This window comes from Streptomyces sp. NPDC037288 (genome assembly GCF_055603265.1).
In genome coordinates this window covers 332,498-447,840 of sequence record NZ_JBVJVY010000001.1, presented here as the reverse complement: position 1 = coordinate 447,840, position 115,343 = coordinate 332,498, and the positions used below count along the sequence as shown (strand labels likewise).

General features: G+C 70.6%; 93 protein-coding genes and 4 tRNA genes (2 of these 97 running past the window's edge). 67 read left to right on the top strand and 30 right to left on the bottom strand.

Annotation, left to right across the window (positions count from 1 at the left end; translation table 11 throughout):
• A protein-coding gene (locus ACZ7GZ_RS02095; protein ID WP_471020024.1) for a mycothiol-dependent nitroreductase Rv2466c family protein crosses the window boundary here: on the top strand, positions 1-624 show its 3' portion. It extends 21 nt beyond the left edge of the window; 624 of the gene's 645 nt are visible here — the last part of the coding sequence; the start codon falls outside the window, past its left edge; it ends in the stop codon at positions 622-624.
• A 57-nt stretch (positions 625-681) separates the two neighbouring features.
• Here the strand turns inward: ACZ7GZ_RS02095 and ACZ7GZ_RS02090 are convergent, their stop codons facing one another.
• The 11 genes from ACZ7GZ_RS02090 to ACZ7GZ_RS02040 form a co-directional block, all read right to left on the bottom strand.
• Positions 682-1,320: a response regulator gene (locus tag ACZ7GZ_RS02090; RefSeq protein ID WP_471020021.1), complete on the bottom strand. Its 639-nt coding sequence runs from the start codon at positions 1,318-1,320 to the stop codon at positions 682-684.
• Positions 1,317-2,489 (bottom strand): sensor histidine kinase, encoded by a 1,173-nt coding sequence (locus tag ACZ7GZ_RS02085; protein ID WP_471020019.1) that lies wholly within the window; start codon positions 2,487-2,489, stop codon positions 1,317-1,319. Before ACZ7GZ_RS02085 ends, ACZ7GZ_RS02090 begins: the two co-directional genes overlap by 4 nt.
• A gap of 5 nt (positions 2,490-2,494) precedes the next feature.
• Positions 2,495-4,678, bottom strand: coding sequence for an MMPL family transporter (locus ACZ7GZ_RS02080; RefSeq protein ID WP_471020016.1), 2,184 nt, complete (start codon positions 4,676-4,678; stop codon positions 2,495-2,497).
• 190 nt (positions 4,679-4,868) lie between these two features.
• Complete coding sequence (locus ACZ7GZ_RS02075) at positions 4,869-5,516, bottom strand: superoxide dismutase (protein WP_471020014.1); 648 nt, start codon at positions 5,514-5,516, stop codon at positions 4,869-4,871.
• A gap of 123 nt (positions 5,517-5,639) precedes the next feature.
• Positions 5,640-7,025 carry an amino acid permease gene (locus ACZ7GZ_RS02070; protein WP_471020011.1) on the bottom strand — a complete coding sequence of 462 codons (1,386 nt, stop codon included), beginning with the start codon at positions 7,023-7,025 and terminating at the stop codon, positions 5,640-5,642.
• Positions 7,026-7,145: 120 nt separating this feature from the next.
• Positions 7,146-8,036, bottom strand: a complete 891-nt coding sequence (locus ACZ7GZ_RS02065; protein ID WP_471020009.1) for a TauD/TfdA dioxygenase family protein — start codon at positions 8,034-8,036, stop codon at positions 7,146-7,148.
• Between the two features lie 12 nt (positions 8,037-8,048).
• Positions 8,049-9,386 (bottom strand): LLM class flavin-dependent oxidoreductase, encoded by a 1,338-nt coding sequence (locus tag ACZ7GZ_RS02060; protein ID WP_471020007.1) that lies wholly within the window; start codon positions 9,384-9,386, stop codon positions 8,049-8,051.
• On the bottom strand, positions 9,383-10,117 hold the full coding sequence (locus ACZ7GZ_RS02055; protein ID WP_471020005.1) for an ABC transporter ATP-binding protein: 735 nt from the start codon (positions 10,115-10,117) through the stop codon (positions 9,383-9,385). Before ACZ7GZ_RS02055 ends, ACZ7GZ_RS02060 begins: the two co-directional genes overlap by 4 nt.
• Complete coding sequence (locus ACZ7GZ_RS02050) at positions 10,093-10,941, bottom strand: ABC transporter permease (protein ID WP_471020003.1); 849 nt, start codon at positions 10,939-10,941, stop codon at positions 10,093-10,095. Before ACZ7GZ_RS02050 ends, ACZ7GZ_RS02055 begins: the two co-directional genes overlap by 25 nt.
• Complete coding sequence (locus ACZ7GZ_RS02045) at positions 10,938-11,981, bottom strand: ABC transporter substrate-binding protein (RefSeq protein WP_471020000.1); 1,044 nt, start codon at positions 11,979-11,981, stop codon at positions 10,938-10,940. The genes ACZ7GZ_RS02050 and ACZ7GZ_RS02045 overlap by 4 nt, the downstream gene beginning before the upstream one ends.
• A gap of 207 nt (positions 11,982-12,188) precedes the next feature.
• Positions 12,189-13,388 carry an ROK family protein gene (locus tag ACZ7GZ_RS02040; RefSeq protein WP_471019997.1) on the bottom strand — a complete coding sequence of 400 codons (1,200 nt, stop codon included), beginning with the start codon at positions 13,386-13,388 and terminating at the stop codon, positions 12,189-12,191.
• A gap of 441 nt (positions 13,389-13,829) precedes the next feature.
• Here ACZ7GZ_RS02040 and ACZ7GZ_RS02035 point away from each other — a divergent pair, with 441 nt between their 5' ends.
• A complete protein-coding gene (locus ACZ7GZ_RS02035) occupies positions 13,830-14,411 on the top strand; it encodes a biotin transporter BioY (RefSeq protein WP_471019994.1) in 582 nt (193 codons plus the stop codon).
• Here the strand turns inward: ACZ7GZ_RS02035 and ACZ7GZ_RS02030 are convergent.
• Positions 14,408-14,953 (bottom strand): FAD-binding protein, encoded by a 546-nt coding sequence (locus tag ACZ7GZ_RS02030; RefSeq protein ID WP_471019993.1) that lies wholly within the window; start codon positions 14,951-14,953, stop codon positions 14,408-14,410. The genes ACZ7GZ_RS02035 and ACZ7GZ_RS02030 overlap by 4 nt on opposite strands.
• 71 nt (positions 14,954-15,024) lie before the next feature.
• Positions 15,025-16,449 (bottom strand): amino acid permease, encoded by a 1,425-nt coding sequence (locus tag ACZ7GZ_RS02025; protein WP_471019991.1) that lies wholly within the window; start codon positions 16,447-16,449, stop codon positions 15,025-15,027.
• A 215-nt stretch (positions 16,450-16,664) separates the two neighbouring features.
• Here ACZ7GZ_RS02025 and ACZ7GZ_RS02020 point away from each other — a divergent pair, with 215 nt between their 5' ends.
• Both ACZ7GZ_RS02020 and ACZ7GZ_RS02015 read left to right on the top strand, forming a co-directional pair.
• Positions 16,665-17,150: a ribose-5-phosphate isomerase gene (locus tag ACZ7GZ_RS02020; protein WP_471019988.1), complete on the top strand. Its 486-nt coding sequence runs from the start codon at positions 16,665-16,667 to the stop codon at positions 17,148-17,150.
• A 234-nt stretch (positions 17,151-17,384) separates the two neighbouring features.
• Positions 17,385-18,194 (top strand): Fpg/Nei family DNA glycosylase, encoded by an 810-nt coding sequence (locus tag ACZ7GZ_RS02015; protein WP_471019985.1) that lies wholly within the window; start codon positions 17,385-17,387, stop codon positions 18,192-18,194.
• Between the two features lie 10 nt (positions 18,195-18,204).
• Here ACZ7GZ_RS02015 and ACZ7GZ_RS02010 read toward each other — a convergent pair whose 3' ends face one another.
• Positions 18,205-19,446: a GNAT family N-acetyltransferase gene (locus tag ACZ7GZ_RS02010; RefSeq protein ID WP_471019983.1), complete on the bottom strand. Its 1,242-nt coding sequence runs from the start codon at positions 19,444-19,446 to the stop codon at positions 18,205-18,207.
• 187 nt (positions 19,447-19,633) lie between these two features.
• Here ACZ7GZ_RS02010 and ACZ7GZ_RS02005 point away from each other — a divergent pair, with 187 nt between their 5' ends.
• Complete coding sequence (locus ACZ7GZ_RS02005) at positions 19,634-20,806, top strand: SpoIIE family protein phosphatase (RefSeq protein WP_471019980.1); 1,173 nt, start codon at positions 19,634-19,636, stop codon at positions 20,804-20,806.
• Positions 20,807-21,051: 245 nt separating this feature from the next.
• Entirely contained in the window at positions 21,052-21,516 is a 465-nt protein-coding gene (locus tag ACZ7GZ_RS02000; protein WP_471019978.1) for an HD domain-containing protein, read from the top strand.
• 135 nt (positions 21,517-21,651) lie between these two features.
• Here the strand turns inward: ACZ7GZ_RS02000 and ACZ7GZ_RS01995 are convergent, their stop codons facing one another.
• Positions 21,652-22,323: a GNAT family N-acetyltransferase gene (locus tag ACZ7GZ_RS01995; protein WP_471019975.1), complete on the bottom strand. Its 672-nt coding sequence runs from the start codon at positions 22,321-22,323 to the stop codon at positions 21,652-21,654.
• A gap of 259 nt (positions 22,324-22,582) precedes the next feature.
• Positions 22,583-23,767, bottom strand: coding sequence for an acyltransferase family protein (locus tag ACZ7GZ_RS01990; protein WP_471019973.1), 1,185 nt, complete (start codon positions 23,765-23,767; stop codon positions 22,583-22,585).
• A 428-nt stretch (positions 23,768-24,195) separates the two neighbouring features.
• Between ACZ7GZ_RS01990 and ACZ7GZ_RS01985 the strand changes: the two genes are divergently transcribed.
• Both ACZ7GZ_RS01985 and ACZ7GZ_RS01980 read left to right on the top strand, forming a co-directional pair.
• Entirely contained in the window at positions 24,196-24,390 is a 195-nt protein-coding gene (locus tag ACZ7GZ_RS01985) for a hypothetical protein (RefSeq protein WP_351026539.1), read from the top strand.
• 62 nt (positions 24,391-24,452) lie between these two features.
• Positions 24,453-26,639 (top strand): protein kinase domain-containing protein, encoded by a 2,187-nt coding sequence (locus ACZ7GZ_RS01980; protein WP_471019970.1) that lies wholly within the window; start codon positions 24,453-24,455, stop codon positions 26,637-26,639.
• 199 nt (positions 26,640-26,838) lie between these two features.
• Here the strand turns inward: ACZ7GZ_RS01980 and ACZ7GZ_RS01975 are convergent.
• Positions 26,839-26,909: transfer RNA gene (locus ACZ7GZ_RS01975), tRNA-Gly, on the bottom strand.
• 160 nt (positions 26,910-27,069) lie between these two features.
• On the opposite strand from ACZ7GZ_RS01975, the gene ACZ7GZ_RS01970 reads away from it, so the two are divergent.
• From ACZ7GZ_RS01970 to clpX, 5 genes are all read left to right on the top strand, one after another.
• Positions 27,070-27,146: transfer RNA gene (locus ACZ7GZ_RS01970), tRNA-Pro, on the top strand.
• Positions 27,147-27,325: 179 nt separating this feature from the next.
• On the top strand, positions 27,326-28,708 hold the full coding sequence (tig, locus tag ACZ7GZ_RS01965) for a trigger factor (protein WP_471019968.1): 1,383 nt from the start codon (positions 27,326-27,328) through the stop codon (positions 28,706-28,708).
• 343 nt (positions 28,709-29,051) lie between these two features.
• On the top strand, positions 29,052-29,657 hold the full coding sequence (locus tag ACZ7GZ_RS01960) for an ATP-dependent Clp protease proteolytic subunit (RefSeq protein WP_450795019.1): 606 nt from the start codon (positions 29,052-29,054) through the stop codon (positions 29,655-29,657).
• 67 nt (positions 29,658-29,724) lie between these two features.
• Positions 29,725-30,390 carry an ATP-dependent Clp protease proteolytic subunit gene (locus tag ACZ7GZ_RS01955; RefSeq protein WP_450794885.1) on the top strand — a complete coding sequence of 222 codons (666 nt, stop codon included), beginning with the start codon at positions 29,725-29,727 and terminating at the stop codon, positions 30,388-30,390.
• Positions 30,391-30,561: 171 nt separating this feature from the next.
• Positions 30,562-31,848 (top strand): ATP-dependent Clp protease ATP-binding subunit ClpX, encoded by a 1,287-nt coding sequence (clpX, locus tag ACZ7GZ_RS01950; protein ID WP_471019966.1) that lies wholly within the window; start codon positions 30,562-30,564, stop codon positions 31,846-31,848.
• 58 nt (positions 31,849-31,906) lie between these two features.
• On the opposite strand, the gene ACZ7GZ_RS01945 is transcribed toward clpX, so the two are convergent.
• Together ACZ7GZ_RS01945 and ACZ7GZ_RS01940 are read right to left on the bottom strand one after the other, a co-directional pair.
• Complete coding sequence (locus ACZ7GZ_RS01945; protein WP_471019964.1) at positions 31,907-32,338, bottom strand: hypothetical protein; 432 nt, start codon at positions 32,336-32,338, stop codon at positions 31,907-31,909.
• Positions 32,339-32,512: 174 nt separating this feature from the next.
• The gene (locus ACZ7GZ_RS01940; protein WP_471019961.1) at positions 32,513-33,496 is read right to left on the bottom strand and encodes a hypothetical protein; all 984 of its coding nucleotides are present in this window, start codon (positions 33,494-33,496) and stop codon (positions 32,513-32,515) included.
• A gap of 137 nt (positions 33,497-33,633) precedes the next feature.
• On the opposite strand from ACZ7GZ_RS01940, the gene ACZ7GZ_RS01935 reads away from it, so the two are divergent.
• From ACZ7GZ_RS01935 to ACZ7GZ_RS01880, 12 genes are all read left to right on the top strand, one after another.
• A complete protein-coding gene (locus ACZ7GZ_RS01935; protein ID WP_471019958.1) occupies positions 33,634-36,258 on the top strand; it encodes a valine--tRNA ligase in 2,625 nt (874 codons plus the stop codon).
• Between the two features lie 191 nt (positions 36,259-36,449).
• Positions 36,450-37,964, top strand: a complete 1,515-nt coding sequence (folC, locus tag ACZ7GZ_RS01930; protein ID WP_471019956.1) for a bifunctional tetrahydrofolate synthase/dihydrofolate synthase — start codon at positions 36,450-36,452, stop codon at positions 37,962-37,964.
• A gap of 9 nt (positions 37,965-37,973) precedes the next feature.
• On the top strand, positions 37,974-38,336 hold the full coding sequence (locus ACZ7GZ_RS01925) for a DUF4233 domain-containing protein (protein WP_471019953.1): 363 nt from the start codon (positions 37,974-37,976) through the stop codon (positions 38,334-38,336).
• A gap of 64 nt (positions 38,337-38,400) precedes the next feature.
• Positions 38,401-38,814 (top strand): nucleoside-diphosphate kinase, encoded by a 414-nt coding sequence (gene ndk / locus ACZ7GZ_RS01920; protein WP_189941963.1) that lies wholly within the window; start codon positions 38,401-38,403, stop codon positions 38,812-38,814.
• A gap of 314 nt (positions 38,815-39,128) precedes the next feature.
• Positions 39,129-40,148 (top strand): rod shape-determining protein, encoded by a 1,020-nt coding sequence (locus tag ACZ7GZ_RS01915; protein ID WP_031158632.1) that lies wholly within the window; start codon positions 39,129-39,131, stop codon positions 40,146-40,148.
• Positions 40,149-40,311: 163 nt separating this feature from the next.
• Positions 40,312-41,250 carry a rod shape-determining protein MreC gene (gene mreC, locus ACZ7GZ_RS01910; RefSeq protein ID WP_471019950.1) on the top strand — a complete coding sequence of 313 codons (939 nt, stop codon included), beginning with the start codon at positions 40,312-40,314 and terminating at the stop codon, positions 41,248-41,250.
• A gap of 13 nt (positions 41,251-41,263) precedes the next feature.
• Positions 41,264-41,941: a rod shape-determining protein MreD gene (gene mreD, locus ACZ7GZ_RS01905; protein WP_471019948.1), complete on the top strand. Its 678-nt coding sequence runs from the start codon at positions 41,264-41,266 to the stop codon at positions 41,939-41,941.
• A 116-nt stretch (positions 41,942-42,057) separates the two neighbouring features.
• Positions 42,058-44,316 carry a penicillin-binding protein 2 gene (gene mrdA / locus ACZ7GZ_RS01900; RefSeq protein ID WP_471019945.1) on the top strand — a complete coding sequence of 753 codons (2,259 nt, stop codon included), beginning with the start codon at positions 42,058-42,060 and terminating at the stop codon, positions 44,314-44,316.
• Positions 44,313-45,512 (top strand): rod shape-determining protein RodA, encoded by a 1,200-nt coding sequence (gene rodA, locus ACZ7GZ_RS01895; RefSeq protein WP_471019943.1) that lies wholly within the window; start codon positions 44,313-44,315, stop codon positions 45,510-45,512. The genes mrdA and rodA overlap by 4 nt, the downstream gene beginning before the upstream one ends.
• A gap of 162 nt (positions 45,513-45,674) precedes the next feature.
• On the top strand, positions 45,675-47,189 hold the full coding sequence (locus tag ACZ7GZ_RS01890; RefSeq protein ID WP_471019940.1) for a CYTH and CHAD domain-containing protein: 1,515 nt from the start codon (positions 45,675-45,677) through the stop codon (positions 47,187-47,189).
• Between the two features lie 70 nt (positions 47,190-47,259).
• Positions 47,260-49,230 carry a TIGR03960 family B12-binding radical SAM protein gene (locus tag ACZ7GZ_RS01885; RefSeq protein ID WP_471019937.1) on the top strand — a complete coding sequence of 657 codons (1,971 nt, stop codon included), beginning with the start codon at positions 47,260-47,262 and terminating at the stop codon, positions 49,228-49,230.
• Positions 49,231-49,677: 447 nt separating this feature from the next.
• Positions 49,678-50,037 (top strand): hypothetical protein, encoded by a 360-nt coding sequence (locus ACZ7GZ_RS01880; protein WP_471019935.1) that lies wholly within the window; start codon positions 49,678-49,680, stop codon positions 50,035-50,037.
• Positions 50,038-50,321: 284 nt separating this feature from the next.
• Here ACZ7GZ_RS01880 and ACZ7GZ_RS01875 read toward each other — a convergent pair whose 3' ends face one another.
• Positions 50,322-50,948, bottom strand: coding sequence for a hypothetical protein (locus ACZ7GZ_RS01875; protein ID WP_471019933.1), 627 nt, complete (start codon positions 50,946-50,948; stop codon positions 50,322-50,324).
• Between the two features lie 522 nt (positions 50,949-51,470).
• Between ACZ7GZ_RS01875 and ACZ7GZ_RS01870 the strand changes: the two genes are divergently transcribed.
• Positions 51,471-52,640, top strand: coding sequence for a CapA family protein (locus tag ACZ7GZ_RS01870; protein WP_471019930.1), 1,170 nt, complete (start codon positions 51,471-51,473; stop codon positions 52,638-52,640).
• 476 nt (positions 52,641-53,116) lie between these two features.
• A complete protein-coding gene (locus ACZ7GZ_RS01865) occupies positions 53,117-53,683 on the top strand; it encodes a hypothetical protein (RefSeq protein ID WP_471020197.1) in 567 nt (188 codons plus the stop codon).
• A 53-nt stretch (positions 53,684-53,736) separates the two neighbouring features.
• Here ACZ7GZ_RS01865 and ACZ7GZ_RS01860 read toward each other — a convergent pair whose 3' ends face one another.
• Both ACZ7GZ_RS01860 and ACZ7GZ_RS01855 read right to left on the bottom strand, forming a co-directional pair.
• The gene (locus ACZ7GZ_RS01860; protein WP_471019927.1) at positions 53,737-54,360 is read right to left on the bottom strand and encodes a hypothetical protein; all 624 of its coding nucleotides are present in this window, start codon (positions 54,358-54,360) and stop codon (positions 53,737-53,739) included.
• A gap of 31 nt (positions 54,361-54,391) precedes the next feature.
• The gene (locus tag ACZ7GZ_RS01855; RefSeq protein WP_471020194.1) at positions 54,392-56,452 is read right to left on the bottom strand and encodes a restriction endonuclease; all 2,061 of its coding nucleotides are present in this window, start codon (positions 56,450-56,452) and stop codon (positions 54,392-54,394) included.
• A gap of 656 nt (positions 56,453-57,108) precedes the next feature.
• Here ACZ7GZ_RS01855 and ACZ7GZ_RS01850 point away from each other — a divergent pair.
• The 12 genes from ACZ7GZ_RS01850 (at position 57,109) to obgE (ending at position 74,526) form a co-directional block, all read left to right on the top strand.
• A complete protein-coding gene (locus ACZ7GZ_RS01850) occupies positions 57,109-59,580 on the top strand; it encodes a GH92 family glycosyl hydrolase (protein ID WP_471019924.1) in 2,472 nt (823 codons plus the stop codon).
• A 161-nt stretch (positions 59,581-59,741) separates the two neighbouring features.
• Positions 59,742-60,206, top strand: coding sequence for a hypothetical protein (locus ACZ7GZ_RS01845; RefSeq protein WP_471019922.1), 465 nt, complete (start codon positions 59,742-59,744; stop codon positions 60,204-60,206).
• Between the two features lie 130 nt (positions 60,207-60,336).
• On the top strand, positions 60,337-62,967 hold the full coding sequence (locus tag ACZ7GZ_RS01840) for an amino acid permease (protein WP_471019920.1): 2,631 nt from the start codon (positions 60,337-60,339) through the stop codon (positions 62,965-62,967).
• A gap of 34 nt (positions 62,968-63,001) precedes the next feature.
• Complete coding sequence (locus tag ACZ7GZ_RS01835) at positions 63,002-63,601, top strand: DUF3159 domain-containing protein (protein WP_471019917.1); 600 nt, start codon at positions 63,002-63,004, stop codon at positions 63,599-63,601.
• 37 nt (positions 63,602-63,638) lie between these two features.
• Complete coding sequence (locus tag ACZ7GZ_RS01830) at positions 63,639-64,673, top strand: hypothetical protein (RefSeq protein WP_471020191.1); 1,035 nt, start codon at positions 63,639-63,641, stop codon at positions 64,671-64,673.
• 46 nt (positions 64,674-64,719) lie between these two features.
• Positions 64,720-65,496 (top strand): TIGR03936 family radical SAM-associated protein, encoded by a 777-nt coding sequence (locus ACZ7GZ_RS01825; protein ID WP_471019914.1) that lies wholly within the window; start codon positions 64,720-64,722, stop codon positions 65,494-65,496.
• Between the two features lie 262 nt (positions 65,497-65,758).
• Positions 65,759-70,183 (top strand): Rne/Rng family ribonuclease, encoded by a 4,425-nt coding sequence (locus ACZ7GZ_RS01820; RefSeq protein ID WP_471019911.1) that lies wholly within the window; start codon positions 65,759-65,761, stop codon positions 70,181-70,183.
• Between the two features lie 163 nt (positions 70,184-70,346).
• Entirely contained in the window at positions 70,347-71,099 is a 753-nt protein-coding gene (locus ACZ7GZ_RS01815) for a phosphocholine cytidylyltransferase family protein (protein WP_471019910.1), read from the top strand.
• Positions 71,087-72,148: an iron-containing alcohol dehydrogenase family protein gene (locus ACZ7GZ_RS01810; RefSeq protein ID WP_471019908.1), complete on the top strand. Its 1,062-nt coding sequence runs from the start codon at positions 71,087-71,089 to the stop codon at positions 72,146-72,148. The genes ACZ7GZ_RS01815 and ACZ7GZ_RS01810 overlap by 13 nt, the downstream gene beginning before the upstream one ends.
• Before the next feature lie 190 nt (positions 72,149-72,338).
• On the top strand, positions 72,339-72,659 hold the full coding sequence (gene rplU, locus ACZ7GZ_RS01805) for a 50S ribosomal protein L21 (RefSeq protein ID WP_003990208.1): 321 nt from the start codon (positions 72,339-72,341) through the stop codon (positions 72,657-72,659).
• Positions 72,660-72,673: 14 nt separating this feature from the next.
• Positions 72,674-72,928: a 50S ribosomal protein L27 gene (gene rpmA / locus ACZ7GZ_RS01800; protein ID WP_023550764.1), complete on the top strand. Its 255-nt coding sequence runs from the start codon at positions 72,674-72,676 to the stop codon at positions 72,926-72,928.
• A 152-nt stretch (positions 72,929-73,080) separates the two neighbouring features.
• On the top strand, positions 73,081-74,526 hold the full coding sequence (gene obgE / locus ACZ7GZ_RS01795) for a GTPase ObgE (RefSeq protein ID WP_471019906.1): 1,446 nt from the start codon (positions 73,081-73,083) through the stop codon (positions 74,524-74,526).
• Between the two features lie 99 nt (positions 74,527-74,625).
• Here obgE and galU read toward each other — a convergent pair whose 3' ends face one another.
• Together galU and ACZ7GZ_RS01785 are read right to left on the bottom strand one after the other, a co-directional pair.
• Complete coding sequence (galU, locus tag ACZ7GZ_RS01790; RefSeq protein ID WP_471020188.1) at positions 74,626-75,540, bottom strand: UTP--glucose-1-phosphate uridylyltransferase GalU; 915 nt, start codon at positions 75,538-75,540, stop codon at positions 74,626-74,628.
• A gap of 28 nt (positions 75,541-75,568) precedes the next feature.
• Positions 75,569-77,872 (bottom strand): bifunctional glycosyltransferase/CDP-glycerol:glycerophosphate glycerophosphotransferase, encoded by a 2,304-nt coding sequence (locus ACZ7GZ_RS01785; RefSeq protein WP_471019904.1) that lies wholly within the window; start codon positions 77,870-77,872, stop codon positions 75,569-75,571.
• Between the two features lie 974 nt (positions 77,873-78,846).
• Between ACZ7GZ_RS01785 and proB the strand changes: the two genes are divergently transcribed.
• From proB to ACZ7GZ_RS01755, 6 genes are all read left to right on the top strand, one after another.
• Complete coding sequence (gene proB, locus ACZ7GZ_RS01780) at positions 78,847-79,974, top strand: glutamate 5-kinase (RefSeq protein ID WP_471019902.1); 1,128 nt, start codon at positions 78,847-78,849, stop codon at positions 79,972-79,974.
• Between the two features lie 120 nt (positions 79,975-80,094).
• Positions 80,095-80,520 (top strand): hypothetical protein, encoded by a 426-nt coding sequence (locus tag ACZ7GZ_RS01775; protein WP_471019899.1) that lies wholly within the window; start codon positions 80,095-80,097, stop codon positions 80,518-80,520.
• 129 nt (positions 80,521-80,649) lie between these two features.
• Entirely contained in the window at positions 80,650-81,615 is a 966-nt protein-coding gene (locus ACZ7GZ_RS01770) for a phage baseplate protein (RefSeq protein WP_471019897.1), read from the top strand.
• Positions 81,616-81,742: 127 nt separating this feature from the next.
• Positions 81,743-83,029 carry a glutamate-5-semialdehyde dehydrogenase gene (locus tag ACZ7GZ_RS01765; RefSeq protein ID WP_471019895.1) on the top strand — a complete coding sequence of 429 codons (1,287 nt, stop codon included), beginning with the start codon at positions 81,743-81,745 and terminating at the stop codon, positions 83,027-83,029.
• A gap of 99 nt (positions 83,030-83,128) precedes the next feature.
• Entirely contained in the window at positions 83,129-83,695 is a 567-nt protein-coding gene (locus ACZ7GZ_RS01760) for an SCO2584 family spore wall biosynthesis protein (protein WP_471019892.1), read from the top strand.
• 88 nt (positions 83,696-83,783) lie between these two features.
• Complete coding sequence (locus ACZ7GZ_RS01755; RefSeq protein ID WP_471019890.1) at positions 83,784-84,854, top strand: SCO2583 family membrane protein; 1,071 nt, start codon at positions 83,784-83,786, stop codon at positions 84,852-84,854.
• A gap of 164 nt (positions 84,855-85,018) precedes the next feature.
• Here the strand turns inward: ACZ7GZ_RS01755 and ACZ7GZ_RS01750 are convergent, their stop codons facing one another.
• Positions 85,019-86,107, bottom strand: a complete 1,089-nt coding sequence (locus ACZ7GZ_RS01750; RefSeq protein ID WP_471019887.1) for a M48 family metallopeptidase — start codon at positions 86,105-86,107, stop codon at positions 85,019-85,021.
• A 101-nt stretch (positions 86,108-86,208) separates the two neighbouring features.
• Here ACZ7GZ_RS01750 and ACZ7GZ_RS01745 point away from each other — a divergent pair, with 101 nt between their 5' ends.
• The 7 genes from ACZ7GZ_RS01745 to ACZ7GZ_RS01715 all read left to right on the top strand — a co-directional run bounded on the left by ACZ7GZ_RS01745 (position 86,209) and on the right by ACZ7GZ_RS01715 (position 90,515).
• Entirely contained in the window at positions 86,209-86,373 is a 165-nt protein-coding gene (locus tag ACZ7GZ_RS01745) for a hypothetical protein (RefSeq protein WP_471019884.1), read from the top strand.
• Between the two features lie 121 nt (positions 86,374-86,494).
• Positions 86,495-86,659, top strand: a complete 165-nt coding sequence (locus ACZ7GZ_RS01740; protein WP_471019881.1) for a hypothetical protein — start codon at positions 86,495-86,497, stop codon at positions 86,657-86,659.
• 56 nt (positions 86,660-86,715) lie between these two features.
• Complete coding sequence (gene nadD / locus ACZ7GZ_RS01735; protein ID WP_471019879.1) at positions 86,716-87,402, top strand: nicotinate-nucleotide adenylyltransferase; 687 nt, start codon at positions 86,716-86,718, stop codon at positions 87,400-87,402.
• A gap of 16 nt (positions 87,403-87,418) precedes the next feature.
• A complete protein-coding gene (locus ACZ7GZ_RS01730; RefSeq protein WP_471019876.1) occupies positions 87,419-89,137 on the top strand; it encodes an LCP family protein in 1,719 nt (572 codons plus the stop codon).
• Between the two features lie 101 nt (positions 89,138-89,238).
• Positions 89,239-89,682 carry a ribosome silencing factor gene (rsfS, locus tag ACZ7GZ_RS01725; RefSeq protein ID WP_471019874.1) on the top strand — a complete coding sequence of 148 codons (444 nt, stop codon included), beginning with the start codon at positions 89,239-89,241 and terminating at the stop codon, positions 89,680-89,682.
• On the top strand, positions 89,682-90,350 hold the full coding sequence (locus ACZ7GZ_RS01720; protein WP_471019871.1) for a histidine phosphatase family protein: 669 nt from the start codon (positions 89,682-89,684) through the stop codon (positions 90,348-90,350). The genes rsfS and ACZ7GZ_RS01720 overlap by 1 nt, the downstream gene beginning before the upstream one ends.
• 92 nt (positions 90,351-90,442) lie before the next feature.
• Positions 90,443-90,515, top strand: a tRNA-Ala gene (locus tag ACZ7GZ_RS01715).
• Positions 90,516-90,565: 50 nt separating this feature from the next.
• Here the strand turns inward: ACZ7GZ_RS01715 and ACZ7GZ_RS01710 are convergent.
• The gene (locus ACZ7GZ_RS01710; protein WP_471020185.1) at positions 90,566-91,483 is read right to left on the bottom strand and encodes a helix-turn-helix transcriptional regulator; all 918 of its coding nucleotides are present in this window, start codon (positions 91,481-91,483) and stop codon (positions 90,566-90,568) included.
• A gap of 295 nt (positions 91,484-91,778) precedes the next feature.
• On the opposite strand from ACZ7GZ_RS01710, the gene ACZ7GZ_RS01705 reads away from it, so the two are divergent.
• The 3 genes from ACZ7GZ_RS01705 (at position 91,779) to ACZ7GZ_RS01695 (ending at position 93,623) form a co-directional block, all read left to right on the top strand.
• On the top strand, positions 91,779-93,143 hold the full coding sequence (locus ACZ7GZ_RS01705; protein WP_471020182.1) for an MFS transporter: 1,365 nt from the start codon (positions 91,779-91,781) through the stop codon (positions 93,141-93,143).
• A 69-nt stretch (positions 93,144-93,212) separates the two neighbouring features.
• On the top strand, positions 93,213-93,386 hold the full coding sequence (locus tag ACZ7GZ_RS01700) for a hypothetical protein (protein WP_107121669.1): 174 nt from the start codon (positions 93,213-93,215) through the stop codon (positions 93,384-93,386).
• Between the two features lie 3 nt (positions 93,387-93,389).
• Entirely contained in the window at positions 93,390-93,623 is a 234-nt protein-coding gene (locus ACZ7GZ_RS01695) for a hypothetical protein (protein WP_006136074.1), read from the top strand.
• On the opposite strand, the gene ACZ7GZ_RS01690 is transcribed toward ACZ7GZ_RS01695, so the two are convergent.
• Positions 93,592-94,824, bottom strand: a complete 1,233-nt coding sequence (locus ACZ7GZ_RS01690) for a glycosyltransferase 87 family protein (protein ID WP_471019868.1) — start codon at positions 94,822-94,824, stop codon at positions 93,592-93,594. The genes ACZ7GZ_RS01695 and ACZ7GZ_RS01690 overlap by 32 nt on opposite strands.
• Positions 94,825-94,938: 114 nt before the next feature.
• Between ACZ7GZ_RS01690 and ACZ7GZ_RS01685 the strand changes: the two genes are divergently transcribed.
• Positions 94,939-95,011: transfer RNA gene (locus ACZ7GZ_RS01685), tRNA-Ala, on the top strand.
• A 113-nt stretch (positions 95,012-95,124) separates the two neighbouring features.
• On the opposite strand, the gene ACZ7GZ_RS01680 is transcribed toward ACZ7GZ_RS01685, so the two are convergent.
• Together ACZ7GZ_RS01680 and ACZ7GZ_RS01675 are read right to left on the bottom strand one after the other, a co-directional pair.
• Complete coding sequence (locus ACZ7GZ_RS01680) at positions 95,125-96,735, bottom strand: NADH-ubiquinone oxidoreductase-F iron-sulfur binding region domain-containing protein (RefSeq protein ID WP_471019865.1); 1,611 nt, start codon at positions 96,733-96,735, stop codon at positions 95,125-95,127.
• Positions 96,735-98,009, bottom strand: a complete 1,275-nt coding sequence (locus ACZ7GZ_RS01675) for a cytochrome b/b6 domain-containing protein (RefSeq protein ID WP_471019863.1) — start codon at positions 98,007-98,009, stop codon at positions 96,735-96,737. Before ACZ7GZ_RS01675 ends, ACZ7GZ_RS01680 begins: the two co-directional genes overlap by 1 nt.
• Before the next feature lie 457 nt (positions 98,010-98,466).
• On the opposite strand from ACZ7GZ_RS01675, the gene leuS reads away from it, so the two are divergent.
• The 8 genes from leuS (at position 98,467) to holA (ending at position 109,519) form a co-directional block, all read left to right on the top strand.
• On the top strand, positions 98,467-101,337 hold the full coding sequence (leuS, locus tag ACZ7GZ_RS01670) for a leucine--tRNA ligase (RefSeq protein ID WP_471019861.1): 2,871 nt from the start codon (positions 98,467-98,469) through the stop codon (positions 101,335-101,337).
• Between the two features lie 173 nt (positions 101,338-101,510).
• Entirely contained in the window at positions 101,511-102,272 is a 762-nt protein-coding gene (locus tag ACZ7GZ_RS01665) for a hypothetical protein (protein WP_471019860.1), read from the top strand.
• Between the two features lie 70 nt (positions 102,273-102,342).
• Positions 102,343-103,188, top strand: a complete 846-nt coding sequence (locus ACZ7GZ_RS01660; RefSeq protein ID WP_471019857.1) for a DegV family protein — start codon at positions 102,343-102,345, stop codon at positions 103,186-103,188.
• Positions 103,189-103,757: 569 nt separating this feature from the next.
• A complete protein-coding gene (locus tag ACZ7GZ_RS01655; RefSeq protein WP_471019854.1) occupies positions 103,758-104,489 on the top strand; it encodes a ComEA family DNA-binding protein in 732 nt (243 codons plus the stop codon).
• The gene (locus tag ACZ7GZ_RS01650; protein WP_471019852.1) at positions 104,486-107,227 is read left to right on the top strand and encodes a ComEC/Rec2 family competence protein; all 2,742 of its coding nucleotides are present in this window, start codon (positions 104,486-104,488) and stop codon (positions 107,225-107,227) included. Before ACZ7GZ_RS01655 ends, ACZ7GZ_RS01650 begins: the two co-directional genes overlap by 4 nt.
• 27 nt (positions 107,228-107,254) lie before the next feature.
• On the top strand, positions 107,255-108,091 hold the full coding sequence (locus ACZ7GZ_RS01645; RefSeq protein WP_471019850.1) for an arylamine N-acetyltransferase family protein: 837 nt from the start codon (positions 107,255-107,257) through the stop codon (positions 108,089-108,091).
• A 117-nt stretch (positions 108,092-108,208) separates the two neighbouring features.
• A complete protein-coding gene (locus ACZ7GZ_RS01640; protein ID WP_471019847.1) occupies positions 108,209-108,454 on the top strand; it encodes a hypothetical protein in 246 nt (81 codons plus the stop codon).
• Between the two features lie 75 nt (positions 108,455-108,529).
• The gene (gene holA, locus ACZ7GZ_RS01635; protein ID WP_471019845.1) at positions 108,530-109,519 is read left to right on the top strand and encodes a DNA polymerase III subunit delta; all 990 of its coding nucleotides are present in this window, start codon (positions 108,530-108,532) and stop codon (positions 109,517-109,519) included.
• Positions 109,520-109,701: 182 nt separating this feature from the next.
• Here holA and rpsT read toward each other — a convergent pair whose 3' ends face one another.
• Entirely contained in the window at positions 109,702-109,968 is a 267-nt protein-coding gene (gene rpsT / locus ACZ7GZ_RS01630) for a 30S ribosomal protein S20 (protein WP_089106790.1), read from the bottom strand.
• A gap of 226 nt (positions 109,969-110,194) precedes the next feature.
• Between rpsT and lepA the strand changes: the two genes are divergently transcribed.
• From lepA to ACZ7GZ_RS01615, 3 genes are all read left to right on the top strand, one after another.
• Positions 110,195-112,069: a translation elongation factor 4 gene (gene lepA / locus ACZ7GZ_RS01625; RefSeq protein ID WP_471019841.1), complete on the top strand. Its 1,875-nt coding sequence runs from the start codon at positions 110,195-110,197 to the stop codon at positions 112,067-112,069.
• A gap of 272 nt (positions 112,070-112,341) precedes the next feature.
• On the top strand, positions 112,342-114,213 hold the full coding sequence (locus ACZ7GZ_RS01620) for an AMP-dependent synthetase/ligase (protein ID WP_471019838.1): 1,872 nt from the start codon (positions 112,342-112,344) through the stop codon (positions 114,211-114,213).
• Positions 114,214-114,385: 172 nt separating this feature from the next.
• A protein-coding gene (locus ACZ7GZ_RS01615) for a SpoIIE family protein phosphatase (protein ID WP_471020179.1) crosses the window boundary here: on the top strand, positions 114,386-115,343 show its 5' portion. 869 nt of this gene lie beyond the right edge of the window; the window shows 958 of its 1,827 coding nt (coding positions 1-958); its start codon is at positions 114,386-114,388; its stop codon lies off the right edge, out of view.

Here is a 115,343-nt window from a genome sequence, read left to right as displayed (position 1 = left end):
GACTTCTGGTTCGACCCGGTGTGCCCCTGGGCCTGGATGACCTCCCGCTGGGTCCTGGAAGTGGAGAAGGTCCGCGACATCGAGGTCCGCTGGCATGTGATGAGCCTCGCGGTGCTCAACGAGAACAGGCTGGACGAGCTGCCCGAGGAGTACGCCGAGAACATGCGGCCCGGGGGCAAGACCTGGGGGCCGGTACGGGTGGCGATCGCGGCCCAGCAGCTGCACGGCGACGAGGTGGTCGGCCGGCTCTACACCGCGCTCGGCACCCGCTTCCACAACGAGGGCCTCGGGGTGAACCGCGACAGCATCGCCGCCGCCCTCGCCGACGCGGAACTGCCCGCCGACCTGGTCGGGTTCGCCGACAAGGACACCTACGACACGGAACTGCGCGCCTCCCACAAGGAGGGCATCGAGAAGGTCGGCCAGGACGTCGGTACCCCGGTCATCGCGGTCCCGGGCCCCGACGGCGAGCAGATCGCCTTCTTCGGCCCGGTCGTCACCCCCGCCCCCAAGGGCGAGGAGGCGGCCCGCCTGTGGGACGGCACGCTCGCGGTCGCCTCGGTGCCGGGCTTCTACGAGATCAAGCGCACCCGCACCAAGGGCCCCGACTTCAGCAACCTGTAGACCGTACGACGGGCCCGGCGGTCGGCGCCGGGCCCGTTCCCGCGCGGCGGTGTGACGTTACGGCCCGCGCAGCAACCCCCGCTCCATCGCGACGACCACCGCCCGCGTCCGGTCGTTGACGTCCAGCTTGGCGAACAGGCGCAGCAGATGCGTCTTGACGGTGGCCTCGGAGATGACGAGGCGGCGCCCGATATCGGCGTTGGTGAGCCCGTCGGCCACCGCGGTCAGCACCTCGGTCTCGCGGGCGGTGAGCGGATCGTGGACGGGGCGCCGCATCCGGGCGACCAGCTTCTCCGCCACCCGGGGCGCGAGCACGGTCTCGCCGCGCGCGGCCGAGCGGATCGCGTCGACCAGCTGCTCGCGGGTGGTGTCCTTGAGCAGGTAGCCGATGGCGCCGGCCTCGACGCCGCGCTCGATGTCGGCGTCGGTGTCGTAGGTGGTGAGGATCAGCACCCGGGTGCGGGGGTGACGGGCGACGATCTCGCTGGTCGTCGCGACACCGTCCAGCACCGGCATGCGCAGGTCGACCAGGGCCACGTCCGGATCGTGCCGGGCGACCAGTCCGAGGGCGGCGCGGCCGTCGCCCGCCTCGCCGACGACCTCGATGTCCGCCTCCCCGTCCAGCAGGGCGATCACCCCGGCCCGCATCACGGTGTGATCGTCCACCACGACGATCCGGAGCCTGTCCCCGGTCATGCCGCTCCCTCCACCGGGATCACCGCGAGGATCCTGGTCCCGTCCCCGACCGAGCTGGTCACCGTGAGCCGCCCGCCCAGTTCGGCGAGCCGTTTGCGCATCCCGTCGAGGCCGAAGCCGGCGGAGGCCTCGGCCACGAATCCGGTGCCGTCGTCCGTGACCTCCAGCTCCACGCCGTGGGGACGCCGGGCCAGCACCACACCGACCGTCGAGGCACGGGCGTGCTTGCGCACGTTGGCCAGGGACTCCTGGGTGCAGCGCAGCAGCGCGACCCGGGTCTGCTGGTCGCAGTCCAGGTCGGCCAGCTCGGCGGCCACGCTCAGCCCGGTGTCCTCGGCGAACCGGTCCACGATCCGCTGCAGGGTCTGCGCCACCGAGCCGGCGTGCGCGCCGCCCGGCGGCCGGCCCGAGCCGACCAGTTCCCTGGCCTCCGCCAGGTTCTCCCGGGCGGTCGTCTCGATCGACACCAGCTGCCGGGCGGTGCGTCCGGGGTCGGTGGCGAGCCCGGCGCGGGCCGCCTCGGCGAGAACGACGATCGAGGCGAAACCCTGCGCGAGCGTGTCGTGGATCTCCCGCGCCATCCGCTCCCGTTCCTCTGCCGCGCCCTGCCGCAGATGCGCCTCGGCCAGCTCCGCCTGGGTGCGCTCCAACTCCTCGATCAGCCGCGCACGTTCACTGCTCTGTTCGACCACCGCGCGGGCCCACAGCCCAATCAGGACGCCGACGGCGACCACGATCAGCGTGCCCACGACCGTCTCGCCGAAGAACTCGCCGGACCAGCCCTGCCGCACCCAGCCGCCCAGGAGCGTGCCGGCGGTGGCCAGCCCCAGGAAGGTGAGGGAGATCCTCGGGGTACGGCCGAACATCCAGTAGTGCGGCAGCGTGACCATGAACAGGGCCGCGTAACTGGTCCGCAGATAGGCCAGACCGGCGAGGGCGAGCACCAGCACCGCGAGGTACCCGTGCGGCCGTACGACGGGATGGGCGGGCCGGCGGTCCAGCACGGCGAAGCACAGGGCCACACTGCCCAGGAGGGCGAGGGCCGCGTACCGGTCGGCACCCTGGCTCAGGGCCGTGATCCCGACCGCCATCGCGGCGAACAGGACCCAGCACACCGCGTTCCAGCGGCGCAGCGAGGTCGCCCACAGGGCGTCGGCGGTCGTGGTCATATCCGTCAACCTACGTCCAGCGGGGCGAAGTCCGTGACGGTGGCGGCGGTCGGGGAGGGCCGCACCGGCCACCAGGCGCGCTCGCCGAGCAGCAGCAGGGCCGCCGGCAGGATCAGCACGCGCACCACGAAGGCGTCCAGCAGGACGGCCGCGGCGAGTACGAAACCGATCTGCTTCATCTCGATGAGGTGCAGGAAGACGAAGCTCACGAAGACGGTCGTCATGATCACGGCCGCGCTGGTCACCACGCTCGCCGAACGCCGGACGCCCTCGACGACGGCCTGCCGGCTGGGCGTGCCGGCGAGTACCGCCTCCCGGATCCGGCTGACCACGAAGACCTGGTAGTCCATCGACAGACCGAAGAGGATCACGAAGAGGAACAGCGGCACACGGGAACCGATGGACCCCGTGGAGCGGAAGTCCAGCAGCCCCTCGGCCCAGGTGTGCTGGAAGACCAGCACGAGCAGACCGAGCGAGGCCGCCGCCGACAGCAGGTTCAGTACGACACCGAGCAGGCCGAGCACGACCGAGCGGAACGCGTACAGCGTCATCAGGAACGTCACCAGCAGCAACGCGCCGATGACCAGGGGCAGTCTGCCGTCCTGATGGGCCGGATAGTCGGTGTAGCGGGCCACGTCGCCGCTCACGCCGTACCGCGCGCCGGCGACCTTGCCGACGGTGACGGGCAGGTAGTCGTGCCGCAGATGCTCCAGCGAGGCGCGCGCCTGCGGGGAGTCGCCGAGGTAGGGCACCCGCAGCTCCAGGGTGCTGGTCCGGTGGTCGGCGGCGGTGCGGACGCGGGCGTAGCCGGTGAACAGCGGGTCTGCCGCGGCCCGGCGGGCAAGGGAGCGCAGTTCTCCGGTGACCTGGGCGGAGCGCGCGGCAGGGGCCTGTACGACGACCTGGTGGGTGACCCGGCGCTCGGGGAACTCCGCGTTGAGGCGGTCGTACACCCGCATGGCGGGGATCGCGCGGGAGTGGGTGTCCCGGCTCATCTCGGTGATCTTCAGGCCGGTCAGCGGGAGGACGAGGGCGAGCAGGGCCAGGAGCGAGCAGCACAGGGTGGCCAACGGATGCCGGGCGGCGGGGCGCAGCAGCGCGGACCAGAACCGGCCGTCGCCGCCGCCCCGCAGGCGCCGCGAGGGCCGTCCGTGCTCCGTCTGCCGCCGCGCCCTGCGCTCGGCCCGCCTGCCCAGCACGGTCAGCAGCGCGGGCAGCGCGGTCAGCGAGCTGGCCACCGCGACCAGGACGACCACGACCGTGCCGGTGGCGAGCGAGGAGAAGATCACGTCCGAGGCCAGGTACAGCGTGGCGGTGGAGGCGACGACCGCCAGGCCGGAGACCACCACGGCCCGCCCGGACGTGGCCGCCGCCAGCTCCACCAGCGCCTCGGCGCCGAGCCGGCCACCGCAGCGGGCCCGCTCCTCGCGCTCCCGCTTGAGGTAGAAGAGCGTGTAGTCGACACCGACCGCGAGGCCGATCATGAGGATGACGTTCTTGCCGACTCCGGCGTCGGGGATGAGATGCGAGGCGACCATCGACAGCCCGATGGCCGCCGCGATCGACGACAGCCCGAGCAGCAGCGGTACGGCGGCCATGGTCAGCGAGCCGAACACGATCAGCAGGGTGACCAGGGTGAGGGGCAGGCTGATCTTCTCGGACAGGGCCAGGTCGTCGTCGCGCTGCTGGTCGACCCCCTTGCTGACGGAGGGGGAGCCGGTCTCCTGCACCAGCAGTTCGGGGTGCGCCCGCTGCACCGCCCGGGTCTGGGCGACGAGAGCGCCGACCTTGTCGTCGGCGTCCAGCTCCTCGCCCTTGAGGGACACCTCGACCATGAGGACGCGTCCGTCCGAGGACCGTACCGGGGCGGCCACCTCCGCGACCTCGGGCAGCTGTCGCATGCGTGCGGTCAGCTCGTGGGCGGCGGAAGCGGCGGGCCCCTCGTCCGGGGCGCCGGAGCCGGCTGAGATCAGGATCTGTTCGGTGGACAGGCGCTCCACATGCCCTTCGGCGGCCATGGCCTCGGCCCGCCCGGCCTCGCCCACCCGGTAGTCGGCGGTCTTCGCGTTGTTGGTGCCGACGGCGCTGCCGACGCCCAGGCACAGCGCTATGAAGAGCAGCCAGCCGACGAGCGCCCGCCAGGGGTGCCCGGCGCTCCAGCGCGCCATGCGCACAGTCAGTGAGTTCATACCCAGAAGCCTTGCTGAGCAGGGCATTTGGGGGACACGGGTGCCCGGTGGAACTTCGGGTCAGCCGTTCGGTGGACCCTCGGGGTGGGGAAGACCCCCGCAAGTCACGTCCTCGCGGGGGTCTTCTCTCATCCGCCTGCCCGCGTGAAGGGTGAGAAGACGATCACGAGGCAGGACGATCCGGGGTGCCTCAGGGGGCGAGCAGGAGCACGTCCGTGCGGGACTTGGCGGCCTCGTGACGGCGTGCGACGTCCTGCCAGTTGACGACCTGCCACATCGCCTCGATGAAGTCCACCTTCTGGTTGCGGTACTGGAGGTAGAAGGCGTGCTCCCAGGCGTCGAAGACCAGGATGGGGGTCGCGCCCTGGCCGGCGTTGCCCTGGTGGTCGTAGACCTGCTCCACGATCAGCCGGCCGCTGAGCGGCTCGTACGCCAGCACGCCCCAGCCGGAGCCCTGGGTGGTGGCCGCAGCCTTGGACAGCTGGGTCCTGAAGGCGGCGAAGGACCCGAAGGACTCCTTGATCGCGTCCGCCAGCCCGCCCACGCCGTCCTGGGCCAGCGGCTCGCCGCCGCCGTCGTTCGGGCCGGTCATGTTCTGCCAGTAGATGCTGTGCAGGATGTGGCCGGACAGGTGGAAGGCCAGGTTCTTCTCCAGGCCGTTGATGGAGCCCCACGACTCCTTGTCCCGCGCCTCGGCCAGCTGCTCCAGCGTGTCGTTGGCGCCCTTCACATAGGCCGCGTGGTGCTTGTCGTGGTGCAGTTCGATGATCTCCGGGCTGATCACGGGGGCCAGCGCGGAGTAGTCGTAGGGCAGGTCGGGCAGCGTGTAGACGGGCATGGGTGATCCCCTCCGGAACCTTATTGCAAGTACCTTGCAACTACACGCTAACAACAAGAGTGTGCGGGCAACACAAAGGCCCCCATGTGTCGCACATGGGGGCCTCGCCGGTGCCGGGCGGCGTCAGCGCCGGGCGCGCGCCCGCTGCCAGACGTACCCGACCGCCGCCAGCAGCAGGGTCATGGCGCCGGTGGAGTACAACTGCACCCGGGTGTCCTGCTCGCGGGCCATCAGGGCGAAGATCGTGACCATGCCGGCCAGCGCGACCCAGGTCAGCCACGGGAACGCCCACATGCGCACGACGAGCTTGCCGGGAGCCTCGCGCTCGATGCGGCGGCGCAGCAGCAGCTGGGAGACCGCGATGAACATCCACACGACCAGGATGACCGCACCGATCATGTTCAGCAGCCACTTGAAGACGTCGTCCGGCCGCCAGTAGCTGAGCAGCACGCAGACGAAGCCCAGGACGCAGGAGGTCAGGACGGCGACGCGTGGGACCCCGCCGGTGAGCTTCGCCAGCACCCTCGGGCCCTGGCCGCGCTCGACCAGCGAGTAGGCGATGCGCGAGGAGCCGTAGATGTTGGCGTTCATCGCGGAGAGCAGGGCGACCAGGACGACCACGTTCATCAGCTGGCCGGCGCCGGGGATGCCCAGGTGGTCGAGCGTGGCGACGTACGGGCCCTTCGCCACGACCTCCTTGGAGTCCCACGGGACCAGGGTGACGACGACCGCCATGGAGCCGATGTAGAAGAGGGCGATGCGCCACATCGCGGTACGGACGGCGGTGGCCACGCCCTTGACCGGGTTCTCCGACTCGGCCGCCGCGATGGTGACCGTCTCCAGGCCGCCGTAGGCGAAGACGGAGGCGAGCAGGCCGATGATCAGGCCGTTGCCGCCGTGCGGGAGGAAGTGGGTCAGATGCGCGGTGCCGGGGGAGTCCGTGCCGGGCAGCACCCCGGTGATCGCCAGCACGCCGAGGATCAGGAAGAGGGAGATCGCGCCGACCTTCAGCGCGGCGAACCAGAACTCGAACTCGCCGAAGTTCTTCACGGCGGCCAGGTTCGTGCCGCAGAAGACGACCATGAACAGCGCCACCCAGAGCCACTCGGGGGTGCCGGGCAGCCAGCCGGAGACGATGTGCGCCGCGCCGATGCCCTCCAGGCCGACGGCCGTGCACAGCAGCACCCAGAACGACCAGCCGGCGGCGAAGCCCGCCCAGGGGCCGATCGCCCGCTCGGCGTGCGCCGAGAAGGAGCCGGACGACGGGTACGCGGCGGACATCTCGCCCAGCATCCGCATCACCAGCATCACGAGCAGGCCGGAGAGCGTGTAGGCGACGACGATGGACGGACCGGCGGCGGCGATGCCCGCGCCGGAGCCGACGAACAGACCAGCGCCGATCACCCCGCCGAGGGCGATCATCGACAGATGGCGCTGCTTGAGGCCGTGGGAGAGGGAGGTGCCGTCCTGTTGCTGTGGCGGCGTCTCGGTGGTCGTGCTGCTGGGCATGGGCGCGGCTCTCCCCGGGCAATGGGCGGGTAAAACGCCGCCAGTCTGGGCGGCCCGTCCGCTCACACGAAGGGGCCGTCCAGTATCCGGACACCTGCTGCACGCAGGGTCACCGAAGGGTCACGCGGCCACCGGTGTGTAGTGCGCGGCGTCGCCCTCGATCGAGTAGCTCTCCTTGCCGTCGACGCCCGCCGGGACGTCACCGGCGACGGTCACCCGGTGCAGGCGGCGCGGCTGTCCGTCGTAGTTGTCGACGGCGTAGTGCTGGGTGATCCGGTTGTCGAAGAGGATGAGTTCGTTCTCCGCCCAGCGGTGGCGCAGGATGTTCTCCGGGCGGGTGACGTACGCCTGCAGCAGGTCCAGGATCTTGCGGGACTCGCCGGCCGACAGGCCCACGATCCGCTGCGCGAACCCGCCGATGAACAGCCCGCGCTCCCCGGTCAGCGGGTGCACCCGGACCACCGGGTGCACGGTGCGGTAGGTGATGGAGGTGAACAGGGCGCGCTGGGCGGCCTTCTCCTCGTCGATCTCCTCGTCCGGTACGGCGTAGTCGTAGTCGTTGGTGTGCTCGGCCCACAGGGTGTCGGCGAAGCGGCGCAGCGGCTCGGGCAGGTCGCGGTAGGCGGCCGCCGCGTTCGCGATCAGGGTCTCGCCGCCGTACGGCGGGACGGTGATCGAACGCAGGGTGCTGGCCTGCGGCGGGTTGAGGACGAAGGTGACGTCCGTGTGCCAGTGGTTGGCGCGGCCCCGCTCGCTGTCCACCGGCAGCACGTTCGGGGCGCCGTCCACCGCGCCGACCGTCGGGTGGGCGGTGGTCAGGTCGCCGAGGTGGCGGGCGAAGGCCTGCTGGCCGGCGTCGTCCAGGTCGCCTGCCTCGAAGACGAGCGCCTTGTGGACGTTCAGGGCCTCGCGGATCGCGGCGACCTCCTCCGGGGCGAGCGGCCCGGTGATGTCGACGCCGGAGACACGGGCGCCGATGCGTGCGGTGACCTTGGCGGTCTCGATGGTCATCAGGGGTTCCTCTCAGGTGAAGGACGGGAGCAGGTACTGGTTGGCGGGGCGGGGGAGGCCGTAGCGCTCCCGGAGGGTCTGCCGGGGGCCGTACGCGCCGCGAAACAGGCCGCGGGCGCGCAGCAGCGGTACGACGTGCTCGACGAAGGCGTCCAGGCCGGAGGGCAGCACGGCCGGCATGATGTTGAAGCCGTCGGCGGCGCCCCGGGTGAACCAGGTCTCGATCTGGTCGGCGACCTGCTCGGGGGTGCCGGCGAAGGTGAGGTGGCCGCGCCCGCCACCGAGCCGCGCGATCAGCTGCCGGACGGTGAGCCGCTCGCGCCGGGCCAACTCCACGACGAGCGTGTAGCGGCTCCTGGCGCCCTCGACGGCGGACTCGGGCGGCAGGTCGGCGGGGAGTTTCCCGTCCAACTCCAGGCTGCCGGGGGAGAGTTGGAGCAGGCTCTCCAGCCGGCCCACCCCGTGCTCGTACACGATGTGGTCCTCCAGCGACTGCTCGGCCGCCCGCGCCTCCGCCTCCGTCGACCCGAGTACGGGCACGATCCCGGGCAGCACCTTGATGTGCTCGGGGTCGCGTCCGGCCCGCTCGGTGCGGGACTTGAGGTCGGCGTAGAAGGCCTGGGCGTCGGCGAGGGTCTGCTGGGCGGTGAAGACGGCCTCCGCGTACCGGGCGGCGAAGGCCTTGCCGTCCTCGCTCGACCCCGCCTGCACCAGAAGCGGGTAGCCCTGGGGCGTGCGGGGGACGTTGAGGGCGCCGGCGACACCGAAGTACGTCCCCTGGTGCCGGGCCGGGTGGATCCTGCTGTCGTCGCCCCAGACACCGGCCGCCTTGTCGGCGACGACCGTGTCGTCCTCCCAGCTGTCCCACAGCTTCCGCGCCACGTCGAGGAACTCGGCGGCACGGGCGTACCGCTCGGCGTGCGCGGGCTCGGCGTCGAGCCCGAAGTTCCGGGCGGCCTCGGCTCCCGCCGTGGTGACGATGTTCCACCCGGCCCGGCCGCCGCTGATGATGTCCAGGGAGGCGAACTTGCGGGCCAGGTTGTAGGGGGAGTTGTAGGACGTGGAGGCGGTGGCGATCAGGCCGATGTGCTCGGTGACCGTCGCCAGCGCGGTCAGCAGGGTGAGCGGTTCCAGGGCGCCGGCCGGGCGCTGGGCGAGGTTGCCCCACAGTTGGGGGCCGTCGGCGAGGAAGAGCGAGTCGAAGGTGCCGCGCTCGGCGATCCGCGCGAGCCGCACATGGTGCTGGAGATCGACGTGCGCGTACGGGTCGCTCTCCGGAAGCCGCCACGACGCCTCGTGGTGCCCGGTGTTCATCAGGAACGCGTTCAGATGCAGCTGTCTCCGTGTCACTGGTGGTCCTCCGTGACGCCCAGCGCGGCCAGGAGCCGCTCGCGGTACTCGCCCAGGACCGGCTCGCGGTAGGAGCGGGGGTGGGGGCGGTCGATGGTCAGGTCGAGGCCGATCCGGCCCTGGTCCAGGACGAGGACGCGGTCGGCGAGCACGATCGCCTCGTCGACGTCGTGGGTGACCAGGAGTACGGACGGGCGGTGGTGCTGCCACAGGTCGCGCAGCAGGTTGTGCATCCTGATCCGGGTCAGCGCGTCCAGCGCGCCGAACGGCTCGTCCGCCAGCAGGAGTTCCGGCTCGCGGACCAGGGAGCGGGCGAGCGCGGCCCGCTGGGCCTCGCCGCCGGACAGCTCGCCCGGCCAGGCCCGCTCGCGGCCCGTGAGGCCGACCTCCGCGAGGGCGGCCCGGCCGCGTTCCTCGGCGTCCTTGCCGTCGGTGCCGAGCAGGACGTTGTCCAGCACCCGGCGCCAGGGCAGCAGCCGGGAGTCCTGGAAGACGACCGAGACCCGCTCGGGGGCGGTGAGCTGTCCGCTCCCGGCCACCCCGTGATCCAGCCCGGCCACCGCCCGCAGCAGGGTGGACTTGCCCGAGCCGCTGTGCCCGAGCAGGGCCGTGAACTGGCCGGCGGGGAGGTCGAGGTCGACGCCGTCGAGGACGGTACGGCCGTCGAAGGACCGGGTCAGGCCGCGGAGCCGGACGGCCGGCCGGGTCAGTTGCTCAGTGTGCGGCGCCACGACAGCACCCTCCGTTCGATCAGACGGACCACGCTGTCGGAGACCAGGCCGAAGACGCCGTAGATCAGCAGGCCGACCAGGATCACGTCGCTCTGGCCGTAGTTCTGCGCCTGGAACATCAGATAGCCGAGCCCGCTGGTGGCGTTGATCTGCTCCAGCACCACCAGACCCAGCCAGGAGCCGGTCACACCGAGCCGGAGTCCCACGAAGAATCCGGGCAGCGCGCCGGGGATCACCACCTGGCGGACGAAGGCGAGCCGGGACAGGCCCTGCACCTCGGCGAGTTCGACGAAGCGGCTGTCGATGCCGGACAGCGCGGCATGCGTGTTCAGGTAGATCGGGATGTAGACGACGATCGCGATGATGACGATCTTGAAGGTTTCCCCGATGCCCAGCCAGAGGATGAACAGCGGGATCAGACCGAGGGGCGGGATCGCCCGGTTGAGCTGCACGGTCCCGTCGATCAGCGCCTCCCCGGTCCGGCTGAGCCCGGAGGCGAGGGCGAGCAGCACACCTGCGGCGAGGCCGATCGCGAAGCCGTACCCGGCCCGTGTCAGCGAGGTCAGGATGTCGGTGGACAGCGTGCCGTCGGTCCACAGGTGGCCGGCGGTCCTCAGCACCGTCCAGGGCGCCGGTATCGCGCCGGTGTCGAGCGCTCCGGCGGCGGAGGCGGCGGCCCACAGGGCGAGGACGGCGAGGGGGCCGGCCAGCCGGGCGGCGGGCAGCCGGCGGCCGGGGGAGAGGCGACGGCGCCGGCGGATCCGGGGAAGCTCCCCGGCCTCCGCCGCCGCGACGGCGGTCGTCGTGGTGGTCACGGCGCTCATTTCCGGTACTCCTCCGGTACGGCCTGGGCGGCGATCGGCTCGAAGCGGTGGTCGAAGAGCGAGGAGACGTCGAACTTCTTCACGAAGCCGCCCTCGGCGAGCAGATCGGCCGTCTCCTGCTCCCACCGGATCGCCTCGTCCCAACTGGCCGGGAACAACGGCTTGTTGGCGAGCTTGCTGATGCCCTGCGCCTGCGGGAGGGTCAGGTTCTGCGTCTTGACGTAGAACTCCTCGTTCCACACGTCGGGGTGCTCGTACTGCCACACCTGGCCCTTGGCCCACTGCGGGATGTACGCGGCGATCGCGGCGGCCTTCGCGGAGTCGTTCAGCACGGACTGCGGGGCCCACAGCACGTTGAGCAGGTCGACCACGTCGGTGTCGACGGCGCGGGCGCCCCTGGCCGCGTACTTCTGCAGATAGGCGGGGGCCTGGCTGATGGCGAGCGGGGCCACGTCGACCTGCCCGGACTGCAGGGCGGTGAAGAACTGGTTGCTGGTCAGCGGGACCAGCTTCACCTCGTCGTACGCCAGACCCGCCTGCTTCAGCGCCCGCAGCAGGACGACACCCTGCGCCTGCCCCTGCGAGAAGGCGAGCCGCCTGCCCTTGAAGTCACCGACCGTGCGGATGTCGCTGCCGGGCCTGGTGGCGAAGAGGTAGTTGGGCTTGCGGGTGAGGTCGATCGCCACGATCTTCGCGCTGAAGCCCTGGTAGTGCGCCTGGATCGGCGGGATGCCCGCGTTGTTCGAGAGGTCCAGCGACTTCGCGCGGAAGGCGTTGATGACATCCGGACCGGCCCCGATGTTCAGCCAGTTCGACACCGTGAACGGCAGCTCGGGCAGCTTCGCCAGTCTGAACTGCAGCTGCTGCACACCCTGGTAGGAGGCGATCTTCAGGCTGGTACCGGCCGGGACCTTGTCGGCGAGCGGCTTGGTCGCGGCGCCGCCGGTGTCGGCGGAGGCGTCGCCCCTGGCGCAGCCGCTGAGGCCCGCGGCGGCGGCGGACGCGCCCAGCAAGGAGGTGAGAAAGACACGACGGTGCATGGAAGGACTCCCCGGAGGAAAGGAGGGGAAAGGCAGGAGGAATTCCGGAGCGAGGAAGCCGGACGAAAGACGGAGCACGGAGCCGGAAACACGCGCTTCACGCGCGGCAATGTGTCAGCAACAAAGGGTGCGACAGCTCGTAAGAAGGCTCATGACCAGCATGTTCCTGTCCGTCATCGAGCCCTGTCAACATTCGGAGTTTCTGAATTAAATACCCTCAGGTGACGCGCCCAGTGGATCCCGGAACAGCACGTCGAGAACCACCGAACCGCCCGCCACCGCCAGTACGGAATCCGGAAAACTCGTCGGCAGTACGGCCGCCGCACGCCGTATTCCGGCTGCCTCCCGCAGCGCGCTCAGGCAGTCCTCGAAGTGGAGGGCTCCCACCTCGGTCACGACGACCGTCTCCGGATTGAGCACGTCCAGCAGCAGCCCCGCCGCCCGCCCGGTCGCCCGGGCCCGCTCCACCAGCAGCCGCCGGGCCACCGCGTCCCCGGCCGCCGCGGCGGCCACCACATGCATCGGGTTCGCCGAGTCGATCACCCCGGCCGCCCGGGCCCGCCGGCACAACGTCCGCTCGCTCAGCTCCACCTGCAGGCAGCCGGTACGGCCGCACGCGCACGGTTCGGTACCGCCCGGCACCGGCAGATGCGCGATCGCCCCGGCCGCCGAACGCGGCCCGTGGTGCACCTCGTCGTTGGTGGCGAAGGCCGCGTCGACCACGTTCCCCACGAACAGGTGCAGCACGCTCCGGCTGCCCCGGGCCCGCCCGAACAGCCGCTCCCCGTTCACCAACGCCCGCGCGTGCCCGTCCACATGAACCGGCAGACCCGTGCGGGCGCCGAGCAGCTCGCGCACCGGCACCTCGCGCCAGCCCAGCAGTTCGTGCTCGACCACGCTGCCCGTCTCCCGGTCCACCCAGCCGCCGACCGCCACCCCGACCCCCAGGGGCCGGCGGCCCGGCACCCCGGCGAGCAGTTCGGAAAGCCCCTCGGCGGCCCGCGCCAGCACCCACCCGGCGTCGGTCCGTTCGTGCTTCAGCTCGCGCCGGACCACCACCCGGCCGCGCAGATCCACCAGCGCGACCGTCGTGTACGGCACGGCCACGTGCACCCCGCCGACCAGGAACCCCGTGTCGTCCAGGTCGACGGGCACGTGCGGCCGGCCCACCCCGTTCGAACGCCGGGGGGCGGCGGACTCCCGGACCAGGCCGAGTCCGGTGAGCCGGGCACAGTGCTCGGTCACCGACGCGGGCGACAGCCCGGTCAGCCGGGCGATGGTGCTGCGCGCCACCGGCCCGTGCTCCAGCACGGACCGCAGGACGACGCTGGCGCTGGTGCGCCGCCGGTCGCTGTCGGCGGCCCGCGGAACGGGCGAGACAAGAGTGGATGCCGCGGTACGGGGCATGGAGGACCGTCCTCGGGAACGGGGCCGACACGTCTCGGAAAGGCGAGGCGCGCCGCGAGGCCCGCCCCTACCCCGGGCGGCGACAGGTGGCCGTGCCCTGGCGTCGCAGGTCGACATAGCGACGCGACGTGAAGTACCGGGCCTGGGCAACCATGGCTGGAAGGGTAGGGCAGGAAAGGTGAATCCGGCCAGACGGCCGGGGTTCGCCCGACCGGGGTTCGTTTGGTGAGACCCCACAGTCCGCATGACGCCCCGGCGAGTGAGCGACACGTCCCTGCCTCAGTGACCAGTGTCACGCCTGATCGGTGTAACCCCCACTCTTTGTGCGGAGTCCACCAAGGTCTCGGTCCGCCGTTTGTCGAGCGCTGACGGTGATCGGCCCGAGACGGCCGGGATAGCGTCACCCTGTCCCAGCATGTTCCCGTCACCCGCGGAGTCCCCATGAGCACCGCCACCGCCACCGCTCGCCCCGGCGCAGTCCTCGCCGACCTGCTCCCCGCGTCCCGCGTCCGCGACGCGGCCCTCGTCCTCGGCGGCGCCGTGCTCACCGGCCTGGCGGCCCAGGTGGCCGTCCCGGTGCCCCACTCCCCGGTGCCGGTGACCGGCCAGACCTTCGCCGCCCTGCTCGTCGGCACCGGGCTCGGCGCCCGCCGCGGCTTCCTCTCCCTCGCCCTGTACGCGCTCGCCGGTGTCGCGGGTGTGCCGTGGTTCGCGGGCGGCACCTCCGGCGCGGCCTCGGTCTCCTTCGGTTACATCCTCGGCATGGTCCTCGCCTCGGCGGCCGTCGGCGCCCTGGCCCGGCGCGGTGCCGACCGCTCGCCCCTGCGCATGGCGGGCACGATGATCCTCGGCGAGGCGGTCATCTACGCCGTCGGCGTGCCCTACCTGGCCCTCGCCGGCGACCTGTCCCTCTCCCGGGCCGTCGCGCTCGGCCTCACCCCGTTCCTGATCGGCGACGCCCTCAAGGCCGCCCTGGCGATGGGCGCGCTGCCCACCGCCTGGAGGTTCGCGAACAAGGGCTAGACGCCGTAGTTCCCGCGGAAGAGGTTCGCCGGGTCACAGGTCTCCTTGACCCGGGCGAGCCTCCCGCGCGTTTCGGGGTCGTACAGCCCGGTGTTCCCGTCCCCGGCCCCGAAGGCGAAGTCGAGGGAGCGTCCGAGGGTGTCCCGGGCCAGCAGCGCGAACGCCGGGTCCAGCAGGGCTGGGGCCGGGTGGTCGCCGCCGCCGAGCCGTACGGGCTGGCGCCCTGGACGGGTCGGCGCCGGGCGTCGGCGCGGTGTACGGGCCCCGGGGTCGACGCTGGTCCCGGCCAGCCGCCGCGTGGTGACGAGCATCCCGCCGTCGTGACCGCCGGGCAGCCCGTGCCCGGTCGCCTGCACCCCGACGGGCAGACCCCCGGCCGCCGCGTACCGTACGGCGGCCACCACGTCGGCCGCCGAGCGGGCGGGCACGACCACGGCGGGCCGCTGGGCGAAACCGAGCTGGAAGCCGGCGAGTTCGTCGTCGTAACCGGCGTCGCCGGGGCGGAGCAGGGTCGGGTCCCGGTGCTCGTCCACGTAGGTCATGGCAAGCAGCATGGCCGCATGACCTGACAGGATCCGTCAGGTCATGCGGCCATGTTCAGCCGGAGGGCGGATCAGCCGACGGACACCTTGTCGGCCGGGGCCTCGACCGCCGCGGCCGGGCGGTTCGCCGCGAGCTTCTGCCGCACCACGGCGATCAGCACCACGACCGCCGCCACACCCACGGACAGCAGCACGGTCGTACGACCGCTGCTCTCGCCCTTGGTGTCGGTCAGCATGTAGCCGAGGACGAAGACGATGAAGGCGGCCGTCACCCAGGTCAGGTACGGGTACAGCCACATCTTCACGACGAGCTTCTCCGGCGCCTCCCGCTGGATGATCTTCCGCATCCGCAGCTGCGAGAAGCAGATGACCAGCCACACGAACAGGGCGACCGCGCCGGAGGAGTTGACCAGGAAGAGGAAGACGGTCTTCGGGTAGGCGTAGTTGAAGAACACCGCCACGAATCCGAAGACGACCGACGCCAGGATCGCCGTCATCGGCACACCGCGGGAGGTGGTGCGGGCGAACGCCTTCGGGGCGTCACCGCGCTGGCCCAGCGAGAAGGCCATCCGGGAGGCGGTGTAGAGGCCCGAGTTGAGGCAGGACAGCACCGAGGTCAGCACGATGACGTTCATGATCTCGCCGGCGTGCGCGATGCCCAGGGAGTTCAGGGCGGCGACGTAGGAGCCGTCCTTCTTGATGGACGGGTCGTTCCACGGCAGCAGCGAGACGACGACCAGGATCGAGCCCAGGTAGAAGACGCCGATACGCCAGATGATGCTGTTGGTGGACTTGGTGACCGCGCGCTGCGGGTCCTCCGACTCGCCGGCCGCCAGGGTCGCGATCTCGCTGCCCATGAAGGAGAAGACGACGAGCAGCACACCGGTGAGGATGGTGCCGGGGCCGTGCGGCAGGAAGCCGCCGTGGTTGGTCAGGTTGCCGAAGGACGCCTTGTCGGCGTGCGCGCCCGGCAGGACGCCGAACACGGCCAGCAGACCGATGACGATGAACGCGCCGATCGCCACGACCTTGATGCCGGCGAACCAGAACTCGAACTCGCCGTAGGAGCTGACGGAGACCAGGTTGGTCGCGGTCAGCACGGTCATCACGATGAGCGCCCAGGCCCATTGCGGCACGGCGGGCACCCAGCCCGCGAGGATCCCGGCACCGGCGGTGGCCTCGACGGCCAGCACGACGACCCAGAAGAACCAGTAGAGCCAGCCGATGGAGAAGCCGGCCCAGCGGCCGAGGGCACGGTCGGCGTGCGCGGAGAAGGAGCCGGAGGCGGGGTTGGCGGCGGACATCTCGCCGAGCATCCGCATCACGAGGACGACGAGGGTGCCGACGAGGGCGTACGACAGGAGGATGCCGGGTCCCGCGGTGGCGATGCCGGAGCTGGAACCGACGAAGAGGCCGGCTCCGATCACACCACCGATCGCGATCATCGACAGATGGCGGTTCTTCAGTCCTGCTTGAAGGCCCGAACCAGGGGTCATGGACGGATTTCCTTTGCGCCAGGAGGAGCAGCTCGTATGAGCGGTGTACGAGTCGGTCCAGTGAATCCGAGGCGAACGAATTCGGGAACCTCTGAATCCGTATCGTTACTTGAGGTTCCCTTGAGGTTCTATGGCCCCGCTCACATTTTTGGAACTCTTCCAAGGCGCCGCCACCCGACGCTGCTGCCCTCAAACAGGCGTGTCACACTCATTGCATGCGCGTGTATCTCGGCTCCGACCATGCGGGCTACGAACTCAAGAACCACCTCGTCGACTGGCTGAAGGCGGCGGGTCATGAGCCCGTCGACTGCGGGCCGCACATCTACGACGCCCAGGACGACTACCCGCCCTTCTGCCTGCGTGCCGCGGAGAAGGCGGGCGCGGACCCCGACGCCCTCGGCATCGTGATCGGCGGCTCCGGCAACGGTGAGCAGATCGCCGCGAACAAGGTGAAGGGCGTGCGGGCCGCGCTGGCCTGGAGCGAGGAGACGGCGGCCCTGGGGCGGCAGCACAACGACGCCAACGTGGTGGCCGTGGGTGCCCGTATGCACAGCACCGAGGAGGCGACCAAGTTCGTCGAGGTGTTCCTGAACACCCCCTTCTCCGGTGACGAGCGGCACATCCGCCGGATCGACATGCTGTCGTCCTACGAGACGACGGGCGACCTCCCGCCGATCCCGGCACACCACCCCCAGCAGTAGGCTCCGCCGGCCGCCCGGACCGGCCCCCGGTGACTCCACCCCCGGCCGCCGCCGGCCCACCCGCCCCGACCGACCGGGTCTGACCGCCTGACCCGGCCGGCTGGGAGGGGGCCGTGCGGCCCGCGGTGTCGGCACGCTGCGAGACGTCAGCCCGCCCCCAGGCGCTCGCCCCTCGGCCGGCCGGACGAGACGGGTGGGCGGGTGGGCAAAAGGACCCGAAAGGACACCCCCGCCGTGCCGGAAGGGCACACCATCCATCGGCTGGCCCAGGACTACGCCGCCCGCTTCCGCGGCACGGCCCCCCGCGTCACCAGCCCCCAGGGCAAGTTCTCCGACGCCGCCGCCCTCCTGGACACAGCCGCGCTGACGGCCACCGAAGCCCACGGCAAGCACCTCTTCCTCCGCTTCCGGGACACCGACTGGGTCCACATCCACCTCGGCCTGTTCGGCAAGGTCGGCTTCGGTGACGCCCCCGCGCCCCCGCCGACCGACACCGTCCGGCTCCGGCTCGCGAACGACACGTCGTACGTCGACCTCCGCGGCCCCACCACCTGCGCGCTGATCACGGACGAGGAGAAGCGCGCGATACACGCCCGCCTCGGCCCCGACCCGCTCCGCGAGGACGCCGACCCCGCCGCCGCGTACCGCAGGATCTCCCGCAGCCGTACGACGATCGCCGCGCTGCTCATGGACCAGAAGATCGTCGCCGGCGTCGGCAACGTGTACCGCGCCGAGGTCCTCTTCCGGCATGGCATCGACCCGTACCGGACGGGCAGGGACATCACACCGGCCGAGTGGGACACCCTGTGGGCCGATCTCGTCGCGCTGATGCGCGAGGGCGTGCGGAACAACCGGATCGACACCGTACGGCCCGAGCACACCCCGGAGGCCATGGGCCGGCCACCGCGCGTGGACGACCACGGCGGCGAGGTGTACGTCTACCGCCGCGCCACCCTGCCCTGTCACATCTGCGGCACCGGGATCCGCACCGCCGACCTCGCCGCCCGCAACCTCTTCTGGTGCCCCGCCTGTCAGAGACGATGACGGCGAGGAGCTAGAAGCCGTGCGGCAGCCAGGGGGCCATCGCTGAGCCGAACGCCACCGACGCCTCCACCAGCGCCCCCGGCCGCAGCTCCCGCACCCGCCCGGCCCCCGCCAGCGACAGCAGAGAGACCCCGCCGAGACAGGCCGCGCCCAACTCCCGTACGGACAGCGCGAGCTCGGCCTTGTCCGACGTGCGCTCGCAGGACGCCCCCTTGGTGTCCCCCGTGAGCCGCCAACGCCCCGCGTTCCAGGGGCAGAAGGTGTCCTCGACGTCCAGCACGACGTCCACGGGCGCCAGATACGTACGCGCCGCGAGGGCCGTGCCCACGTCCACGAGACGGAGGTGCCCGGCATCCCGCAGCCGCGGCCGGCAGCGGCGGATGTCGGAGACCAGGTGCTGCCATGCCTCGTCGACCGGCCGTCCCCGCACCGTCAGTGTCGTCATCAGGTCGATGCCGAACAGGAAACGCCACAACGCGGCCTCGGTCGCCGGATCGAGGGCGGCCAGATCCTCCAGGGTCACCGTGCCGTCGTGTCCGCCCGGCCCCCAGCCCGTCTTGGTGCGGAAGCGGGCGTACCCGGTGACCTCCCCGTCGCGTTCGGCGAGCACACACTGCAGGGCCGACGCCCCGTTCCGCTCGCTCTCCGGGTCGAGCAGGCCGGCCCGCTCCCAGCCGGGCTGCCGGGCCAGCATGCCGGGGCGGCGGGGCACCAGGGCCGCGTACACCGCCTCGCACTCCTTCAGGACGTCGGCGGGCGGGGCGTAGCGCACGCGCACCTCGTCGGCGCCCGCGGGCAGTGCCAGGGTGACCCGGCCGGTGTCGATGTCGGCGCTGATCTGGTGGGTCGCCGTGCCGTACCCGAAGCGGCCGTAGATCGCGGGCTCGGAGGCGAACAGGGCCGCCAGCGGCTCGCCCTTGGCGTGCGCGTCGTCCAGCAGCCGCCGCATCATCGACGTCAGGATCCCGCGCCGCCGGTGCGTCGCGGCCACGCTGACCATGGTCACGCCGGCCGTGGGCACCACCGCTCCGCCGGGCACGGTCATCCGGAAGCTGAAGGCTCCGGACGTACCGACGATCACGTCCGCGTCCCAGACGGCCAGGGAGCGGTCGAACTCGGTGACTGATTTGTCCAGTTCGCGCTCTTCGGGGGAGGCCGGGCCGCCCCCGAACGCACGGACCAGGTGGTCCCACCACCGGTCGAACTCCTCAGGGCGCAGTGTCTTCAGCTCGATCCCGCGGTCAGTCCCCATGAGCCATGCCTATCAGGGCATTGCGGGACGAGCCAGCGAATTTCTCCCGGGCGACGGCGCGATGACCCCGGGTGCCGTTCACTGTGAGGACGAACCACGAGGCGAACCGCGAAGTTGGGCCTCGCACGGGGGACAAGTGGGACCTCCCGTGCCAAGCAGCCGGTCCGATGGATAGGGTCCCGAACTAATGGCAGCAGGACGAGGGCGGCGCGCGAAGGCCGAGACGTTCACGGCCCGGTGGAAGATGCAGTGGCACCGGGCCCGCGTCGGCCTGCGCAGAAGCGCCGTGGACTACTTCCGCGGCGACGGCTCCGACTGGATCGCCTTCGCCGGACTGCTGCTCACCATCCCGCTCCTCATGATCATGACGCTCGTCGACTCGGTGTGGTGCTCCCCGGCCACGCTGGTGCTGCCGATCGTCGCGGGCGGCCTGCTGCTGCGCCCGGCGAGCCTGCTCGGCCTGTACGCGGCGGCGGCCACCGCGCTGATCGTGGAGTCGGTACGGCTGGGCCCCTACACCGAGGGCCCCTCCCGGGTCACCCCGGGCATCGTCCTGGTCGTGGCGGCCTGCGGTTTCTTCGGCCTGCTCACGGCCCAGTTCCGCAGCCGTGTCGGCGTGCCCTGGCGGCGCGGCGGCACCATGCTGTTCGACCTGCGCGAGCGGATCCGGGTGCAGAGCAAGCTGCCGAAGCTGCCGCAGGGCTGGCACCACGAGATGGCGCTGCGCCCGGCCGGCGGCCAGTCCTTCTCCGGCGACTTCGTCGTCGCGGCCCGTACGAACGGCGGCCGGACCCTGGAAGTCGTCCTCACGGACGTGTCCGGCAAGGGCATGGACGCGGGATCACGCGCCCTGCTGCTCTCCGGCGCCTTCGGCGGCCTCCTCGGCTCCCTGCCCCCGCACGCCTTCCTCCCCGCCGCCAACGGCTACCTCCTCCGCCAGGACTGGGACGAGGGCTTCGCCACCTCCATCCACCTGGTCCTGGACCTGGACTCCGGCGACTACGAGCTGTACTCCGCCGGCCATCCCCCGGGCCTGCAGCTGAGCGCGGGCAGCGGACGCTGGGAGGAGAAGGCCGCCGAGGGCCCGCTGCTCGGCGTGTACGACGGCGCCCAGTTCGACCCCGTCAAGGGCTCCCTGCGCCCCGGCGACGTCCTGATGCTCTTCACGGACGGCCTGGTGGAGACCTCCGACCGCGACATCGTCGAGGGCATCGACCGCCTCACCGGCGAGGCCGACCGCTATGTCGCCGGTGGCTTCCACGGCGCCGCCTGGCACCTCATCGAGGCGGTCGCCAAGGACGTCAACGACGACAGAGCCCTCCTCCTGATCTGCCGCCAGGCGTCGGCGCTCGCCCGCTGAGCCCGCTCGAACCGCTCGGGGCGTGGGGTTTCCCCCATGCCCGAGCGACTGGGCCGTCTCCACTTTCCCGGGTGCGGCGTGCTCGACCAGCTCACCGCCGGCCGGGTCGTCCTGGGCGGTACCGGTCTCCCCGGGCTGGGCGAGAACAAGCGCTGACCGGTCAGGGGCCGTACGCCCCGCCGCTCGTCCACGGCGCGTTCCCGGGCGGAGACACGGCGCGGGCGGCTTCGCGGGACACTGGGCCGATGACACAGCTCACGCTCGCCGAGGTGGAGGCTCTCGCCCGGGCCGCCCACGAGGGGCAGACCGACAAGGCGGGACGGCCGTACGCCGAACATCTCGCGGCCGTCGCCGAGGGCGTACGGGCCCGGGGCGGGGACGCCGAACAGATCGCGGCGGCCTGGCTGCACGACTCCGTCGAGGACGGCGCGCTGAGCGAGGAGTGGCTGGCGGCGGCCGCCCTGAGCCGGCGGACCAAGGACATCGTGGGCGCCGTCACCAAGCGGGCCGGCGAGGAGCCGGAGGCGTACGCGCGGCGGATCCTCGCCACACAGGGCGCACGGCTGGTGAAGGAGGCTGACCTGGCCCACAACGCCGACCCGGAGCGGCTCGCGGTCCTGGACGAGCCGACCCGGAAGCGGCTGACCGAGAAGTACGCCCGGATGCGTGCACTTCTCGGTCTCGGCCAGGGCGGGTCAGCAGTGGGCTGAGGGGCCTGTCCGGCGAGGTTGCGGACCGGTGAGGCGGCTCTCGGCCGACGGTTGCCGAAACGGGTGCCTCGCCGTCCACCGCCCAGCGCAGGCCCGACCGCTACCGGCGGCTGAGCCCGGCAGCACACATCCCGCCTAGTCCGCCTCCGGCCCCGCGTCCGTGACGCGCACGGCCGCGCTCAGTGGGGCCAGCACGCGCCAGCCCAAGGCCTCGTACAGCGCCCGGCCCTCCTCCGTCGCGCCCAGTACGGCCGCCCTCGCGCCCTGGCGGGCGCCGGCCTCGGCGAGCGTGCCCAGTACCACGCGCCCGAGGCCCCGCCGCTGGTGGGCGGGGTCGGTCTCCACCTGGTCGACGACGGCGGTCGCACCGGTGACGGCCGTCTGCCCGCGCGCCGCGAAGGACCCGTCGGCGGCCCGCACCACGACCCGGGTGACCCCGCCCCGGCTCCAGCTGCTCAGCCGGTAGCCGTCGGGGAGGCCGGGCGGGGCCTCGGCCTCGGCCTCGGCCAAGGAGGCGGCCATGAAGGCGGCGTGACCGTCCAGCAGCCCCCACCCCGGTGGCAGCCACGCCTGGAGGGTCCGCGCCGGCACGAACGCCTTGAGCGCGACACCGGCGGCGCTGTTCTCGGCCAGCTTGCGGACGGTCGCCTCGTCGGCGGCGGTCAGTACGTGCCGGGCCACCTCCTTGGGCAGGCCGACCTCGACCGTGAAGCCCCAGGGCTCGCGCGCCGGCTCGGCGGCCCCGCGCGACACGACCCAGCCCTCGACCCATGCGCGTACAGCTTCGGCAGTACTCCCGAAAGGCACGGCCCCTCCCTGAGTGGTAATAGGTACTCATCATCAGTGTCTATTACATGATGGCATCGCGCGACCGGCTTGGCGAGCCCCGGCCGCCCATGGACGCCGGACCGGCGACAGGGCGCGGCCGTACGCCGAGGGCGCCCGGCTGGTGAGGGAGGCCGACCCGGCGCACAGCGCCGGCCCGGAAAACGACTGGCCGAGACGTGCGCACGGATGCGCGCACGTCTCGGCCTGGGGAAGCGGGGTACTAGGCGCTGGCGGGGTACTAGGCGCTGACCTTCTCGTGCTCCTTCTTCTGGCGCTCGCGGGCCAGTTCGGCCGCGTCCTGCTTGAACGCCCACTCCGTCCTCGGCTCCATCGCGAAGCGGAACACCCGCTGCACCGGCCGGGTGCACAGGAGCGTGACGGTGGCGGCCGCGAGGACGGTGACGGCGGCCGAGCCGAGCATGCCGTACCGCTGGGCGTAGTCGAATCCGCCCGCGTAGAGACAGCCCTTCACCACGAAGCCGTGGAGCAGATAGCCGTACAGGGTGCCCGCTCCGAGGGCGGTGAACCACATCCTGCGGCGCGGCACCCAGGCGAAGAAGCACGCGGTCAGCAGCAGGGCGCAGCCGAACAGCGCCAGCGTCATGAGCGGCCCGGCCCACCAGGGTGCACCCAGGTCCTGCGCGGCGCTCTCCCGGTAGAACCAGCCGACGTCCATGCGGGGTGCGCTCCACCAGCCGACGGCCAGTGCCGCCACGACCACCGGCACCGACGCGATCCGCACCCACCTGCGGCGCAGCGCGGTGAAGTGTTCGGGCCTCAGGCTCAGGCCCAGCACGAAACAGGGCAGGAACTGCAGGACCCGACCGAGGTCGAGACCGCTTCCCGTGCCCGCGGAGACCGAGCCGAGCATGGCGATGCCCAGCGCGATGGGCACCGGCCAGCGCACCAGCTTCCACAGGGGACTGATCAGGCGCCAGACGAACAGCGCACACAGGAACCAGGTCAGGTACCAGGGGGAGAAGAGGTTGAACGGCTGGTCGGTGACGTGGCCGACGTAGCGCCGGAACAGCGAGTAGGCCGTCTGGAACAGGACGTACGGCACGGCGACACCGGTGATCAGACGCTTCAGCCGGTCCGGCCGCAGGTCGAAACCGCGGGAGAAGTAGCCGGAGATGATGATGAACGCCGGCATGTGGAAGGTGTACACCACGTCGTACAGGCCTTCGAGGAGCCGGCTGTCGCTCTTCACCGGCGACCAGGAGTGGCCCACCGCCACCAGCACGATCGCCAGGTACTTGACGTTGTCGAAGAACGCGTCGCGCTGTCTGCCCGGTCTGTCCGCCGGGGGCCGCCGCTCCTGCATACCCGTCGGGGTGCGCGTACCGGCCACTCCGTCCGCCGGCGACTGTGCCGGGGGGAGCGGCCTGCGGTTCTGGCCGGGGAGCGAGGCGGCGTCAAACATCTGAGGCACCCTAGCGTCGTCTGTGGGATTTCGTAAAACTCCCCCAGGCATTCCTGGTTAGCGGCTTCGTATACCCCCGATTTAGCGAACTCGACGCCCGGGCCTACGTGATGATGGGCACACGATAGGCCGTCCATTCGTCCTTGTTGTCCCGTTCATCCCCGCCAATCGGGGCATATGTCGTGCCTGTGCGGTCAATTCGAATTACCTGCGCAGATGGTGTGTGCGCAGCGAAACGAAGTCGCGCGATATCCGTCCGCGGACGCTTCCGCGAATTACCGTGCGGGGCGTCCCCCGTGCCGAGCCCGGGCCCGACGTTGTGTCACGGGCCGCATACGCCGGCCGGGTTGGTGGCACGATGGTTCTGGCGGGGGTGCGGGCCGTACCCCCGGGCCGGGAGAGCGGACCGACCGAGGGTGTGATCAGTTGTGGCCATTTCACTGTCTGTGGTGCTGCTGTTGGCGATCATCCTTGTAGTGCTGCTGCGAGGGGGGAGTATCAAGGCGGGACCCGCGATCGTCGCGATCCTCTTCGGCTTCTTCCTCGCCTCGACCGGCATGGCCCCGTCCATCGACCGCTTCCTGAACTCGATAGCGGACTCCATCAGCTCGATCAAGTTCTGACCGGTGCGGGGCAACCGGAGCAGAACGTGCTGAACAACTGAAGCAACGGGGGACCTGCGGGTATGGCGCTGCGCGAGACGGACCCGGCGGAGATCGGCGGCTACCGGATCGAGGACCGCCTGGGCAGCGGCGGCATGGGCGTGGTGTACCTCGCCCGGTCCGCCTCCGGCCGCCGGCTCGCCGTCAAGGTCGTCCACGGCCAGTACGCCGACGACGACGAGTTCCGCATCCGGTTCAGCCGCGAGGTGGCCGCCGCCCGCCAGGTCAGCGGCGCCTTCACGGCCCCCGTGGTGGACGCGGACGCCGACGCCCCGCGCCCCTGGATGGCCACGCTCTACATCCCCGGCGAGGACCTCGGCACCCACGTCCGCCGCCACGGCCCGCTCCCGGCGCACCGGCTGCGCGAACTCGCCGCCGGCCTCGCCGAGGCGCTGCGCGACATCCACCGCGCCGGAGTCGTCCACCGGGACCTGAAACCGGCCAACGTCATGCTCGCCGAGGACGGCCCGCGCGTCATCGACTTCGGCGTCTCGCGGGCCGCCGAGTCCACCACCGCCGACGCCCTCACCCAGACGGGCCGGGTGATGGGCACCCCGCCCTTCATGTCCCCCGAGCAGTTCACCTCCCCGCACGAGGTCGGCCCCGCCACCGACGTCTTCTCCCTCGGCGCGGTCGTCGCGTACGCCGCCACCCGGCGTGGCCCCTTCGACAGCGTGAGCCACTGGGAGACGGCGACGAGGGTCGTCGAGCGCGAGCCCGACCTCGACGGCGTCCCCGCCGACCTGCTCCCCTTCGTCCGCCTCTGTCTGGAGAAGCACCCCAAGGCCCGCCCCACCCCCGACGAACTCCTGCGCTTCCTCCGCGACGGCCGGCTGCCCGACCGGGCCCAGGACACCGGCCTCGACCCGTCCGGGCCGGACCCGTCCGAGACGGCCGCCGAGCCGGCCCGCCGCCGTCGCCGGCGCCGCCGGGCGGCCCTGGTGGCGGCCGCCGTCGTCACGGCCGCCCTGGCCGCCACCGCCACCGTCGTCCTGGCCCCCGACCGCGGGGGCGCCCCGCACGCCCTGCCGGCGGGCTGGCACGCCTGGCACCGGCAGGCCGGGGACCCCGCGGGCAACAACCGGAACGTCGCGGTCGCCAGCGGCCCGTTCAGCGGGTGCGTCACTTCGCAGACGTCCCTGGTGTGCGCCGGCAACGGCATCAAGGCCGCCCGGTTCGCCCTGGCCGACGGCCGCAACACCTGGACGCTGCCCATGGACCGCAGGCCGGTGTCCCTGACCCCGGACGGCGGCACCATCATCGGCGCCCGCCCCGGCGGCGTGTACGCCATCGGCACCGACGAGCGCAACGCCGGGTCGACGAAGGACCCGCAGATCCGGACCCGCTACACGGTGCAGTCCATCGACACGGCCACCGGCAGGGCCGTCTGGAAGACGACCGTCGCCGACAACACGGACGGCATGGGCCCGGACACCGGCGGTGCCGTCGCGACCCCGGCCGGCGTCTTCACCACCTACGGCAAGGCCTCCGACTCCTACGCCCTGCTCGACGCCGCCCACGGCACCGTCCGCTGGCACCACCGGATGCCCTACGGCGTCGAGGACGACGGAGAGTGCCAGGTGTCCGGCGCCGGCGGACAGGCGTACCTGGTCTGCCACTCCATCAACGCCCACGGCGACCCGGACCGCACCACGATCGCCCAGCTCGACCCCGCCACCGGCAAGGCCCGCTGGACACGGACGGTCAAGGGCGGGGTCGCCGTGCTGGGCGAGGCGCACCGGTGTCTGGTGCTGGGCGCCGACCCGACCGTGCAGAAGCTGAGCGGCCTGACCCTGATCAACCTCGACTCGCACGTCCTGGTGACGGTACGGCTGTCCGCGCCGCACCCCGCCTCGGCCGCCCACCTGGTCCGCGGCACCCTCTATCTCACCCTCCCCAGCGGCAGCGTCCGGGCCGTCGACCCGGCCACCGGACGCGAGCTGTGGCAGAGCAACTCCACCGTCGAACAGCCCGGCCCGCCTACCGCCTCCGCCACCCGGCTCTACGTGGCCTCGCCCAACGGCCGCCTGGCCGCCCTCGACCTACGCACGGGCCGGGTCACCGGCACGCTCCCCGGCCGCGACGACAGCGACAACGACGGCTCCACCGACACACCCGGGGCTCCCGTCCTGTCCGGCGACGCCCTCTACGTCCCCTACGGCCTGCGCTCGGTCTACAGCGTGGACGTGCACACGCTCCAGAACCCCTGACCACGCCACCCCGGGGGGTCCGGGGTTCTCGTTGCCGGGTCCTCGTTGTCGAGGCGCACGTGCCGGGCGGCACCGTGGAGCCAGGCCGCGTCGCCGACCTCGTACGCACGCGGGGGACACGGACGGCTGATCGGCCCCGAGGACGGCAGAAGGCCCAGGAAGAGGAAAGCAACCTCTCACCTGGGCCTTCGGCATCCAGAGCGGGCGACGGGAATCGAACCCGCGTAGCTAGTTTGGAAGACTAGGGCTCTACCATTGAGCTACGCCCGCAACAGTGCGCCGCAGGTCGGTGACCGCGGCACTGGTGGCATCGTAGCGGGTCGCCCGCCGCCGAGGCCAACGAGTTGCTCCCGGAGCCGTCGCGCGTGCCGTCTCCGGGAATGCGGCCGACGTAATCGTCCGGTGCATGTACCCTACGTGTCGCACCAGACGGGGTGTGGCGCAGCTTGGTAGCGCGTCCGCTTTGGGAGCGGAAGGCCGTGGGTTCAAATCCCGCCACCCCGACCACCGGCTCGACGGCACGTGATGATCGCCTTTTGGGGCGCTGACCCGCTGCGGTTACTATGCAAGCTGCGCGCCCGTGTGTCCCGGCCCACTCGGCCTACGAACTCCTCCGGGCGGCGAAATCCGCCGGACCAGTCTGGCTCCGGCAGAACCCAAGAAGTCAGCCACAAGGAGACCGAACCGTGAAGAGCGCCGTGGAGACCCTGAACCCGACCCGGGTTCGGCTCACTGTCGAGGTGCCCTTCGAGGAGCTCAAGGACAGCCTCGACGCGGCGTACAAGAAGATCAACCAGCAGGTCACGGTGAAGGGCTTCCGCAAGGGCAAGATCCCGGCCCGCGTCATCGACCAGCGGTTCGGCCGCGGTGCGGTGCTGGAGGAGGCCGTCAACGACGCGCTGCCGAAGTTCTACACCGAGGCGGTCAACGAGGCCGAGCTCAGCCCGCTGGGCCAGCCCGAGGTCGACATCACCGAGCTGAAGGACGGCGAGACGCTGAACTTCACCGCCGAGGTCGACATCCGCCCGGCCCTGGAGATCCCGGACTACTCCGGTATCGAGGTCGAGGTCGACGCCGTCGAGGTGACCGACGAGGACATCGAGAAGTCGGTCGAGCAGCTGCGCGAGCGCTTCGCCTCCACCTCCCCGGTCGAGCGCGCCGCCGAGGACGGCGACGTCGTCACCATCGACCTGGAGGCCAAGGTCGACGGCGAGGTGCTGGAGGACGGCATCGCCAACGGCGTGTCCTACACCATCGGCTCCGGTGAGCTGCTGGACGGCATCGACGACGCCGTCAAGGGCCTGTCCGCCGGGGAGGAGGCCACCTTCACGTCCGAGCTGAAGGGCGGCTCCGCCGCGGGCAAGGAGGCCGAGGTCACCGTCAAGGTCACCCAGGTCGCCGCCCGTGAACTGCCCGAGCTGGACGACGAGTTCGCGCAGCTCGCCTCCGAGTTCGACACCCTGGACGAGCTCAAGGCCGACAGCCGCAAGCGCCTCGCGAACATGAAGCAGTTCGACCAGGCCACCCAGGCCCAGGAGCGCGTCCTGGAGAAGCTCCTCGAGCTGGTCGAGGTCCCGGTCCCCGAGAAGCTGCTCGAGGACGAGATCAACACCCGCAAGCACAACCTGGAGCACCACCAGCTCGGCCAGATGGGCCTCACCCTCGACAAGTACCTGGAGATCCAGGGCAAGAGCGCCGAGGAGTTCGACACCGAGACCCGCGACGCCGCGGTCAAGGGCATCAAGACCCAGTTCGTCCTCGACGAGCTGGTCAAGAAGGAGAACCTCAACGTCAACCAGGAGGAGCTCACCGAGCACCTCATGCGGCGTGCGGCCTCCTCCGGCATGTCCCCCGACCAGTTCGCCCAGGCCGTCGTCGAGGGCGGCCAGGTGCCGCTCCTGGTCGGCGAGGTCGCCCGGGGCAAGGCCCTGGCCGTCGTGGTCGAGGCTGCCACGGTGAAGGACACCAACGGCGAGATCGTCGACCTGGACGACGAGGAGGAGGAGACCGAGGCCGCCGAGGCGTCGGAGGCCTCCGAGGAGACCACCGAGGAGACCACCGAGGGCTGAGCGGCCCTGCGGCGCCTCTGAAGCGCGTACACAGGCCCCCGGGAGTGTCTCCCGGGGGCCTGTGCCGTTTGCGCGGGGACAGCCGGCCAGAAGGGGCGCGGGGCTGTATCGATGTGCGGCTCCGCCGCGCGGCGCGAGCGGCTGCCGACGACCTGTGGCCGCCGACGCACCGCACACCCCACGGCGAGTAGGCTCCCGGCCCCGCGGAGCGCTACGCCCCCGGCGAACACCACCATCTCCGGGATTCCCCGAAGGGACCCTCGCGTTAGGGTCCATGAAAGGCAGAACAATGAGACGGCCCGGCGCCGTCGCAAGACGAGCAGGTGGATACGTGACGAATCTGATGCCCTCCGCCGCCGGCGAGCCTTCCATCGGTGGTGGCCTCGGTGACCAGGTGTACAACCGGCTGCTCGACGAGCGGATCGTGTTCCTCGGCCAGCAGGTTGACGACGACATCGCCAACAAGATCACCGCGCAGCTGCTGCTCCTCGCCGCCGACCCGACCAAGGACATCTACCTCTACATCAACAGCCCCGGCGGCTCGGTGACGGCCGGCATGGCGATCTACGACACCATGCAGTACATCCCGAACGACGTGATCACCATCGGCATGGGCATGGCGGCCTCGATGGGCCAGTTCCTGCTCACCGGCGGCACCGCCGGCAAGCGCTTCGCCCTGCCGCACACGGACATCATGATGCACCAGGGCTCCGCGGGCCTGGGCGGTACGGTCTCGGACATCAAGATCCAGGCCCAGTACCTGCTGCGCACCAAGAAGACCATGTCCGAGCTGACCGCGCTGCACTCCGGCCAGTCCGTCGAGACGATCATCCGCGACGGCGACCGCGACCGCTGGTTCACCCCGGAAGAGGCCAAGGAGTACGGTCTCATTGACGAGATCATCACGCACGCCTCGGGTGTTCCGGGAGGCGGCGGCACCGGTGCCTGACCGGCCCGGCCGCGCCACGCACCGCCGAGACACCAGCCCCCCGAACGCCACCAGGACGGTGAACCCCATGAGCAACTTCTCCGGTGCCGCCAGCGGCATGTACGAAGGGCCACGCCCCGACAGCCGCTACGTCATCCCGCGCTTCGTCGAGCGCACCTCCCAGGGCATCCGCGAGTACGACCCGTACGCGAAGCTCTTCGAGGAGCGCGTGATCTTCCTGGGTGTCCAGATCGACGACGCCTCCGCCAACGACGTCATGGCGCAGCTGCTGTGCCTGGAGTCGATGGACCCGGACCGGGACATCTCGATCTACATCAACAGCCCTGGTGGCGACATGACCGCCCTGACGGCGATCTACGACACGATGCAGTTCGTGAAGCCCGACATCCAGACGGTCTGCATGGGCCAGGCGGCCTCCGCCGCGGCCATCCTGCTCGCCGCCGGTACGCCCGGTAAGCGCATGGCGCTGCCGAACTCGCGGGTGCTGATCCACCAGCCGGCGGGCTCCACCGGCCGCGGTCAGCTCTCCGACCTGGAGATCATCGCCAACGAGTTCACCCGGATGCGTGAGCAGCTGGAGGACATGCTGGCCAAGCACTCGAACCAGCCGATCGAGAAGATCCGCGAGGACATCGAGCGCGACAAGATCCTCACGGCCGAGGAGGCCCTGGAGTACGGCCTCGTCGACCAGATCATCTCCACCCGCAAGCTGAACAACGCCGCCGTCCGCTGACGCGGAGCGGCACGGTTTTTGCCCCTCTTGGCACGGTGCACGTCAAAGTGAACCCTGCCAAGGGGGGCCCGAACACCGGGCCCGGCAAGGTACCGTCGGACATAAGGCAGCACCAGGAGCCGCTGGATTCGAAAGCGTCCAGTCGTCTCCCAGGCGAAGGGGAAGCACACCGTGGCACGCATCGGTGACGGCGGCGATCTGCTCAAGTGCTCGTTCTGCGGCAAGAGCCAGAAGCAGGTCAAGAAGCTCATCGCAGGGCCCGGTGTGTACATCTGCGACGAGTGCATCGATCTCTGCAACGAGATCATCGAGGAGGAGCTCGCCGAGACGAGCGAGGTGCGCTGGGAGGAACTCCCGAAGCCCCGCGAGATCTACGAGTTCCTCGAGGGCTACGTGGTCGGCCAGGAAGCGGCCAAGAAGGCGCTCTCCGTCGCGGTGTACAACCACTACAAGCGGGTCCAGGCAGGCGAGAACGGCGGCCCGGGCGGCCGTGACGACGCCATCGAGCTGGCGAAGTCCAACATCCTCCTGCTGGGGCCCACGGGCTCCGGCAAGACCCTCCTCGCGCAGACGCTGGCGCGCATGCTGAACGTCCCGTTCGCGATCGCCGACGCGACGGCGCTCACGGAGGCCGGCTACGTCGGCGAGGACGTCGAGAACATCCTCCTGAAGCTGATCCAGGCGGCGGACTACGACGTCAAGAAGGCCGAAACCGGGATCATCTACATCGACGAGATCGACAAGGTGGCGCGCAAGAGCGAGAACCCGTCGATCACGAGGGACGTCAGCGGCGAGGGCGTGCAGCAGGCCCTGCTGAAGATCCTCGAAGGGACGACGGCCTCGGTCCCGCCCCAGGGCGGGCGCAAGCACCCCCACCAGGAGTTCATCCAGATCGACACGACGAACGTCCTGTTCATCGTGGGCGGTGCCTTCGCCGGCCTCGAGAAGATCATCGAGGCGAGGGCGGGCGCGAAGGGTATCGGCTTCGGCGCCACGATCCTCTCCAAGCGCGAGCTGGACTCCAAGGACGTCTTCGAGGACATCATGCCGGAGGACCTGGTCAAGTTCGGCATGATCCCGGAGTTCATCGGCCGCCTCCCGGTGATCACGTCGGTCCACAACCTGGACCGCGAAGCACTGCTCAAGATCCTCGTAGAACCCCGCAACGCCCTGGTCAAGCAGTACCAGCGCCTCTTCGAACTCGACGGCGTGGAGCTGGACTTCGAACGCGAGGCCCTGGAAGCCATCGCCGACCAGGCGATCCTCCGCCAGACCGGCGCCCGGGGCCTCCGCGCCATCATGGAGGAAGTCCTCCAGGGCGTCATGTACGAGGTCCCGTCCCGCAAGGACGTGGCCCGCGTGGTCATCACCGCCGACGTGGTCCTGTCCAACGTCAACCCGACACTGATTCCCCGGGACGCGCGGGGGCGGGGGTCGGGGGAGCAGAAGTCGGCCTAAGCGGCCCGGGCATGTGCAGGGGCCCCGGTCGGCTTGACCGGGGCCCCTGCGCAAGGGATTACACGTACGGGTTTTTGACCACTGACGTGTAGCAGGAGTCCAGCAGCTTGTCCCCCTTGAACACGCCGACTTCGACCTGGGCGGCAGCGATCCCGTTGGTGTCGCTGGCTGGCGAACCGAATTCTTCGGTCTTGCCCCTGCCTTCGTAGTTCTTGTGCCAAGGCCAGTTGTGGACGTCGTCGTCGAATTGCTGGGTGCGAAGACGGACCCCCACGGAGTAGCCGTCGCCGTACGCGTCCTTGACCGAGAGACTGACGTAGAGGCTGTACTTGCCCTTCCACGTCACGTTTCCGTCCCCGTAGGCCCTGAAAGCCGGGAACATGAATACGCCGCATGGGCTCGTGCTTGCGGCGGACGCGGGAGTCGACGACAACGGAATCGCGAGGGCTGCTGCCGCGGTGGCGATGGCAAGGGCTGCGGGACGACGCATGGTCACCTTCCTGATAGGCAGGTGATCGATACTGTCACCAATCGAACGTATGCACCTATTCCGTGCGCGGATTGTCATGCGCATCACACTTGCGGGGGTGGGGTGGTTTCATCGCTCCGTACGCCAAGGGGCCCGCCAGTCTGGCGGGCCCCTTGATCGTCGAAGTGCGCGGTGTCAGGCCTTCACTCGCACGTCGTTGCGGAGCTTGGCCGCCAGTGCCGCCGTGTCGTCGATCGTGCCGCCGTCACCGGAGGCCAGCATGGCGACACTGAACGCCGAGACTCGGGCGACCGTACTGTGGTCGGCCCAGAGGCAGACCGGCACTTTGACGGTCTTCGCCGTTCCGGTGGACGACGAGGGGCTCGTGTCGTCGAACTGGGCCATCTGGCACTTCATGATGCCGCCGGAGAAGCCCGACGGGCTGACCGCCTGAGGGCTCCCCAGCAGCTTGCCCTTGACGTCGGAGTCGCTCTGGTTCGACTCGGACTTCGCCTTGGCATTGGCGAACATGGCGTCGACGACCGCCCCGGGGTCGTCGACCGTGCCGTACACGCCGTCGAACGTAAGACCCCTGGCGGTCAGCCCCTTGCCGGACTGGTACGAGGCGGTGACACCCTTGGCGTTCTTCACACCGGCCTTCTCGTAGTCCGAGATGTCGGACGAGTCCATGCCGCTGCTCGAGGTCGCCTTCTTCGTGTACGTCCCGTTGATCACCGTCGCCGGCGTGATCAGCTTGTGCGGCCCGTCGTTCGCGACGCTGGTGCTGCCCCCGCTGAAGAGCAAGTACCCCGCCACCGCCACCGCCGCCACCACGGCCACCGAGCCGATGATCAGGCCCGTCTTCTTCTTGCCGCCGGCCGGAGCCGGCGGCTGCGGCATGCCGTAGGGCTGCTGGCCGTAGCCGCCCGGCTGCTGGCCGTACGGGTTCGGCTGCTGCGGCATGCCCTGCTGCGGGTACCCGTACCCCGCCTGCGGCGGAGCCGGCGGCGCCTGCTGGGGGTAGCCGTAGCCGGGCTGCGGAGCCTGCGGCTGCTGGCCGTACGGGCCCGGCTGGCCGTAGGGCCCCGGCTGGCCGTACGGTCCAGGCTGCCCCGGCTGGCCGTACGGACCCGGCTGCTGGGGCGGCCCGCCGTACGGGCCCGGCTGGTTGTTGCTCATCTCTGGGTTCCCCTCCAGATGCTTATGTGTTCCGAACATCCTGTCCCAGGCCCGGGAAACGCATGGCACCGGGGGCCGCACCGTTACACAACAAACGCGTTTCGGGACCACCCCGTGACACCTCTAAACTGACCCCCGTGACCGAGAACGCTCAGCAGCAGCCACCCGCGCCCGACCCCGAACTGCCGACCCAGTACGCGCCGGCCGATGTAGAGGGGCCGCTGTACGAGCGCTGGGTAGAGCGCGGTTACTTCGAGGCGGACGAGAAGAGCGACAAGCCGCCCTACACGGTCGTCATCCCGCCGCCGAACGTCACGGGCAGCCTGCACCTGGGCCACGCCTTCGAGCACACCCTCATCGATGCCCTGACCAGGCGTAAGCGCATGCAGGGCTACGAGACGCTGTGGCAGCCCGGCATGGACCACGCCGGTATCGCCACGCAGAACGTCGTCGAGAGGGAGCTGGGCAAGGAGGGCAAGTCCCGGCACGACCTCGGCCGCGAGGCCTTCGTCGAGCGCGTCTGGCAGTGGAAGGGCGAGTCCGGCGGGCAGATCTCCGGCCAGATGCGCCGCCTCGGTGACGGCGTCGCCTGGTCGCGTGAGCGGTTCACCATGGACGAGGGGCTCTCCCAGGCCGTCCAGACCATCTTCAAGCGCCTCTACGACGACGAGCTGATCTACCGCGCCGAGCGCATCATCAACTGGTGCCCGCGCTGTCTGACGGCCATCTCGGACATCGAGGTCGAGTACCAGGACGACGACGGCGAGCTGGTCTCCATGCGCTACGGCGACGGGGACGACTCCATCGTCGTCGCCACCACCCGTGCCGAGACCATGCTCGGTGACACCGCCGTCGCCGTCCACCCGGACGACGAGCGGTACCGGCACCTCGTCGGCAAGCTCATCAGGCTTCCGCTGACCGACCGTTCCATCCCGGTCGTCGCCGACACCCACGTCGACCCCGAGTTCGGCACCGGCGCCGTCAAGGTCACCCCGGCCCACGACCCGAACGACTTCGAGATCGGCCAGCGGCACGACCTGCCGTCCATCACGATCATGGACGAGCACGCGGTCATCACGGCCCACGGCCCCTTCCAGGGCCTGGACCGCCTGGAGGCCCGCTCCGCCATCGTCGCCGCGCTGCGCGCCGAGGGCCGGATCGTCGCCGAGAAGCGGCCGTACGTCCACTCCGTCGGCCACTGCTCGCGCTGCAAGACGACCATCGAGCCGCGCCTGTCGATGCAGTGGTGGGTCAAGGTCGGCCCGCTGGCGAAGGCGGCGGGCGACGCCGTCCGCGACGGCCGCGTCAAGATCCATCCGCAGGAGATGGAGAAGCGCTACTTCGACTGGGTCGACAACCTCCACGACTGGTGCATCTCGCGCCAGCTGTGGTGGGGGCACCGGATTCCGGTCTGGTACGGCCCGGGCGGGGAAGTCGTGTGCGTCGGCCCCGGCGACGAGATCCCCACCGGCGAGGGCTGGCACCAGGACACCGACGTCCTCGACACCTGGTTCTCCTCCGGCCTGTGGCCGTTCTCGACGCTCGGCTGGCCCGAACAGACCGAGTCGCTCGCGAAGTTCTACCCGAACTCCGTCCTGGTCACCGGCTACGACATCCTCTTCTTCTGGGTCGCCCGGATGATGATGTTCGGCCTGTACGCGATGGACGGCACCCCGCCGTTCCACACCATCGCCCTGCACGGCATGGTCCGCGACCAGTTCGGCAAGAAGATGTCGAAGTCCTTCGGCAACGCGGTCAACCCGCTGGACTGGATGGACAAGTACGGCAGCGATGCCCTCAGGTTCACCCTGGCCCGTGGTGCGAACCCCGGTGTCGACGTCCCGATCGGCGAGGACTGGGTCCAGGGCTCCCGCAACTTCGCCAACAAGATCTGGAACGCCACCCGTTTCGCCCTCATGAACGGCGCGACGGTGGACGGCCCGCTGCCGGACCCGTCCGCGATGTCGGCGACGGACCGCTGGATCCTCTCCCGCCTGAACTCGGTCGTCGCCGAAGTCGACGCCTACTACGACGACTTCCAGTTCGCCAAGCTGTCGGACACCCTCTTCCACTTCGCGTGGGACGAGGTCTTCGACTGGTACGTCGAGCTGTCCAAGACGGTCTTCATGGCGGGCGGCGAGCCGGCGGAGGTCTCGAAGCGCGTCCTCGGCGAGGTCCTCGACGTCACCCTCAAGCTGCTGCACCCGGTCGTCCCGTTCGTCACGGAGACCCTCTGGACGACCCTCACCGGCGGCGAGTCGGTCGTCATCGCCGAGTGGCCGAAGGACAGTGGCTTCCGCGACGCGGCGGCCGAGCAGGAGATCTCCACCCTCCAGTCGGTCATCACCGAGGTCCGCCGCTTCCGCGCCGACCAGGGCCTGCAGCCGGGCCAGCGCGTCCCGGCCCGCCTGGCCCTCGACGGCACGGCCCTGGCTCCCCACGAGGCCGCCATCCGCCAGCTGCTGCGCCTCCAGCCGGAGGGCGACGCCTTCACGGCCACGGCCACCCTCCCGGTCGCCGGCGCCGAGGTCGCCCTCGACCTGTCCGGCACGATCGACGTGGCCGCCGAGCGCAAGCGCCTCGCCAAGGACCTGGCCGCCGCCGAGAAGGAGAAGGCGCAGGCCACGGCGAAGCTCGGCAACGAGGCGTTCCTGGCCAAGGCCCCGGAGAACGTGGTGGACAAGATCCGCACGCGCCTTGCCAAGGCCGAGGAGGACATCGCCCGCATCACCGCCCAGCTGGAGAAGCTGCCGCAGGCGTAAGGGCTCGTACGACGCTGAAGGCCCCCGGTGCGTGGGGAGTACCGGGGGCCTACCCGTGCCCCGTCAGGGGCGCGGGGAACTGCGCGGGCAACCACGACGGACCCGCAGCCGACCGACAAGCAAGGCCACCCCGTACCCGCGCCGCCAAGCCACCGCACCCCTTGTCAGTGCCGCTCCGTAGACTGGGCCCCGTGAGCGACCACCCCGGCACCAGCGACACCCCCGACCCCCTCGACGGCTTCGAGGAGATCATCGAAGCCGAAACCACCCGCGACCCCGACCTCGCCGTGATCGAGGCCGGCAGCCGCACCCTGCGCACCCAGGGCGGGCAGCCGCACGCCGACGTGCCCGCGCGGCCGGAGGACCCGGAGGTCGACCGGGCCCTGCGCGAGGTCGAGGCGGACCTGGCCACCCGCTGGGGCGAGACCAAGCTGGAGCCCTCGGTCAGCAGGATCTCCGCGCTGATGGACGTACTCGGCGAGCCCCAGCGCTCGTACCCCTCGATCCACATCACGGGCACCAACGGCAAGACCTCCACCGCCCGCATGATCGAGGCCCTGCTCGGCGCCTTCGAGCTGCGCACCGGCCGCTACACCAGCCCGCACGTGCAGTCGATCACCGAGCGCATCAGCCTCGACGGCGCGCCCATCTCCGCCGAGCGGTTCATCGAGACCTACAACGACATCAAGCCGTACGTCGAGATGGTGGACGGACAGCAGGAGTACCGCCTGTCCTTCTTCGAGGTCCTCACCGGCATGGCGTACGCCGCGTTCGCGGACGCCCCCGTCGACGTGGCCGTCGTGGAGGTCGGTATGGGCGGCTCCTGGGACGCCACCAACGTCATCGACGGTGACGTCGCCGTGATCACGCCCATCGACCTGGACCACACCGACCGCCTGGGCGAGACGCCCGCCGAGATCGCCGGCGAGAAGAGCGGCATCATCAAGCAGGACGCCACCGTGATCCTGGCGCAGCAGCCGGTGGACGCGGCGCAGGTGCTGCTGAAGAAGGCCGTCGAGGTGGACGCCACGGTCGCCCGCGAGGGGCTGGAGTTCGGGGTCCTCGACCGGCAGATCGCCGTCGGCGGGCAGTTGCTCACGCTGCGCGGCCTCGGCGGCGAGTACCCCGAGGTGTACCTCCCGCTGCACGGCGGCCACCAGGCGCACAACGCGGCCGTCGCCCTCGCCGCCGTCGAGGCGTTCTTCGGGGTCGGCGCGCAGCGCGCGGAGCCGCTGGACATCGACACCGTGCGGAAGGCCTTCGCGGCCGTGTCGTCGCCGGGGCGCCTGGAGGTCGTACGGCGCTCCCCGACGATCGTGCTGGACGCCGCGCACAACCCGGCGGGTGCCCGCGCCGCCGCCGAGGCCGTGCAGGAGGCGTTCGACTTCAGCCGGCTGATCGGTGTCGTGGGCGCGAGCGGCGACAAGAACGTGCGGGGCCTGCTGGAGGCCTTCGAGCCGATCTTCGCCGAGGTCGTCGTGACGCAGAACTCCACCCCCCGGGCCATGGACGCGGACGAGCTGGCCGCGATCGCCGTCGAGGTGTTCGGGGAGGATCGGGTGCAGGTCGAGCCGCGGCTGCCGGACGCCCTGGAGGCCGCGATCACGCTGGCCGAGGAGGAGGGCGAGTTCGCGGGCGGCGGTGTGCTGATCACCGGTTCCGTCATCACCGTCGGCGAGGCCCGGCTGCTGCTGGGGAAGGGCTGAGGATCGTAGATGCGTACGCTCTGTGCATCGACCCTGATCGGCGAGTTCTTCGTCATCGGGTTCGCCGGGCTCGTCGCCATGAAGGACCCGGGCCTGTCCATGTCGACGGTGTGGCTGGTCAGCGGTATCGCCATGCTGGTGAGCGTGCTGCTGTGCGGCATGGTGACCCGGCCCGGCGGAGTGGCCCTCGGCTGGGCCCTGCAGATCGCGCTGATCGCCTCCGGTGTCTTCGTCCCGACCATGTACTTCATGGGTGCGGTGTTCGCGGTGCTGTGGTGGGCGTCGGTGCATTTCGGCAGAAAGGTGGACGAGGCGAAGGCCGGATTCGCCGCGCAGGCGGAGTCCGGTTCCTCCTCAGCTGACGCTGCGTAACGGGCGTCCCGACACGCCCTGTAACCTCGTCCCACCGCAGACGTCAGTCAAAAGGAGTCCTCCCGTGAGCCAGCGCACCCTCGTCCTCCTCAAGCCCGACGCCGTCCGTCGCGGCCTGACCGGCGAGATCATCAGCCGTATCGAGCGCAAGGCCGGCTGGCAGATCACCGCGCTGGAGCTGCGCACGCTGGACCAGGACACCCTGGAGCAGCACTACGGCGAGCACAAGGGCAAGCCCTTCTACGAGCCGCTGGTCGAGTTCATGTCCTCCGGCCCGGTCGTCGCGCTGATCGTCGAGGGTGAGCGGGTCATCGAGGGCGTGCGCGCGCTCGCCGGCCCGACCGACCCGATCGCCGCCGCGCCCGGCTCGATCCGCGGTGACTACGGCGTGATCGTCCGCGAGAACCTGATCCACGCCTCGGACTCCGAGGAGTCCGCCGAGCGTGAGGTGAAGATCTTCTTCCCGGGCCGTGCGTGAACTGCGGCGAGCTGAGTTTTCGGTAATTTTTCTGAGGGGCCGTCAGCTTCGCCCGGCGGCGCCTGACCAGGGGCGGCCGTACATTTCCGGCCGTCCCTTGGCATATGCATTGCCGATCGGGGGAACGCGTGCCTCCGTTGGACCGTCTCCACAAGCGGGGCGGCCCGCCATCTGGTGACAATGGCGGAGACCCTCGCGCAGTGTCCGTGCAGGCGCGTTTACGATGGAAGCCTTCACGTCACAGCACCCGCCTCGCCGTCCTGACATGCCCTCAAAAGTTCGGGAAGGCCAGATGAATCCGGATGGGGAACTCAATGTCGTTCATCGGCCGTGACATGGCTGTCGACCTCGGGACCGCCAACACGCTGGTGTACGTCAGGGGTCGCGGAATCGTACTCAACGAACCGTCCGTCGTCGCGATCAACACCAACACCGGTGGGATCCTCGCGGTCGGTGCCGAAGCGAAGAAGATGATCGGCCGGACGCCGGGCAACATCGTGGCCGTCCGCCCGCTGAAGGACGGTGTGATCGCCGACTTCGAGATCACCGAGCGGATGCTGCGCTACTTCATCCTGAAGATCCACAAGCGGCGGTACCTCGCCCGTCCGCGGGTGGTCGTCTGTGTGCCCTCCGGTATCACGGGTGTCGAGCGCCGCGCCGTGATCGAGGCGTCCTCCCAGGCCGGTGCCCGCCAGGTGCACATCATCGAGGAGCCCATGGCCGCCGCCATCGGCTCCGGTCTGCCGGTCCACGAGGCCACCGGCAACATGGTGGTGGACATCGGCGGCGGCACCACGGAGGTCGCGGTCATCTCGCTCGGCGGCATCGTCACCGCGCAGTCCATCCGGGTCGCGGGCGACGAACTGGACAACGCGATCATCCAGTACATCAAGAAGGAGTACAGCCTCCTGCTGGGTGAGCGCACGGCCGAGCAGATCAAGATCACGATCGGTTCGGCGTACGACCTCGACGCCGACGAGCACACCGAAGTCCGCGGCCGGGACCTGGTCTCCGGGCTGCCGAAGACGGTCGTGATCTCGGCCGCCGAGGTCCGCAAGGCGATCGAGGAGCCCGTCAACGCGATCGTGGACGCGGTCAAGACGACGCTCGACAAGTGCCCGCCGGAGCTGTCCGGCGACATCATGGACCGAGGAATCGTTCTGACCGGTGGCGGAGCCCTGCTGCGCGGGCTCGACGAGCGGCTGCGGCGGGAGACCGGCATGCCGATCCACATCGCCGAGGACCCGCTGGACAGCGTCGCGCTCGGCTCCGGGAAGTGCGTCGAGGAGTTCGAGGCGCTGCAGCAGGTCCTGGACGCCCAGCCGCGTAGATGACATAACACTTCGATTCCGCCGTACGAGACGTTCTCCGCTCGTGCGGCGGATCGTTGATGAGAGACATAAGCTCCCACAAATGGCCCCTCGGGCTTGCGTTTCGCGCATCGCGCCCGCAAAGGGGCTCCCGAATTCCTATTGAGGAAGGGCACGGCCGCCGCACGTGAGGGACACGAAAGAGAGCCGGCTGCTCCTGGTCCTGCTGGTTGCCATCGCATTCGCGCTGATCACGGTGGACATCCGCGGGGGCAGGAACTCCCCGGTCGACGGTGCCCGGCAGGCCGCGGCCACGGTGTTCGGCCCGGTCGAGAACGGGCTGGCCTCGGCGGTCGACCCGGTCGGCAACGCCGTCTCGGCGATCCGGGACTCCGGCAGCCGGCACGACCGGCTCGCCACCCTGGAGAAGGAGAACGCGGCCCTCAAGGCGAAGCTCGGCAGCGACGACCGCAACCGCAGCCGCCTGGGCCAGCTCGACAGGATGTTGAAGATCGCCGGCGAGGGCCAGTACGGCATCAAGGGCGCCCAGGTCATCGCCATAGGAGCGGCCCAGGGCTTCTCCTGGACCATCACCATCGACGCCGGCGCCAACGACGGCATCAAGCGCGACATGACCGTCCTCAACGGCGACGGGCTCGTCGGCCGGGTCACCACCGTCGGCCCCGACACCTCCACCGTGCTGCTCGCCAACGACCCCGACTTCACCGTCGGCACCCGCATGGAGGGCAGCGACGAACTCGGCTTCGCCTCCGGGCAGGGCGACCGCCCGCTGCGCGTGGAACTGCTCAACGGCAAGGCGGAGGTGAAGAAGGGCGACCGGCTCGTCACCTTCGGCTCGGAGGCCGACCGGCCGTTCGTGCCGGGCGTGCCGGTCGGCGTGATCTCCCGTGTCGAGCCCTCCAACGGCGGCCTCACCCGCACGATCTACGTCACCCCGTACGTCGGCTTCACCAAGCTCGACATCGTCGGTGTGGTCGTGCAGGCCCCGAAGAAGGACCCGCGCGACGAGGTTCTGCCGGCCAAGCCCAAGCCGGTTCCGACGCCGACGGTGACGGTCACCGTCAACCCGTCCGCCGACGCGACCGCCAACGACCAGCAGCAGTAGGAGCTGAATCCCCATGCGTGTCAACCGGATCCTGCTCTCCTCCGCGCTGGTCGTCGTGGCCCTGGTGATCCAGGTGAGCGTCCTCGCCCGCCTGCATCTGCCGGGTGCCGTCCCCGACCTGCTGCTGCTCACCGTCCTCGGCCTCGCCATGGTGTACGGCCATGTCGGCGGCGCCCTCGTCGGCTTCGGCGCCGGTCTGCTCGCCGACCTCGCGCCGCCCGCCGACCACGCGGCCGGCCGTTATGCCCTCGTGCTGTGCGTCACCGGCTACTTCGCCGGGCTCATCAGGCCGGAGAACGGCCGCCTGAAGTCGGCGACCGGCCCGATGGCCGTCGTGGTCGCCGCCGCCATCGGCTTCACGCTGCTGTACGCGGGCGTCGGCGCGCTGGTCGGCGACACCGCAGCGCGCCATGTCGGCCTGCCCGGACTGCTCTTCTCGGCGGCCCTGTACGACATGCTGCTCGCCCCGTTCGTGGTCCCCGGGATCATGTGGCTGGCCCGCCGCTCCGACAACGACCCGCTCGCCGAGACCGGCCCCGCCACCAAGGCCGGCGACATCTCCGCCGGCTGGCTCTCCTCCGGCACCGGCCTGCGCATCGGCAGCCAGCGCGGCGGCCTGGGCGCGCTGAAGGCCAAGGCCCGCACCCGCTCCGCGCGGGTCAGCCGGATCAAGGGGGTCAAGCGGCTGTGAGCGCCCACGAGTTCACCCGAACGGGTCAGCTTTCGTGGAACGCCGGTTCACAGGCTGGTCGTTCATCATTCGTACGCGTTGTCGCACATGCGCTCTGAGAGGGGGAGACAGCCGCAGTGACCAACATCCCCGAGACCGGTCGGACCCCACGGGTCCAGATCCGGCTCGTCGTGATCCAGATCCTCGTCCTCTCCCTCCTCGGCACGCTCGGCGGCCGGTTGTGGTACCTGCAGATCCGCGAGGGCGCCCAGTACCAGAAGGAGGCCTCCGGCAACCACGTCCAGCAGGTCGTCGACCCCGCCGTGCGCGGCGACATCCTGGACGCCCGCGGCGTGCCCCTCGCCGACAACGAAACCCGCCTGGTCGTCTCCGCCTCCCGCACCGACCTGCTCAAGCAGAAGGACGACGGCAGGGCGGTCCTCACCAAGCTGGCCGGCGTCCTCGGCATGAAGCCCGCGGACGTCATCCAGAAGGTCCGGCTGTGCGACGCCAAGACCCCCCAGCCGTGCTGGAACGGCTCGCCGTACCAGCCGATCCCGATCACCGACGAGGCCACCCCCAAGCAGGCCCTGCAGATCCGCGAGCGCTCCGAGGACTTCCCCGGCATCACCGCCGAGCCCGAGGCCGTGCGCCGCTACCCCGGGCCGGGCAAGTCCAACACCGCGCAGGTACTCGGCTATCTCTCGCCCGTCACCGACGCCGAGATCCAGAAGGCCAAGGACACCGACTCGCCCTATCTGCGCTCCGACATGGTCGGCCGCTCCGGCCTGGAGCGGCAGTACGACAAGGAACTGCGCGGCAAGGCCGGCGTCACCCGTTACGAGGTGGACAACCTCGGCCGGGTCATCGGCAAGGCCAAGGCGGATGCCGCCGAGCCCGGTTCGAACCTGGTCACCAGCATCGACTCCCGGGTGCAGCGCGTCGCCGAGTACGAACTGGACAAGGCGATGAAGTCCGCCCGCACGCAGTACGACAAGATCACCGGCGAGAACTACAAGGCAGACTCCGGTGCCGTCGTCGTCATGGAGGCCAAGACCGGCCGGATCGTCGCGATGGCCTCGGCGCCCACCTACGACCCGAACGTGTGGGTGGGCGGCATCTCCGCCAAGGACTACAAGGCCCTCACCGGCAAGGACTCCGACTACCCGCTGCTCAACCGGGCCATACAGGGTCAGGCCGCACCCGGCTCCACGTTCAAGGTGGTCTCCACGGCTGCCGCGGTCAACGCCGGCTATGCCTGGGACGGCGGCTACCCCTGCACCAGCTCGTACTCGGTCGGCGGCCAGGTCTTCAAGAACTTCGAGGGCGAGAACTTCGGCGACATCTCCCTCGGACGCGCCCTCGAGGTCTCCTGCGACACCGTCTTCTACGGCCTCGCGGACAGGGAGTGGAAGAGGGACGGCGGCATCAACCCCAGGAAGGGCCAGCCGAAGGACTACTTCTTCAAGACCGCCCACCAGTTCGGCCTCGGCAAGGAGACCGGCATCGACCTGCCCAACGAGGTCAAGGGCCGCGTCCCCGACCGCCAGTGGAAGCTCGACTACTGGAACGCCAACAAGGACGCCTGGTGCAAGTCCGGGAAGAAGGACGGCTCCTACGTCGAGAAGATCGCCTACGAGAACTGCCTCGAAGGCAACAAGATGCGTGAGGGTGACGAGATCAACTACTCCATCGGCCAGGGCGACACCCTCGTCACGCCGATCCAGGAGGCGATGATCTACGGCGCCGTCGCCAACGGCGGCGCCGAGTACTACCCGACCATCGGCAAGGCGATCATCAGCGCCGACGGCAAGACCGTCCAGGAGATCAAGCCCAAGGTGCAGCGCAAGCTGCCCGTCAGCCAGGCCACCCTGAAGGGCATGGACGACGCCTTCGCGGGCGTCATCACCCGGGGCACCGCCGCGTGGAAGTTCGGCGGCTGGCCGCAGAACAAGATCCCGCTGCACGGCAAGACCGGTACGGCGGAGGTCTACGGCAAGCAGACCACGGGCTGGCTGGCCACGTACTCCAAGGACTACTCGGTGATCATGACGATCTCCCAGGCCGGTACCGGTTCCGGTTCCGCCGGTGAGGCCGTGCGCAACATCTACAGCGCGCTCTACGGCGTCCAGGGCGACGGCTCCATCGACAACAAGAAGGCGCTGCTGCCCAAGCCGCAGAAGGGCCTGCCGAAGGTCCGCACGGACGGCACGATCATCAACCCCAAGGTCAGCGGCGACCCCGCGAAGGACGCCGAGAAGGCCCAGCAGGACAACCCCAGCAACGGCGACGACCAGCAGCCCGCCACCACGGCCTCGCCCGGCACGGGCAACCGCAACACCCGCAGACGGCCACGCGGGAACCGCCGGACGGGAAGCCGGAGGATGCCCTCATGACCAGCGTGAACAGCTTCTCCGTCTCCGGATACGGCCCCGAGCGGGCCCGCTGGACCAGGATCTTCGCCCGCGACTCGCTCACCCGCCGGCTCGACTGGCCGATCCTGTTCGCGGCCACCGGGCTGTCCCTGCTGGGCTCGCTGCTCGTCTACTCCGCGACCCGCAACCGCACCGAGATCAACCAGGGCGACCCCTACTACTTCCTGATCCGGCACCTGATGAACCTCGGCATCGGGCTCGCCCTGATGATCGGCACCATCTGGCTCGGTCACCGCGCCCTGCGCAACGCCGTGCCGATCCTCTACGGCATCTCGCTGTTCGGGGTGCTGCTGGTGCTCACCCCGGTCGGCGCCACCATCAACGGCAGCCGCAACTGGATCGTGTTCGGCGGCGGCTTCTCGCTCCAGCCCGCCGAGTTCGTGAAGATCACGATCATCCTGGGCATGGCGATGATACTGGCGGCCCGAGTCGACGCCGGGGACAAGCCGTACCCCGACCACCGCACGGTCCTGCAGTCTCTCGGCCTGGCGGCCGTGCCGATCCTGATCGTGCTGCTCATGCCCGACCTCGGCACGGTCCTGGCCATGGTGTCCATCATCCTGGGCGTGCTGCTCGCCTCCGGCGCCTCCAACCGCTGGATCTTCGGCCTGCTCATCGCGGGTGTGATGGGCTGTGTCGCCATCTGGCAGCTGCACATCCTGGACGCGTACCAGATCAACCGCTTCGCGGCCTTCGCCAACCCGGACCTGGACCCCGCGGGCGTCGGCTACAACACGAACCAGGCCCGCATCGCCATCGGCTCCGGCGGCCTGACCGGCGCCGGCCTCTTCCACGGCTCGCAGACCACCGGCCAGTTCGTGCCCGAGCAGCAGACGGACTTCGTCTTCACGGTCGCGGGGGAGGAACTGGGCTTCCTCGGCGCGGGCCTCATCATCTTCCTGCTGGGCGTCGTGCTGTGGCGCGCCTGCCGCATCGCCCGTGACTCCACCGAGCTGTACGGGACGATCGTGGCCGCCGGGATCGTCGCCTGGTTCGCCTTCCAGTCCTTCGAGAACATCGGTATGACCCTCGGCATCATGCCGGTCACCGGTCTGCCCCTGCCGTTCGTGTCCTACGGCGGCTCGTCGATGTTCGCGGTCTGGGTGGCCGTGGGACTGCTTCAGTCGATCAAGGTGCAGAGACCCATGTCGGCGTAGGCCCCCGGCGGTCCGGCCGTCACCCTGTGCGGGTGGTCGGGGCGCGGGTCCTGGAGGCCGCGTCCCAGACCCGCATCGGCCTGCGGCCTCGTCGTCAAACGCTGGACGGGCTGGGTGGGACGCCCCCTGCCGTATCGCCCCGCAGCCCACTAGATTCAGTTCATGGCGGATGCGAAACGCGAGATCGAGCGCAAGTACGAGTCCGACGACAGCGGGCTGCCCGACCTCACCGGTGTCGGGGGAGTGGCGGCCGTCCTGGACAAGGGCCTGGTGGAGCTCGACGCCACCTACTACGACACCGCCGACGAACGCCTGGCCGCCGCCGCACTCACCCTGCGCCGCCGCACCGGAGGCTCCGACGCCGGCTGGCATCTGAAGTTCCCGGTCGCTCCCGGGGTGCGGGACGAGATCCGGGCCCCGCTCTCCGACGCCGTCCCCGAGGAGATCGCCGCCCTCGTGCGCTCCCGGGTCCGGGACGCCGAACTGGTCCCGCTGGTCCGGCTGCGCTCGGCCCGCGATGTCCGCCACCTCGTCGACGCCGACGGCACCCTGCTGGCCGAGGCGAGTGTCGACGCCGTGACCGCCGAGCGGCTCACCGGCGGGGGCGGGGCAGCCCAGTGGACCGAGATCGAGGTGGAACTGGCCGACGACGGCGACCCCGCCTTCCTCGACCGGGTGGAGAAAAGGCTGCGCAAGGCCGGGGTGCGCCCCTCGGCGTCACCGTCGAAGCTCGCCCGCGCCCTGGAGCAGACCGCCCTGGAGCAGGGCGAAGGACGGCGCCGTAAGAAGGGCGAGCCCGCACCGCCGGAGACGGCCGGCGACCACGTCCTCGCCTATCTGCGCGCCCAGCGGGACGCACTGGTCGAGCTGGACCCCGCCGTCCGCCGGGACGTGCCCGACTCCGTGCACCGCATGCGGGTCGCCACCCGCCGGGCCCGCAGCACCCTGCGCAGCTTCCGCTCCGTCCTCGACCGGGCCGTCACCGACCCCGTCGGGGCCGAGCTGAAGTGGCTCGCGGGCGAGCTGGGCGTGGACCGCGACCAGGAGGTGATGGCCGAACGCCTGCGGGCCGCCCTCGACGCCCTTCCGTCCGACCTGGTCACCGGCCCGTTCCGCGAACGCCTCACGTCCTGGGCCGAGGACCGGCACGGCGGGGCACACGCCCGGGTGGCCCGCGTCCTGGACTCCCACCGCTATCTGACCCTGCTGGACACCCTGGACACCCTGCTCGCCGACCCACCCCTGCGCAGGGCCGCCGGGAGACAGCCGGAGAAGGTCCTCGCCAAGGCCGTGGACGAGGACCTGGCCACCCTGTCCGCCCTGATCGAGCAGGCGATCGCCGCCCCGCCCGGCGAGGAGCGCGACATCGCCGTGCACGAGGCCCGCAAGAAGGCCAAGCGCACCCGCTACGCGGCGGAGGCGGCCACCCCGGCCCTCGGAACACCGGCCCGCTCCCTGACCAAGGGCATGAAGTCCCTGACCACCCTGCTCGGCGACCACCAGGACAGCGTCATGACCCGGCTGACCCTGCGCGAGCTGTCCGCGGTGGCACACGCGGCAGGGGAGAGCACGTTCACGTACGGGGTGCTGTACGGACGCGAGGAGGCCCGGGCGGCGCGGGCCGAGGCGGAGCTGCCCGGCCTGTGGAAGGAGATCGCACCGGCGGCGTCCGGCTGAGCGTACGGGGGAGTCCGCCGGGCGGGTTACGCTTGATGGTCACCCCTGTCAGCTCACGAAGGTTCGCGAGATGCCTGCCGAAGCCGCCGAGTCGGTGTTCCCGCAGCTCGAAGCACTGCTCCCGCACGTGCAGAAGCCCATCCAGTACGTCGGCGGAGAGCTCAACTCCACGGTCAAGCCGTGGGACGAGTGCGATGTCCGCTGGGCACTCATGTACCCGGACGCGTACGAGGTGGGTCTGCCCAACCAGGGCGTCATGATCCTCTACGAGGTCCTCAACGAGCAGGAGGGCGTCCTCGCCGAGCGCACCTACAGCGTATGGCCGGACCTCGAGGCGCTGATGCGCGAGCACGGCGTCCCGCAGTTCACGGTGGACACCCACCGCCCGGTGAAGGCCTTCGACGTGTTCGGCCTGTCCTTCTCCACGGAGCTGGGCTACACGAACATGCTCACGGCCCTGGACCTCGCCGGGATCCCCCTGGAGTCCAAGGACCGCACGATCGACGACCCGATCGTCCTGGCCGGCGGCCACGCGGCTTTCAACCCGGAACCGATCGCCGACTTCATCGACGCGGCGGTCATCGGCGACGGCGAGCAGGCCGTGCTCGACATGACCCGGATCATCCGCGAGTGGAAGGCCGAGGGCCGCCCCGGCGGTCGCGACGAGGTCCTCTTCCGCCTGGCGAAGACGGGCGGGGTCTACATCCCGGCCTTCTACGACGTCGAGTACCTCCCCGACGGCCGTATCGCCCGCGTGGTCCCCAACAAGTCGGGTGTCCCCTGGCGTGTCTCGAAGCACACGGTCATGGACCTGGACGAGTGGCCCTACCCCAAGCAGCCCCTCGTCCCCCTCGCGGAGACGGTCCACGAGCGCATGTCGGTGGAGATCTTCCGCGGCTGCACGCGCGGGTGCCGCTTCTGCCAGGCCGGCATGATCACCCGTCCGGTGCGCGAGCGCTCGATCACGGGCATCGGCGAGATGGTCGACAAGGGCCTCAAGGCAACGGGTTTCGAGGAGGTAGGCCTCCTGTCCCTCTCCTCCGCGGACCACTCGGAGATCGGCGACATCGCCAAGGGCCTGGCGGACCGCTACGAGGACGACAAGATCGGCCTGTCCCTCCCCTCCACGCGCGTGGACGCCTTCAACGTGGACCTGGCGAACGAGCTGACGCGCAACGGCCGCCGCTCCGGTCTGACCTTCGCCCCCGAGGGCGGCTCGGAGCGCATGCGCAAGGTCATCAACAAGATGGTGTCCGAGGAGGACCTCATCCGCACCGTCGCCACGGCCTACGGCAACGGCTGGCGCCAGGTGAAGCTGTACTTCATGTGCGGCCTGCCCACGGAGACCGACGACGACGTGCTGCAGATCGCCGACATGGCGACGCACGTCATCCAGAAGGGCCGTGAGGTCTCGGGCTCGAACGACATCCGCTGCACGGTCTCGATCGGCGGCTTCGTCCCCAAGCCCCACACCCCCTTCCAGTGGGCACCCCAGCTCTCCGCGGAGGAGACGGACGCCCGCCTGGCGAAACTGAGGGACAAGATCCGCGGCGACAAGAAGTACGGCCGCTCGATCGGCTTCCGCTACCACGACGGCAAGCCGGGCATCGTCGAGGGCCTGCTGTCGCGCGGCGACCGCCGCATCGGCGCGGTGATCCGCGCGGTGTACGACGACGGCGGCCGCTTCGACGGCTGGCGCGAGCACTTCTCCTACGACCGCTGGATGGCCTGCGCCGACAAGGCCCTCGCCCCCTACGGCGTGGACGTCGACTGGTACACCACCCGCGAGCGCACCTACGAGGAGGTCCTGCCCTGGGACCACCTCGACTCCGGCCTGGACAAGGACTGGCTCTGGGAGGACTGGCAGGACGCCCTCGACGAAACACAGGTCGAGGACTGCCGCTGGACCCCGTGCTTCGACTGCGGCGTCTGCCCGCAGATGGACACGGCCATACAAATCGGCCCGACCGGCAAGAAGCTGCTGCCGCTGACGGTCAAGAACGCAGGTCCGACGCCGGCTTCGAGTGGTCACGCGCACTGAGGTGAGCGAGGCACTCGATCGGGTGATGGAGGCGCTGGCGGGGGTGAGCGAGGACGAGGTGGCGGCTGCACTGGCTGCGGCCGGCGCTTCAGTGCCTCGCCCGTCGGCGCCGCTGGTGTCCTCTCGGACGCCGTTGCCAGGCCCTGGAAGTACCCCGTATATCGTTTCCGAGGTGGAGTGGGTCTGAGCGCTCGGTGCCCGTGAGGTAGCCATCCGCGGCCGCTCACACGGTTCGGTGCCCCCATCCCTCTCTGCTCCCTGGCTATCTGTCCAGGCACCACACGTTCGCGTCAGACACCAGTCGTCCTGAGACCCTTTTCAGTCAACAGATCAGGACCCGGCACGTAACGTCGCGCGTCCCGCCAACATGACGGACATGGCGACATCGGGGGCAAGATCAAGGAATGGTCGGCTCGGGGGCTCGGGGGCTTGGGACAGTGGTGGGGCGTGATCGCCGCCGCGCTGCTGATTGCCGCGTGGATCAACAAGGCCGCAGGACCGGCGATCGTTGCAACACTCTCAGCACTGGTCCTCGTCTGGTGCTTCTTCCAAGCACCCGTGACCTGCGGGGCTCCGGTGAGAGGCCGGGAGGACGGCTGCCGAAACAACGCAACCGGCCTCCTTATGGGCTGCCACATTCGCCAACACCGTTGGCAGAAGCTGAGGATGTTGATCCTTCGGCGACAAGTACGTGAGTTCTGCTCCGGTCTTTTCTCGGACGGCAAGGCCACTCTCGTCACGCTGGCCGCAATCGGGAGCTTCCTGTCAGGGGTCGTGGCCTTCATTCCTGGCCTTGCCCTCGGCTGACTCCACATGGACAGACGTCCAGTGCCACCTACGGGTGGCCTGTATCAGGGCGCTGCCGGAGACGCGCGTCAATCTAGGCGACCCGTTCACGCGAACTGGGGAATGTCCTGTTGGTGCAGCGGCAGTCGGCTCCGCAGACTCGTTGGCCTCCGACGCCTCTGCCCGGCACGGGAGGCGCCTCCGGATCATCTCCGACGTGAGTAGATCTGAGGGTCCGCTCCCGAGGGCTCCATCGGTGCCTGATGGACGTGCTGCTCGGCGGTGAGCGGGACGGTGAGTGAAGGCTAATCCGTATCCCTCCGGTAGCAGTGCGCAGAATTGCCCGACGACGCGAACTTAGGCAAGTCGTTGCGGAAGAAGCGGATCGTTTGGTCCGGTGGCTGTGGGTTCTTTAGTTCGTTGACCGCTGACTCAGAAATGATCAAGCAGAACTTTTCTGTTAGGGGCGCGTGCCCCCCGGAGCGGAGCAATTCAATCGATCCTTCATACCGGCCCGCCTTGTACATCCAGTTATTAGCCCAGAAGTCGAATGACGGCTGTTGAGGCCTGTCCTGGCTGACGATGAATGGGGCGGGGTCGCCGCTCCAGTGGTTATTTACGGTGTCTGTTTCCGGATCGTAGTACCAGGTGACACTCTCTCTCCAATAAAATGCTGGCCGCTTCGAAGATGAGATGGGGCCGGTAGGGGTGAGCTCCAAGTGCGCGTCACGAATTACTTCGACGCTCTCAGCCTTGAACCTTGTGGCCACCGTCGGCTGTACGTAGAGGCGCACGCCCTGATCAGACTTTTCGAGGCGAAATAGGTGAGGAAGCGCCATGTCAACGTTGGGTTGGCGCTGTAGCTCAGCGAAGTTGAAAAGCGAAATCGCCAGGGCGACGACTGCTGCAGCCGTGGCAGACCACTTGTGCACGGCATCGAATCGTCGCCATCTACGAGACCTCATCGGCCTCTCTGTGGCATCTCCCATCCCCCCACTCTGCCCGTATGGCTCCGTCCTCCGTCTCCGAGTTACGCCATATGGCGCTCACCTGGTTGTTCGTCAGGCGATTGCCATGCTCGTTGTGGTGTCCGGTTGCCCGCAGATGGACACGGCCATACAAATCGGCCCGACCGGCAAGAAGTTGCTGCCTCTGACGGTCAAGAACGCAGGTCCGGCGCCGGCTTCGAGTGGTCACGCGCACTGACGTGAGCGAGGCACTCGATCGGGTGATCGAGGCTTTGGGTGGGGTGAGCGAGGACGAGGTGGCCGCCGCGTTGGTGGCGGCCGGGGCTTCCGGCCGTCGACAGTCGCCCCGGCGGCCCGGCCGTTGTACGCCTCTGCCGGGCCCGTAGGCGGCACAGGGATCCGCTCGGAGGTGGAGCGGGTCTGGGTGCGAACACGCCAGTGACTGATCTCCGCGAAGGTTGGGTGTCTATTTCCTAGTATGAGCTGGTGATCAGGTCCGGCGGGCGACGTGCTCAGCAGCGGTGCGAGCGGCAAAAGGCCGTGCACCGTCACCACCCGTTCGTCCTCGGTCTGGTCGGGATCGGTGTGGTGGTCGTTGCGGCGTTCGTCTTCCGTGGCGGATCCGAGGAGGCAGCGTCCATCGGCTCCGCCCGGCTACGGACGACGAAGTCCACGACGTCCGGGGCGCCGGCGGCGCCGCGCCCCAGCGGCAACGTACGGATCGCCGCCGTGGGGGACATCGTGATGGGCTCACTGCCGGACGATCTGCCGCCGGATGACGGCGCTTCGTTCTTCGATCCTGTCGACGACCTGCTCGTCGGCGATGTGGTGCTCGGGAACCTGGAGGGGACCCTCACCACCGGCGGTCCCAGCAAGTGCGACAACGACAGCCCGAACTGTTTCGCGTTCCACGCTCCTCCGTCCTACAGCCACTGGCTCAAGAAGGCCGGGTTCACGGTCCTGAACGTGGCCAACAACCACATCGACGACTTCGGGGCGGAGGGGCGGCGCGAGACGTTCGCCGCCCTGCGCTCGGCGAACCTGCCGTTCACCGGCCGCCTGGGCCAGATCACCGTCCAGCGAGTCAACGGCGTCCGGGTCGCACTGCTCGGGTTCGCTCCCGACCGAGGGGCCAACGATCTCACGGACATCCCCGCCGCACAGCGACTCACCGCTCGCGCCGCAACGATGGCGGACATCGTGATCATCATGATGCACGCCGGTGCGGAGGGCTCGGACCGCACCCATGTAGAGCCCGGCACCGAGTACTTCCTCGGCGAGAACCGCGGCGACGGCTACCGCTTCAGCCGTGCGGTGATCGACGCCGGCGCCGACCTCGTCGTAGGCAGCGGCCCGCACGTGATGCGGGGAATGGAGTTCTACAAGGGCCGACTGATCGCCTACAGCCTGGGCAACTTCTCCGGCTACAAGGTACTCGGCCTCGGCGGCGCACTCTCCACCAGCGGCGTGCTGCAAGTCACCCTCCGCGCCGACGGCACCTACCTGTCCGGGCGCCTGCGCCCGACCCAGATCGTGGAGCCAGGGACACCGGAACCGGGCGGCGATGGGATCGACCTCGTCGACGACGTGTCGGAGGAGGACTTCGGTTCGCAGGCCGCCCACATCTCGGCGGACGGGACGATCCAACGCCCGTAGCCGCGCGAGTAGCCGCACGCGTGGATTCCTTGCATATGTATCTGATGGCGTGTGGGCCCGCGCTTCGACGTTCCCTACGTCGTCAAGGAAGCTCGCTCCGCTCACCCGCGCCAAGGGGTGGGTTCACGCGAGCGACGGCCACGGATCGGCGGCCCACTCCAGCCACCCCGACCACCCGGGAGGCGGACCTCGCCTCTCATGTCCGACGAGTTCGGCGGCGTCGGGCTCCTCGGAGAGCGTCCTACAGGTGCCAAGTCCCACCGCCTCCAGAGCGAGCCGGAGCAGCCGTCCTTCCAGCACCTCGCGCTTCCCGTCGGCCTCCGGCTCGCCGAAGAGGGGAACCCACTGATCCGGCGTCAGCCACAACGCGCGCCTGGCGGAGCATGGATCATGGCTGCGTGACGAAGCGGACGAAGAACGAACCTCGGGTCGAGCAGCCAGGCCCTGAGCCGGAGCATTCCCCCTACCAGCAGGCGATGCGGCAAAGGCTCCTCGCGGCCCCGGTAGTACCGGCCCCCGAGCCCTGGCGACGCATCGCCTACGCCCCGGTCGGCGGACTTCTCGGTATCGGCTTCGCCTCGCACCCCGGCACCGGCCAGGACTTGGTGATGGTCGTCTCACACGACGGTCACGGTCTCTTCGACGCCGTTACGGGAGAGAAGGTCGCGCGGGATCGTGACCCCGCCTCCGAGGACAGTGGCCGCGACGCTGATCCGGCCCTGTGGTCTCCTGGACTGGGGCCGGTTGCCGGAAGCAGGGTGCGCATCGCCGGGCTCTTCGGAGGAGGACTTCACACCACCAGCGGCGACGGCTGGAAGCTGGAGGTCGTTGCCCCGGCCTGGCCGCACGAGCGTGTCCTGCTCTCCCACGGCAGCGGATTGCCGCATTCGGCTCCGCACGGGGAGCGCTGGTGGCACATCTTCCACTCCCCCTACTCCGAGCTCCGCGCCGCTGGATTCTCGCCGTCCGGACAGACCCTTGCCGTAGCGACGAGCAGCGATCTGTCCCTGTGGACTCGGCGCCGGCCACAGCCGCACCGGTAGCGACCGGGGGAACGACGGTGCCGCCGTGCCGGCGAGACGAGGGCGCTGCGCGGTCAGTCGAACGCCACGACCATGCGAACGCCGTCATCACCGAAGCGGCCCGCCAGGGCCTTCATCAAGGCGAAGACATGTGTCCAGTGACTTTCAGGGCCCAGGATGGAGCCGACGGACAGCGGATCGTACGTGCACATCACTTCGCCGGTGGTCCACTCCACGCGTCTCGTCGCACTGTGCACGTCCGCGGGCGGTATGCCTACCGCGGACAGGGCTTCCGACGGCCATGGATCGGACACGAGTTGTTGATGCAGGGCCGCTGGCAGCGATTTCGTGCGCCAGGTCAGCCGGCCGATGAAGTGATCAGGTGTGGTCGCCGGATCCATCGAGGCAAGTTCCGCCCAGCTGACCCAGCTCGCGCTGTGCAGGTCGCCCGCTGCCACCCAGGGCTCGAGCTGAGAGCGCATCCCGCTCGACAGATCGATGGGAAGACCGCGGTTCGGTGCAAGTGGTGGAAAGCCCGCGTGGTTGCGCACTCCGAAGAGACAGCCGAAGGCCGCGTAGTCGGTCTCGTCATATAGCGGCCAGAGATCCATGGCGGCCACCCACGGCTCGCCCTCGTAGTAATCGGTGTCGACGCCGGGATGACGAAACTCGATGCCGCCATGGATGTCCGTACTCACGGCGCCGCACCCTAACAGCGTCGGGCTGGGGCTACTCGACCTCGATGCCGAAATCCCGGACGAGCCCTTCGAGACCGCCCGGGTAGCCCTTACCGCCCAGGACGAAGTCCCAGTCCCCATTCGATCTGCGGCGGAAGGAGCCGAGTACCAAGGCGGTTTCGCCCGGCCGCCCGTCGGAGACTTCCAGTCGTCCCAACTCGGCCAGCGACGGGTCGAGCAGGCGGATGCAGGCGTCCGTGAAGCCGGAGAGATCAGCGTTCGGGTTGACCTCTGGGTCGACGGCGGCCACGAGTACGAGCCGGTCGGCATCATCCGGCAGTCCGTCGAAGAAGACGTGGATCGCGGCCTTGTCGGGGGCAGTGGCCGGGACGGCGCGGACAGAGCCGTCCGGTGTCTGCGGGTTGTTGTAGAAGACGAAGTGATGGTCGCTGAGGACGCGGTTGCCATGGCAGACGAGAGCGCACACGTCCAAGGCGACACGTCCGGTCCAGGACATGCCGAGGACGTTGTAGCGGTCGGGCAAGCGAGTGTCCGGGACCGTCGGCGTCTGCTGCGCTGCGGCACGACTCGTGCCGTTTCCCAAGCGTCCACGCAGTCCGTGACGGTGCAGCAGGTCGACGAGTTCGGTTCCCGAGATCAGTTCCAGCGGCTTGCCGTTGGCGAAGGTGTGTGAGCCAGGGCCGAACTTCGAGGTCGTCACGAGAACGCCCTTGTTGGCGCCGGTGTCCTGAACGGTCCCGTACAAGTCGCGCACAGCGGTGGGCGGCACCGTGTTGCGGTAGCGCTTCACCTGTACGACGATCTTGCCGCCTCGGATCGGCGTCGGATCCAGTGCGTCGACGTCCACTCCGCCGTCGTTCGAACGTTGCGTGGTGACCGCCTGCATCCCCATGGCGCGGAAGAGATCGGCAACGAGGTTCTCGAAGGCGATGGGATCCATGTCGTACAGGTCGGGTTCCTCGTCGCTGCCGTGCGTGCCGACACGATTCCCGGCCTCCTGCGGCCGGCGACTCGGCCGCACCGGCGTGAGTTGGTCGGGGCGAGTCGAGAGTTGCCCGTGCAGGGCATCGGCCAGGCAGCTGCCGGCGTCCACCTGGGCCAAGTGCAGATCCCGGAATGTCGAGCGTGGAGCCATGACCGTTGCCAGGTAGATGTGGCCCGGTCGGCCCGTCGTAGGGTCATGCCCGTCCACGAACCCGTTCAAGGTCACCGACTCGAGCGCACCCAGCTCGTCCGCGGCGAAGAGTTCGTGCAGTACGAGCAGCATGCACTGCGCTAGGACCTCCCGGTACAGGGTTCGGCGCTGACCTACCGGCCGGGGAGTCTCCCTGTCCTGGTCCACACCGGGCATGTACCGAACAGACTTGACCTCAGGCACGACGCTGTAGGCGGGCAGCTCCCAGTCCAGCACCAACTGTCCGGCTGCCGGGTCGTAGGCCGCCGCGACCTGGCGTGGGAAGCCCTCCGGCCAAGCAGTCGAGGAGTAGAGAGCGGCCGAGAAGTACTCGACCACACAAGCGGGATCGTGGCGTCTGAGTCCTTCCGTCAGCTCGGCGACGCCGGCGTTGTGCCGCCGCACCGCGGCCAGCTGGGCATCGGCCCGTTCCCGGTATTCCCGTTGGTACGACGCCAACTGTTGCTGCCGCTGGGCCTCCGTTGCCTGGGCTGCGTGCCAGTCCCGCTCGAAGCGCGCCCTGGTCTCGGCATGAGCCTGAGCGCGGCGACCGGCAGTCCACCCGCGATCTGTTTGGTAATGATCGAAGTCCGGCATGGGCACGGACTGCGCCAATGGCCCCGGAGCGAAGGGCTGGATCTCTTCAGGGCGCAGGAGAGAGGAAGCCCTGAACGCCGGAGCCTGGCAACCCGAGGAGAGAAGTCCTTGTAGCGAGGTGACCTGTGCGTCCAGTTCCTCGGTGCGGCGTAGTGCATCTGCCTGCCTGTGCTCGCGGTAGCTCTGGGCAGCTTGCCGTTGATACGCACGTGCTTGCCGTGCTTCTTGTCTCTGTCGTCTGGCTTCGGCCTCCCTCTGACGCTGCTGCTGCCTCTGCATCTCAGCCCAGACGCCGACCAAGCCGTTAGAGCGACGACTCATGTGTTGCAGGCCCTCCCCAAGGCGCTCTGGTTGTCCCCGCAACCAGTTGTAACGGAACGACACCATCCAGCGCTGGCCGTCTCGCATATCCACGCGGCAAGGCCGAGAAGGTGACGCGGCTGCGCCAGGTCGGAGTGTCCGACCCGGACCGGTCGGCCCTTCCAGAGCCGCACGTCACCGAACCGGCGCGGTCGACGCACTCTGCCGTACTCGATGGCAGGATCGAGGCGGCCGAGCGCCAGTTGCCGGTTGTCCGGGTCGTGGATTGGAGCGCGGCCGGATCGACGGGCTTCAGCGCCGATGCGGTGGGGTGGGGCGGGCTCGCCGTCACCGCAGGTGTGACCGTCGCGTCGGACAGGGCGGCGGAACCTTCTGAGGGCAGGGCGCAGCCCGCGATCAGCAGGACCGCGGACGGCGCCGGCGCGGCCACGCGGCGGGCGGTACGCGATGCCCCGCGGCCTGCTCCTCGATGATCACAGTCAGGGCCTACGGCACCCGGGCAACCGCGACGGACTGTCGGGAGGAAGTCGGCCGCTGCGGCTCACCCGGGACGCACTGCCTCGTTTGCCTCATCCGCTTACTCACTCACAGTTCAACCCGTGGATACTCCTGGTGACGGGATGGCTGAGGGGCGGATGTGGCGAAGGAGGCCTCCGGTGCCGGTGCTGACGAAGTCGTGGCGATGGGGCCGGTTACTCCTGGCCATAGCCGTCACCGCCGGAATACCGACCGCTGCCACGCCGTCCGTCCGGGCGGCGACGGAAGACGGGACCGGCAGCTTTCCGCAGGACCTCACGCCGTACGTCAACCCGTTCGTCGGCACCAGGAAAACCGGCAGCACCAGCTACGACGGAGGCAACACCTTCCCCGGCGCCGACGCCCCCTTCGGCATGGTGCAGTGGAGCCCGGACACCCGCAGCTCCCAGCCCGGCGGCTACGCCTACACCGACCACGAGATCCGTGGCTTCAGCCTGACCCACCTTTCCGGAGCCGGCTGCACCGCCGCCCAGGACCTGCCCTTCATGCCCCACGCGGGCCCGGTGGCCGCGTCGCCGGCCACGAAACCCGACACCTATCTGGACGGCTTCTCGCACGACGCCGAGTCGGCGCGCCCCGGCTACTACGGTGTCACGCTCGCCTCCGGTACGAAGGTCGAGCTGACCGCGACCCAGCGTTCCGGCGCCGGCCGCTTCACCTACCCCGCCGGCCGTACGGCATCCCTCCTCATCGGTGTCTCCGGCTCCGCACACGGCGCGTCCGACGCCCAAGCGACCGTGAACAAGGCCCGCCGCACCATCACCGGCTATGTCACCAGCGGCGGCTTCTGCGGCAGCCGCAACCGCTACCGCGTGTACTTCTCGGCCACCTTCGACCAGCCCTTCGCCTCTGTCGGCACCTGGCACGACGCCACCGTCTCGCCTGGTGGCAGGAAGGGGACGCAGGAAGACGTCCGTGTCTCGGGGGCCGGCTCGGGGGCCTACGTCACCTTCGACACCACCGGGTCACAGACCGTGGGCGTCAAGGTCGGCCTGTCGTATGTCAGTACGGTCGGCGCCGCCGAGAACGCGGCGCGGGAGCAGGGTTCGGCGTCGTTCGACACCGTCGCGGAAAGGACCCGGGCACAGTGGAACGCCCGGCTGCACCAGATCGAGGTCGCCGGCGGCACCGACATCCAGCGAACAACCTTCTACACGGCCCTCTACCACTCACTCCTCCAGCCCAACGTCTTCGACGACGTGAACGGCCGGTACATCGGCTTCGACGGCCGGATCCACACGGTCCACGCCGGCCACCACCAGTACGCCAACTTCTCCGGCTGGGACATATACCGCTGTGAGGCGCAGCTGCTCGCCCTCCTCGCACCCCACGTGGCCTCGGACATCGCCCAGTCCATGTACAACCAGGCGCACCAGGCCCGTGACGTGTGGGACCGGTGGTCGGTCGACAACGACTTCGCGGGCGTCATGAACGGCGACCCGTACCACTCGATCCTCGCCAGCACGTACGCCTTCGGGGCCACCGGATTCGACGCCGGGGCAGCCCTGGCGTCCATGGTCAAGGGCGCGACCACCGTCCAGGAGACCAGCGCCCGTCACGTCGAGCGGCCCGGTCTCGCCGACTACCTGTCACTCGGATACCTGCCCGACGACGCGTCGACCACCCTTGAGTACACCACCGCCGACTTCGGAATCGCGGCACTGGCCGGGCGGCTCGGCGACACCGACACCCGGACGACGTTCCTGAAGCGGGCGCAAAAATGGCGGAACCTGTTCAACCCCGCCAGTTCCTGGATTCAGCCGCGCAGCCGCGACGGCTCCTTCGGGTCGCCGTTCAACCCGGCCGACAGCAAAGGCTACGTCGAGGGCAATGCCGCCCAATACCAGTGGATGGTGCCGTACGACCTCGCCGGGCTTTTCACGGCGATGGGCGGTAACGGCAAGGTCGTCCCGCGGCTTGACGAGTTCTTCACGGAATTCAACGCCGGGCCGGACAGGCCGCACGCCTTCCTCGGCAACGAACCGTCCCTGAACTCTCCCTGGGCCTACGTCTACGCGGGCGCGCCGTACCGTACCCAGAACGTGGTCCGCCGGGCCGTCAATACCCTGTGGGGCCCCGGCCCCGGTGGCGAGGTGGGCAACGACGACCTGGGCACCCTGTCGTCCTGGTACGTCTGGTCGGCACTCGGCATGTATCCCCAGGTGCCGGGCCGGGCCGAGCTGGTGCTGGCCAGTCCCCTGTTCCCGGCCGTCACCGTGCGCCGTGACGGTGGCCCGTCGATGAGGATCAACGCCCCCGGCGCGGACGCGGACACGCCCTATGTGCATGCCTTGAAGGTCAACGGCGTCACGTCCTCCAGGGCCTGGCTCCCGGAGTCGTTCGTGCGCGATGGCGGCACCCTCGACTACACGCTCGGCGACGCTCCCGACACGGCATGGGGCGCCGCAGCAAGTGACGCCCCGCCGTCCTTCCCGGACGGGCAAACCCAGCAGCCGACAGCCACTTCGCGGCCGCGGCACCACTGTGCACAGCGAGGCTGCCATTCCGGACGATGCCACCGTCGTCCGGGCCGGGGCCGATCCCATCATCCCGGCGGATGTCACGCGCGCAGTCACCGCCAAACGGCCTAAGAAAAGGAGTCGTAAAGCAAAATGACAGTCTGACCATGCGAATGTTGGCGAGCTCAGGTATCCGGAAATCCGGTACCACCGGTAACCGAGGAAAGAGGAGGAAAGTCGTCATGCGAGGAGCAGCGCCAGCAAAGACGCGGTCGGGACGGGCGAGATGGGGGGTGAGGATCGTCGGCGCCGGTCTGACCGCGACCGCGGTACTGGGTGTCGCCGCCGGTCCCGCGTTGGCACAGGCGGGTCCCCCCAGCAACGCGGGCGTGCAGCCCGTGGAAGTGGCCGACAACCCGCCCGTGTCCTGTCCCACGGGCGCGACCGGGTTCAGAGTGGAGGACCCCGAAACCGGAACCGTCTCGATCCCCGGCGACGGGACCTTGCAGATCACCGTCACCGACACCACGGCGGGACAGGTGTTCAGCTTCAGCATTCCCGCGGCTGATCAACGCGCCGCGGTCAAGGTGACCGCCAAGGGCGGGACCGGCGGCGCCAACGTCTACACGTACGACGCCACGACGGGCTTCCCCAACGGCATCACGATGGACGGATCGCTCCACACCCCGATCAACCCGAGCGGCAAGTTCGCGGACCTCAGCCACATCGACTTCTGCGTCATTCCCACCACCTACTGAGGAAACGGCTGAGGAAACGGCTGAGGAAACGGCCTTCTGAGCCCCCGTCCCGGTCGCGGAGGGGGCTCAGCGGTGTTTCCCGCCGCCCCGCGCTGTTGCGGAGGCGAGCGAACCGGCGTTGCAATCAAGTGTGAGGCACTTTGGCGGCGCCGAGTTCGCCGACCGCCCCGCTCCCGGGACGGCGGCGGGCCGTAAGGGGCTCAAGAACGACGCCCTGGGCATGTTCTCCTCGGTGGCCATGGGCCTGGCGTCCACCGGTCCGGCGTACAGCCTGGCCGCCACGCTGGGCCTCATCGTGGCCGGGGTCGGACTGCAGGCCCCGATCGTCACGATGCTGGCGTTCATCCCGATGCTCCTGGTCGCGTACGCCTTCCGGGAGCTCAACGCGAGCAACGCCGACTGCGGAACCACCTTCACCTGGGCCACCCGCGCCTTCGGGCCACGCACCGGCTGGATGGGCGGCTGGGGCCTCATCGTCGCCAACATCATCGTCATGGCGAACCTCGCCGCGGTCGCCGCCGCCTACGGCTTCCGGCTGGTGGGCCTGGACGACCTCGCGGGCAACCGGCTGTGGACCACCCTGGCGGGCGTCGTCTGGATCACCGTGCTGACCGCGATCTGCTACGTCGGCATCGAGGTCTCGGCGGCCGTCCAGCGCTGGCTGCTGTGCCTGGAAGTGGCGATGCTGATCCTCTTCGCCGTCGCCGCGCTCGTCAGGGTCTACACCGATCCTCCGCCGACCGCGATCCACGTCTCCGCGTCCTGGTTCAACCCCTTCCGGGTGCCGTCGGCGACGGCCCTGACCTCGGGCGTCCTCGCGGGCGTCTTCATCTACTGGGGCTGGGACACCGCCTTCTCGGTCAACGAGGAAACCGTCGACAGCACGCGCATCCCCGGCCGCGCCGCCGTCCTGTCCACCGTGCTGCTCCTGGTCATGTACGGGCTGGTGTCCACCTCGGCGCAGGCGTTCGCCGGAGTCGGCGCCTCGGGCATCGGGCTCGGCAACACGCACAGCTCCGACGACGTGCTCTCCGGACTGGGCAAGGCCGTGTTCGGGAGCCAGGGCACCGGACTGCTGCTGTCGAGACTGCTGATCCTGATGGTGCTGACCTCCGCGCTGGCCTCCGCGGAGACCACCATCCTGCCCCTGGCCAGGACCGTCTTCTCGATGGCGGTGCACAAGGCGGTCCCCTCCCGGTTCGCCCGGGTCCACCGCAGGTTCCTCACCCCGACCTGGGGGACCGTCGGCATGGGAGCGGCCTCGATCGCCTTGTTCGGCTTGCTGGCGTCGTTCAGCCAGAACGTCCTGGCCGACTCGATCGACTCGGTCGGTCTCGCGATCGCGTTCCAGTACGGACTGACCGGCTTCGCCTGCGTCTGGTACCACCGCAAGGTCCTCACCCGCAGCGCCAGGGACCTGGTCTTCAAAGGCGTGCTGCCCGGCCTCGGCGGGCTGACCATGGCCCTGCTGTTCCTCTACGCCACCTTCGTCGTCTACGCGGACCCCAGGTACGGCACGACCACCGTCGACGTACCCCTCATCGGCAGGACGGGCGGAGTCACGGTCCTGGGCCTGGGTGCCCTGCTGATCGGTCTCCTGCTGATGCCGCTGGTCACCCGTGGCCACGGCGTGGCCCTCAAACTCCAGCGGAGCCTGCTTCCGCGCCGTCTGCCGCCGCACGCCGCCGTGGACTCGGCGAGCCGCTATCTGCCCGCCGACAGCGGCTCCGGGGTGGGCGGCGACTGGTACGACGTCATCCCCCTGTCCGGCACCCGGATCGGGCTGGTCGTCGGGGACGTGGTCGGGCACGGTCTGCGCGCCGCGGCCACCATGGGACGCCTGCGCACGGGGGTGCGCGTGCTGGCCCGGCTGGACCTGGCCCCGGACGAACTGCTGTCCCGCCTGGACGACCTGGTCGACCAGACCGGGCACGAGAGCGGCACCGGCCACGGCCCGGGCATCCGGCGCCAGCAGCGGCAGCAGCCCGACGCCGCCCTGGGCGTGAGCTGCCTGTACGCGGTGTACGACCCGGTCTCGGGGAAGTGCAGCCTGGCGAGGGCCGGGGATTCGGTCCTGGCGGTCGTGGCGCCGCGCGGGGGCGCGGTCGACCCTCTTCAGCTGCCGCCCGGACCACCGCTGGGCATCGGTGGCCCGCCCTACCAGAGCACGGACGTCGAGCTGGCGCCGGGCAGCCTCGTCGCCCTCTGCACGGTCGGCCTCCTCCAGGCGGCCGACGACCGTGCCGCCGGGCTCGCGCAGCTGTCCCAGGTCTTCGACGGCGCGGACGCGTCACTGGAGTCGCTGTGCGACAGGGCGGTCACCACCCTGCTGCCCGGGGCGGTGGACGTGGACGCGACGCTGCTCACGGTCCGCACCCGCCGGCTCGACCCGAACCAGTTCACCGAGTGGGCGCTGCTCGCGGACCCGGCGGCGGTGGCGACCATCCGCACCGCCGTCAGCAAGCAGCTCGGCGACTGGGGGCTGGACGACCTGGCGTTCACCACCGAACTCATCGTCAGCGAACTGGTCACCAACGCCATCCGCTACGCCGGCGGCCCGATCCAGGTACGCCTGATCCGCGACCGGGCCCTGACCTGCGAGGTCTCCGACACCGGCCACACCTCGCCCAATCTGCGGCACGCCGCGAGCGACGACGAGGGAGGCCGGGGCCTGTTCATCATCGCCCAGATGACCCACCACTGGGGCACGCGCTACACCCCGACGGGCAAGACGATCTGGACCGAACAGGACCTGCCGTGACCGAACCGCCGACACCCTGACGTAAGGAGCCCCCATGGTGCAGCAGACGGCGTCGAAGGCCCCGGCCAGGAAGCCCGTCAGCACGGGCAACGTCTTCCTCTCGTTCGCCCCGTGGATCATCTTCGGCGTGGTGGCCAGCCCCAGTACCTGGAAGTACGCGGCCTTCGCCGCGCTGGTCGCCTCGATCGTCCTGTCGGGCCGGGACATGCTGCGCGGCAGACTCCGCATCCTCGACATGACCGGCATCGTGTTCTTCGCCGTCCTGTCGGTGCTAGGGCTGGCCCTGGACCGCGGGCAGCTCCTCTGGGTGGAGACGTACGCCCAGGTCATCTCGAACGGACTGGTGGCCGTCGTCGCGCTCGGATCGCTGCTCGTCGACCCCTTCACCGCCCAGTACGCCCGGGAGCACACGCCGCCCGCGGTGTGGGACTCGCCCGTGTTCAAGCACATCAACAGAGTGCTGACGGCTCTGTGGAGCGCGGCCTTCGCCCTCATGGCGGTCTCGACCTGGCTGGCCATCCGCTTCCCCGCCCAGGACGACTGGTTCAACTGGGTCGTCCCGATCACGCTGCTGGTGCTGGCCGTGAAGGTCACCGAGCGCTATCCGGAGTCGTACAAGGCGCGTGCGACCTAGCCGGATCCGAACCGGCGGCCTCGGCGTCTACCCCGGTATGGAACTGCACAAGCCGCATCCCCAGCCCCGGCAGCCGGAAGGGTGCCTCACCGTCGCGATCCGCGTCCCCCTGCGGATTCTCGTCCTGGTGCTGGTGGTGCCGGTGCGAATGGCGTGGGACGCCCTCGTCGTCACCGGAAGGTTTCTGCGGGACACCGTGTTCAGGCCGCTCGGCCGGGCCCTGCTGTGGACCGGAAAGGTCCTGTTCGTCTGGCCGTTCGTGGGTCTGTGGCGCTATGTCCTGGCCCCTGTGGGCAAGGCGCTCGCGTGGCTGGTCACCGTCCTCGTCGTCGTACCGGCGGTGGCGGTGTACCGGTACGTGCTCACGCCCGTCGGGCACGCGGTCGCCTGGCTGCTGAGGGGCGTCGGCGCCGTGCTCGCCGCCGTGGCCACCGGTGTGTACACGGCCGTCTCCTGGTTGGTGCGGTATCTGCTCGTCGTGCCCGCGCGGTGGGTGTACGAGTGGATCCTCGCGCCCGTCGGACGTGCCGTCGCCTGGTGCGTACGCGGGCTGGGGTGGCTGCTGGGCGTGATCGCCACCGGCGTCGGCGTCGCCCTGTACGGGACCCTGCGCGTCCTCCTCGTCCTGCCCGCCCTCGCGCTGTGGCGCTGGGTCCTCGCGCCCGTCGGCCGGTTCCTCGCCCTGGTGGCACGGGAGGTCGGGGACGCCCTCGGGCACGCCTGGCGGATCGCCGCACGCATCTCCCGGGCCGTCGGCCGGGCGCTCGGGACCCTCTTCCGGTGGATCTTCGTGGAGCCGGTGCGCTGGGTGTACCGGACCGTCCTCACTCCGGTCGGCCATGTGGTCCGGGACGCGGTCCTGCGGCCCGTCGCCGAGGGCGCGCGCGTGGTGGGCCGGGCCGTGCGCGAGGCGCTGGCCGGCGCCCGCGAGACGGTACGGCAGGCCCGCGCGGACTTCCGGCGGATGCTGTTCGGAGAGCCCCGGCAGCCGGCCGCCGTGGACCGGCGGGAACCTCAGGGGCCCGCGACACGTACTCTTGGTAGCAGTACGACCGCACTCACGAAGGACTAGGACACTGGGCAAGCGACAGCCCGAAGGCCCGCCGCCCGCACCCGCGGTGCAGCGCATCCGACTGCGCTACACCAAGCGCGGCCGCCTGAGGTTCACCAGCCACCGAGACTTCCAGCGCGCTTTCGAGCGGGCGCTGCGCCGCGCCGAGGTGCCCATGGCGTACTCGGCCGGGTTCACGCCGCACCCGAAGGTGTCGTACGCCAATGCCGCACCCACCGGCACGGGCAGTGAGGCGGAGTACCTGGAGATCGCGCTCACCGCACCGCGCGACCCGGACACGCTGCGCGTCCTCCTCGACGAGTCGCTGCCCGCCGGGCTCGACGTCGTCGAGGCGGTCGAGGCGCGGACCACGGGCCTCGCCGACCGGCTCACGGCTTCCGTCTGGGAGCTGCGGCTGGACGGCGTCGACCCGGCCGACGCCGAGCGCGCGGCCCTGGCCTTCCAGAACGCCGGGACCGTCGAGGTGCAGCGGATGACCAAGAACGGCGTCCGTACCTTCGACGCCCGCCCGGCCGTGGTGAGCCTGGAAACGCACGGTTCACCGGCTGATAGGCCGACCGACCAGCCCTGTGCGATACTGCGGCTGGTTGTTCGGCACGTGACGCCTGCCGTACGACCCGACGACGTCCTGTCCGGTCTCCGCGCCGTGGCCGACCTGGCGCCGCCGGTCCCCGCAGCGGTGACCAGGCTGGCGCAGGGGCTGTTCGATGAAGAGACCGGCACGGTGACCGACCCGCTCGCGCCCGACCGCGAGGCAGCCGAGGCCCTGACGGCCCAGCCGGCTGCCGCCGCGACGGCGCCGACGCCGGAAGGTCCCGCGTAGGGACGGACGTCGTAGCGCCGCCCTGGTACTCGGGAGCCACCTGGGTCGGGCAGCGCACCGACCAGAAGACTTTCGCCAGGCCGTACCGACAAGGCGTACGGAACCGGCGAGACAGGACACAGAGTGCTCCCGTGTGGCGCCCGCGCCCCGGACGGCGGCCATCGCGGATCACGCGGGCCGCGGACGTCAACGGCGGTCGGTCCCTCGAGACCGCCGCCGGACCAGGCGCGGCGCCCGGGAGCCTGACGGGAGAAACGCCCGCATGCTCGAGCCGACCGAACCCCATGAGGGTTCCGAACTGAACACTCCCAGCGACACCCTGCCGCCGCGCAGGCGTCGCCGTGCCGCTTCCCGCCCGGCCGGCCCTCCGGCCGGCCCGGAGGCAGCCGCCGAGGTGACGGTGCCGGCCATACCGGCCGCGGACTCCGACGAGATCACCGAGGCCGCTGCTGCGCAGGGCACTGAAGAGGCTGTAGCCGCCACTGAGGCCGAAGAGGCCATTGAGGCGATCGAGGCCGAAGAGGCCGTTGAGGCTGTGGAGGCCGCCGTGGAGAGCCCCGAGACCACAGAGCCCGTCCCGGCGTCCGGCGCCGAGGAGGCCCCTGCCGCCGGCCGTCCGCGCCGTCGGGCCACGCGGCGGGCGTCCGCGCCCGCGGGGGCGCCGTCGACCGCCGAGGCCGTCGTACCGGCCACGCCCGCCGTCGCCGAGACGGAGAAGCCCGCTGCCGTCGCCGAGGGCGGCGAGGTCGTCGTCGGCGAGGAGGCCGCCCCGCGCCGCGCCCGCCGCCGCGCCACGCGCAGCGTGTCCACGCCGACCGGTGCCACCGGTGCGCCGGAGGAGGCCGCCGAGGCCAAGACCGAGGCTGCCGCCCCCGCCGAGGCTGCCGCCCCCGCCGAGACCGCTCCCGCCGGCCGTCCGCGCCGCCGGGCCACCCGCCGCGCGTCCGCGCCGGCCGGGGCACCGGTGTCCGCGGAGGCCGCCGAGACCGTCGTACCGGCCACCGCCGCTGCGGGTACGACCGCTGTCGCCGAGGCCGGGAAGTCCCAGGAGGAGCCCGCCGCCGAGGTGCCGGCTCCTGCGGGGGAGGAGGAGGGCGCGCCCGCCGGCCGTACCCGCCGTCGTTCCACCCGCCGCGCGTCCGCGCCCGCCGGGGCACCGACGGCCGCCGTCGAGGTGGCCCCGGCCGCTGCCGCCGCAGAGGCGGCCCCCGCTGCCGAGGTCCCCGCCGCTGCCGAGGTCCCCGCCGCCGAGGAGGCCGCCCCGCGCCGAACCCGGCGCCGGGCCACGCGCCGCGTGTCGGCTCCCGCCGAGGCCGCCGCCGCTCCTGTCGCCGAGGCCGGGGAGACCGTCGCCGAGGCCGCGTCCGCCGACGCCGGGGCGCACACCCCGGAGCCCCCCGTCACCACGCCCACCACCGGGCCCGCCCCCGCCGCCGCGCAGGCACCCGCCGAGGAAGCCGCTCCGCGTCGTGCCCGGCGCCGGGCCGTGCGCCCCGTGTTCGGGTTCTCCGAGCCCGCGCCGTCCGCGCCGTCCGCCGAGACCGAGGACGCCGAGGACGAGGCCCCGCGCCGTCCCGCCCGTCCCGCCGTCGCCGTCTTCCAGGCGCCGGTCTTCGCCGAGCCGAAGTTCCAGACCCCGGAGCGCGCCGCCGCCGAGGCCGCCGCGGAGGCCGCCGAGGCGGAGGAGCCCGAGGAGCACGCGGAGGTGCACGCGGAGGAGCGTGCGGAGGAGCGGGCCGAGGCCGGCTCGCGCCGTCGCCGTCGCCGCCGGGGCGCCGCCGAGGAGGCGCAGACCGTCCAGGCCGAGGAGCCCGAGCAGGCCGAGGAGCCCGTCGAGGACCTGGCCGAGGGCGAAGAGCCCGAGGAGGCCGAGGACACGGAGGGCGCCGAGGGCTTCGAGGAGGCCGGCTCGCGTCGCCGTCGCCGTCGTGGCGGTCGTCGTCGCCGTCGCGGGGACGCCGCCGAGGGCGAGGGCGTGGACGCCGAGGCCGAGGCCGACGAACTGGCCGCCGAGCAGGCTGCGCAGGACGCCGAGGACACCGCCGAGCAGGAGGAAGAGGACGCCGAGGAGGCCCAGGACGAGGCCGCGTCCTCCAGCGCCGGCAGCCGTCGCCGCCGCCGGCGTCGCCGCCGGGCCGGTGACACCGCCGTCGACACCGAGCCCGGCGAGGGCGACCCGGAGCGCACGGTCGTCAAGGTCCGCGAGCCGCGCAAGCCCAGCGAGCCGTCCGACGAGGTGCAGTCCATCAAGGGCTCGACCCGTCTGGAGGCCAAGAAGCAGCGCCGCCGCGAGGGGCGCGAGCAGGGCCGCCGGCGCGTTCCGATCATCACCGAGGCCGAGTTCCTGGCCCGCCGCGAGGCCGTCGAGCGCGTGATGGTCGTGCGCCAGCACGGCGAGCGCACGCAGATCGGCGTCCTGGAGGACGGCGTGCTCGTCGAGCACTACGTCAACAAGGAGCAGTCGACCTCGTACGTCGGCAACGTCTACCTGGGCAAGGTGCAGAACGTCCTGCCGTCGATGGAGGCCGCCTTCATCGACATCGGCAAGGGCCGCAACGCCGTCCTGTACGCCGGGGAGGTCAACTTCGAGGCGCTGGGCATGGCCAACGGCCCGCGCCGCATCGAGTCCGCCCTGAAGTCCGGCCAGTCGGTCCTCGTCCAGGTGACGAAGGACCCGATCGGCCACAAGGGCGCCCGTCTGACCAGCCAGGTCTCCCTGCCGGGCCGCTACCTCGTGTACGTCCCCGAGGGCTCGATGACCGGCATCAGCCGCAAGCTGCCCGACACCGAGCGGGCCCGGCTGAAGACCATCCTCAAGAAGATCGTCCCCGAGGACGCGGGCGTGATCGTGCGCACCGCCGCCGAGGGCGCGAGCGAGGACGAGCTGCGCCGGGACGTCGAGCGGCTGCAGGCGCAGTGGGAGGACATCCAGAAGAAGTCGAAGAACGGCAGCGCCCCGTCGCTGCTGTACGGCGAGCCGGACATGACCGTCCGCGTCGTCCGCGACATCTTCAACGAGGACTTCTCCAAGGTCGTCGTCAGCGGTGACGACGCCTGGGAGACGATCCACGGGTACGTCTCGCACGTGGCCCCCGACCTCGCGGGCCGTCTGTCGAAGTGGACCTCCGAGGTCGACGTTTTCGCCACCTACCGGATCGACGAGCAGCTCTCCAAGGCGCTGGACCGCAAGGTCTGGTTGCCCAGCGGCGGTTCGCTGGTGATCGACCGGACCGAGGCGATGGTCGTCGTCGACGTCAACACCGGCAAGTTCACCGGCCAGGGCGGCAACCTGGAGGAGACGGTCACCAGGAACAACCTGGAGGCGGCCGAGGAGATCGTGCGCCAGCTGCGGCTGCGCGACCTCGGCGGCATCATCGTGATCGACTTCATCGACATGGTCCTGGAGTCCAACCGCGACCTGGTGCTGCGCCGCCTGCTGGAGTGCCTGGGCCGGGACCGTACGAAGCACCAGGTGGCCGAGGTGACCTCGCTGGGCCTGGTGCAGATGACCCGCAAGCGGGTCGGCCAGGGTCTGCTGGAGTCCTTCTCCGAGACCTGTGTCCACTGCAACGGCCGCGGTGTCATCGTGCACATGGAGCAGCCCGCCGCCGCCGGCGGCGGCGGTGGCAAGCGTAAGAAGCGCGGCCGGGGCGGTGACGTGCAGGAGCACGTGCACGAGACCGCCGCCGTGGCCGTGGAGACCGGTGAGGCCGTCGAGCCTGAGGTCGAGACCGCCGTCGAGGTGGCCGCCGAGGTCGCCGAGCCGGTCGCCCTTCCGGCCCCGGACTTCGCGCCGGACGAGGAGCTGTACAGCAGCGTCGCCGAGGCGGAGGCGGCGGCCACCCGTGGCCGTACGCGGCGCCGGGCGAGCCGCCGGGCCTCGGCTCCGGCGGGCGCCCCGAAGGCGGAGAGGCCCGCGAAGGCCCCTCGTGCCCAGGCTCCGCAGGCTGAGGCCGCTCAGGCGGAGGCCCCGACGGCCGAGGCGCCGACCGCGCAGGAGGTCACCGCCGAGGAGGCGGCCACGCGTCCCGTGCGTCCGGAGCCGGCCGCCGAGGCCCTGGCCGAGCCCGCGGCCGTCGAGGACCAGGTGGTCGCGGCACCGCAGGCCGAGGCCGCCGAGGAGGCCGCGCCCAAGGGCCGTACGCGCCGTCGTGCGACCCGGAAGGTGTCGGCGCCGGCCGGTTCCCCCGCGGGTGCCGAGGCGGCCGTGGTGACGGTGCCCGAGACCGCGCCCGCGGCCGAGGCGCCGGTGGCACAGCCCGAGCCCGAGGCCGCGGCTCCGGTCGAGGAGGCGCCCGCCGAGAGCGCCGCCCCGGCCCGCCCGCGCCGCCGTGCCGTGCGCGTCGCCAGCGCGCCGGCCACGTCCGAGGAGGCGGCCGTCGTGGTCGTCCCGTCGGCCGCGGCGGAGGAGGCCCCGGTCGCCGAGGAGCCGGCCGAGGAGGCCGCTCCGGCCAAGAAGGCGGCCCGCAAGACCGCCAAGAAGGCCACGGCGAAGAAGGCCGCCGCCAAGAAGACGGTGGCCAAGAAGACCGTGGCCAAGAAGGCCGTGGCCACGAAGACGGCCGCAAAGAAGACGACGGCCAAGAAGGCGGCGAAGACCGCCAAGACGGCCGCCGCGAAGTCGACGGCGAAGAAGAGCGCGGCGGCCCCGCAGACGGTGTCGTCCGGCTCCGCCGACGACAGCTGACCTGCCGCCGTGACACGGTGTGGTCCTGTCCCCGTGCGGACAGGACCACACCGTTTTGCCGTCGGGCCGGGCCACCGTGCCACGGACCCGGCCTGCCGGCGTCGTAGCGACGAGACCTCCGCCGCGACGCCGGCACCCATGTGAAACAAAGGAGAGAACCGCGATGATAGGCCTCGTGCTGGCGGCTGGTGCCGGACGGCGTCTGCGCCCCTACACCGACACCCTGCCCAAGGCTCTCGTGCCCGTCGGGGCAGAGGACGCACCGGACGCCCTCACCGTCCTCGACCTGACCCTGGGCAACTTCGCCGAGGTGGGGCTGACCGAGGCCGCGATCATCGTCGGCTACCGCAAGGAGGCCGTCTACGAGCGCAAGGCGGCCCTGGAGCAGAAGTACGGCCTCAAGCTCACCCTCATCGACAACGACAAGGCCGAGGAGTGGAACAACGCCTACTCCCTGTGGTGCGGCCGTGACGCCCTCAAGGGCGGCGTGATCCTCGCCAACGGCGACACCGTGCACCCGGTCTCCGTCGAGAAGACGCTGCTCGCCGCGCGCGGCGACGGCAAGAGGATCATCCTCGCCCTGGACACCGTGAAGTCCCTGGCGGACGAGGAGATGAAGGTCGTCGTGGACCCCGGGAAGGGCGTTCGGCGGATCACCAAGCTGATGGACCCGGCGGAGGCCACCGGCGAGTACATCGGCGTCACGCTCATCGAGGGCGACGCCGCCGAGGACCTGGCCGACGCCCTGAGGGCCACGTTCGAGCGCGACCCGCAGCTGTACTACGAGGACGGCTACCAGGAGCTGGTGAACCGCGGCTTCAGGATCGACGTCCAGCCGATCGGCGACGTGCCGTGGGTCGAGATCGACAACCACGACGACCTCGCCCGGGGACGGGAGATCGCATGCCGGTACTGACCAGGCTGATCCCCTCGCCGGTCGTCGTGGACATCCGCCCGGGTGCCCTGGACGACCTGGCGAGTGTCCTGGCCGACGAGCGCATCTCGCACTCCGGCCGGCTCGCCGTGGCCGTCAGCGGCGGCTCGGGTGCCAGGCTGCGGGAGCGCATCGCCCCGTCGCTGCCCGGCGCCACCTGGTACGAGGTCGGCGGCGGCACCCTCGACGACGCCGTCCGGCTGGCCGACGAGATGAAGTCCGGCCGGTACGACGCGGTCGTGGGACTCGGCGGCGGCAAGGTCATCGACTGCGCGAAGTACTCCGCCGCGCGCATCGGACTGCCCATGGTCGCCGTCGCCACCAACCTCTCCCACGACGGCATCTGCTCGCCCGTGTCCATCCTGGACAACGACGCCGGCCGCGGCTCGTACGGCGTGCCCACACCCATCGCCCTCCTCATCGACCTCACGGTGATACGCGAGGCCCCGATCCGCTTCGTGCGCTCGGGCATCGGCGACGCCCTGTCCAACATCTCCGCGGTCGCGGACTGGGAACTGTCCAACCGGGTCAACGGCGAGAAGCTGGACGGCCTGGCCGCCGCCATGGCCCGCCAGGCGGGCGAGGCCGTGCTGCGCCATCCGGGCGGATGCGGTGACGACGGGTTCCTGACCGTGCTGTCCGAAGGGCTGGTGCTGTCGGGCGTCGCCATGTCGATCGCCGGCCACACCCGCCCCTCGTCGGGCGCCTGCCATGAGATCAGTCACGCTCTCGACCTGCTGTATCCGAAGCGGGCGGCGAGCCACGGCGAGCAGGTGGGCCTCGGTGCCGCCTTCGCCACGCACCTGCGCGGCGATCACGAGGGGGCCCGGCTGATGGCCGACGTGCTGCGCCGGCACGGGTTGCCCGTGGTGGCGGAGGAGATCGGCTTCAGCGACGACGAGTTCGTCCGGGCCGTGGAGTTCGCCCCGGAGACCCGGCCCGGCCGGTACACCGTCCTGGAGCACCTCGAACTGTCCTCCAGGGGTATCAAGGAGGCGTACGCGGACTACGTCACCGCGGTCGCTGCGTGAGCCCGACGCCCAGTTTGACCCCTACGGCCGTGCCCCGTAACCTTGACCGTCGGCGTGTCCATTGAGCACGTCACATCCCCGTAAACCTCTTCCTCCCGGGCACTGGGTTGGCTGGGAGAGGTCGTCCATGCGTTTCTGGGCGGCTGGCCTGCGGGGGTGCCGGTTCTGAACGAGCGAAAGAGAGATCCGCGTGTACGCCATCGTGCGCAGCGGTGGTCGCCAGCACAAGGTTGCTGTCGGCGACATCGTTGAGGTTGACAAGATTTCCACCGCCAAGGTTGGCGACACGGTCGAGCTCTCGACCCTGCTCGTTGTCGACGGCGACGCTGTGACCAGTGACCCGTGGGTGCTGGCCGGCATCAAGGTCCAGGCCGAGGTCGTGGACCACCACAAGGGCCAGAAGATCGACATTCTGCGCTACAAGAACAAGACCGGTTACCGCCGTCGCCAGGGCCACCGCCAGCAGTACACGGCGATCAAGGTCACTGAGATCCCCACGGCTGCGAAGTAAGGGACTGAGAACAGATGGCACACAAGAAGGGCGCATCGTCCACCCGGAACGGTCGCGACTCCAACGCCCAGCGGCTCGGCGTGAAGCGCTTCGGCGGTCAGGTCGTGAACGCGGGTGAGATCCTGGTCCGCCAGCGCGGTACCCACTTCCACCCCGGCGCCGGTGTCGGCCGCGGCGGCGACGACACGCTGTTCGCGCTGCAGGCCGGTGCGGTGGAGTTCGGTACCCACCGTGGCCGCAAGGTCGTGAACATCGTTCCGGTCGCCTGAATCGGCTGATTCGAGGAGTCTGATTCCAGGCTCCGACCGAACGCTTCGCGAGGCGGACCTCACTTCCCGGTCGGGAAGGCGGGTCCGCCTTTCGCGTGTTGACCCTTGTGTCAACGACCAGACATACCCGCACTTTCTGGAGGCACTGAACCATGACCACCTTCGTGGACCGCGTCGAACTGCATGTCGCCGCGGGTAACGGAGGTCACGGCTGTGCCTCCGTACACCGCGAGAAGTTCAAGCCGCTCGGCGGCCCGGACGGCGGCAACGGCGGCCGTGGCGGTGACGTCATCCTGACCGTCGACCAGTCGATCACCACGCTGCTCGACTACCACCACTCCCCGCACCGCAAGGCCACCAACGGCAAGCCCGGCGAGGGCGGCAACCGCTCCGGCAAGGACGGCCAGGACCTGATCCTGCCGGTGCCGGACGGCACGGTCGTACTCGACAAGGCGGGCAACGTGCTCGCCGACCTGGTCGGCCACGGGACCTCGTACATCGCCGCGCAGGGCGGCCGCGGCGGCCTCGGCAATGCGGCGCTGGCCTCCGCACGCCGCAAGGCGCCCGGCTTCGCGCTGCTCGGCGTGCCCGGGGACCTGCACGACATCGTCCTGGAGCTGAAGACCGTCGCCGACGTGGCGCTGGTCGGCTATCCCAGCGCCGGCAAGTCCTCGCTGATCTCCGTGCTCAGCGCGGCCAGGCCGAAGATCGCCGACTACCCCTTCACGACGCTCGTACCGAACCTCGGTGTCGTCACCGCCGGTTCCACCGTCTACACCATCGCCGACGTGCCGGGTCTGATCCCCGGTGCCAGCCAGGGCAGGGGCCTGGGCCTGGAGTTCCTGCGGCACGTGGAGCGGTGCAGCGTGCTGGTGCACGTGCTGGACACCGCGACCCTGGAGTCCGACCGTGACCCGGTCTCCGACCTCGATGTCATCGAGGAGGAGCTGCGGCAGTACGGCGGCCTCGGCAACCGGCCCCGGATCGTCGTCCTGAACAAGGTCGACGTGCCGGACGGCAAGGATCTCGCCGAGATGGTCCGCCCCGACCTGGAGGAGCGCGGCTACCGCGTCTTCGAGGTGTCGGCGGTCGCACACATCGGGCTGAAGGAGCTGTCGTACGGGCTCGGCGAACTGGTCGCCAAGGCGCGCGCCGCGAAGCCGAAGGAGGAGGCGACGCGGATCGTCATCCGGCCGAAGGCCGTGGACGACGCGGGCTTCACGGTCGTCCGCGAGGAGGTCGGCGGGGAGCCGCTGTTCCGGGTGCGCGGCGAGAAGCCCGAACGCTGGGTGCGGCAGACCGACTTCAACAACGACGAGGCGGTCGGCTATCTCGCCGACCGGCTCAACCGTCTCGGTGTCGAGCAGGAGTTGATGAAGGCGGGTGCCCGGTCCGGTGACGGCGTCGCCATCGGTCCCGAGGAGAACGCGGTCGTGTTCGACTGGGAGCCGTCGGTCACGGCCGGCGCGGAGATGCTCGGGCGTCGTGGCGAGGACCACCGCTTCGAGGAGGCCCGCCCTGCCACCCAGCGGCGCCGGGACCGGCAGGCCGAACGCGACGAGGCCGGCCGGGAGTTCGACGACTTCGAGCCGTTCTAGCCCGAGCCGTTCCACCCCACCGCGCGCAGCAGCGGCAAGGAAAGAGGGCGGGCCGGAGGTTTTCCTCCGGCCCGCCCTCTCACCTTCTCGGTGCCGGCGTCAGCCGGCGTCGCCCGTCAGCTCCTGGCCGACGTAGTCGCGGAGCCAGGTCCGGAAGCCCGGGCCCAGGTCTTCACGTTCGCACGCGAGTCTGACGATGGCACGCAGATAGTCGCCCCGGTCGCCGGTGTCATAGCGGCGGCCCTTGAAGACGACACCGTGCACCGGGCTGCCGGCCTTCTCGTCCGTCGCGAGCTGCTGGAGCGCGTCGGTGAGCTGGATCTCGCCACCGCGGCCCGGCTCGGTCTCGCGCAGTACGTCGAAGATGTGCGGGTCGAGGACGTAACGGCCGATGACCGCGTAGTTCGACGGGGCATCCGCCACCTCCGGCTTCTCGACCAGACCGGTGACCCGTACGACGTCACCGTCGGCGGTCGGCTCCACGGCCGCACAGCCGTAGAGGTGGATCTGCTCGGGCGCGACCTCCATGAGGGCGATCACGCTGCCCCCGTGCCGCTCCTGCACCTCGATCATGCGCTGCAGAAGCGGGTCGCGCGGGTCGATCAGGTCGTCGCCCAGGAGCACCGCGAACGGCTCGTGGCCGACGTGCGGGGCGGCGCACAGCACCGCGTGGCCCAGGCCCCTGGGGTCGCCCTGGCGCACGTAGTGCATGGTCGCCAGGTCGCTGGACTCCTGCACCTTGGCGAGCCGTTCGGCGTCGCCCTTCTTCCCGAGCGCCGACTCCAGCTCGTAGTTGCGGTCGAAGTGGTCCTCGAGCGGACGCTTGTTGCGTCCGGTGACCATGAGCACGTCGTCGAGCCCCGCCGACACGGCCTCCTCGACCACGTACTGGATCGCCGGCTTGTCCACGACCGGCAGCATCTCCTTGGGAGTGGCCTTGGTCGCCGGCAGGAACCGGGTACCCAGGCCGGCCGCCGGGATGACGGCCTTGGAGATGGTGGGGCGGGAAACCATGTGGTGCTCGTCTCTCTCGTTCTGCACGTCAGGCGCCGATGAGGCCACGCTCGCCGGTCGGCTGCAGTGGAATACGTGCCTTGGCGAAAGCGGTCGGTGCGGGCGCCGGGGTCCGCTCGTCCAGGGGCAGTACCGCAGGGGCGGGCTCCTGGCCGAGGAACAGGCGGCGCACCACGCGCTCCGCCGCGTTCCCGTCGTCGAACTGCACGAACCGCTCGCGGAACGCCGCCCGCAACTCGGCGGCCCTGTCGCTGTTCCAGGCGCCGGAACGGAAGACCTCGATCAGCTCGTCCTCGGTGGTCGCGGTCGCGCCCGGGGTCTCGCCCGGCTCGCCGGAGAGGATGTCGAAGTAGACGCCGCGGGCCTTGCGGTAGACCTCCCAGTCGTCCGCGTAGGTGACGATCGGGCGGTCGAGGCAGGCGTAGTCGAACATGATCGAGGAGTAGTCCGTGATCAGCGCGTCGGCGGCCAGGCAGAGGTCCTCCACCACCGGGTACTTCGACACATCCTTGATCAGACCGCGCTCCTGGAGCGCCTCCAGGCGGGGGTCGGCGCCGTAGAAGTAGTGAGTGCGCACGAGGACGACGTGGTCGGGGCCCAGCTCGCGGCAGAACCGCTCCAGGTCGATGCGGGGCACGTAGCCCTTCTGGTAGTCGCGCACCGTCGGGCAGTAGAGGATGGCGGTCTTGCCTTCCTCGATGCCGAGTTCACGACGGATCCGCAGGACGTCGTCCGCGGTGGCCCGGAAGTAGACGTCGTTGCGCGGGTAGCCGTACTCGACCGCCTCGAACGCGCAGGGGTACACCCGCTCCCAGATCTCCGTGGAGTGCTGGTTGGAGGTCAGGCTGAGGTCCCACTTGTCGGCCCGCTCCAGCATCTTGGCGAAGCTCATGCCCTTGGCGGCCGCGGGGTACTTCTGCTGGTCGATCCCCATCTGCTTGAGGGGGGTGCCGTGGTGCGTCTGCAGGTGGACCTGCTCCGGGCGCTTCACGAAGTTGTTGGGGAAGTTGACGTTGTTGACGAGGTACTTGGCGCGCGCCATGACCTCCCAGTAGCGGGGCGAGTTCGCCACCACGTAGTCCACGCCCGCCGGGACGGTGTCCACCGCGTCGCGCTTCACGATCCAGACGCCGTGGACGTTGGGGGCGAGTTCCTTGGCCTTGTGGTAGATGGCCGCGGGGTTGCAGGCGACGCCGCGGTTCCAGTAGGCCGCGTAGACCGCGAGGTTCTCGTCCACGGGACGGCGCAGGTGCAGCTGGTACAGGCGGTTGTAGGCCGCCTTGCCGAGCTTGGTCTTGACCTTGGTGGCCCGCTTGATCACCTGGCGGCGGGTGTTGCCGGCGGCCGTCACCGCCGCGTACGCCGTGTAGGAACCGCGCTCCAGCAGCTGGAACCGGACGCCCTGCGAGCCCTCCGGCAGGACGAAGCCCTTCGGCTTGTAACGCCGGTAGCTGGCGGCCGACAGCTTGAAGAACTCGGCGCGGTCCTTGGGGACGATGCGGTCCTCACGGGCCAGCGTGAACAGGTAGTGGCTGGCCGCGCGCTCGAACAGCAGCGCCCGCACGGACTCCAGGTGGGGGCGCTCGTCCAGGAACTCGAAGAGCCGGGCGTACTGCTCGAAGATGCCGAAGTGCTTGCGGCCGGGCGTGCGCATGGAGTTGCCCTGGCGGCGCTGGCGGTACTCGACGCAGACGTGGTCGGTGGCGGCGATGCGCTCCGCGGTCAGCATGGTCTTGTAGACCATGAGCGCGTCTTCGTAGATGCCGTCGGTGAAGGTGAAGTTGTGCCGGTCGACGTAGAACTCTCGGCGGTAGGCGCGGTTCCACACCACGGCGAACATGGTGAGGTACTCGGGCCGCTCCAGGGCGGTGAAGACGTCCGTGCCGGCGGCGGCGAGCATCTCGCCGGCCGCGCTCGCCTGGACGCGGTTGGTCCAGTAGGTGCGGACGTGGTTGAGCAGCAGGATGTCCGGGTTGTCGGTGACCTCGAGGCGCTCGGCTATCGCCTGCAGCGCGCCGTCGGCGAGGGTGTCGTCGCTGTCCAGGAACAGGATGTACTCACCGCGGGCCTTCAGCGCACCGGCGTCCCGGGCCTTTCCGATGCCCCGGTTCTCCTCCAGGTGCACCGGTACGACACGGTCGTCGAGGGCGGCGTACTCGTCGAGTATGCGGCCGCAGGAGTCGGGGGAGTGGTCGTCTATGGCGACGATCTCGAAGTCCTCGAAGGACTGGGAGAGGATGGAATCCAAGCATGCGCGCAGATACCCCTGAACTTTGTAAACAGGGACAACCACGCTTATTTTCGGCGAAGCGCTTCCATTCGCGAGGGGCATGCTTGGGGCTCCTGGACTGTCGGTTCAGACGCAACCGCGTCCCGCAGCTGGACCGCGGGACGGGGGACGAGAAGGCACAAGGAGTGCGAGGTTAACGTTGATTTAAGCCTACCCCAACGTGACTAGTGGGATGTTCTTACCTCGCGCCGTCCGTTGCTGGTCAACCGGGGTGTGGCAAGACTCACCCCGGCGTCCGCACGTCTTCCTATCAGACCGGTGTGTCCTTGTAGTAAATGCTCGCCCGCTTGCTCCGGTCGGTGTCCGAGGTGAACGACGCGAAGCCGCTGCACAGCCGCGGCAACGACGGGTTGGCGGGGTCGGGATCCGGCCGCCTCCTCGCCGCTGTACCGCGAGCCGGTTGTTGACCGGGGCGGTGGCGCGGGTGGTGCGGTCGACGCGGCTCTCCAGGGTGCACCGGGTCAGCAGGAGGTCGCCGTCGGCCTCGCGGTCGGTGCCGGAACACGACTGCGTCCCAGCGGGGAGCTGGAGTCCGCCGTCGACCAACCGCACGGTGAAGACAGCCCCGCGGGAGTTGTCGATCGAGCATGGCGATGGAAACCCCCAAGACGAAAAGAGAAAAGCGCCGATCTCCGCGCCTTTGGCACATAAAAAGGACATGCCGTGCCAGGGGGCTGCCTGGATTGCCGGCCGGTTATTAAAGCACCCGGGCAATCCGTTTTGTCCCGTATGGGTGCGATTGGCTTTGTGTCGCCCACGCGCCGCGGACCCGCTCCTTTTGACCGTTTGTGGTTGATGTTCGGTCAGAGGGGTGGGGGTGCGTGATACGTGCGTCATGCAGGCGCGGCTTCGTCATAACGGTCTCCGGTGCGTTGCCGTCCGCGGATCCCACCGACCGCGACGCCCTGGGGCGCCGTCCGCTCAGTGGACCGCGGCGCAGGGTCCCGTCCCCTTGGCGTAGATTGCGACGCGGAGCGGCAGGGCTGTGAAGCGCGCGTGAAGGGGACGGACCGCAGGTGGCAAAGGCAAGGCAGGCCGTACGCGAGGCCCGCAGGATCGTCGTCAAGGTCGGTTCCTCCTCGCTGACCACCGCCGCGGGCGGCCTGGACGCCGACCGCGTCGACGCGCTCGTCGACGTCCTCGCCAAGAGCCGCAGCGGCGGCGAGAAGGAGATCGTCCTCGTCTCCTCCGGCGCCATCGCCGCCGGCCTCGCCCCGCTGGGCCTGCGCCGCCGCCCCAAGGACCTCGCCCGCCAGCAGGCCGCCGCCAGCGTCGGCCAGGGACTGCTCGTCGCCCGCTACACCGCCTCCTTCGCCCGCTACGGCGTCCGCGTCGGCCAGGTCCTGCTCACCTCCGACGACATGAGCCGCCGCGCCCACCACCGCAACGCCTCGCGCACCCTCGACAAGCTCCTCGCGATGGGTGCCCTTCCGATCGTCAACGAGAACGACACCGTCGCCACCGACGAGATCCGCTTCGGCGACAACGACCGCCTCGCCGCCCTCGTCGCGCACCTCGTCCACGCCGACCTCCTCGTCCTCCTCTCGGACGTCGACGGCGTCTACGACGGCGACCCCGGCAAGCCCGGCACCTCCCGGATCGCGGAGGTGCGGCGGCCCGAGGACCTCGCGCACGTCGAGATCGGCAGCGCGGGCAAGGCCGGCGTCGGCACCGGCGGGATGGTCACCAAGGTCGAGGCCGCCCGGATCGCGGCCGCCGCCGGCATCCCCGTGGTGCTGACCAGTGCCGTGCACGCGGCGGACGCCTTGAGCGGCGCCGACACCGGCACCTACTTCCACCCCACCGGCAAACGCTCCGCCGACCGGCTCCTGTGGCTCCAGCACGCCTCCACCCCGCAGGGCGCGCTGACCCTGGACGACGGCGCGGTGGACGCCGTCGTGAAACGGCGCAAGTCCCTGCTGCCCGCCGGAATCGCCGCCGTCGAGGGCGTGTTCACCGCCGGTGACCCCGTCGAGCTGCGCGACACGGCGGGCCACGCGGTGGCCCGGGGGCTCGTCAACTTCGACGCCAAGGAGATTCCGCGGCTGATCGGGCGTTCGACCCGCGAGCTGGCCCGGGAGCTGGGCGCCGCGTACGAACGCGAGGTCGTACACAGGGACGACCTGGTGCTGCTGCACTCGTAAAACGGGACGTAACGACAGCCCCCGGTGGGGGACGTTGCGTAAAACCGCCCCGCGGTGCCGTAGGGCCTGCTCAACTTTGTGTCAGGACACGTTTCCGAGTGCTGGGTGAAGGAGGCCGTCGTGAGACGAGTGCGCCCTGGGGTGACAACCCGCGGTGCTCTGACGAGCGTCGCGGCCGGGGACGCCTACGAGGAGCCCAAGGACCTGCCCCGGTTGTGGCACGTCACCCTCAGCGTCTCCGGGGAGAACGTCCCCCTGCCGGACCTGCGCCGTTCCCTGGAGCAGCTGGCCCACGACCACCCCTTCCTCCTGACCAGCAGATACGCCACCGACCACGCCGAGATCAGGTACTGGGAAGAGGCCCGCGACCTGCACGACGCCGCCGCCGTCGCCCTGCGCCTGTGGGGCGAGCACCGGCAGAGCGCCGGGCTGCCCGCATGGGAGATCGTCGGCCTGGAGGTCATCGACCGCGAGACCTACCACCAGCGGATCGCCGAGGGCTACGGCCCCGCCCCCGCCACTCCCGTCGGCGTCCACCCCTTCTGAATCCGGCCCCTCCGGTCCCGCGCCGGTGCCCCGGCCCCGCACACCGGCCGCCAGGGACCGCCCGGTAGGTTCGGCGCGACGCATGTGGATCATGTGTCTCCGCTTACCAACCGCCATACAAGGGGGACCATGGAGCAGCACACCATCGGCCGTCGGGGGATCCTGCGGGCCGCGGGCGGTCTGGGGATCGCCGCGCTGGGCGTGGCGGCCGGGTCGGGCACGGCGTCCGCCGCGATCGCCGCCTCGCCGCGCTTCGACCTCACCGCGCCGTCCTACGACCTGTTCCGCGGCCGGCAACTGCACGACGACACCGTTCAGCAGGGCTTCGCCTTCGACAGCGTCAACAAGCGCCTCTTCGTCGCCCAGCGACGCAACGGCAGCGGTGAGACGTCCGGCGACCTCTGCATCACCGAGCTGGACTTCGCCGGCAACCGCGTCTCGGCCATGCACCTGACGGGCTTCGGCCACGGCGTCGCCTTCGGCGTCGAGCCTCGGGGCCGCGACAGCTGGCTGTGGACGGAGGTGGACGCGAACAAGAACGGCTACGGCACCCGGCTCGGCCGCTTCAAGTTCGTGCGGGGCGGCTCGTTGTCCCACACCTCTTCCGCGATCAAGAAGTACCGGCCGGTGGCGAGCGGCGTGGAGTTCACCTGCTCCATCGACCAGGTGAACGGCATCATGGTCGTCCGCCACCAGAAGAACGGCGCCAAGTACATCGCCGCCTACCGGATGAGCCAGGCCTCCGCGGGCGACTTCAGCAGCCCGGTGGCGTACTTCAAGCAGCCCTCGATCCCGGGCACGGCACAGGGGTACACCTCCTACGGCCGGTACCTGTACTTCCTGACGGGCAACGCCTACTCGGCGAGCAACCCGCGGCCCGGGAACACCCGCATCACCTGCGTCGACCTCAATTCCGGGGCCGTCAAGCAGGGGCCGGTTCCCACCAAGGCGGGCGAGAGCCTCTCCTACCGCGAGCCGGAGGGGCTGGCCGTCTACCGCACCGACTCGGGCCAGGCCCGCCTCTTCATCGGCTTCGCCTCCGGCACCGCGGGCGACCGCCGCTCGAACATCTTCTACAAGAAGGCGCTGATCTGACCCTGTGATCGAGTCCCGTGCCGCCGTAGCCGCCGGTGGCACGGGGCGCGCACGACCCCGGCGAGCTCGCCGTCTCGGCTTCCGGGACGGTTGCCGACCCCGTCCACAGGCGCACTACCCTGCGTGTATGACCACGCTCTCGCCGTACGACTCGATGTCCCCGGTCACCCAGGCCGCCTACCGGGCCAAGGCCGCCGCCGCCGACCTCGCGCCGCTCCCGCGCGCCGAGAAGGACGACGCGCTGCTCGCCATCGCCGACGCCCTGGAGGTCCGGACCAGCGAGATCGTCGAGGCCAACGCCAAGGACGTCGCCAAGGCCCGGGAGAACGGCATCAGCGAGGCCATCGTCGACCGGCTCACCCTCACCCCCGAGCGGGTCCGGGCCATCGCCTCCGACGTCCGGGACGTGGCGAAGCTGCCCGACCCGGTCGGCGAGGTCGTCCGTGGTTCCACCCTTCCCAACGGCATCGACCTGCGCCAGGTCCGCGTCCCGCTCGGCGTCGTCGGCATCATCTACGAGGCCCGTCCGAACGTCACCGTCGACGCCGCCGCCCTCTGTCTGAAGTCCGGCAACGCAGTCCTGCTGCGCGGCTCCGCCTCCGCCTACGAGTCCAACACCGCCCTCGTCCGCGTCATCCGCGACGCCGTCGGCGGCGCCGGGCTGCCCGCCGACGCCGTCCAGCTGGTACCCGGCGAGAGCCGCGAGTCCGTCCGCGAGCTGATGCGCGCCCGCGGCCTGGTCGACGTCCTCATCCCGCGCGGCGGCGCCTCCCTGATCCAGACCGTGGTCAGCGAGTCCACCGTCCCCGTGATCGAGACCGGCACCGGCAACTGCCACGTCTACGTCGACGCGGCGGCCGACATCGACATGGCGATCGACATCCTGATCAACTCCAAGGCCCAGCGGGTCAGCGTCTGCAACGCCGCCGAGACCCTCCTCGTCCACCAGGACATCGCCCCCGCGTTCCTGCCGCGCGCCCTCGACGCCCTCGCCGAGGCCGGCGTCACCGTGCATGCCGACGAGCGCGTGCTGGCCTACGCCGAGGACTCCAAGGCGACCGTCGTGGAGGCCGTGGCCGAGGACTGGGAGACCGAGTACCTCTCGTACGACATCGCCGCCGCCGTGGTGGATTCGCTGGACAAGGCCGTCGAGCACATCCGGCTGTGGACCTCCGGCCACACCGAGGCGATCGTCACCACCTCCCAGCAGGCCGCCCGCCGCTTCACCCAGCTGGTCGACTCCACCACCGTCGCCGTCAACGCCTCCACCCGTTTCACCGACGGCGGCCAGTTCGGCTTCGGCGCGGAGATCGGCATCTCCACCCAGAAGCTGCACGCCCGCGGCCCGATGGGCCTGCCCGAGCTGACCAGCACCAAGTACATCGTCACCGGCGACGGCCACGTGCGCCCCTGAGACTCACCCGTTCGGCCGCGCGTCCGAAAGGCGTCTCATCAGGCGGATGAATTTCCATACCGTCTGCCCAAATTGACCCCCCAGGTCTACTCTGGATCCGTGCCGGAGGACGTGGGGGGCACGCCGTTCTCTGACGGCTGGGAGCCCGACGACGACCACGACCGCGGGGTGTCGGACGAAGAGTTCGCCTCCGTGGTCTTCGACGAGGCCTTCGTACAGGCGGCCACGGTCCACGAGCCGACCGCCGTCGAACGCCTCCTGGCCGCCGCACAGGCCAGAGCAGAGGCCTCCGAGGCGGAGGCCCGCCGCGCCCACGCCCGGGGCGAGCGCTACGATGACGCCTACGGCCACGAAGGCACCGATTTCGGTCAAGATCGGGACGACGACGAGCTGGAGGACAGCTACGTCCTCGACGACCGCCACTTCGGCGGGTACGGCAAGCAGGTCCGCTGGCACCGGCCCGTCGCCTGGGTGCTGGCCGTCGTGATGGGCATCGGCATGGTCGCCCTGGCCTTCGCCGCCGTCTACCGAGGCGGCTCCGCCACCACCCGTGACGGGATACCGACACCCGCATCCACCGGCCTCGAACAGGGCAGCGCCGCCGCTCCCTCCGCCTCCGCCGAGACCTCCCAGCCCGCGGCCTCCGCCATCCCGCGCTCCCCCTGAACGCCCGCCCCGCTTTTGGTGAGCACCTGTCAGAAGTTGTCGTATAGCAGCGCGTTTACCTGAGGCCCGTGAGACCTACCCTGAAAGTATGGGCGGGCCTGCAGACCCACCGGAGGGCACACCCGAGGGCAGCCCCGCAGGTGGAGAGGACGAGTACCGATCCGTCGTCTTCGACGAGTCGTTCGTCCGTGCTGCCCGCCTCCAGGAGTACTCCGCCCAGGAGCGGATGGCCGACCACGCGCCCGCCGTACGCCGGCGCCCACCCCTGCATCGCGGACTCACCCGGCAGGCCCTGATCCTCGTCCTGCTGATCGCCGTCGCCTTCGTCACCGCCATCTACATGGGCGTCCGCCACCCCTACGGCACCCCGCAGGCCCGACGCACCGCCGAACCCCTGCGGACGACGGTGATCCCGCTCGCCCCTACGGCCAAGGTGCCCGGCGCCACCGACGCCGAGAGCCTGTACGCGCACAGCCCCGCCGCCCCGTACGAGGTCGGCGCCGAGGGCATACCCCTGCCGGTCTCCCGCAGCACCGCCCACTTCTCCGACAGCCAGGTGGTGACCGCCCTCACCACCGCCAAGGACTACATCGTCCGCTCCTCGCTCTACCCCGAGGTGCTCACCGGCCGCCAGGTGCACCCCGCCCGGTCCCTCCTCGACGCCGACCAGCTCGACCAGTTCGACCAGAGCATCCGCCACCCGGCGGCGGACGGCCGGCACGCCGCGACCGGCTGGCTGGTCCGCCTCGACCCCTCCCGCGTCCAGCTCGCCGACGACAGGATCCGCGTCCAGGGCGACCTGCAGGCCACCGAGAGCGACTCGGGCGCGCTGGAGGTCACCGCCGACCACACCTTCGTGTACGCGCTGCGCCCCGCCCGCGCCGCGGCGAACGCGGCCGTGTCCCTGTTCACGGTGCGCCGCGAGCTGACCTTCCGCTTCACCCGCGACGATCTGCGCACCCACCAGGTCCAGCTGGTCACGTCCTACGTCCAGGCGGGTCCTCTCGCCTGCGCCGAGGACTCGACCGCCTACCTCCGCCCCCTCCTGGCCGGCCAGACGGCCCGCACCGGTGGCCCCGCGGGCACCAATCCCTATCAGACGGACAGCCCTGCGGCCCTGTGCGGGACGCTGGCCGCTGAGGCTCAGCCGACGGTGTAGCGGGCGTTTCCCGGCGCCGGCCCGGGTGAGAGCGCGGCCTTTCCCGAACCGGATCGGGGCTCACGGCCGAGGAGGGCCGGCACCGCCGGAATCCACCGCCGTGGCTGAGCGCCGTTGCGGCGGGAAGAGGGATGCCGGTGCGGCGGGGGGAGAGAAGAGGGACGCTACTTCTCGTGCGGAGTGTCCGTCGGGCCCTCCTTCGCCGAGGGCGGGGACCGGAAGCCCTCGAAACCTCGGCGGACCCGGCCGCCCAGGTCGCCCGCGCCGCCCGCGAGGTCCGTGACCAGCTTCATCAGCGGGTCCTTGGAGGTCTTCACATCGCTCGCGTAGCTGGCCGCCGACTCGCGGAAGGAGTCGCTGACCGAGGTGTCCTGGTCCTCGTCACGCCGCGGATAGTGGCCGTCCATGATCCGCTGGAAGTCGCGGGACTCGGCCCACTTCTTCAGCTCGCCGGCCCGCACGGTGGTGAACGGGTGCGAGCGGGGCAGCACGTTCAGGATCTTCAGCACCGAGTCGCGCAGATCGCCCCCGGAGTCGTACTCCTCGGCCTGCTCCAGGAACGCGTCCACGTTCATCTCGTGCAGGTGGTTGCCGCCGGCGATCTTCATCAGGCCACGCATCGACGCCCGGACGTCCTGCCCCACCAGCAGCCCCGCCCGGTCCGCGGACAGCTCCGACTTGCGGAACCACTCCCTGAGCGCCGTGATGACCGCCATGATCGTGAGGTTGCCCAGCGGAATCCATGCCACCTTCAGCGCCAGGCTGGTCAGGAACAGCAGGATCGTGCGGTACACCGAGTGCCCGGACAGCGCGTGCCCCACCTCGTGCCCGACGACCGCCCGCATCTCCTCCTCGTCGAGGAGCTCCACGAGCCCCGTGGTGACGACGATGATCGGCTCGTCCAGGCCGATGCACATCGCGTTCGGCTGCGGGTCCTGCGTGACGTACATCGGCGGGACCTTCTCCAGGTCCAGGATGTAACAGGCGTCCAGCAGCATGTCGTGCAGGTGCTGGAACTGCCGCTCGGAGACCCGCACCGAGTCGGACAGGAACAGCAGTCTCAGGCTCCGCTCGGGCAGCAGCCCGCTGAGTGCCTTGAAGACGGTGTCGAATCCGCTCAGCTTGCGCAGCGCGACCAGGGCCGAGCGGTCGGCCGGATGCTCGTAGGCACGCGAGGAGATCCCCGGGAAGCGCCTGCGCTGCCTGCTCGGCACGCGCTCGTGCCCCGTGTGCTGCTGGCCGTCGTCGGACATGTCTTCCCCCAAGTGCGTCTGAGTGCCACTGTGCCCCCGAGGCGGGGCCCAGCCTAGGCGGAGATACCGTTGACGGGCAGTACAGCCGAAGGAGTCCACTCATGGATCACCACCCCGCAGCCGCGTGGCTGACCGAGGCCGCCTCGAGCGCCGTGCAGCAGCACGGGTCGGGGAACCTGCTCCGCATCGTCCTGATCGTGATGGCCCTGGGCTGTGTACTGACCGCCTGGTTCCTGCTGCGCGGCTACAAGCAGAAGGACGACTGACAGCCGCCGGAAGTTCCGGTCGGCCTCCCCATCGGAGGAGTCGGCGTGATCGCCGCGAGGCCGCCCGCTTACGATGAGCCGACATCTTTATCCCGCCCACACGCGATAGGTCCTGCCGAAGATGAGCTTCCACAGCGCCGCAGCCCAGTTGGTCACCCTTGCCGCCGAGGGCGAGCCGCACGGCGGAAACCACAACAGCCTGAACCCTGCCGTCACCGGCGGCGGCGCCCTGGTCATCCTGCTGCTCCTGCTGTGGATCACCACGCGCTTCAACCGCGACCGCTGAGCGGGGACCCCGTCCCCGGCCGGACACCCGAGGCCGGGCCGGTAGGGTCTGCACGCATGGGAGAGCAGGACATGCCTACCGGTCCGGCGTACGAGTCCGCCGACGACACGGTGAAGCACCCGCAGTACGGACCGGGCGACGGTCCCGTCCACACGGGCAAGCGACGCCTCGGTGTCATGGGCGGAACGTTCGACCCGATCCACCACGGGCACCTCGTGGCGGCAAGCGAGGTCGCCGCACAGTTCCAGCTGGACGAGGTGGTGTTCGTGCCCACCGGCCAGCCGTGGCAGAAGTCCCACCGCAAGGTCTCCCCGGCCGAGGACCGCTACCTGATGACGGTCATCGCGACCGCCGAGAACCCCCAGTTCTCCGTCAGCCGCATCGACATCGACCGCGGCGGCCCCACCTACACCGTGGACACACTGCGCGACCTGCGCGCCCTCAACCCCGACACCGACCTGTTCTTCATCACCGGTGCCGACGCCCTCGCCCAGCTGCTGACCTGGCGGGACAGCGAGGAACTGTTCTCCCTCGCCCATTTCATCGGCGTCACCCGCCCAGGACACCACCTGACCAACCCGGGTCTGCCGGAAGGAGGCGTCTCGCTCGTCGAGGTGCCGGCCATGGCCATCTCCTCCACGGACTGCCGGGCGAGAGTCGCCAAGGGAGACCCCATCTGGTACATGGTGCCGGACGGAGTCGTGCGCTACATCGCCAAGCGCCAGCTGTATCGCGGCGAGTGAGCCGAGAGGGGCACCGGTGAACGACCGATACGACACGGGCGACGGCGGCTACGGCGCCGGCCCGTACGAACTCGTCGGCTACGACGAGTACGGCCAGCCCGTGTACCGGCAGGTCCCGGCACAGCAGGCCCAGCAGGCGACCTATGACCCGTACACCCAACAGCAGGGCTACGGCTACGACCCCTACGCCACCGGTCAGCAGCCTCCGGTGCCCTCCTACGACACCGGCCGGCCCTCGCCGTCGTACGACGACCCGTACGGTTCCCAGGCCCCTTACGACGCCTACGGCACCGGCCCCCAGCAGGGCGCCGGCTACGACCCCTACGGGCAGGCCGCGAGCAGCGGGCAGCAGCCCCGGGTCGCCGAGCAGACCGCCTACATTCCGCAGCAGGCCGGTCCGGCGGAGCACCCGCACGCCCCGGCGCACTCCGGGGAGCCACGGGACGAGGGCGAAGAGGACTACCACACCGAGCAGTTCGCGTTCGTCGAGGAGCCGGACGGCGACTCCGAGGACGTCATCGACTGGCTGAAGTTCACCGAGAACCGCACCGAGCGCCGCGAGGAGGCCCGCCGCCGCGCCCGCAGCCGGATCACCGCCCTCCTCGTGGTCCTCGTCCTCGTCGCCGTCGGTGGCGTCGGTTACCTCTGGTACGCCGGAAAACTGCCCGGCCTGTCCTCCTCCGGTACCAAGGCCGTCGCGACCGCGCCCGTCAGCGCCCAGAAACGCGACGTGATCGTCGTCCACCTGCACAACACCGGCAAGGGCGGCACCTCCACGGCGCTGCTGGTCGACAACACCACCACCAAGCAGGGCAGCACCGTACTGTTGCCCAACTCCCTGGCCCTGAGCGGAGACGACGGCTCCACCACCACGCTCGCCAAGTCGGTGGGTGACGACGGCGCCTCCGGCACCCGCGACCAGCTCGACACCGTCCTCGGCACCAACATCCAGGGCACCTGGCGTCTCGACACCCCCTATCTGCAGAACCTCGTCGACCTGGTCGGCAACATCGACCTCGACACCAACACCGACGTGCCCGACCCGGACGCCAAGAAGAAGGGCGCCGAGCCGCTCGTCCACAAGGGCAGTGCCCAGACCCTCAGCGGCAAGATGGCCGTCGCCTACGCCACCTACCGCGCCGCCGGCGAGTCCGAAAACGCCCAGCTGGAGCGGTTCGGCCAGGTCATGCAGGGCGTGCTGCGCAAGCTGTCCTCCGACCCGTCGTCGGCGACGATCACCGTGCAGACCCTCGCGCAGATCCTCGACCCGCCGCTCACCGACAAGGACCTCGGCACCTTCCTCGCCAAGCTCGCCGACCTCGCCAAGAGCGGCGACTACAAGACCGCCCTGCTGCCCGTGCAGGCCGACGGCACCCTCAGCGCGAAGACCAGCGACAGTGTGGTCAAGGACATCCTCGGCGGCACCGCCAAGAGCCCTGACGCCGGCTCCGCGGTCCGGGTCTCCGTGCAGAACGCCACCGGTGTCAAGGACGACACGGAGAAGGCCCGCGTGGTGCTCCTCAACGGCGGCTTCACCTTCCTGGAGGGCGGCACCGCCTCCGGCGCCCAGGCCGCCTCGAAGGTGGTCTACTCGGACGCCTCCCACAAGCCGGACGCCGCCGAGGTCGCCAAGACCCTCGGCCTGCCCGCCGGCTCTGTGACCAAGGGAACCGTCTCCTCGGGTGCCGACGTCTCGGTCGTCCTCGGCCAGGACTACAAGCCCGCCGCATCCTGACCTGGGCCCGCGCACCCCACGTGCCACCGTAATCACGTGGGGTGCGCCCGACGGTCCGTGAGACCCTTGAGGTCCAGTGACCGCCGACCGAAAGCTTCGTAGTGACCGCCACCGACCGTTCTCTTGAGCTCATCAACACCGCCGCCCAGGCGGCGGCCGACAAGCTCGCCCACGACGTCATCGCCTACGACGTCAGCGACGTCCTGTCGATCACGGACGCCTTCCTGCTGGCCTCCGCACCGAACGACCGCCAGGTCAAGGCCATCGTCGACGAGATCGAGGAACGCCTGCTGAAGGACCTCGGCGCCAAGCCGGTGCGCCGCGAGGGCGACCGCGACTCCCGCTGGATCCTGCTCGACTACGTCGACATCGTCGTCCACGTCCAGCACAGCGAGGAGCGGGTCTTCTACGCCCTGGAGCGGCTGTGGAAGGACTGCCCCGAGCTGGAGCTGCCCGCCGACGCCAAGGCCACCCGCGGCAAGGCCGCGGAGCACGCCAGGCTCCAGGCCGCCGAGGCCGAGCAGGAGCCGGGCGGGGAATGGTGATGAGCGCCACCGGAGAGGTGACCGACCGCAAGGGCCGCGGCCGCCGCATCATCCTGTGGCGGCACGGGCAGACCGCCTGGAACGTCGAGCGCCGCTTCCAGGGCAGCACGGACGTCGCGCTGACCGAGACCGGTATCGGCCAGGCCCGCCGCGCCGCCCGGTTGCTGGCCTCCCTGGGGCCCGACGCGATCGTCTCCTCGGACCTGCAGCGGGCGGCGAACACGGCCGCCGAGCTGGCCGCCCTCACCGGCCTCGACGTCACCCGCGAGGAAGGCCTGCGCGAGACCTACGCGGGCGTCTGGCAGGGGCTGACGCACGACGAGATCATCGCCCGCTACAACGAGGAGTACGCCGCCTGGAAGCGCGGCGAGGCGGTCCGTCGCGGCGGCGGCGAACTGGAGGCCGAGGTCGCCGACCGCGCCGCACCCGTCGTCCTGCGCCACGCCGAGAAGCTGCCCGAGGACGGCACCCTCGTCGTCGTCAGCCACGGCGGCACCATCCGCACCACCATCGGCCGGCTCCTCGGCCTGGAGGCCCAGCACTGGGAGAGCCTCGGCGGCCTCTCCAACTGCTGCTGGTCCGTGCTCGGCGAGGGCGCCCGCGGCTGGCGCCTGCTGGAGCACAACGCGGGCACCCTTCCGGAGCCCGTCCTCGGCGACGACGACTGAACCGCCGCAGGATCCCGGACCCCGGATTTCACTTTCTGGCAGGTCACAGGCTAAAGTTCTTCTTGTTCGCCCCGCCGAGCGGGAAGAATGAAGGGGCTATAGCTCAGTTGGTAGAGCGCCTGCATGGCATGCAGGAGGTCAGGAGTTCAATTCTCCTTAGCTCCACTCGACACTCTGTTGAGTTGTCAAAGATCGATGATGAGGATCCCGTCCCCTCAGGGGGCGGGATTTTCTGTTGTGCGGGCGGGAGGCCACAGCCGCTCTCTCCGCTCGCGCAGCGCCGCGACCTTCGCCCGTGACGTCTCGTCCTGCGGCGTGTAGACCACGATCCGGCACTCGGGCATCCCGTCGATGGACAGCGACTGCGAGGCCAGTCGCATGTCGCCCACCGCCGCGTGACGGAAGGTCTTCCCCCGAGGGCCCGGCGGTATCACCTCACCGCTCGCCCAGAGTCTCCGGAACCAGGGGCTCGCCGCCGACAGCGCGCGTATGTAGTCCTCCCAGGCCGGCTCGCCCACGTGCCGGCCGTACGCCGACCGCAGTGTCGCCACCATCACCGGCAGTTCACGCTCCCGGTGCACCACCGGGCACGTCTCCTCCGGCACCGTGAACAGCGTCCACAACACGTTCGGCACACCGATCCCGCGGATCTCCGGGACCGTGAACAGGTCGCGGTAGGCCCGGTTGGCGGCCAGGACGTCGTACCGCGAGTTGTAGACCACGGCCAGCAGCGGGTCGAGGGCGTCGATGACGTCCTGCACCTGCGGGGCGACCCGCCGGGGCAGCCCCTCCGGTGCCGCCTCGAACGGCACCTCCGCCAGCCGGTACAGATGCTCCCGCTCCGGCGAGTCCAGCCGCAGTGTGCGGGCGACCGCGTCCAGCACCTGCGGCGAGGCGTTGATCGGCCGGCCCTGCTCCAGCCATGTGTACCAGGTCACGCCCACACCGGAGAGCTGGGCGACCTCCTCACGGCGCAGCCCCGGCGTGCGCCGCCGCAGGCCCGGTGGCATCCCCACGTCGGCCGGGGTCACCCGCGCCCGCCTGCTGCGCAGGAAGGCGGCCAGCTCCGGCCTGCGCCGCTGTGTGCTCGGCGACCGTGTCGCCCTCGTCGTGACCGTCGGCTCCGTCGCCATCGTCCAGCCCCCCGTCGTCCCCGTCTCCATCGTCGGCACCCGGGCCCAGCCCTGCCAGGTGCTGGCGGTACCAGCATCGCCGGGCACTCGGCACCGGTACCGGCCCGTCGTCAGGCTCGACGCCATGACGACGACATCCCGGACCGGGCCGGGCACCGAGCCCGTTCCGAACCCTGCGAACAGTGAAGCACCCGCCACTGACAGTGGCCATCCGATCGCTGACAGTGCGGAATCCCCCGTCACCGACAGTGAAGCACCCGGCACCGACAACCGGCCCGGGCTGCTGCTCGGGGTCCTGCTCGCCGCCCTGTTCATGGCGGCCCTCGACGTCTTCATCGTGAACGTCGCCGCCCCCACCATCGGTTCCGAACTCCATGCCTCGGGCGCCGATCTCCAGCTGGTCATCGCCGGTTACACCGTCTCCTACTCCGTGCTGATGATCACCGGTGCCCGGCTCGGCGACCGGCTCGGCCACGGTCGGGTGCATCTCGCCGGCGTCGCCCTGTTCACCGGGGCCTCGCTCGCCTGCGGCCTGGCACAGGGGGCGACCGAACTGATCGTCTTCCGGCTGGTGCAGGGCGCCGGCGCGGCGTTGGCCATCCCGCAGGTGCTCAGCCTCATCCAGCGCACGTTCACCGGCGAGGCGCGGGCCCGGGCGCTCGGCGCCTATTCGGCCGTCCTCGCCGTCGGCGCGGCGGCCGGTCAGATCGCGGGCGGAGTGCTGGTCGGCGCTGACCTCCTCGGCACGGGCTGGCGGCCGGTGTTCCTGGTCAACGTGCCGGTGGGTGCCCTGCTGCTCGTACTGGGCCGCCGGGTCCTGCCGATGGGCGCCTCGGGCCGGAAGGAGCGGGCCCGCGCGCTCGACCTGCCCGGACTGGTGCTGCTCGGCGCGGCCGTGTCGCTGCTGACGGTGCCGCTGGTGCTCGGGCAGGAGGAGGACTGGCCGGTGTGGTCCTGGCTTTCGCTGGCCGGAGCCGCGGTGCTGTTCGGGTTGTTCTGCGGGTACGAGTCCCGGCTGGCCCGGCGCGGCGGCGCCCCGCTGATCGCGCCCCGGGTGCTGCGTCATCCCGGGATCGGTCTGGCCGTCTTCCGCATCCTCGCCGTGATGTCGGTCAACGCCGGCTTCCTCTTCGCGCTGACCCTGCACGTCCAGGGCGGCCTCGGATACAGCGCGCTGCGGGCCGGGCTGAGCTTCGCCCCGACCGCCGCCGTCTTCGGGGCCGTCGGCCTGACCTGGCAAAGGTGGCCCGCCGGCCTGCGGCGCGTCCTGACCCCCGCCGGGTTCGCGCTGACCGCGGTGTCTGTGGCCGTCGTGGGGCTGGCCTTCCACGCGGGCGGCGACGGGGGAGCGGTCCTGTACGCGGGATACGCGGGCGTGGGCGCCGGGCTCGCGCTCGCCTTCAGCCCCACGCTCACCGGAGCGCTCGCCACCGTTCGGCCCGAGGACGCGGCGGACGCCAGCGGGCTGCTGGCGACGGTCGCGCAGCTCGGTCAGCTGATCGGCGTGGCGTCCTTCGGCACACTGTTCCTGAACCGGCTTGAGTCACTCGGCGTCCTGCGCTCGTATACCTCCGCGGAGGCGTTTTGGGTGTGCGCCTGGGCGCTGGCCGCAACGGCCGCCGCGGGGGCTGTGTCCGGACTGGTACTGAGGCGTCGCTGACCGTATTGCTCCGGCCGTGGCAGAATCAAACGGCCGGAAGGGGGCGTGGCCCGACGGGAGGGAGTAGCGATGCCTGCGAGCATCCTTGGGGAGGTCGGCCACCTCCTCGGTGCGGCGTTGATACGGGACACGACCACCCGGCTGAGCTGCCCTTCCTGCGGTTCCGCGCATGTCGCCCAGGTTCTCGGCGACAACGGCGGAATCTCCTACGTGTGCACGGCCTGCGGCCACAGCTGGAGCTGATCGATGGGTGCACACAGGCGAAAGTGCGACTGGTGTGGCAGCGGTACGCCGATCGTCCGTGACATGGAGCCGATCAATCCCGACTACCAGTACTGGTGCGAGGAATGCGCGCGGGCGCTGATCATAAAAGGCGACCCGATCGAGACGTACCGGGAACTGGAGGGCGAGCCGATCTACGGCCGCCTCCTCGAGGAGCACTGCACACTCAAGCGGTTCTACTCCTTCGTGACGGCTTGACGCCGGACACCATGCCGCCGCGCTCCGGCAACGATGTCCGGGTCAGCACGAGGAAGCACGCGCCGGCGCCTCCGTAGAGGGCCGAAAGTGTCAATTCCAGGGCGCCCAGGTGCAGTTCGGGGCGCCCGGTCCCGTGCGGCACCCACCAGGGGGCGTACGAGCAGAAGACCAGCAGCGTGCCCAGGGCCGCAGTCCTGGAGCCGTACGACCACAGCAGCAGCACGAGTGGCACGCACCACACCCAGTGGTGCGTCCACGACACCGGGCCGGCCAGGAGCGCCGTGACGGCGCAGGCGCACACCGCCCAGTCCCGCCCCCCGCGCAACTCCGCTGCCACGGCGGCCGCGAGGCCCAGGACGGCCACGACAGCCGCGGAGGCGGCCCAGAGCGCTCCCGGCTCGGGTGTGTGCAGAAGGCGGGCCAGAACGCCGCGCAGGGCCTGGTTGGCGGTGTCCTCGGCATGCCCGACCCGTCCCGGGCGGAACACCAGGTCCGTCCAGAACCGCCACGAGGCGTACGGCAGGACGGCCGCCGCCAGCAGCGTCGCCGCGGCGAACGCGACGCCCGCCCCGCGCGCGTGCCGCAACCACGGCCCCGCGTCCCTGCCCCGCAGGTGTGCCACGACGCCCGTCGCCAGCAGCCACACCGGGAACAGCGCGGGCGTCAGCTTGACCGCCGCGGCCAGCCCCAGCCCCACTCCCGGCCAGGGGACGTGCCGGTCGGCGGGGCGGCGGGACAGGTCCCACAGCACCAGGACGGCCAGCAGCAGGTTGACCTGGCCGTAGCGCAGGGTCGTCCACACGGGCTCGCACCACACGGCCGGTGCCGCGACCCACCAGACGGCATCCACGCGCGCGTGGCCGACGAGTCTGAGCGACAGTCGTACGAAGACCACCAGGAGCGCGAGGTTCCCGGCCGTCGCCAGGACGCGCAGGGGCGCGGTGTCCAGCAGGGTCAGCGGGGTGAAGAGCAGGGCCGCGAACGGCGGGTAGGTGGCGGGCAGATGCGCGGCCGTCGCCCGCAGCGCGTACAGGTCGCCGCCGGCGCGCACGGTGGCGCCCTCGGCCCGGTACACCAGCAGATCGATCATCGACACGTGTGCGGCCCGCTGTGCGGCCCAGAACGCCGCGAAGGACACCAGGCACACTCCCAGCGCGACCGGCACCCGACGGGGGGATGCTGACGACACGATCACTGGCACAAAACCGACATTAGCGGTTGCATCGGTGGGGAGGTGAAACCGATTTGGTGCTGCGCGCCCGGGCCTGTAATGTTTACGTCGTCGCCGGGGGAACCGGGCGAAACAGCAGAACAAGGGGCTATAGCTCAGTTGGTAGAGCGCCTGCATGGCATGCAGGAGGTCAGGAGTTCAATTCTCCTTAGCTCCACAGAAAACGAAGGCGGATCATCCGAAGGATGATCCGCCTTCGGCGTGTTGCGCAAGGACGAGCCCGAACAAGGGGTGGGTCACCCGGTTCGGGTGACCCACCCCTTCGTGTGCTCAGCGGCCGAGAGCGCGCCGGCCGCGGCCCTGGGAGACGACCGGCAGGTTCCGGGAGGGCGCCTGCCCGCGCGTGTCCTCCTCGATGCGCAGGGCGAGTGCCGGACAGCGACGCACCGCGCGCAGGGCCTTCGCCTCCGCGTAGCGCGGCACCTGTGCCTGGGCGACGGTCGGGAATCCGTCGGCGCCGAGTTCGAACACCTCGGGGAGGATGTCGGCGCACAGTCCATGGCCCCGGCACAGTGTCCAGTCGACGTAGATCTTCTGGCGGCTGGAGCCGGTCTCCTCGGGCTCTGCGCCGCCCGGGATGCCCGTGGGGGCCTTGCCCCCCTCGAAGAGCGGCAGAACGCCCTCCACGGGCCGTCCGCAGCCGTTTCCGAGGACATGCGCCGCCAGGTCGTCGGTGAACGCCTTGACCGTCGACTCCAGGAACATCGCCGAGCCGTCCGGATGCGAACACGCGCCACGGCGCTTGACGTTCTTCGCGACCTGCTTCAGCGCTTCCAGGGCGGCCGGTCCGCCGCCGTTGAGGATGTCCTCCATGCCGCGCGCTGCCGCCGGGAGTCCGAGGTAGCAGGGGCCGCACTGGCCGGCGCTCTCCTCGGCCAGCCACTGCGCCACCCGCAGCGACTCGCCCAGCGGGCAGGTCTCCTGGCTGATCGGCAGGATCGCGCCCGCGCCCAGCGAACCGCCCACGGCGTCCAGCGAGTTACGGGAGACGATCGCCTCGTTGACGGTCGCCGCGTCGATCCACTTGCCGTGGTAGCCGCCGGTCAGCACGCCCTGCGGCACCGGCGGGGCGCCCGCCAGCTGCAGCACGTAGCGCAGCGGCACGCCCGTGGGGACCTCGATCACCATCGGGCGGGCGACGGCACCGGAGACCGTGAGCATGACGGTGCCCGGCTCGTCGTACAGGCCGGTGTTGCCGTAGCGCTCGGGGCCGATACGGGCGGCGATGGCCAGCTGCGCGAACGTCTCGGCGTTCGACAGCAGTGTGGGCGCGCCGCCGACACCGCTCTGCGAGGCGCTGATCTTGCGGCCGGGCGGGATCGCCGGGCCGCCGTCGATCGAGCGGATCAGCGAGGCGGCGGCCCCGGTGACCATCCTCACAGGATTGCGCTGCACCCACGCGCGGAGCGCCGATCTGCGGCTGTTGCTCAGCCCGCGTTCGGCGAGCGCGGCTTCCATGGAGCGCTGTGTGGACTCACGCGTGACGCCGATCACGAGCGTCCGTGCGCCGAGCGCCTCGGCGCACAGCAGCGCGCCGTCCAGGATCAGATGCGGGGCGCGGTTGATCAGCACCGTGTCCTTGCGGCAGGCCGGTTCGTCCTCGCTGCCGTTGACCACGACGACCGGCCGCACGCCGCGCTTGATCGCCGACTCGGCCACCGAGCGCAGCTTCTTGTGGAAGGGGAAGCCCGCGCCGCCGCGGCCCTTGAGGTTGATGCGTTCGGCGAGCTGCGCGAGCTGCTCGCCGCCGAGCGGGTCGAGCGGTCCGTGCACCTTCAGGTGCATGGGCAGGTCGAGTCGTTCCACAAGGTCGAAGCCCGACGTGAGCTGGGGAAGGCCGACCACGCGGACTTCGGGGACGTCGGGCAGGGCCTCGTTCACTAAAAGCCTCCGGACGGCATGTTCCAAGGTTCGCCCGAACCCGGTGTGTCGAACGACGCGCCGGGCAGCGTTTCGGTAGCGGGACCGCTGTTGTACGTGTCACTCGGGTTGTACGCGCCGTAGAAGCCGTTTGTCTCACGGGTGTCGTACATGTCACTCCCGCCGTAACCGGCGGCGTCCGCATTGCCGTAGACCGGGATGGTCTGCCCGGTGTCCTGGAACGGGTCGTACGCGGACGGCGGGGCCTCGCCGACCGGCGGCGGGGACGGGATCGGCCAGCTGCCCGAGGTGCTGGAGGGGCCGTCCACCCGCGGGACGGCCTCCGTGGCCTGCAGGTCCGGCGGCAGGTCCATGCGGGTGCTCTGACCGGCCGCGTACGACGGCTGGGAGCGGCCCGGCGCGGAGACGGCGCGGTAGGCGGCGGCGAAGCCCGACGCGGGTTCCGCGGCGGGGGTGACGGGGGACTGGTACAGCGGCGCGGAGGGGGCGGCTGCCGCCCTGGGCGCGCTCCGGCCCTCGAAGCCCGCCGACGCCGGCTCGGTCACCCGGGAGCGGCTGGCGTCCAGCTCCTCCAGACCCGGCCGCTCCGAGCTGCCGAACAGCGCCACGAGCCGGTCGGCGACCCTGCGCTTGACCGGGCGCGGGGCGGCGCGCAGCGCGACGGCGCCCATCACGGCCAGCAGCGACAGGCTGTAGAGGATCACGAAGACCGGCTTGGCCGAGCGACCCGCGTAGAGACCGTGGATCAGCGCCGCGCACCAGGCCGGGTAGGCCAGCATGTGCATGGCGCGCCAGCGGGCGGCGACGGGGGCCGGGGTGGCGAAATTGCTGCGCAGGGCGCCGGTGACACCCACGAAGATCATCAGCAGGCCCGCCAGCGAGCCCAGCCCGATCAGGCCGCCGATCCCGGTGACGCCGAGCGAGAACGGAATGATCGCGGCGATCATCTGCGTGTGGCCGAGCGCGACCTTCGTGGTGATGTGCAGCAGCAGGAACGCGATCGAGGCGACCGCCGTCGTCCGGTGCACCGCCTGGCCGACGATGCGCTGCCGCGTGTTCAGGAAGATCCGGTCCTGGGCGAACAGGCCCCAGATCACCGAGCAGCTGAGCGAGACGAGGGAGAGCACGCCGGCGCCGAAGTTCAGGAAGTCGCGGAACTGGTTGCCTCCGACCAGCACGACCACGGGTATGAGCAGCAGGACGACAGCCGACGCCACCCCATAGGCCGAGCGGCCCGGTTTGGGAAGGGAGCTGGTACTACGACGAGGGTTCATGGGGGCAACTCCGAGCAGTTTCGGGAAAGCGGTCCCGCTGCCGAACTCTAAGTGGCGCCATACCGATCAGTACGGGGTTTGAGTTATTGCGTTGTTATCAACGGACGATGTGACTGGGGCGATGTCCCTTAGTGGACGGTACGCGAAGTAATCCTTGACCTTGGTTCAGTTCCGGGCGGGGTTCCTGGCATGTCCACAAGGGATACGGAGGCGCGTCGCGGCTTGCTCAAGCCGTCCCCGCTTGCCCGAGGTCGTCGCGGCTCGCTCGGGGCCTGCGGTACCCTAGCGCCATGCGTGCCGTACGCCTTCTGCTTAGCGGGCCGCGCTGATCAGTACCGACCCCCGGTCGAACCGTGAGGTCGGCATCGGCGCGGCGTCCCCTCCTGTGCGAGGGGTTTTTTCGTTTCTTTGAATGTCACAGCCGCAGGCAGAGACGATCGATGGAGCTTTGAGGATCATGAGCGAGACGAACCCCGCTGCCGCCGAGGTGGCGGCGCCGCACCGCTACACGGCTGCCGTGGCAGCCGAGATCGAGGCACGCTGGCAGGACTTCTGGGACGCCGACGGCACCTACGCGGCGCCGAACCCCAAGGGCGACCTGGCCGGCGACGCCGAGCTGGCCGCCAAGCCCAAGAAGTTCATCATGGACATGTTCCCGTACCCCTCCGGTGCGGGCCTGCACGTCGGTCACCCGCTGGGCTACATCGCCACCGACGTCTTCGCCCGGTTCCAGCGCATGACCGGCCACAACGTCCTGCACACCCTGGGTTTCGACGCCTTCGGCCTGCCCGCCGAGCAGTACGCCGTGCAGACCGGCACGCACCCGCGCGTGTCCACCGAGGCCAACATCGAGAACATGAAGGCCCAGCTGCGCCGGCTGGGCCTGGGCCACGACAAGCGCCGGTCCTTCGCCACGATCGACCCGGACTACTACAAGTGGACCCAGTGGATCTTCCTGCAGATCTTCAACTCCTGGTACGACGAGGAGGCGCGGAAGGCCCGCCCGATCTCCGAGCTGATCAGCCAGTTCGAGTCCGGTGAGCGCGCGATTGCGGGCTCCACGCGCGCGTGGAGCGAGCTGAGCGCCACCGAGCGTGCCGACGTCCTGGGCGAGTACCGCCTGGCCTACGCCTCCGACGCGCCCGTCAACTGGTGCCCCGGCCTGGGCACCGTGCTGGCCAACGAGGAGGTCACCGCCGACGGCCGCTCCGAGCGCGGCAACTACCCGGTCTTCAAGGCCAAGCTGCGCCAGTGGAACATGCGCATCACCGCCTACGCCGACCGGCTGCTGGAGGACCTGGAGGAGCTGGACTGGCCCGAGGCCATCAAGCTGCAGCAGCGCAACTGGATCGGCCGCAGCGAGGGCGCCCGGGTCGACTTCCCGATCGACGGCGAGCGCATCACGGTCTTCACCACCCGCCCGGACACCCTGTTCGGCGCGACCTACATGGTGCTGGCCCCCGAGCACCCGCTGGTCGAGAAGTTCACCCCCGAGGCATGGCCCGAGGGCACGCACGCGGTGTGGACCGGCGGCCACGCCACCCCGGCCGAGGCCGTCGCCGCGTACCGCGCGCAGGCCGCGTCCAAGTCCGACGTCGAGCGGCAGGCCGAGGCCAAGGACAAGACCGGCGTCTTCATCGGCGCGTACGCGACCAACCCGGTCAACGGCGAGCAGGTCCCCGTCTTCATCGCCGACTACGTCCTGATGGGCTACGGCACCGGCGCGATCATGGCCGTACCGGCGGGCGACCAGCGCGACTTCGAGTTCGCGCGCGCCTTCGAGCTGCCGGTCCACTGCATCGTCGAGCCGACCGACGGCCGCGGCACGGACACCTCGACGTGGGAGAACGCCTTCGCGTCGTACGACGCGAAGATCATCAACTCGTCCAACGACGAGGTCTCGCTGGACGGCCTGGGCGTTGCTGAGGCCAAGGCCCGCATCACCGCATGGCTGCAGGACAAGGGCATCGGCGAGGGCACCGTCAACTTCCGCCTGCGTGACTGGCTGTTCAGCCGGCAGCGCTACTGGGGCGAGCCCTTCCCGATCGTCTACGACGAGGACGGCATCGCCCACGCGCTGCCCGAGTCGATGCTGCCGCTGGAGCTGCCCGAGGTCGAGGACTACAGCCCGCGCACCTTCGACCCGGACGACGCGAACACCCAGCCCGAGACCCCGCTGTCGCGCAACGAGGAGTGGGTCAACGTCACCCTGGACCTGGGCGACGGGCCGAAGAAGTACCGCCGCGAGACCAACACCATGCCCAACTGGGCGGGTTCCTGCTGGTACGAGTTCCGCTACCTGGACCCGCACAACGGCGAGCAGCTGGTCGACCCCGAGATCGAGCAGTACTGGATGGGCCCGCGCGAGGGCCGGCCGCACGGAGGTGTCGACCTGTACGTCGGCGGCGCCGAGCACGCCGTGCTGCACCTGCTGTACGCGCGCTTCTGGTCCAAGGTCCTGTACGACCTGGGCCATGTCTCGTCGGCCGAGCCGTTCCACAAGCTGTTCAACCAGGGCATGATCCAGGCCTACGTCTACCGCGACAGCCGCGGCATCGCGGTGCCGGCCGCCGAGGTGGAGGAGCGCGACGGCGCGTACTACCACCAGGGCGAGAAGGTCAGCCGCCTACTGGGCAAGATGGGCAAGTCCCTGAAGAACGCGGTGACCCCGGACGAGATCGCCGCCGAGTACGGCGCCGACACCCTGCGCCTCTACGAGATGGCCATGGGCCCGCTGGACGTCTCCCGCCCGTGGGACACGCGCGCGGTCGTCGGCCAGTTCCGGCTGCTGCAGCGGCTGTGGCGCAACATCGTCGACGAGACGACCGGCGAGATCACCGTCACCGACGCCGAGCCGGACGAGGAGACCCTGCGCGCCCTGCACAAGGCGATCGACGGCGTCCGGCAGGACCTGGAAGCCCTGCGCTTCAACACCGCCATCGCCAAGGTCACCGAGCTGAACAACCACCTGACCAAGGCCGGCACCGCGGTGCCGCGGTCCGTGGCCGAGCCGCTGGTCCTGCTGGTCGCCCCGCTGGCCCCGCACATCGCCGAGGAACTGTGGCGCAAGCTGGGCCACACCGACTCGGTCGTCCACCGGGACTTCCCGGTCGCCGACCCGAACTACGTCGTGGACGAGACCGTGACCTGCGTCGTGCAGATCAAGGGCAAGGTCAAGGCCCGTCTGGAGGTGCCGCCGGCCATCTCCGAGGAGGAGCTGGAGAACGTGGCCCTGTCCGACGAGAAGGTCGTCGCGGCGCTGGGCGGGGCGGGCATCCGCAAGGTGATCGTCCGGGCACCCAAGCTGGTGAACATCGTTCCGGCGTGACGCACGTCGATGCAGCGCAACCAGGGGGCTGCTGACCGGACGCCGGCTACGACCGGCATCGGGGTAGTCCCCTACGGGCAGGATCGGGGTTTTTCCGGAACCCCGGGCCTGCCCGCTGCGTTTACCGTGGAAAGCGCAGCGGCGAGTGCCGCGCCGGCCGGAGGAGGAGCGTCATGGAAGCAGTGATCGCCGTGTTCGCCCTGCTCTTTCTGCTCCTCATCGGGCTGGGCGTGTACGCCACGGTCAAGGCGGTCGGCGCCGCCAAGCGCGGGGTGGACCGGAGGATCGAGCAGGCCCGCCGCACGGTCGAGGACCACACGCTGCGCGCCAAGTCCCTCGTCCAGGCCGGTCCGGCCGCCGAGATCGCGCAGCTGCGGCTCGCCCTGCGCACCTCGATGCGCGCCACGCAGGACGCGCTGCGCGCGGGCGCGGCGGAGGACGAGTCGCTGAAGGAGTCCCTCGGCCTCTTCGAGCGACTCAGCGCGCACGGGCACGAGCTGGACGCCGACCTCAGGCGCCTGGAGTCGGAGCCGGACCGGGCCGAGCTCACCGCACGGCTGCCCGAGCTGCGCACCCGCACGGAGCGCATCACCAAGTCCGCCGACTCACTGCGCTGGGCCGCCCGCGACCGGGCGCGCCGCTTCGTCGACGACGATCTGGGCGCGCTCAGCGACCAGATCGACATCGAGGCCGACGCCCTGCGCCACTGGACCCCGGCCGGGCCCGCACCGGCGCCCGGTCAACGGCCCGACGCGTCCGCTTCGTCCACCGCATCGTCCACCGCTTCGTCCACTGCGGAAGGCCCGGCAGCGTGGCGCGCCCGCTCGCATACGTCCCGCCCCGTCGAAGAGCCGCCGCCGCAGGCGATCACCCCGCCGTCGCCCCGCCCCGCTTACCCCTGGCAGAAGAGGCCCCGTCCCGAGAGCACCACGTGAGCGGCTGTCCCGGCCCGCACCACAGGGGCCGGGCTGCCGCGCGAGCACCACGGCAGGTAACCTCCAGCTCATGTCCCGCCATGTCGCGATCGTCACCGATTCAACGGCCTACCTGCCGCCGCGGACGATGGAGCGTCACGGCATCACGGCGGTGCCCCTGACCGTCGTCCTCGGTGACCGGGCACTCGAAGAGGGCACCGAGATCTCGACGCGCTCGCTCGCCCAGGCGCTGCAGAAGCGCCGTCCTGTCACGACCTCCCGGCCGAGCCCCGAGGTGTTCGCGGAAACCTACCGCAGGGTCGCCGCGTCCGGCGCCAGTGGAATCGTCTCGCTGCACCTGTCCGCCGAGTTGTCGGGCACCTACGACGCGGCGGTCCTCGCGGCGCGCGAAGCACCGGTGCCGGTACGGGTGGTGGACACGGGGATGGTCGCGATGGCCCTCGGCTTCTGCGCGCTCGCCGCGGCCGAGACCGCGGAGGCCGGCGGCACCGTGGACGAGGCCGTCACGGCCGCCGAGAAGCGGGCTGCGGGCACGTCCGCCTACTTCTACGTCGACACCCTCGACTATCTGCGCCGCGGCGGCCGCATCGGAGCCGCGCAGGCCCTGCTCGGATCCGCGCTCGCCGTCAAACCCCTGCTCCAGCTGGGCGGCGGCCGCATCGAACTGCTCGAGAAGGTGCGTACGGCGTCCAAGGCCATCGCACGGCTCGAGGAGATCGCAGCCGAGCGGGCGGGCAGCGCCGAGGTCGACATCGCCGTCCACCATCTCGCCGCCCCCGACCGTGCCACCGCGCTTGCCGACCGGCTGCGGGAACGGGTGCCGGGCCTGGCCGACCTGCATGTCAGCGAGGTCGGGGCGGTGATCGGGGCACACACCGGTCCCGGGCTGCTGGGAGCGGTGGTCTCGCCCCGCTGATCCCTCAGCACCCCGCCGGTCCTTCCTTCGCAGGCTGCTGCCCCTTCACTCGTGCGGGTGGTGGAGTTATCCACAACCGGGCGGTCCTCCACGGGAATTGACCAAGATCATCGCGAATCGGCGGGATGTTCCATCCTCGTCGCATGGCACTTCGATCACGTACCCGCACAGCCACGGCGACCAGCGGCCCCGGCCGTGGTCCCACCTCCGACGGCCGTGTCCGCCACCGCCACGGCACCGACCACCGCCGCGCCCGCCGCCGGCCGCCGGCACCGGCCGAGGAACTGCGCCGCCGAGCGGAACTTCTCTTCGGCGAACGGGCCGCGGGCTGGCGGGAGTCGGGCAACGGACCTCCGGACGGGGAGGCCCCCGAGTGTCCGGTGACCGACACGGTGACGACGACGGGCCCGGCGCCCGGTCCGGGTCCGGCGCCCGGTCCGGGTCCGGCGAGGACAGCGACGACTGCCGGACCTCTCCCGGTCACACCATCGAACGCCCCGCCGGCTGACGAAACGGGGCCAGGACCGAGCACGCGACGGGAACCCGAACCTGCCGACACCGCAGACCCGTTGGCGCCCCCGAAGCCCGTCGGCCCCGGATGGCGCGAGCGGGCCGGGCTGGCGTTGCGGGAGCGGATGCCGGTGCGGTTGCAGGCGCAGGTCGCAGTGGAGCGGCGCGGAGTCGTGGCGCTCTCCGTGGTCCTCGTGGCCGCCGCGGTGTTCGCCGCACAGCACTTCTGGGCCGGGCGCACGGAGTCGGTGAGCGCCCCTCAGGTGGTGCGCGCGGAGACTCCCTACGCCAAGAAGGAAGATGGCGCGAAACCCGGTGCGCGAGCGATTGCGTCGCCGACGCCCGGCGGACAGATCGTCGTGGACGTCAGCGGCAAGGTCCGGGAACCGGGGATCCGGCGTCTGCCGGCCGGTTCCCGGGTGGCCGACGCGCTGCGGGCGGCCGGCGGTGTCCGTCCGGGCGTGAGCACCGACGGGCTCAACCGGGCCCGTTTCCTGGTCGACGGCGAACAGGTCGTCGTCGGCGCGCCCGCCGGGGCGGCACCGGCACCCGGACCGGCCGCCGGGCCGGCTCCCGGATCGGCCGCTGCGGGCCCGGCGGCGCCCGTCTCCCTCAACACGGCCACGGCGGACCAGCTCGACACCCTGCCCGGGGTCGGCCCGGTGCTCGCCCAGCACATCATCGACTACCGCACCCAGCACGGCGGTTTCCGCTCGGTGGACGAACTGCGCGAGGTCAACGGCATCGGCGACCGCCGCTTCGGCGATCTGCGGCATCGGGTACGGCCATGAGCCAGGTCATCGACGGCGGGCCACCGGCACGGGGGAGGCCCGGCGTACTCACCGATGCCGGGCGAGGGGACGAGCGGCCGGGGGTCCCGGACTCCGCAGATGCCGTGGGCCGTGCCCCCGAGGAGGACGGCACCCCGCGCGGCGAACGGGCCGGGCCCATGGACCTTCGCCTGGTGCCGCCCGCGCTCGCCGCCTGGGCCACGGCGGCCCTGACGCTGGACACACCGGCGGCCTGGACGGCCGGCCTCGCGTTCGTCTGCCTGGTGGGCGGGATCGTTCTGTTGTCGGCGCGCAGGCCCGCCCGGACCGGGCGGGCCGGATGGAAGACGCGGGGCGGACGGACGCTCCAGCGGTTCGCGTGGGCCCGTGCCTCGATCGCCGCCGTGCTGCTCTGCGTCGCCGCGTCGGCCGCCTCTGCCGGACTGCACGGAGCGGATGTACGGCGTGGACCGGTGCCCGAGCTGGCCCGGCGGTATGCGACGGTGACCGCCGAGGTCGAGGTGAGCGGCGATCCCTGGCTGAGCCGGCCACGGGTGCGCGGTGATCACGCGGCGCCGGTGGCGGTACTGGCCCGGGCGGAGGTACGGCGCGTCGAGCGGGCCGACGGTACGAGCGTGCGGACGCGGGCCCCGGTGCTGCTGGTCGTCGACGCGGACGTGCCGGCACCGCAAGGTGCCGCTCGCAACGGCGGTTCGGCGCAGGAGAGTGCGCCGGGCGCCGTTGTCCGGGGCACACGGGGCACGCGGGGCGCACGTGCGGCCTGGCTCGGGGTGTTGCCGTCCACGCGGTTGCGGGTGGGCGGGCGGCTGGCGCCCGCGCTGACCGGCGGGGACCGGTCCGCGGCCGTGCTGCGGGTGCGTGGCCGGCCCGGGCCGCGGATCGTGGCGGGCCCCAGCGGGCCGCAACGGCTCGCGGGGCGGCTCAGGGCCGGGCTGCGGGAGGCGACCGACGATCTGCCGGGCGACGCGCGGGCGCTGCTTCCCGGGCTGGTCGTCGGGGACACCTCACGGATCACGCCCGAGCTGGACGACGCGTTCAAGGAGACGGATCTGGCGCACACGCTCGCCGTGTCCGGCAGCAACCTCACCATCCTGCTCGCGCTGCTGATCGGGCCACCCGGACTGGCCCAGCAGGTCGAACGCCGCGGCCTGGCACCCCGCCTGGGGCTCTCGCTGCGGGTGACCGCGCTGCTCGCCGGAGCGCTCACGCTGGGGTTCGTGGTCGTGAGCCGGCCCGACCCCAGTGTGCTGAGAGCCGCCGCCTGTGGCGCGGTGGCACTGCTCGCCCTGGCCACCGGGCGCCGCAGATCCCTGGTCCCCGCACTGGCCACCGCCGTTCTGCTGCTGGTGCTGTACGACCCGTGGCTGGCCCGCGGTTACGGTTTCCTGCTCTCCGTGCTGGCCACCGGCGCGCTGCTGGTGCTGGCACCGGGCTGGAGCGCGGCGTTGCGGCGGCGCCGGGTGCCGGCGAGGCTCGCGGAGGCGCTGGCGGCGGCCGCCGCGGCACAGGCGGTCTGCGCCCCGGTCACGGCCGTGCTGTCGGCGCGGGTGAGTCTGGTGGCGGTGCCGTGCAACCTGCTGGCCGAGGTGGCGGTGGCACCGGCCACGGTGCTGGGGTTCGCGGCGCTCGTGACGGCGCCGCTGGCGATGGCACCGGCCAGGGCACTGGCATGGTGCGCGAGCTGGCCGGCCGGGTGGATCGCCGAAGTGGCCCGGACGGGGGCGGCGCTGCCCGGTGCGGGAGTGGGCTGGCCGGGAAGCTGGCCGGGGGCGCTGGCGCTCGGGGCGGTCACCGTGGCCGTCGTCCTGGCCGGCCGGCGGTTGCTGCGGCACCCGTGGTGCACCGGGTTGCTCGCGGTGCTGCTTGTGCTGGTGGTGGTGCGGCCGGCGCCGCTGACCCGGGTGATCACGGGCTGGCCACCACCGGGCTGGCGGTTCGCGATGTGCGACGTCGGGCAGGGCGACGCGACCGTACTGGCGGCGGGCGAGGGAGCAGGGGTGGTCGTGGACGCCGGGCCCGATCCGGCGCTGGTGGACCACTGTCTGCGGCAGCTGGGCATCACGCGCGTCCCGCTGCTCGTCCTGACCCACTTCCATGCCGACCATGTGGCGGGGCTGCCCGGTGTCCTGCGGGGCCGTTCGGTGGCCGCCATCGCGACCACCGGCTTCGAGGAGCCCGCCGACCAGGCCGAGTTGGTCACAAGGGAGGCGGCGGCGCGGCACATCCCGCTCACGCGGGCCGTCGCGGGTGAGGAACGGCGTACCGGTCCGCTCTCCTGGCAGGTCCTGTGGCCCCCGCCGAGCACGCGGGTGCCGTCCGACCCGCAGTACCCGGCGTGGCCGGGCCCGGTGCCGGAGCCGGACGGGCCGAACGACGCCAGCGTCGCGATGCTGGTCCGTTCTGGCGGACTGCGGCTGCTGTTGCTGGGCGACCTCGAACCGCCGGCCCAGCAGGCTCTGGCACGGTCACCGGTGGCGGCCGAGCTGGCCGGTGTGGACGTACTGAAGGTGGCCCACCACGGCTCGGCCTATCAGGACCCGGAACTGATACGGCTGGCGGCTCCCCGGGTGGCGCTCATCAGCTGCGGTGCGGACAACCCGTACGGACATCCGGCTCCGGCGACCGTGGCCGCGCTGCGGGCGGGCGGCGCGCTGGTGCTGCGCACCGACCGGGACGGGGCGCTGGCGGTCGGCGGTACGGGAGGGGCGGGCGGGGAGGTGCGGGTGGCGAGAGACTGAGACCGGGGTTTCCCCCAGACTGGGTCCATGAACTCGAGCCAGGTCGACGACTGTCTCCGCCGGATCGGGGCCGAGCGCCCGCAGCGGCCCACCGGGCGGGCCCTGCGTGAGCTGCATCTGCGGTATCTGCGGACCGTCCCCTTCGAGAACCTGTCCGTCCACCTCGACGAGGAGATCCTGCTGGAGGAGGAGTGGCTGCTGGACAAGGTGACAGGGCGCGGGCGGGGTGGCTTCTGCTACGAACTGAACGGCCTGTTCGGCGCGTTGCTCGCCGCCCTCGGCTACGAGGTCGACCTGCTCGCGGCCCGCGTGTACGACGACGAGGGGCGGCTCGGCATCCCGTACGACCATCTCGCCCTGCGGGTGCGGACGGTGGAGGGGGACATCTGGATCGCGGACGTCGGGTTCGGGGCGCACAGCCACTACCCACTGAGGTACGCGGAACGGGCGGAGCAGGTCGACCCCGGAGGGGTGTTCCGGGTCGCGGAGGCCGGGCCGGACGCGGCCGGGGCGCGCGGCGGCGGCCCGGCCGGGGACGGGGACCTGGACGTCATACGGGACGGCAGGCCGCAGTACCGGCTGGAGACCCGGCCCCGGGTGCTCGGGGACTTCGTGACCGGGGCCTGGTGGCACAGGACCTCGCCGTTGTCGCACTTCACCCAGTCGCTGGTCTGCTCACGGGTCACCGAGGACGGAGGGAGGATCACGCTCAGCGGGCGGGTGCTGAAGACGACGGCGGGTGACGGGAAGCGCGAGACACGGGAGTTGGAGACGGACGAGGAGGTGCTGACCGTGTACCGGGAGCGGTTCGGGATCGAGCTGGACTGTGTGCCTGCTGTGCGGAACCGGAAGCCGAACCCCTGATGCGGCGCCGGGTCGGCGGTCCGCGGCACCACGCATTCCGGTCGGCCTCGATGCGCGGGTGATGACCGAGGGCTGACCTGGGGATTCGCTTCTCGTGCGGTGCCGGAGAATGGGCCCGTGAGCGATGTGAGACACGTGCTGGTGCTGCCCGACCGGGATGCTGCCGAGGAGGCGGCCGGGGCGCTGGGGGAGCGGTTCGGGCTGGATGAGGAGCCGCGGCTCGTCCGGGACGCGCTGGCCGGCGAGGACGATGCCGAGGATGCGCAGTGGCTGGTGGTGCTGCGGGACGAGGAGGGGCGGCTGGATCCGGCGGAGCTGGACGCGTTCGCGGGGGAGTGGGACGGGTGGCGGGAGGAGCCCTGACCCGACCCCGCTCGCCGGCCCTTGAGGCACTGCTGCGAGGGTCCGTTGTCAGTGCCTCGTGGGATGCTGTGAGTGATGGCCAGGAAGACTGCGAATGACGACCCTCTCGCCTCGGTGACGCTTGCCGTGGGCCAGGAGGACCTCCTGCTCGACCGTGCCGTGCAGGAGGTGGTGGCCGCCGCCCGGGCCGCCGACGCCGACACGGACGTACGCGACCTCACCCCGGACCAGTTGCAGCCCGGCACGCTCGCCGAGCTCACCAGTCCTTCGCTCTTCGCCGAGCGGAAAGTCGTGGTCGTACGCAATGCGCAGGACCTGTCCGCCGACACGGTCAAGGACGTGAAGGCGTACCTCGGGGCGCCCGCCGAGGAGATCACGCTCGTGCTGCTGCACGCGGGCGGGGCCAAGGGCAAGGGGCTGCTGGATGCCGCGCGCAAGGCGGGGGCCCGCGAGGTGGCCTGCCCGAAGATGACCAAGCCGGCGGACCGGCTGGCCTTCGTGCGCGGTGAGTTCCGGGCGGTGGGGCGGTCGGCGACGCCCGAGGCGTGTCAGGCCCTGTGCGACGCCATCGGCAGTGATCTGCGGGAGCTGGCCTCGGCGGTGTCGCAGCTGGTCGCCGACGTGGAGGGGACCATCGACGAGGCCGTTGTCGGGCGGTACTACACCGGCCGGGCCGAGGCCTCCAGCTTCACGGTCGCCGACCGGGCCGTGGAGGGGCGTACGGCGGAGGCGCTGGAGGCGCTGCGGTGGTCGCTGGCGACGGGCGTGGCGCCGGTGATGATCACCAGTGCGCTGGCCCAGGGCGTGCGGGCGATCGGAAAGCTGTCCTCCGCGCGCGGGGGGCGGCCGGCCGATCTGGCGCGGGAGCTGGGGATGCCGCCGTGGAAGATCGATCGGGTGCGGCAGCAGATGCGGGGGTGGACGCCGGACGGGGTCGCGCTGGCGATGCGGGCCGTTGCGGAGGCCGATGCGGGAGTGAAGGGCGGGGGCGATGACCCCGGGTACGCGTTGGAGAAGGCGGTCGTGACCGTGGCGCGTGCCGCTCGGTCTCGCGGGCGCGGCTAGGCACGTCAAAAACCCCGGCACCCACCCTGGGGAAGGGAGAGATGCCGGGGTTCCCGGTTCAAGCTGTCGAGCCCGTTCCCGCGTGGCGAACGCAGGCCGCGAACAGGCTCTGGGGTGCCGGGCGGGAGCGGATGAGAGAGGGCCCGCTCTGGGTCCGTCCGGCGGTCAGATCACAAAGGGGTTCAGCCCTTGAGGGACGCGACCTTGGAAGCAAGCGCCGACTTCTTGTTGGCGGCCTGGTTCTTGTGGATGACGCCCTTCGAGACGGCCTTGTCGAGCGCACGCGCGGCAGCGCGCTGCAGCTCGGTGGCCTTCTCGACGTCACCCGCGGCAGCGGCCTCACGGGCCTTGCGGACCGCGGTCTTCAGGGAGGACTTGACGGCCTTGTTGCGCAGCCGAGCCTTCTCGTTGGTCTTGATCCGCTTGATCTGGGACTTGATGTTCGCCACGAAGGAGCCTTTTCAGGTTCTGGTGCGGGGCCGCGAGGGTCCCGTACCGGTGATCCAAAATTTCTCTGACGTGCCTCGCGCTGAGAGGGCATGAGGCACAGCCATCTACAGTACCAGTGGCCCTGCGAGCGGCCCAAAACGGTGCCCGGTCCCTCCGCGTGGGACCATGGAGACTACGTATCGATCCGACCCGAGGCATAAGGCGCCTCAAGAGACAGGACCCTGCGTGCCCGCGACCCCTAACCATGTGCCCGAGCCGAGCCGTACCGACCCGGCTCTGATCCGCAATTTCTGCATCATCGCGCACATCGACCACGGCAAGTCCACGCTCGCCGACCGGATGCTCCAGCTGACCGGTGTGGTCGAGCAGCGGCAGATGCGTGCTCAGTACCTCGACCGGATGGACATCGAGCGCGAGCGCGGCATCACGATCAAGTCCCAGGCGGTGCGTCTGCCCTGGGCCCCGACCGAGGGCCCCGACCAGGGCGCGACCCACATCCTCAACATGATCGACACCCCGGGGCACGTCGACTTCACCTACGAGGTCTCGCGGTCGCTCGCCGCCTGTGAGGGGACCATCCTCCTCGTCGACGCCGCCCAGGGCATCGAGGCGCAGACCCTCGCCAACCTCTACCTGGCGATGGAGAACGACCTCACGATCATCCCCGTGCTCAACAAGATCGACCTTCCCGCGGCGCAGCCGGAGAAGTTCGCCGAGGAGCTCGCCAACCTCGTCGGCTGCGACCCGTCCGACGTCCTCAAGGTCTCCGCCAAGACCGGACTCGGCGTCGACGCGCTGCTGAACAAGGTCGTCAAGGAGATCCCGGCGCCGGTCGGTGTCGCCGACGCGCCCGCCCGCGCGATGATCTTCGACTCCGTGTACGACTCGTACCGCGGTGTCGTGACGTACGTCCGTGTCATCGACGGCCAGCTCAACAAGCGCGAGCGCATCAGGATGATGTCCACCGGCGCCACGCACGAGCTGCTGGAGATCGGTGTCAACTCGCCCGAGATGCTCTCCGCCGACGGCCTCGGCGTCGGTGAGGTGGGCTACCTCATCACCGGTGTGAAGGACGTCCGCCAGTCCAAGGTCGGCGACACCGTCACCAGCCAGGCGAAGGGCGCCACGGAGGCCCTCGGCGGGTACAAGGACCCCAAGCCGATGGTCTTCTCCGGGCTGTATCCGCTCGACGGCTCGGACTACCCCGAGCTGCGCGAGGCGCTCGACAAGCTGCAGCTCAACGACGCCGCGCTGGTCTACGAGCCGGAGACCTCGGCCGCCCTCGGCTTCGGCTTCCGCGTCGGCTTCCTCGGCCTGCTGCACCTGGACGTGATCCGGGAGCGGCTGGAGCGCGAGTTCGGTCTCGACCTGATCGCCACCGCCCCCAACGTGGTCTACCGCGTGGTCATGGAGGACGGCAGCGAGCACACCGTCACCAACCCGAGCGAGTTCCCCGAGGGCAAGATCGACGAGGTGTACGAGCCGGTCGTGCGCGCCACGATCCTGGCGCCGACCGAGTTCATCGGCTCGATCATGGAGCTGTGCCAGACCCGGCGCGGCACCCTGCTCGGCATGGACTACCTCTCCGAGGACAGGGTGGAGATCCGCTACACCCTCCCGCTCGCGGAGATCGTCTTCGACTTCTTCGACCAGCTGAAGTCCAAGACGCGCGGCTACGCCTCGCTCGACTACGAGCCCACCGGCGAGCAGACCTCCAGCCTGGTCAAGGTCGACATCCTGCTGCACGGCGACAAGGTGGACGCCTTCTCGGCGATCACCCACAAGGACCAGGCGTACGCGTACGGGGTCCGGCTCGTCGCCAAGCTCAAGGAGCTGATCCCGCGCCAGGCCTTCGAGGTGCCGGTGCAGGCCGCCATCGGCTCCCGGGTCATCGCCCGTGAGACCATCCGCGCCATCCGCAAGGACGTCCTCGCCAAGTGCTACGGCGGTGACATCTCCCGTAAGCGGAAGCTGCTGGAGAAGCAGAAGGAAGGCAAGAAGCGGATGAAGATGGTGGGTTCCGTGGAGGTTCCGCAGGAAGCCTTCATCGCCGTCCTGTCCAGCGATGACAGCGCGGGGTCGGCCAAGAGCAAGAAGTAACCGACGGTAACAACCGGTTGCGTCCGCAAAAAGGACACGTGGGGGCCTGTCGTGCGAAAGCGCGGCGGGCCCCTACGCGCCCGTAGCGTCGCTCTCCGTGGAAAGTGACAGGCCGAAGCCCCTTACGCAGCGGCCGGTCGCGGCTTACTCTGATCCCTGCTCGATAGTTACTCGCGAGTTAAACAACACCGAAGCAGCAGCACGAACCCCCACCGTGAGTTAACCCAGCCGCACCGAGTCAGCCGCACCGTCGCGGGCCCCCGGAGGATGTCGTGAGCGACACACAGACCCTGATCGAGAACCGTCCGCCGTCCGTGGCGGCCCTCTTCCTGGAGCGCGTGGCGGCCACACCGGACGCCGAGGCCTACCGCTATCCGGTGCCCGCCGCCGGCCAGGGCCCCGACGACTGGAAGTCGCTCAGCTGGGCGCAGGCGGCCGAGCGGGTGTACGCGATCGCGGCCGGCCTCATCGAGCTGGGCGTGCAGTCCGAGCAGCGGGTGGCGCTCGCCTCCTCCACCCGTGTCGAGTGGATCCTCGCCGACCTCGGCATCCTGTGCGCCGGCGGCGCCACCACCACCATCTACCCGCAGACCAACGCGGACGAGTCGGCCTTCATCCTCTCCGACTCCGAGAGCCGGGTGCTGCTCGCCGAGGACGCGGCCCAGGCCGCCAAGGCCGTAGAGAAGCGCGCCGAGCTGCCCGACCTCGCCAAGGTCGTCGTCATCGACCCGGCAGGCGTCGAGACCAGCGACTGGGTGATCACCCTCGCCGAGCTGGAGCGGCGCGGTGCCGCCTATCTGGAGCAGCACCCGCAGCTGATCAAGGAGCGGGTCGGCGCGATCACCAGGGACCAGCTCGCCACCCTCATCTACACCTCGGGCACCACCGGCCGCCCCAAGGGGGTGAGGCTCCCGCACGACAACTGGGCGTACATGGCCAAGGCGATCGCCGCGACCGGGCTGATCACCAGCGAGGACGTGCAGTACCTGTGGCTGCCGCTCGCGCACGTCTTCGGCAAGGTGCTCACCTCGGGCCAGATCGAGGTCGGCCATGTCACCGCCGTCGACGGCCGGGTCGACAAGATCATCGAGAACCTCCCGGTGGTGCAGCCGACGTACATGGCGGCCGTGCCCCGCATCTTCGAGAAGGTCTACAACGGCGTCGCCGCCAAGGCCCGCGAGGGCGGCCCCGCCAAGTACAAGATCTTCCAGTGGGCCGCCGAGGTCGCCCGCGAGTACGCCAAGGTCAGCCAGGACAACTTCCGGCGCACCGGCAACCACGCCGTGCCGTTCGGCCTCGCCGCCAAGCACAAGGTCGCCGACACCCTCGTCTACGCCAAGCTCCGGGACGCCTTCGGCGGCCGGCTGCGCGCGTGTGTCTCCGGTGCCTCCGCGCTCGCCCCCGAGATCGGCTACTTCTTCGCCGGCGCCGGCATCCACATCCTGGAGGGCTACGGCCTCACCGAGTCCTCCGCGGCCTCCTTCGTCAACCCCGGCGAGGCCTACCGCACCGGCACGGTCGGCAAGCCACTGCCCGGCACGGAGGTGCGCATCGCCGACGACGGGGAGATCCTGCTGCGCGGCCCCGGCATCATGCAGGGCTACCACAAGCTGCCCGAGAAGACCGTCGAGGTGCTGGAGTCCGACGGCTGGTTCCACACCGGCGACATCGGCGAGCTGTCGCCCGACGGCTATCTGCGCATCACCGACCGCAAGAAGGACCTCATCAAGACCTCCGGCGGCAAATACGTCGCTCCGGCCGAGGTCGAGGGCCAGTTCAAGGGGGTGTGCCCGTACGTCTCCAACATCCTGGTGCACGGCGCCGACCGGAACTACTGCACGGCCCTCATCGCCCTGGACGAGATCGCGATCCTGGACTGGGCGAAGGAGAACGGCCTGGCGGGCAGGCCGTACGCCGAGGTCGTCGCCGCGCCGCAGACGGTGGAGATGGTCGACGGGTATGTGCGGGAGCTCAACACGGGGCTCCAGAAGTGGCAGACCATCAAGAAGTTCCGGCTGCTGCCGCGGGATCTCGACGTGGAGCACGGGGAGATCACGCCGAGTCTGAAGCTGAAGCGGCCTGTGGTGGAGCGGGAGTACAGGCACCTCATCGATGAGATGTACGCCGGGACCAGGGAGAAGTAAGAGGGCGGTTCGGTGAGTGGGGAACTGCGGCCCCGTTGTGGCTTGTCGCGCGGTTCCCCCCGCCCCTGGGGAGTTTGTGTTCAACGGCGCCCAAAAGGTTCCGTCTTCTGCCCACTTCAGTGACTCAGCGCTTATGGCTGCCCTCTGTCTGTCACCCTGGGCCGCAATGGACATGGCGGCCATACCCACGCAGCGGGAGAGCGAGGCGCCCCGGGCCCGGGAGGCGGCGGGGCGGGCCACGCTGTCCGGGAGTCCCCTCGCGCCCGGCTCGGCCCGTGCGCTGGTGCGGGCCGCGCTGGCCGAGGCGCCCGGGGTCTCGGCCCGGCTCCTGGACGACGCCATGGCCGTCGTCAGCGAGCTGGTCACCAACGCCGTCGTGCACGCCGGTACGGACGTGGAGCTCGACTGGCGGCTGGAGGGGACCGGCGCGTTCGTCGTGGAGGTGGGCGACCGCCATCCCTCCCGGGCCCCGCGCGACCCCCTCGGCGGCGAGGGGGCGTACGACACCCCCGAGTACGGGCGCGGCCTGCGGCTGGTCACCACGCTCGCCGAGTCCTGGGGCGTCACGTACCGCGCCGGCGCCAAGACGGTCTGGGCGCGGCTGCCCCCGGGCGGCGTGGCGGACCCGGACACACCCGCGCCGGACGCGGCCCTGGAGGTCGCCGAGGACCTGGCCCCCCAGCCGCACCGCGCGGGCGGCGACCGCGACTGGCTCGGCCGGGGCGCGCTGTCCTTCCTCGCCGAGGCCTCCGACCTGCTCGCCGGCCAGCTGGACGAGAACCTGGTCACGGCCCTGACCGGCCAGCTCATCGTGCCCCGGCTGGCCGACTGGTGCGCGGTGTGGCTGGAGGACGAGGCGACCGTGCGCGGCGGCGCGGGCGGCGGTCCCGACCGGGTCTGGCACGGCAGCGAGAACCACATCGAGGAACTGCGGTGCGCCCTGGAGAAGGAGCCGCCCTGCCCGCGCGACGGGCTGCGCTCCGGCCCCGAGGCGTACCCGTGGCCCGGCCACGCGCTCGGTCCGCAGGGCACCGACGGCACGGCGCTGGCGTACCGGCTGATCGCGGGCGGCCGGCCGCTCGGCACGCTGGTCATCGGCCGCTGCGGGCTGCGTGGCTTCCCCGAGGAGG

Excerpts from the sequence above, each read along its gene's own strand:
- ACZ7GZ_RS02090 (WP_471020021.1), bottom strand. The coding sequence starts at position 1,320 with ATGACCGGGGACAGGCTCCGGATCGTCGTGGTGGACGATCACACCGTG.
- ACZ7GZ_RS02085 (WP_471020019.1), bottom strand. The coding sequence starts at position 2,489 with ATGACCACGACCGCCGACGCCCTGTGGGCGACCTCGCTGCGCCGCTGG.
- ACZ7GZ_RS02080 (WP_471020016.1), bottom strand. The coding sequence starts at position 4,678 with ATGAACTCACTGACTGTGCGCATGGCGCGCTGGAGCGCCGGGCACCCC.
- ACZ7GZ_RS02075 (WP_471020014.1), bottom strand. The coding sequence starts at position 5,516 with ATGCCCGTCTACACGCTGCCCGACCTGCCCTACGACTACTCCGCGCTG.
- ACZ7GZ_RS02070 (WP_471020011.1), bottom strand. The coding sequence starts at position 7,025 with ATGCCCAGCAGCACGACCACCGAGACGCCGCCACAGCAACAGGACGGC.
- ACZ7GZ_RS02065 (WP_471020009.1), bottom strand. The coding sequence starts at position 8,036 with ATGACCATCGAGACCGCCAAGGTCACCGCACGCATCGGCGCCCGTGTC.
- ACZ7GZ_RS02050 (WP_471020003.1), bottom strand. The coding sequence starts at position 10,941 with ATGAGCGCCGTGACCACCACGACGACCGCCGTCGCGGCGGCGGAGGCC.
- ACZ7GZ_RS02045 (WP_471020000.1), bottom strand. The coding sequence starts at position 11,981 with ATGCACCGTCGTGTCTTTCTCACCTCCTTGCTGGGCGCGTCCGCCGCC.
- ACZ7GZ_RS02040 (WP_471019997.1), bottom strand. The coding sequence starts at position 13,388 with ATGCCCCGTACCGCGGCATCCACTCTTGTCTCGCCCGTTCCGCGGGCC.
- ACZ7GZ_RS02035 (WP_471019994.1), top strand. The coding sequence starts at position 13,830 with ATGAGCACCGCCACCGCCACCGCTCGCCCCGGCGCAGTCCTCGCCGAC.
- ACZ7GZ_RS02030 (WP_471019993.1), bottom strand. The coding sequence starts at position 14,953 with ATGACCTACGTGGACGAGCACCGGGACCCGACCCTGCTCCGCCCCGGC.
- ACZ7GZ_RS02025 (WP_471019991.1), bottom strand. The coding sequence starts at position 16,449 with ATGACCCCTGGTTCGGGCCTTCAAGCAGGACTGAAGAACCGCCATCTG.
- ACZ7GZ_RS02020 (WP_471019988.1), top strand. The coding sequence starts at position 16,665 with ATGCGCGTGTATCTCGGCTCCGACCATGCGGGCTACGAACTCAAGAAC.
- ACZ7GZ_RS02010 (WP_471019983.1), bottom strand. The coding sequence starts at position 19,446 with ATGGGGACTGACCGCGGGATCGAGCTGAAGACACTGCGCCCTGAGGAG.
- ACZ7GZ_RS02005 (WP_471019980.1), top strand. The coding sequence starts at position 19,634 with ATGGCAGCAGGACGAGGGCGGCGCGCGAAGGCCGAGACGTTCACGGCC.
- ACZ7GZ_RS02000 (WP_471019978.1), top strand. The coding sequence starts at position 21,052 with ATGACACAGCTCACGCTCGCCGAGGTGGAGGCTCTCGCCCGGGCCGCC.
- ACZ7GZ_RS01990 (WP_471019973.1), bottom strand. The coding sequence starts at position 23,767 with ATGTTTGACGCCGCCTCGCTCCCCGGCCAGAACCGCAGGCCGCTCCCC.
- ACZ7GZ_RS01980 (WP_471019970.1), top strand. The coding sequence starts at position 24,453 with ATGGCGCTGCGCGAGACGGACCCGGCGGAGATCGGCGGCTACCGGATC.
- ACZ7GZ_RS01960 (WP_450795019.1), top strand. The coding sequence starts at position 29,052 with ATGCCCTCCGCCGCCGGCGAGCCTTCCATCGGTGGTGGCCTCGGTGAC.
- ACZ7GZ_RS01955 (WP_450794885.1), top strand. The coding sequence starts at position 29,725 with ATGAGCAACTTCTCCGGTGCCGCCAGCGGCATGTACGAAGGGCCACGC.
- ACZ7GZ_RS01945 (WP_471019964.1), bottom strand. The coding sequence starts at position 32,338 with ATGCGTCGTCCCGCAGCCCTTGCCATCGCCACCGCGGCAGCAGCCCTC.
- ACZ7GZ_RS01940 (WP_471019961.1), bottom strand. The coding sequence starts at position 33,496 with ATGAGCAACAACCAGCCGGGCCCGTACGGCGGGCCGCCCCAGCAGCCG.
- ACZ7GZ_RS01925 (WP_471019953.1), top strand. The coding sequence starts at position 37,974 with ATGCGTACGCTCTGTGCATCGACCCTGATCGGCGAGTTCTTCGTCATC.
- ACZ7GZ_RS01915 (WP_031158632.1), top strand. The coding sequence starts at position 39,129 with ATGTCGTTCATCGGCCGTGACATGGCTGTCGACCTCGGGACCGCCAAC.
- mreD (WP_471019948.1), top strand. The coding sequence starts at position 41,264 with ATGCGTGTCAACCGGATCCTGCTCTCCTCCGCGCTGGTCGTCGTGGCC.
- rodA (WP_471019943.1), top strand. The coding sequence starts at position 44,313 with ATGACCAGCGTGAACAGCTTCTCCGTCTCCGGATACGGCCCCGAGCGG.
- ACZ7GZ_RS01890 (WP_471019940.1), top strand. The coding sequence starts at position 45,675 with ATGGCGGATGCGAAACGCGAGATCGAGCGCAAGTACGAGTCCGACGAC.
- ACZ7GZ_RS01885 (WP_471019937.1), top strand. The coding sequence starts at position 47,260 with ATGCCTGCCGAAGCCGCCGAGTCGGTGTTCCCGCAGCTCGAAGCACTG.
- ACZ7GZ_RS01865 (WP_471020197.1), top strand. The coding sequence starts at position 53,117 with ATGCGGCAAAGGCTCCTCGCGGCCCCGGTAGTACCGGCCCCCGAGCCC.
- ACZ7GZ_RS01855 (WP_471020194.1), bottom strand. The coding sequence starts at position 56,452 with ATGAGTCGTCGCTCTAACGGCTTGGTCGGCGTCTGGGCTGAGATGCAG.
- ACZ7GZ_RS01835 (WP_471019917.1), top strand. The coding sequence starts at position 63,002 with ATGGTGCAGCAGACGGCGTCGAAGGCCCCGGCCAGGAAGCCCGTCAGC.
- ACZ7GZ_RS01830 (WP_471020191.1), top strand. The coding sequence starts at position 63,639 with ATGGAACTGCACAAGCCGCATCCCCAGCCCCGGCAGCCGGAAGGGTGC.
- ACZ7GZ_RS01820 (WP_471019911.1), top strand. The coding sequence starts at position 65,759 with ATGCTCGAGCCGACCGAACCCCATGAGGGTTCCGAACTGAACACTCCC.
- ACZ7GZ_RS01815 (WP_471019910.1), top strand. The coding sequence starts at position 70,347 with ATGATAGGCCTCGTGCTGGCGGCTGGTGCCGGACGGCGTCTGCGCCCC.
- ACZ7GZ_RS01810 (WP_471019908.1), top strand. The coding sequence starts at position 71,087 with ATGCCGGTACTGACCAGGCTGATCCCCTCGCCGGTCGTCGTGGACATC.
- rpmA (WP_023550764.1), top strand. The coding sequence starts at position 72,674 with ATGGCACACAAGAAGGGCGCATCGTCCACCCGGAACGGTCGCGACTCC.
- obgE (WP_471019906.1), top strand. The coding sequence starts at position 73,081 with ATGACCACCTTCGTGGACCGCGTCGAACTGCATGTCGCCGCGGGTAAC.
- galU (WP_471020188.1), bottom strand. The coding sequence starts at position 75,540 with ATGGTTTCCCGCCCCACCATCTCCAAGGCCGTCATCCCGGCGGCCGGC.
- ACZ7GZ_RS01785 (WP_471019904.1), bottom strand. The coding sequence starts at position 77,872 with ATGCCCCTCGCGAATGGAAGCGCTTCGCCGAAAATAAGCGTGGTTGTC.
- ACZ7GZ_RS01770 (WP_471019897.1), top strand. The coding sequence starts at position 80,650 with ATGGAGCAGCACACCATCGGCCGTCGGGGGATCCTGCGGGCCGCGGGC.
- ACZ7GZ_RS01765 (WP_471019895.1), top strand. The coding sequence starts at position 81,743 with ATGACCACGCTCTCGCCGTACGACTCGATGTCCCCGGTCACCCAGGCC.
- ACZ7GZ_RS01755 (WP_471019890.1), top strand. The coding sequence starts at position 83,784 with ATGGGCGGGCCTGCAGACCCACCGGAGGGCACACCCGAGGGCAGCCCC.
- ACZ7GZ_RS01750 (WP_471019887.1), bottom strand. The coding sequence starts at position 86,107 with ATGTCCGACGACGGCCAGCAGCACACGGGGCACGAGCGCGTGCCGAGC.
- ACZ7GZ_RS01745 (WP_471019884.1), top strand. The coding sequence starts at position 86,209 with ATGGATCACCACCCCGCAGCCGCGTGGCTGACCGAGGCCGCCTCGAGC.
- ACZ7GZ_RS01740 (WP_471019881.1), top strand. The coding sequence starts at position 86,495 with ATGAGCTTCCACAGCGCCGCAGCCCAGTTGGTCACCCTTGCCGCCGAG.
- nadD (WP_471019879.1), top strand. The coding sequence starts at position 86,716 with ATGGGAGAGCAGGACATGCCTACCGGTCCGGCGTACGAGTCCGCCGAC.
- ACZ7GZ_RS01720 (WP_471019871.1), top strand. The coding sequence starts at position 89,682 with ATGAGCGCCACCGGAGAGGTGACCGACCGCAAGGGCCGCGGCCGCCGC.
- ACZ7GZ_RS01710 (WP_471020185.1), bottom strand. The coding sequence starts at position 91,483 with ATGGCGACGGAGCCGACGGTCACGACGAGGGCGACACGGTCGCCGAGC.
- ACZ7GZ_RS01700 (WP_107121669.1), top strand. The coding sequence starts at position 93,213 with ATGCCTGCGAGCATCCTTGGGGAGGTCGGCCACCTCCTCGGTGCGGCG.
- ACZ7GZ_RS01695 (WP_006136074.1), top strand. The coding sequence starts at position 93,390 with ATGGGTGCACACAGGCGAAAGTGCGACTGGTGTGGCAGCGGTACGCCG.
- ACZ7GZ_RS01675 (WP_471019863.1), bottom strand. The coding sequence starts at position 98,009 with ATGAACCCTCGTCGTAGTACCAGCTCCCTTCCCAAACCGGGCCGCTCG.
- leuS (WP_471019861.1), top strand. The coding sequence starts at position 98,467 with ATGAGCGAGACGAACCCCGCTGCCGCCGAGGTGGCGGCGCCGCACCGC.
- ACZ7GZ_RS01665 (WP_471019860.1), top strand. The coding sequence starts at position 101,511 with ATGGAAGCAGTGATCGCCGTGTTCGCCCTGCTCTTTCTGCTCCTCATC.
- ACZ7GZ_RS01660 (WP_471019857.1), top strand. The coding sequence starts at position 102,343 with ATGTCCCGCCATGTCGCGATCGTCACCGATTCAACGGCCTACCTGCCG.
- ACZ7GZ_RS01650 (WP_471019852.1), top strand. The coding sequence starts at position 104,486 with ATGAGCCAGGTCATCGACGGCGGGCCACCGGCACGGGGGAGGCCCGGC.
- ACZ7GZ_RS01645 (WP_471019850.1), top strand. The coding sequence starts at position 107,255 with ATGAACTCGAGCCAGGTCGACGACTGTCTCCGCCGGATCGGGGCCGAG.
- holA (WP_471019845.1), top strand. The coding sequence starts at position 108,530 with ATGGCCAGGAAGACTGCGAATGACGACCCTCTCGCCTCGGTGACGCTT.